This window comes from Nibrella saemangeumensis (assembly GCF_039541915.1).
In the GTDB taxonomy this organism is placed as follows: domain Bacteria; phylum Bacteroidota; class Bacteroidia; order Cytophagales; family Spirosomataceae; genus Nibrella; species Nibrella saemangeumensis.
Genome location: NZ_BAABHD010000028.1, coordinates 1 through 115,343, shown reverse-complemented (window position 1 = coordinate 115,343; position 115,343 = coordinate 1). Strand labels below are relative to the sequence as shown.

94 protein-coding genes, 2 tRNA genes, 1 pseudogene and 1 riboswitch are annotated in these 115,343 nt (G+C 50.5%); of the genes and pseudogenes, 45 read left to right on the top strand and 52 right to left on the bottom strand.

Features of this window, described 5'->3' with window-relative positions; genetic code table 11:
* The first annotated feature begins 81 nt into the window (after positions 1-81).
* A riboswitch (TPP riboswitch) is annotated at positions 82-178 on the top strand.
* A gap of 89 nt (positions 179-267) precedes the next feature.
* Positions 268-2,649, top strand: coding sequence for a TonB-dependent receptor (locus ABD949_RS13045; protein ID WP_345244132.1), 2,382 nt, complete (start codon positions 268-270; stop codon positions 2,647-2,649).
* 55 nt (positions 2,650-2,704) lie between these two features.
* Here ABD949_RS13045 and ABD949_RS13040 read toward each other — a convergent pair whose 3' ends face one another.
* Positions 2,705-3,847 (bottom strand): cystathionine gamma-synthase, encoded by a 1,143-nt coding sequence (locus tag ABD949_RS13040; RefSeq protein WP_345244131.1) that lies wholly within the window; start codon positions 3,845-3,847, stop codon positions 2,705-2,707.
* A 134-nt stretch (positions 3,848-3,981) separates the two neighbouring features.
* Here ABD949_RS13040 and ABD949_RS13035 point away from each other — a divergent pair, with 134 nt between their 5' ends.
* From ABD949_RS13035 to ABD949_RS13015, 5 genes are all read left to right on the top strand, one after another.
* Complete coding sequence (locus tag ABD949_RS13035; RefSeq protein ID WP_345244129.1) at positions 3,982-4,593, top strand: HupE/UreJ family protein; 612 nt, start codon at positions 3,982-3,984, stop codon at positions 4,591-4,593.
* 74 nt (positions 4,594-4,667) lie between these two features.
* A complete protein-coding gene (locus ABD949_RS13030) occupies positions 4,668-7,034 on the top strand; it encodes a M1 family metallopeptidase (RefSeq protein WP_345244127.1) in 2,367 nt (788 codons plus the stop codon).
* Between the two features lie 55 nt (positions 7,035-7,089).
* Positions 7,090-9,471: a M1 family metallopeptidase gene (locus ABD949_RS13025; protein ID WP_345244125.1), complete on the top strand. Its 2,382-nt coding sequence runs from the start codon at positions 7,090-7,092 to the stop codon at positions 9,469-9,471.
* Between the two features lie 147 nt (positions 9,472-9,618).
* A complete protein-coding gene (locus tag ABD949_RS13020) occupies positions 9,619-12,216 on the top strand; it encodes a zinc-dependent metalloprotease (protein ID WP_345244123.1) in 2,598 nt (865 codons plus the stop codon).
* 110 nt (positions 12,217-12,326) lie between these two features.
* A tRNA-Pro gene (locus ABD949_RS13015) sits at positions 12,327-12,400 on the top strand.
* 127 nt (positions 12,401-12,527) lie between these two features.
* Here the strand turns inward: ABD949_RS13015 and ABD949_RS13010 are convergent.
* A tRNA-Met gene (locus ABD949_RS13010) sits at positions 12,528-12,600 on the bottom strand.
* 144 nt (positions 12,601-12,744) lie between these two features.
* On the opposite strand from ABD949_RS13010, the gene era reads away from it, so the two are divergent.
* The 4 genes from era (at position 12,745) to ABD949_RS12990 (ending at position 16,553) form a co-directional block, all read left to right on the top strand.
* Positions 12,745-13,668 (top strand): GTPase Era, encoded by a 924-nt coding sequence (era, locus tag ABD949_RS13005; RefSeq protein WP_345244121.1) that lies wholly within the window; start codon positions 12,745-12,747, stop codon positions 13,666-13,668.
* Positions 13,669-13,760: 92 nt separating this feature from the next.
* Positions 13,761-15,068, top strand: a complete 1,308-nt coding sequence (der, locus tag ABD949_RS13000) for a ribosome biogenesis GTPase Der (protein WP_345244119.1) — start codon at positions 13,761-13,763, stop codon at positions 15,066-15,068.
* Positions 15,069-15,113: 45 nt separating this feature from the next.
* A complete protein-coding gene (locus ABD949_RS12995) occupies positions 15,114-16,043 on the top strand; it encodes a DMT family transporter (protein ID WP_345244117.1) in 930 nt (309 codons plus the stop codon).
* A gap of 201 nt (positions 16,044-16,244) precedes the next feature.
* Positions 16,245-16,553 carry an ArsR/SmtB family transcription factor gene (locus ABD949_RS12990; RefSeq protein WP_345244115.1) on the top strand — a complete coding sequence of 103 codons (309 nt, stop codon included), beginning with the start codon at positions 16,245-16,247 and terminating at the stop codon, positions 16,551-16,553.
* Positions 16,554-16,606: 53 nt separating this feature from the next.
* On the opposite strand, the gene ruvB is transcribed toward ABD949_RS12990, so the two are convergent.
* Both ruvB and ABD949_RS12980 read right to left on the bottom strand, forming a co-directional pair.
* On the bottom strand, positions 16,607-17,635 hold the full coding sequence (gene ruvB, locus ABD949_RS12985; RefSeq protein WP_345244113.1) for a Holliday junction branch migration DNA helicase RuvB: 1,029 nt from the start codon (positions 17,633-17,635) through the stop codon (positions 16,607-16,609).
* 91 nt (positions 17,636-17,726) lie between these two features.
* Positions 17,727-21,404, bottom strand: coding sequence for a T9SS type B sorting domain-containing protein (locus tag ABD949_RS12980; protein ID WP_345244111.1), 3,678 nt, complete (start codon positions 21,402-21,404; stop codon positions 17,727-17,729).
* Between the two features lie 268 nt (positions 21,405-21,672).
* Here ABD949_RS12980 and ABD949_RS12975 point away from each other — a divergent pair, with 268 nt between their 5' ends.
* Positions 21,673-22,707 carry a PorP/SprF family type IX secretion system membrane protein gene (locus ABD949_RS12975; protein WP_345244109.1) on the top strand — a complete coding sequence of 345 codons (1,035 nt, stop codon included), beginning with the start codon at positions 21,673-21,675 and terminating at the stop codon, positions 22,705-22,707.
* A gap of 36 nt (positions 22,708-22,743) precedes the next feature.
* Here the strand turns inward: ABD949_RS12975 and ABD949_RS12970 are convergent, their stop codons facing one another.
* The 7 genes from ABD949_RS12970 to ABD949_RS12940 form a co-directional block, all read right to left on the bottom strand.
* Positions 22,744-24,006: an aspartate kinase gene (locus tag ABD949_RS12970; RefSeq protein WP_345244107.1), complete on the bottom strand. Its 1,263-nt coding sequence runs from the start codon at positions 24,004-24,006 to the stop codon at positions 22,744-22,746.
* A gap of 133 nt (positions 24,007-24,139) precedes the next feature.
* Positions 24,140-26,080 (bottom strand): 1-deoxy-D-xylulose-5-phosphate synthase, encoded by a 1,941-nt coding sequence (dxs, locus tag ABD949_RS12965; protein ID WP_345244105.1) that lies wholly within the window; start codon positions 26,078-26,080, stop codon positions 24,140-24,142.
* Between the two features lie 309 nt (positions 26,081-26,389).
* On the bottom strand, positions 26,390-27,310 hold the full coding sequence (locus ABD949_RS12960) for a rhomboid family intramembrane serine protease (protein WP_345244103.1): 921 nt from the start codon (positions 27,308-27,310) through the stop codon (positions 26,390-26,392).
* Between the two features lie 3 nt (positions 27,311-27,313).
* On the bottom strand, positions 27,314-28,093 hold the full coding sequence (locus ABD949_RS12955; protein ID WP_345244101.1) for a rhomboid family intramembrane serine protease: 780 nt from the start codon (positions 28,091-28,093) through the stop codon (positions 27,314-27,316).
* A gap of 31 nt (positions 28,094-28,124) precedes the next feature.
* Complete coding sequence (mutL, locus tag ABD949_RS12950) at positions 28,125-30,083, bottom strand: DNA mismatch repair endonuclease MutL (protein ID WP_345244099.1); 1,959 nt, start codon at positions 30,081-30,083, stop codon at positions 28,125-28,127.
* Positions 30,084-30,176: 93 nt separating this feature from the next.
* Complete coding sequence (locus ABD949_RS12945; protein ID WP_345244097.1) at positions 30,177-32,621, bottom strand: TonB-dependent receptor; 2,445 nt, start codon at positions 32,619-32,621, stop codon at positions 30,177-30,179.
* Positions 32,622-32,742: 121 nt separating this feature from the next.
* Positions 32,743-33,111 (bottom strand): hypothetical protein, encoded by a 369-nt coding sequence (locus ABD949_RS12940; protein ID WP_345244095.1) that lies wholly within the window; start codon positions 33,109-33,111, stop codon positions 32,743-32,745.
* Positions 33,112-33,414: 303 nt separating this feature from the next.
* Between ABD949_RS12940 and ABD949_RS12935 the strand changes: the two genes are divergently transcribed.
* Positions 33,415-33,582 (top strand): hypothetical protein, encoded by a 168-nt coding sequence (locus tag ABD949_RS12935; protein WP_345244093.1) that lies wholly within the window; start codon positions 33,415-33,417, stop codon positions 33,580-33,582.
* 71 nt (positions 33,583-33,653) lie between these two features.
* Here the strand turns inward: ABD949_RS12935 and ABD949_RS12930 are convergent, their stop codons facing one another.
* The 10 genes from ABD949_RS12930 to ABD949_RS12885 all read right to left on the bottom strand — a co-directional run bounded on the left by ABD949_RS12930 (position 33,654) and on the right by ABD949_RS12885 (position 43,513).
* Positions 33,654-34,382 carry an RluA family pseudouridine synthase gene (locus ABD949_RS12930; RefSeq protein WP_345244092.1) on the bottom strand — a complete coding sequence of 243 codons (729 nt, stop codon included), beginning with the start codon at positions 34,380-34,382 and terminating at the stop codon, positions 33,654-33,656.
* Positions 34,383-34,394: 12 nt separating this feature from the next.
* Positions 34,395-35,213, bottom strand: a complete 819-nt coding sequence (panB, locus tag ABD949_RS12925) for a 3-methyl-2-oxobutanoate hydroxymethyltransferase (protein ID WP_345244090.1) — start codon at positions 35,211-35,213, stop codon at positions 34,395-34,397.
* 109 nt (positions 35,214-35,322) lie between these two features.
* Entirely contained in the window at positions 35,323-36,759 is a 1,437-nt protein-coding gene (locus ABD949_RS12920) for a murein hydrolase activator EnvC family protein (RefSeq protein WP_345244088.1), read from the bottom strand.
* A gap of 26 nt (positions 36,760-36,785) precedes the next feature.
* Positions 36,786-37,640: a lipoprotein insertase outer membrane protein LolB1 gene (gene lolB1 / locus ABD949_RS12915; RefSeq protein ID WP_345244087.1), complete on the bottom strand. Its 855-nt coding sequence runs from the start codon at positions 37,638-37,640 to the stop codon at positions 36,786-36,788.
* The gene (locus ABD949_RS12910; protein WP_345244085.1) at positions 37,637-39,394 is read right to left on the bottom strand and encodes a tetratricopeptide repeat protein; all 1,758 of its coding nucleotides are present in this window, start codon (positions 39,392-39,394) and stop codon (positions 37,637-37,639) included. Before ABD949_RS12910 ends, lolB1 begins: the two co-directional genes overlap by 4 nt.
* A 274-nt stretch (positions 39,395-39,668) precedes the next feature.
* The gene (locus ABD949_RS12905) at positions 39,669-39,971 is read right to left on the bottom strand and encodes a Dabb family protein (protein ID WP_345244083.1); all 303 of its coding nucleotides are present in this window, start codon (positions 39,969-39,971) and stop codon (positions 39,669-39,671) included.
* Positions 39,972-40,024: 53 nt separating this feature from the next.
* Positions 40,025-40,747: an RluA family pseudouridine synthase gene (locus ABD949_RS12900; protein ID WP_345244081.1), complete on the bottom strand. Its 723-nt coding sequence runs from the start codon at positions 40,745-40,747 to the stop codon at positions 40,025-40,027.
* Positions 40,748-40,816: 69 nt separating this feature from the next.
* Positions 40,817-41,851, bottom strand: a complete 1,035-nt coding sequence (locus tag ABD949_RS12895) for a sensor histidine kinase (protein WP_345244079.1) — start codon at positions 41,849-41,851, stop codon at positions 40,817-40,819.
* Positions 41,852-41,869: 18 nt separating this feature from the next.
* Complete coding sequence (locus ABD949_RS12890) at positions 41,870-42,571, bottom strand: response regulator transcription factor (protein ID WP_345244077.1); 702 nt, start codon at positions 42,569-42,571, stop codon at positions 41,870-41,872.
* A 96-nt stretch (positions 42,572-42,667) separates the two neighbouring features.
* Positions 42,668-43,513, bottom strand: coding sequence for an SdiA-regulated/phytase-like domain-containing protein (locus tag ABD949_RS12885; RefSeq protein ID WP_345244075.1), 846 nt, complete (start codon positions 43,511-43,513; stop codon positions 42,668-42,670).
* Between the two features lie 25 nt (positions 43,514-43,538).
* On the opposite strand from ABD949_RS12885, the gene ABD949_RS12880 reads away from it, so the two are divergent.
* Positions 43,539-44,690: an AI-2E family transporter gene (locus ABD949_RS12880; RefSeq protein WP_345244073.1), complete on the top strand. Its 1,152-nt coding sequence runs from the start codon at positions 43,539-43,541 to the stop codon at positions 44,688-44,690.
* Here ABD949_RS12880 and ABD949_RS12875 read toward each other — a convergent pair.
* From ABD949_RS12875 to ABD949_RS12860, 4 genes are all read right to left on the bottom strand, one after another.
* Positions 44,680-45,309 (bottom strand): LON peptidase substrate-binding domain-containing protein, encoded by a 630-nt coding sequence (locus ABD949_RS12875; RefSeq protein WP_345244071.1) that lies wholly within the window; start codon positions 45,307-45,309, stop codon positions 44,680-44,682. The genes ABD949_RS12880 and ABD949_RS12875 overlap by 11 nt on opposite strands.
* 88 nt (positions 45,310-45,397) lie before the next feature.
* Positions 45,398-46,513, bottom strand: a complete 1,116-nt coding sequence (locus ABD949_RS12870) for a Gfo/Idh/MocA family protein (RefSeq protein ID WP_345244069.1) — start codon at positions 46,511-46,513, stop codon at positions 45,398-45,400.
* Positions 46,514-46,563: 50 nt separating this feature from the next.
* Positions 46,564-47,112: a 3'-5' exonuclease gene (locus ABD949_RS12865; RefSeq protein WP_345244067.1), complete on the bottom strand. Its 549-nt coding sequence runs from the start codon at positions 47,110-47,112 to the stop codon at positions 46,564-46,566.
* A 16-nt stretch (positions 47,113-47,128) separates the two neighbouring features.
* Positions 47,129-48,628 (bottom strand): S41 family peptidase, encoded by a 1,500-nt coding sequence (locus ABD949_RS12860; protein ID WP_345244065.1) that lies wholly within the window; start codon positions 48,626-48,628, stop codon positions 47,129-47,131.
* 378 nt (positions 48,629-49,006) lie between these two features.
* Between ABD949_RS12860 and ABD949_RS12855 the strand changes: the two genes are divergently transcribed.
* Positions 49,007-51,406, top strand: a complete 2,400-nt coding sequence (locus ABD949_RS12855) for a TonB-dependent receptor (RefSeq protein ID WP_345244063.1) — start codon at positions 49,007-49,009, stop codon at positions 51,404-51,406.
* Between the two features lie 20 nt (positions 51,407-51,426).
* Positions 51,427-52,320 carry a DUF4249 domain-containing protein gene (locus ABD949_RS12850; RefSeq protein WP_345244061.1) on the top strand — a complete coding sequence of 298 codons (894 nt, stop codon included), beginning with the start codon at positions 51,427-51,429 and terminating at the stop codon, positions 52,318-52,320.
* 281 nt (positions 52,321-52,601) lie between these two features.
* On the opposite strand, the gene ABD949_RS12845 is transcribed toward ABD949_RS12850, so the two are convergent.
* Positions 52,602-54,713: a ComEA family DNA-binding protein gene (locus ABD949_RS12845; protein ID WP_345244059.1), complete on the bottom strand. Its 2,112-nt coding sequence runs from the start codon at positions 54,711-54,713 to the stop codon at positions 52,602-52,604.
* A 119-nt stretch (positions 54,714-54,832) separates the two neighbouring features.
* A complete protein-coding gene (locus tag ABD949_RS12840) occupies positions 54,833-56,095 on the bottom strand; it encodes a hypothetical protein (protein ID WP_345244057.1) in 1,263 nt (420 codons plus the stop codon).
* A 169-nt stretch (positions 56,096-56,264) separates the two neighbouring features.
* Between ABD949_RS12840 and ABD949_RS12835 the strand changes: the two genes are divergently transcribed.
* Entirely contained in the window at positions 56,265-56,891 is a 627-nt protein-coding gene (locus ABD949_RS12835) for a thymidine kinase (protein WP_345244055.1), read from the top strand.
* 107 nt (positions 56,892-56,998) lie between these two features.
* Here the strand turns inward: ABD949_RS12835 and ABD949_RS12830 are convergent, their stop codons facing one another.
* Positions 56,999-58,459, bottom strand: coding sequence for an NADP-dependent isocitrate dehydrogenase (locus ABD949_RS12830; RefSeq protein WP_345244053.1), 1,461 nt, complete (start codon positions 58,457-58,459; stop codon positions 56,999-57,001).
* 143 nt (positions 58,460-58,602) lie between these two features.
* On the opposite strand from ABD949_RS12830, the gene ABD949_RS12825 reads away from it, so the two are divergent.
* The 3 genes from ABD949_RS12825 to ABD949_RS12815 all read left to right on the top strand — a co-directional run bounded on the left by ABD949_RS12825 (position 58,603) and on the right by ABD949_RS12815 (position 61,637).
* The gene (locus tag ABD949_RS12825) at positions 58,603-59,985 is read left to right on the top strand and encodes a cytochrome P450 (protein ID WP_345244052.1); all 1,383 of its coding nucleotides are present in this window, start codon (positions 58,603-58,605) and stop codon (positions 59,983-59,985) included.
* Between the two features lie 74 nt (positions 59,986-60,059).
* A complete protein-coding gene (locus ABD949_RS12820; protein ID WP_345244050.1) occupies positions 60,060-61,040 on the top strand; it encodes a pyruvate dehydrogenase complex E1 component subunit beta in 981 nt (326 codons plus the stop codon).
* A 261-nt stretch (positions 61,041-61,301) separates the two neighbouring features.
* A complete protein-coding gene (locus ABD949_RS12815) occupies positions 61,302-61,637 on the top strand; it encodes a hypothetical protein (protein ID WP_345244048.1) in 336 nt (111 codons plus the stop codon).
* Between the two features lie 6 nt (positions 61,638-61,643).
* Here ABD949_RS12815 and ABD949_RS12810 read toward each other — a convergent pair whose 3' ends face one another.
* From ABD949_RS12810 to ABD949_RS12795, 4 genes are all read right to left on the bottom strand, one after another.
* Positions 61,644-62,459 (bottom strand): sulfite exporter TauE/SafE family protein, encoded by an 816-nt coding sequence (locus ABD949_RS12810; protein WP_345244046.1) that lies wholly within the window; start codon positions 62,457-62,459, stop codon positions 61,644-61,646.
* An 87-nt stretch (positions 62,460-62,546) separates the two neighbouring features.
* Entirely contained in the window at positions 62,547-64,046 is a 1,500-nt protein-coding gene (locus ABD949_RS12805; RefSeq protein ID WP_345244044.1) for an APC family permease, read from the bottom strand.
* Positions 64,047-64,183: 137 nt separating this feature from the next.
* On the bottom strand, positions 64,184-67,204 hold the full coding sequence (gene secDF / locus ABD949_RS12800) for a protein translocase subunit SecDF (protein WP_345244042.1): 3,021 nt from the start codon (positions 67,202-67,204) through the stop codon (positions 64,184-64,186).
* A 114-nt stretch (positions 67,205-67,318) separates the two neighbouring features.
* Positions 67,319-67,705 (bottom strand): hypothetical protein, encoded by a 387-nt coding sequence (locus tag ABD949_RS12795; protein WP_345244040.1) that lies wholly within the window; start codon positions 67,703-67,705, stop codon positions 67,319-67,321.
* A 161-nt stretch (positions 67,706-67,866) separates the two neighbouring features.
* Here ABD949_RS12795 and nadC point away from each other — a divergent pair, with 161 nt between their 5' ends.
* The 3 genes from nadC to nadB all read left to right on the top strand — a co-directional run bounded on the left by nadC (position 67,867) and on the right by nadB (position 71,479).
* Entirely contained in the window at positions 67,867-68,700 is an 834-nt protein-coding gene (gene nadC / locus ABD949_RS12790) for a carboxylating nicotinate-nucleotide diphosphorylase (RefSeq protein WP_345244038.1), read from the top strand.
* 61 nt (positions 68,701-68,761) lie between these two features.
* Positions 68,762-69,763 carry a quinolinate synthase NadA gene (nadA, locus tag ABD949_RS12785; protein ID WP_345244036.1) on the top strand — a complete coding sequence of 334 codons (1,002 nt, stop codon included), beginning with the start codon at positions 68,762-68,764 and terminating at the stop codon, positions 69,761-69,763.
* A gap of 120 nt (positions 69,764-69,883) precedes the next feature.
* Positions 69,884-71,479, top strand: a complete 1,596-nt coding sequence (nadB, locus tag ABD949_RS12780; RefSeq protein ID WP_345244034.1) for an L-aspartate oxidase — start codon at positions 69,884-69,886, stop codon at positions 71,477-71,479.
* Positions 71,480-71,489: 10 nt separating this feature from the next.
* Here the strand turns inward: nadB and kdsA are convergent, their stop codons facing one another.
* A complete protein-coding gene (kdsA, locus tag ABD949_RS12775; RefSeq protein ID WP_345244032.1) occupies positions 71,490-72,299 on the bottom strand; it encodes a 3-deoxy-8-phosphooctulonate synthase in 810 nt (269 codons plus the stop codon).
* 236 nt (positions 72,300-72,535) lie between these two features.
* Between kdsA and ABD949_RS12770 the strand changes: the two genes are divergently transcribed.
* The 5 genes from ABD949_RS12770 (at position 72,536) to ABD949_RS12750 (ending at position 77,332) form a co-directional block, all read left to right on the top strand.
* The gene (locus ABD949_RS12770) at positions 72,536-72,775 is read left to right on the top strand and encodes an acyl carrier protein (RefSeq protein ID WP_345244030.1); all 240 of its coding nucleotides are present in this window, start codon (positions 72,536-72,538) and stop codon (positions 72,773-72,775) included.
* 105 nt (positions 72,776-72,880) lie between these two features.
* A complete protein-coding gene (fabF, locus tag ABD949_RS12765) occupies positions 72,881-74,134 on the top strand; it encodes a beta-ketoacyl-ACP synthase II (protein WP_345244027.1) in 1,254 nt (417 codons plus the stop codon).
* A gap of 3 nt (positions 74,135-74,137) precedes the next feature.
* Positions 74,138-74,905: a ribonuclease III gene (rnc, locus tag ABD949_RS12760; protein WP_345244024.1), complete on the top strand. Its 768-nt coding sequence runs from the start codon at positions 74,138-74,140 to the stop codon at positions 74,903-74,905.
* A 213-nt stretch (positions 74,906-75,118) separates the two neighbouring features.
* The gene (locus tag ABD949_RS12755; protein WP_345244022.1) at positions 75,119-75,556 is read left to right on the top strand and encodes an Hsp20/alpha crystallin family protein; all 438 of its coding nucleotides are present in this window, start codon (positions 75,119-75,121) and stop codon (positions 75,554-75,556) included.
* 270 nt (positions 75,557-75,826) lie between these two features.
* On the top strand, positions 75,827-77,332 hold the full coding sequence (locus ABD949_RS12750; RefSeq protein ID WP_345244020.1) for a Do family serine endopeptidase: 1,506 nt from the start codon (positions 75,827-75,829) through the stop codon (positions 77,330-77,332).
* 65 nt (positions 77,333-77,397) lie between these two features.
* Here ABD949_RS12750 and gmd read toward each other — a convergent pair whose 3' ends face one another.
* Complete coding sequence (gene gmd, locus ABD949_RS12745) at positions 77,398-78,510, bottom strand: GDP-mannose 4,6-dehydratase (protein ID WP_345244018.1); 1,113 nt, start codon at positions 78,508-78,510, stop codon at positions 77,398-77,400.
* Between the two features lie 88 nt (positions 78,511-78,598).
* Positions 78,599-79,156 (bottom strand): SPOR domain-containing protein, encoded by a 558-nt coding sequence (locus ABD949_RS12740; RefSeq protein WP_345244017.1) that lies wholly within the window; start codon positions 79,154-79,156, stop codon positions 78,599-78,601.
* 162 nt (positions 79,157-79,318) lie between these two features.
* On the opposite strand from ABD949_RS12740, the gene murB reads away from it, so the two are divergent.
* Complete coding sequence (murB, locus tag ABD949_RS12735; RefSeq protein WP_345244016.1) at positions 79,319-80,344, top strand: UDP-N-acetylmuramate dehydrogenase; 1,026 nt, start codon at positions 79,319-79,321, stop codon at positions 80,342-80,344.
* A gap of 36 nt (positions 80,345-80,380) precedes the next feature.
* Here the strand turns inward: murB and ABD949_RS12730 are convergent, their stop codons facing one another.
* Both ABD949_RS12730 and ABD949_RS12725 read right to left on the bottom strand, forming a co-directional pair.
* The gene (locus ABD949_RS12730) at positions 80,381-81,295 is read right to left on the bottom strand and encodes an ROK family protein (RefSeq protein ID WP_345244015.1); all 915 of its coding nucleotides are present in this window, start codon (positions 81,293-81,295) and stop codon (positions 80,381-80,383) included.
* 133 nt (positions 81,296-81,428) lie between these two features.
* Positions 81,429-82,103 carry an SDR family oxidoreductase gene (locus ABD949_RS12725; protein ID WP_345244013.1) on the bottom strand — a complete coding sequence of 225 codons (675 nt, stop codon included), beginning with the start codon at positions 82,101-82,103 and terminating at the stop codon, positions 81,429-81,431.
* A 105-nt stretch (positions 82,104-82,208) separates the two neighbouring features.
* On the opposite strand from ABD949_RS12725, the gene ABD949_RS12720 reads away from it, so the two are divergent.
* Together ABD949_RS12720 and ABD949_RS12715 are read left to right on the top strand one after the other, a co-directional pair.
* Complete coding sequence (locus ABD949_RS12720; RefSeq protein ID WP_345244011.1) at positions 82,209-82,937, top strand: MlaE family ABC transporter permease; 729 nt, start codon at positions 82,209-82,211, stop codon at positions 82,935-82,937.
* Positions 82,938-82,991: 54 nt separating this feature from the next.
* Entirely contained in the window at positions 82,992-83,741 is a 750-nt protein-coding gene (locus tag ABD949_RS12715; RefSeq protein WP_345244156.1) for an ABC transporter ATP-binding protein, read from the top strand.
* An 8-nt stretch (positions 83,742-83,749) separates the two neighbouring features.
* Here the strand turns inward: ABD949_RS12715 and ABD949_RS12710 are convergent, their stop codons facing one another.
* A complete protein-coding gene (locus tag ABD949_RS12710) occupies positions 83,750-85,300 on the bottom strand; it encodes an oligosaccharide flippase family protein (protein WP_345244009.1) in 1,551 nt (516 codons plus the stop codon).
* Positions 85,301-85,527: 227 nt separating this feature from the next.
* Between ABD949_RS12710 and purH the strand changes: the two genes are divergently transcribed.
* The 4 genes from purH to ABD949_RS12690 all read left to right on the top strand — a co-directional run bounded on the left by purH (position 85,528) and on the right by ABD949_RS12690 (position 89,280).
* The gene (purH, locus tag ABD949_RS12705) at positions 85,528-87,072 is read left to right on the top strand and encodes a bifunctional phosphoribosylaminoimidazolecarboxamide formyltransferase/IMP cyclohydrolase (protein WP_345244008.1); all 1,545 of its coding nucleotides are present in this window, start codon (positions 85,528-85,530) and stop codon (positions 87,070-87,072) included.
* Positions 87,073-87,177: 105 nt separating this feature from the next.
* Positions 87,178-87,924, top strand: a complete 747-nt coding sequence (locus tag ABD949_RS12700; RefSeq protein WP_345244006.1) for a lysophospholipid acyltransferase family protein — start codon at positions 87,178-87,180, stop codon at positions 87,922-87,924.
* Complete coding sequence (gatC, locus tag ABD949_RS12695; RefSeq protein ID WP_345244005.1) at positions 87,921-88,208, top strand: Asp-tRNA(Asn)/Glu-tRNA(Gln) amidotransferase subunit GatC; 288 nt, start codon at positions 87,921-87,923, stop codon at positions 88,206-88,208. The genes ABD949_RS12700 and gatC overlap by 4 nt, the downstream gene beginning before the upstream one ends.
* Positions 88,209-88,323: 115 nt before the next feature.
* Positions 88,324-89,280 carry a hypothetical protein gene (locus tag ABD949_RS12690; RefSeq protein WP_345244004.1) on the top strand — a complete coding sequence of 319 codons (957 nt, stop codon included), beginning with the start codon at positions 88,324-88,326 and terminating at the stop codon, positions 89,278-89,280.
* On the opposite strand, the gene ABD949_RS12685 is transcribed toward ABD949_RS12690, so the two are convergent.
* Genes ABD949_RS12685 through ruvX form a run of 3 tightly spaced genes read right to left on the bottom strand, consistent with a single transcriptional unit; the run spans position 89,273 to position 91,063 of the window.
* On the bottom strand, positions 89,273-90,055 hold the full coding sequence (locus ABD949_RS12685) for an amidohydrolase (protein WP_345244002.1): 783 nt from the start codon (positions 90,053-90,055) through the stop codon (positions 89,273-89,275). The two genes, ABD949_RS12690 and ABD949_RS12685, sit on opposite strands and share 8 nt — an antisense overlap.
* Position 90,056: 1 nt before the next feature.
* Positions 90,057-90,629 carry a peptide deformylase gene (def, locus tag ABD949_RS12680; protein ID WP_345244000.1) on the bottom strand — a complete coding sequence of 191 codons (573 nt, stop codon included), beginning with the start codon at positions 90,627-90,629 and terminating at the stop codon, positions 90,057-90,059.
* Between the two features lie 20 nt (positions 90,630-90,649).
* Positions 90,650-91,063, bottom strand: coding sequence for a Holliday junction resolvase RuvX (gene ruvX, locus ABD949_RS12675; RefSeq protein WP_345243999.1), 414 nt, complete (start codon positions 91,061-91,063; stop codon positions 90,650-90,652).
* A 141-nt stretch (positions 91,064-91,204) separates the two neighbouring features.
* Here ruvX and ABD949_RS12670 point away from each other — a divergent pair, with 141 nt between their 5' ends.
* Positions 91,205-91,708, top strand: coding sequence for an NUDIX domain-containing protein (locus ABD949_RS12670; protein WP_345243998.1), 504 nt, complete (start codon positions 91,205-91,207; stop codon positions 91,706-91,708).
* Positions 91,709-91,712: 4 nt separating this feature from the next.
* On the opposite strand, the gene udk is transcribed toward ABD949_RS12670, so the two are convergent.
* Complete coding sequence (gene udk, locus ABD949_RS12665; protein WP_345243997.1) at positions 91,713-92,339, bottom strand: uridine kinase; 627 nt, start codon at positions 92,337-92,339, stop codon at positions 91,713-91,715.
* A gap of 206 nt (positions 92,340-92,545) precedes the next feature.
* On the opposite strand from udk, the gene ABD949_RS12660 reads away from it, so the two are divergent.
* The 5 genes from ABD949_RS12660 to ABD949_RS12640 all read left to right on the top strand — a co-directional run bounded on the left by ABD949_RS12660 (position 92,546) and on the right by ABD949_RS12640 (position 97,669).
* Positions 92,546-94,519 carry a CHU_0125 family OmpA-like outer membrane integrity protein gene (locus ABD949_RS12660; protein ID WP_345243996.1) on the top strand — a complete coding sequence of 658 codons (1,974 nt, stop codon included), beginning with the start codon at positions 92,546-92,548 and terminating at the stop codon, positions 94,517-94,519.
* A 99-nt stretch (positions 94,520-94,618) separates the two neighbouring features.
* The gene (locus tag ABD949_RS12655; RefSeq protein WP_345243995.1) at positions 94,619-95,383 is read left to right on the top strand and encodes a TspO/MBR family protein; all 765 of its coding nucleotides are present in this window, start codon (positions 94,619-94,621) and stop codon (positions 95,381-95,383) included.
* A 57-nt stretch (positions 95,384-95,440) separates the two neighbouring features.
* The gene (folK, locus tag ABD949_RS12650) at positions 95,441-95,923 is read left to right on the top strand and encodes a 2-amino-4-hydroxy-6-hydroxymethyldihydropteridine diphosphokinase (RefSeq protein ID WP_345243994.1); all 483 of its coding nucleotides are present in this window, start codon (positions 95,441-95,443) and stop codon (positions 95,921-95,923) included.
* A gap of 103 nt (positions 95,924-96,026) precedes the next feature.
* The gene (locus ABD949_RS12645) at positions 96,027-97,244 is read left to right on the top strand and encodes a pyridoxal phosphate-dependent aminotransferase (RefSeq protein WP_345243992.1); all 1,218 of its coding nucleotides are present in this window, start codon (positions 96,027-96,029) and stop codon (positions 97,242-97,244) included.
* A 221-nt stretch (positions 97,245-97,465) separates the two neighbouring features.
* Positions 97,466-97,669, top strand: a complete 204-nt coding sequence (locus tag ABD949_RS12640) for a hypothetical protein (protein WP_345243990.1) — start codon at positions 97,466-97,468, stop codon at positions 97,667-97,669.
* Here the strand turns inward: ABD949_RS12640 and ABD949_RS12635 are convergent.
* The 4 genes and pseudogenes from ABD949_RS12635 to ABD949_RS12620 all read right to left on the bottom strand — a co-directional run bounded on the left by ABD949_RS12635 (position 97,670) and on the right by ABD949_RS12620 (position 102,613).
* Positions 97,670-99,595, bottom strand: a pseudogene (locus tag ABD949_RS12635) (FAD-dependent oxidoreductase). It lies immediately after the preceding gene.
* Between the two features lie 131 nt (positions 99,596-99,726).
* A complete protein-coding gene (locus tag ABD949_RS12630; RefSeq protein ID WP_345243988.1) occupies positions 99,727-100,629 on the bottom strand; it encodes a hypothetical protein in 903 nt (300 codons plus the stop codon).
* A gap of 220 nt (positions 100,630-100,849) precedes the next feature.
* Positions 100,850-101,626 (bottom strand): hypothetical protein, encoded by a 777-nt coding sequence (locus ABD949_RS12625; protein ID WP_345243986.1) that lies wholly within the window; start codon positions 101,624-101,626, stop codon positions 100,850-100,852.
* A 42-nt stretch (positions 101,627-101,668) separates the two neighbouring features.
* Positions 101,669-102,613, bottom strand: coding sequence for a hypothetical protein (locus ABD949_RS12620; RefSeq protein WP_345243984.1), 945 nt, complete (start codon positions 102,611-102,613; stop codon positions 101,669-101,671).
* A gap of 83 nt (positions 102,614-102,696) precedes the next feature.
* Between ABD949_RS12620 and ABD949_RS12615 the strand changes: the two genes are divergently transcribed.
* Together ABD949_RS12615 and ABD949_RS12610 are read left to right on the top strand one after the other, a co-directional pair.
* The gene (locus tag ABD949_RS12615; RefSeq protein ID WP_345243982.1) at positions 102,697-104,328 is read left to right on the top strand and encodes an amidohydrolase family protein; all 1,632 of its coding nucleotides are present in this window, start codon (positions 102,697-102,699) and stop codon (positions 104,326-104,328) included.
* Between the two features lie 84 nt (positions 104,329-104,412).
* Positions 104,413-105,558, top strand: a complete 1,146-nt coding sequence (locus ABD949_RS12610) for a PrnB family protein (protein WP_345243980.1) — start codon at positions 104,413-104,415, stop codon at positions 105,556-105,558.
* A gap of 28 nt (positions 105,559-105,586) precedes the next feature.
* Here the strand turns inward: ABD949_RS12610 and ABD949_RS12605 are convergent, their stop codons facing one another.
* Positions 105,587-107,200 (bottom strand): M28 family peptidase, encoded by a 1,614-nt coding sequence (locus ABD949_RS12605; protein WP_345243979.1) that lies wholly within the window; start codon positions 107,198-107,200, stop codon positions 105,587-105,589.
* Between the two features lie 119 nt (positions 107,201-107,319).
* Positions 107,320-108,309: a lysylphosphatidylglycerol synthase transmembrane domain-containing protein gene (locus ABD949_RS12600; protein ID WP_345243978.1), complete on the bottom strand. Its 990-nt coding sequence runs from the start codon at positions 108,307-108,309 to the stop codon at positions 107,320-107,322.
* Positions 108,310-108,461: 152 nt separating this feature from the next.
* On the opposite strand from ABD949_RS12600, the gene ABD949_RS12595 reads away from it, so the two are divergent.
* The 3 genes from ABD949_RS12595 to ABD949_RS12585 are packed head-to-tail and all read left to right on the top strand — an operon-like array spanning position 108,462 to position 111,602.
* Positions 108,462-110,552, top strand: a complete 2,091-nt coding sequence (locus ABD949_RS12595; RefSeq protein WP_345243977.1) for a DUF7657 domain-containing protein — start codon at positions 108,462-108,464, stop codon at positions 110,550-110,552.
* Positions 110,545-111,225 (top strand): glycosyltransferase family 2 protein, encoded by a 681-nt coding sequence (locus tag ABD949_RS12590; RefSeq protein WP_345243976.1) that lies wholly within the window; start codon positions 110,545-110,547, stop codon positions 111,223-111,225. Before ABD949_RS12595 ends, ABD949_RS12590 begins: the two co-directional genes overlap by 8 nt.
* A complete protein-coding gene (locus ABD949_RS12585) occupies positions 111,225-111,602 on the top strand; it encodes a DUF2304 family protein (protein WP_345243973.1) in 378 nt (125 codons plus the stop codon). Before ABD949_RS12590 ends, ABD949_RS12585 begins: the two co-directional genes overlap by 1 nt.
* On the opposite strand, the gene ABD949_RS12580 is transcribed toward ABD949_RS12585, so the two are convergent.
* From ABD949_RS12580 to ABD949_RS12565, 4 genes are read right to left on the bottom strand one after another with little or no spacing between them, the layout of a single operon-like run.
* The gene (locus ABD949_RS12580; RefSeq protein ID WP_345243971.1) at positions 111,603-112,436 is read right to left on the bottom strand and encodes an alpha-1,2-fucosyltransferase; all 834 of its coding nucleotides are present in this window, start codon (positions 112,434-112,436) and stop codon (positions 111,603-111,605) included.
* A gap of 50 nt (positions 112,437-112,486) precedes the next feature.
* Positions 112,487-113,275 carry a DUF268 domain-containing protein gene (locus ABD949_RS12575; RefSeq protein WP_345243969.1) on the bottom strand — a complete coding sequence of 263 codons (789 nt, stop codon included), beginning with the start codon at positions 113,273-113,275 and terminating at the stop codon, positions 112,487-112,489.
* A 5-nt stretch (positions 113,276-113,280) separates the two neighbouring features.
* Positions 113,281-114,138 (bottom strand): glycosyltransferase family 2 protein, encoded by an 858-nt coding sequence (locus ABD949_RS12570; protein WP_345243967.1) that lies wholly within the window; start codon positions 114,136-114,138, stop codon positions 113,281-113,283.
* 32 nt (positions 114,139-114,170) lie between these two features.
* Positions 114,171-114,965, bottom strand: coding sequence for an FkbM family methyltransferase (locus ABD949_RS12565; protein WP_345243966.1), 795 nt, complete (start codon positions 114,963-114,965; stop codon positions 114,171-114,173).
* Positions 114,966-115,343 lie beyond the last annotated feature (378 nt).

Genomic DNA, 115,343 nt, shown 5'->3' with positions numbered 1-115,343 from the left:
AATGTATATACAATTAATTTACATAAAAAGTTTAAAATTGGTAAGCTTAAAATTAGCGGAGTTCGTAAATTTGCACTGCTAATCTTATTTAAGGGGTGCCCTAATATAACGGGCTGAGATTATACCCATTGAACCTGCACCGGGTAATGCCGGCGAAGGGAACGGTCCGACACGGTCTTAATGGCCGGCGGGAAATTTCATATCTAATCATCATGTAAACCAAAGGATAGGTACAGCCCCTTTACCTGTTCGCGTCACTTTTATCGTATGAAAAAAAGTACGGCCTATCGCTTTGGTGTGGCAGTTGTTCTGTTGCTGTCATGCCTGCCCGCCTGGGCACAAGTTAGTATTTCGGGTACCGTTAAAGAAACCGGAGGCAATGGCTTACCGGGTGCCGCCGTAACAATTGAAGGAACCTACAAAGGGGCCTTCACCGATGCGAACGGGACCTTCAGCTTGTCGAATCTCAAGCCAGGTACCTACCAGCTTCGGGTAGCTCTTTTAGGCTTCGAGCCGGCAGTCAGGACCGTTGATGTTCAGCAGAACACCACGGTTTCCTTTGAATTGCCCAGGAGTGTCGTAGTAGTTGATGAAGTAGTGGTAAGTGCCACCCGCGCCAATCGGAAAACGGGTATTGCCTACAGCGACGTTACCCGCAAAGAATTGAATAAACTAAACCTGGGGCAGGATATTCCGGTACTGCTCAACTTTACGCCATCGCTGGTAGCTACCTCTGACGCCGGTGCGGGTGTTGGTTACACCGGTTTCCGCATCCGGGGCTCCGACGCTACCCGCATTAACGTAACGCTGAACGGCATCCCCTATAACGATGCCGAATCACAGGGAACGTTCTTTGTCAATATGCCGGATTTTGCCTCATCGGTCAGCAGCATTCAGGTTCAGCGGGGTGTGGGTACCTCCACAAACGGAGCCGGTTCGTTTGGGGCTACGGTTAATATTCAGACTAATACGCTGGAGAAGGAACCTTACGCGGAGAGCAATGTATCGGCTGGTTCGTTCGGTACGTTTAGAAGCAACGTAATGGCCGGAACGGGGCTACTCAACAACCACTTCGTGGTCGATGCGCGTCTGTCGAAAATCAGCTCCAATGGCTACATTGACCGGGCGTCGTCAGACCTGAAGTCATATTATTTGTCGGCGGGTTACTATACCAATAAGAGCTTTATCCGGCTAAATGTATTCTCTGGCCAGGAGCGAACCTATCAGGCCTGGGGTGGAGTGCCAGAAGACCTGTTGAAAACAAACCGGACGTACAACCCGTATACCTACGAAAACGAAGTCGATAACTACCAGCAGGACAACTACCAGCTTATTTCGGCGCATGAACTAAGCCGAAACTGGCGGTTAAATGCGTCGCTGTTCTACACCAAAGGTCGCGGTTATTACGAGCAGTTCCGGGAAGCAGACAGATTGAGTCGGTATAATTTGCCGCCCGTTATTCTCGGTAGTGATACCGTCCGGACTACAGATCTCATTCGTCGGCGGTGGCTGGATAATAACTTTTACGGCACCGTTTTTTCGTTTGATTATAACAGTTTCGGCAAGCTGACAGCCAATATCGGGGGGGGCTGGAACCAGTACAACGGCAAACACTTCGGTGAAGTAATCTGGGCGCGGTTTGCCAGCACCGGCAATATCCGGCACCGGTATTACGATAATGACGGTATAAAAACGGATTTAAATATTTACGGCAAGGCCTTTTACCAGTTTACGCCCAAGTTGAATGCCTACGCGGATATGCAGGTGCGGACGGTCGGCTACTCATTTTTGGGGTACGATAATGATTTTCGGAATGTACAACAGGAGGCTAATCTTACCTTCTTTAATCCGAAAACCGGCGTTACCTATACGCTCAACGACCGTAGCAGTATTTATGCCTCATACGGTATAGGCAACCGGGAACCGAATCGAAATGACTATACCCAGTCGACGCCACAGAGTCGTCCGAAAGCTGAAACGCTGTATGACTGGGAAGCCGGTTACAAATTGCAGGCGCAGCGTCTGGCTTTTACCGCCAACCTATACTATATGAAGTACCGGAATGAACTGGTACTAACCGGGCAGATCAATGATGTGGGGGCCTATAACCGGGTGAATATCCCAAACAGTTACCGCGCCGGCATCGAGCTGGAAGCGGGTACTTTGCTGGCACGTCAGCTCCGCTGGAACGTAAATGCTACCTTCAGCCGGAACAAAGTGCAGCGGTTTACCGAATTCCTGGACAATTACGATACCGGTGAGCAGGAGACACGGGTCTATACCAACACCGATATTGCCTTCTCCCCCAACATCATTGCCGGGTCTCAGTTACTCTACACGCCCGTGAAAGGACTAGAACTGAGTTTGTTGTCGAAGTATGTAGGCAAGCAATATCTGGATAACACCTCGAACGAAAGCCGGACCCTGAACTCCTACTTCGTCAATGACATCCGGGTAATTTATACCCTAAAGCCACGCTTCATAAACGAAATTGCCTTTACGCTGCTGCTGAACAACGTGTTCAATGAGCTGTATGAATCTAACGGCTACACATTCAGCTACATTACTGAGGGGCAAGTTGCTACCGAAAACTTCTATTACCCCCAGGCCGGCCGAAACGTTCTGGCAGGAGTGAGAGTGCGGTTTTAAGCGTAACGTACCAACGGTGGTTGGCCATTGCGGCTTTATGCCGTTGGTACATTTGTTATCCAATCGCCTGTTTCAGGTCTTCTATCAAATCCTCAACATCTTCAATGCCCACGCTCAGGCGGATGAGGGTATCTTTCAGTCCGTTCTTTTCCCGTTCTTCTTTCGGGATGCTGGCGTGGGTCATAGAGGCCGGGTGTGTGCAGAGCGATTCTACCCCACCGAGTGATTCGCCGAGCGAAAACACCTCAAAGCTTTCCATAACCTTAACGGCTTCTGGCAGGGAATCACCGTGCAGTTCGAAGGAGACCATACCGCCGAAGCCGCGCATTTGCTTTTTCGCCAGTTCATGACCGGGGTGGGACGCCAGACCGGGGTAGTATACCTGGCTTACTTTCGGGTGGTCCTGAAGGAAGAGGGCTATCTGCATGGCATTTTCGCAGTGGCGCTGCATCCGAACGTGCAGGGTTTTGATACCCCGCAACACCAGAAAACAATCTTGCGGGCCCGGTACGGCTCCGCAGGCGTTCTGGATAAACGCCAGCCGCTGGGCAATGGCATCATCGTTCAGAATGATAGCACCCATCACCGTATCAGAGTGACCGCCGAGGTATTTGGTAACCGAATGCATTACTATATCGGCCCCTAAATCCAGCGGATTTTGCAGGTAGGGCGACGCAAACGTGTTATCCACAACCAGCAGCACATTCGAGTGCTGTTTAGTGATGGCGGCAATAGCGGGAATATCCACAATGCGGAGCAGCGGATTGGTCGGCGTTTCAATCCAGACCATCCGGGTTGCCGGGGTAATGGCTTCCAGCAGATTGGCCGGATTATCTAGACCGACAAACTTGAACTTCAGCCCAAACTCCTGAAATACCCGGACCATAATCCGGTAGGTACCGCCGTAGAGGTCGCTGCTGGCAATGATCTCGTCGCCGGGTTTGAACAGCTTCAGAATGGCATCGGTAGCGCCGAGGCCGGAAGCGTAGCAAAGGCCATGGTTGCCGTTTTCAAGAGCAGCCAGATTATCCTGCAGCACATTACGGGTCGGGTTCTGGGTACGGGCGTATTCGTAGCCTTTGTGTTTGCCTGGCGACTCCTGTACGTACGTAGATGTCTGATAAATAGGCGTCATAATAGCGCCCGTGGTAGGGTCCGGTGCAATACCGGCATGGATGGCTTTGGTTCCGAATTTCATGCCCGAATGTACTATGGTTCTGGTAAAACTGGCTAGCCGTAGGCTCAATACCTCGTTCGGGAAGTAAGATAACCCTGCCTGGTGAAGCGCATAAAAAGGGTTGCTGCTACCGGTATCCTTGGTAATTTTGCGGCATGGAAGAATTTTTTATTTATCTCGGACTAGGCTTTGACCATATTACAGATCCCCGAGGCTACGACCATATCCTGTTTGTGATTGCCCTGTGTGCCGTTTTTACCATCCGGCAGTGGCGAAAGGTACTGATTCTGGTAACCGCCTTCACCGTCGGTCACTCCATTACCCTGGCCCTGGCTACCTTACAGCTAATTGAGTATGATAGTGGACTAATTGAACTGCTCATTCCGATAACGATTCTAATTACTGCAATCTCTAACTTCTTCTACCGGAAAGCAGACAACCGGTTTACGGTACGGGAAACTAAGCCTCTTTTACGCTACGTATTAGCCCTGATTTTTGGTCTGATTCACGGTATGGGGTTCTCTAATTACCTGCGCAGTTTGCTCGGGAAGGAGACTAGTATCGTGCAACCGCTGCTGGCGTTTAACATTGGCCTGGAAATAGGTCAGCTCTTTATTGTTGGATTAATTCTTATTCTGGCTTTTGTGGCTATTGAACGGCTGCGGGTTCGAAAGCACGACTGGAATCTGGTTGTATCCGGTATTATGGCGGGTATGGCGCTATCCCTGATTATTGAGAATGAATACCTGGCTAATCTGTTTGGCTAGTGGTGCCGTTTAGCATATAATCTTCTGATTTTTCGTAAATTTGCTCTTTACTTTAATTAACCTAACCACAAGAAATGAGAAAACTGTTGCCGGCGCTCGCGCTGGTGGTTGTGGGTCTGTCTGCACAGGCTCAGGTACCGTCCACTTCACCAACATACAATGCTAATACTCGTTTTGAGCAGCTAGGGCCTGTATTACCTACGCCCAACACGTTTCGAACCGCGTCGGGAGCACCCGGCCGGGATTACTTTCAGCAACGTGCCGATTATGACATCAAGGCAGAACTGGACGACGCCAAGCAGCGGATCACTGGTTCCGAGACCATTACTTACTTCAATCGGTCCCCGGATGCGCTACGGTATCTGTGGCTGCAACTGGACCAGAATTTGTTCACCGAAAACTCCGACGGCAACAGCAGCCGTACCGGCGGTCTGGACCCGCAGCGGGGCGCTACCCTGAACCAGTTAAGTGCCGGAGCCTCACTGGCTGCCAAAGATTACGGATATAAGATTACATCTGTACGCGATAAGGCGGGTAAGGCGCTACGCTACACTATCAATCAGACAATGATGCGCGTAGACCTGCCGCAGCCCCTGGCACCGGGACAGACCATATCTTTTTCGGTTGACTGGAATTTTAACATCGTAGACGCTAAGGCAACCCGCGCCCGAAGTGGGTACGAGTATTTCCCACAGGATGGTAATTATCTGTATGAAATAGCGCAGTGGTTTCCGCGCATGGCCGTGTATGATGATGTTACCGGCTGGCAGAATAAGCAGTTTTTGGGCCAGGGTGAGTTTACGCTTGTTTTTGGCAATTACCGGGTAGCGCTGACCGTTCCCGGCGACCATATCGTAGCGGCTACGGGCGAGTTGCAAAACCCGCAGCAAGTGCTGACAGCTGCGCAGCAGAAACGGCTCAACCAGGCGAAGACCGGTAAAACCCCAACGCTCATCGTCACCCAGGCAGAGGCCGAAGTGGCCGAGAAAGGTAAACCGACCGGTAAAAAGACTTGGGTTTACAAAGCCGACAACGTGCGGGATTTTGCCTTTGCCAGCAGCCGCAAGTTTATCTGGGATGCTATGCAACCGGAGGTAGAAGGTAAGCGTGTATGGGCGATGTCCTACTATCCGAAAGAGGCTAATCCGCTCTGGGGACAGTACTCGACACGACTGGTTGCTCACACGCTGGAGTCCTACTCTCGCCGGACGTTTGCCTATCCGTACCCGGTGGCTATATCCGTTCATGGGCCGGTAGGTGGCATGGAGTACCCGATGATTTGCTTCAATGGTGCCCGTCCGGAGCCGGATGGGACATACCCTGAAAGCACCAAGAACTTCCTGATACTGGTGGTTATCCATGAAGTGGGCCACAACTTCTTCCCCATGATCGTCAACTCCGACGAGCGGCAGTGGTCCTGGATGGATGAAGGGTTAAATAGTTTTCTGGAAGGGCTTGCCTGTCTGGAATGGGATCCGGATTTTCCGGCTGAGGGTATATCGCCACAAGGGATTGTCCCGTACATGAGGACGGACCCGACACAGCAGGTTCCTATCATGAGCAGCTCGGACAATATTATGGCTTTTGGTCCGAATGCCTATAGCAAACCGGCTACGGGTTTGAACATCCTGCGGGAGACGGTGATGGGTCGGGAGCTGTTCGACTACGCCTTTAAAGAATATTCCCGGCGCTGGATGTTTAAGCACCCGACGCCGGCGGACTTCTTCCGGACGATGGAAGATGCCTCCGGGGTGGACCTGGACTGGTTCTGGAAAGGCTGGTTCTATGGCGTGGAAGCCGTCGATCAGGATCTGCTCGAAGTCAAATGGTTCCAGCTCAACAGCCGCAATCCCGAAGTGGTCAAAGCCGAAGCCCGGGCCGAAGCCCAGCGCCGGGCCAACACCATCAGCAAGCAGCGCGATGCAGCCACCCGCAACCAGACCGTGGTGGCGCAGGACTCCACCATGCGTGACTTCTATAACCGCTATGATCCCTATGCCGTCACCGATGCGGATCGTAAGCAGTACCAGGATTACCTCAACACCCTGACGGCTGAGGAGCGCAAGCTGCTGGAGAGCAAGAACAACTTCTACACGCTGACGGTGAAGAACAAGGGTGGTCTGGTGATGCCGGTGATAGTGCGCATGGAGTTCGAGGATGGTACCGACTCGGTAGCACGTTTTCCAGCTGAGATCTGGCGCTTCAACGATCAGCAGCTGCAGAAGGTGATCGCCACCGACAAGAAGGTGGTGCAGTGGACGCTGGACCCCTACTCAGAGATTGCTGACATCGAGACGGAGAACAACAGCTTCCCACGGAAGGCCGAGCCGAGTCGGTTGCAGTTGTTCAAGCAGCAGCGTCAGGGTCGACCGCAGAACCCCATGCAGCAGCAGCGGCAGGGCACTGCCCCCCCCGCTACCCAGGGTAGTGGCCGAAACTAAGGAATTAGCTCGTATCTATTTGCTTACCAGGTAATCAACAATTTATAACCCAACTATGAGAACAAAACTGCTGGTGATAGGGCTGGCATTGCTGAGTCTGGTCGCGCAGGCCCAGGTTCCCTCCCCTTCCCCTACGTATAACGCCAATGAGCGTTTTGAACAGCTTGGGCCTATGCTGCCTACGCCGAATACCTTCCGGACGGCAGCCGGTGCACCCGGCCGGGACTATTTCCAGAACCGGGCCGACTACGATATTAAAGTAGAACTTGATGACGCCAACCAGCGGATTATCGGCTCCGAGACAGTGACGTACTTCAATAACTCATCGGATGAACTTCGGTATATCTGGCTGCAACTGGACCAGAATCTGTTCAAGAATGATGCAGTAGGCGCTTTGTCCCGCACCGGTAGTGTAAATGAGAACGGTATGTCAATTGGAGCCATTCAGGCCTTGAATACCGGACGTGGTGCTACGCTGGATAAGGAGAAGAAATATGGCTACAACATCACGAAGGTAACGGATAAAGTCGGTAAGGCGCTGCGCTATACAATCAACAACACGATGATGCGCATTGACCTGCCGGCACCCCTGAAGCCGGGTCAGAACTATGCGTTTAATATTGACTGGAGTTACTACGTTACGGAGTACTACGGCCGCTCGGGCTATGAGTTTTTTGCAAAAGATGGTAACTATAACTACTTCATTGCCCACTGGTTCCCGCGTCTGGCGGCTTATGACGATGTCAGCGGCTGGCAGAACAAGCAATTTCTGGGTGGCAGTGAATTTACACTGATCTTCGGTAACTACCGCGTAGCTATTACCGTGCCCAACGATCACGTAGTAGCGGCAACCGGTGAGTGCCAGAACTACAAGCAGGTACTGACCGCTACCCAGCAGAAGCGCATGGATCAGGCCAGCCGGTCTAAGACGCCAGTGGTGATTGTGACGCAGGCGGAAGCCGAAGCCGCCGAGAAAGGCAAGCCGACGGGCAAAAAGACCTGGATCTACAAAGCCGACAACGTACGGGATTTTGCCTTTGCCAGCAGCCGCAAGTTTATCTGGGATGCCATGCAGACAGATGTGTATGGCAACGGCCGCAAGATCTGGAGTATGTCTTACTACCCGAAAGAAGGGAATCCGCTGTGGGGGCAGTACTCAACCCGCGCCGTTGAGCATACCCTGCGTTCCTATGGTAATCGCACGTTTGAATATCCGTATCCCGTAGCCATCTCGTGTCATTCGGTACCGGGTGGCGGTATGGAGTACCCAATGATCAGCTTCAACGGAGGCCGTCCGGAGCCGGATGGTACCTATTCCGAGCAGGTCAAGGCGGGTATGATTGGCGTAATCATCCACGAAGTAGGGCATAACTTCTTCCCCATGATTGTCAACTCCGATGAGCGGCAGTGGACCTGGATGGATGAGGGATTGAATACGTTCTGCCAGTACCTGGCCGAGAAAGAGTGGGATTACAACTTCCCAACCCGCCGGGGTGAGCCGCAGCAGATCGTCGACTATATGAAAGCCGATAAATCAATGCTGGTCCCAATTATGACCTCGGGCGAAAACGTCATCCTGCTCGGGCCAAACGCGTATGCCAAGCCGGCAACCGCCTTGAATATCCTGCGGGAGACAGTAATGGGCCGGGAACTGTTCGACTACGCCTTTAAAGAGTACGCTCGTCGTTGGGCTTTTAAAACACCAACACCGGCGGACTTTTTCCGGACGATGGAAGATGCCTCCGGGGTGGACCTGGACTGGTTCTGGAAAGGCTGGTTCTATGGCGTCGAACCCGTCGATCAGGATCTGCTCGAAGTCAAATGGTTCCAGCTCAACAGCCGCAACCCCGAAGTGGTCAAAGCCGAAGCCCGGGCCGAAGCCCAGCGCCGGGCCAACACCATCAGCAAGCAGCGCGATGCAGCCACCCGCAACCAGACCGTAGTGGCGCAGGACTCCACCATGCGTGACTTCTACAACCGCTACGATCCCTATGCCGTCACCGATGCGGATCGTAAGCAGTACCAGGATTACCTCAACACCCTGACGGCTGAGGAGCGCAAGCTGCTGGAGAGCAAGAACAACTTCTACACGCTGACGGTGAAGAACAAGGGCGGTCTGGTGATGCCGGTGATTGTGCGCATGGAGTTCGAGGATGGCACCGACTCAGTGGCGCGTTTTCCGGCGGAGATCTGGCGCTTCAACAATCAGCAGCTGCAGAAGGTGATCGCCACCGACAAGAAGGTGGTGCAGTGGACGCTGGACCCCTACTCAGAGATTGCTGACATCGAGACGGAGAACAACAGCTTCCCACGGAAGGCAGAGCCCAGCCGGTTGCAGTTGTTCAAGCAGCAGCGTCAGGGTCGACCGCAGAACCCCATGCAGCAGCAGCGTCAGAGCAGTGCCCCCCCGGCTACCCAGGGTAGTGGTCGAAATTAAGCACGATAAAACGAAGCATGAAAACCGGTTCGCAGCCGGTTTTCTTTGTTTTTACCCCTTTAGCTTATGGAATATGTTGCAGTTGTAGTATCTTTCAGAGATAAATAGCTTTCGTTTTCACAATTCACCATCACTTCACAAATTTTTATGCAAACCTTTACACCGCGAATAGCAGGTCTGCTAAGCGGTATGCTTATGATGGGCTATCTGGTTCAGGCTCAGGAAGTACCTACCCGTACCGAAGAACCAGCATCAACAACTGCCCCTGCCTCCCGATCTGCCACTATGGCACTGGCAAAAAGTGGTCCTAAACCGTACAAAGACGTTATCACCAAAAACGCCCGGTCTACCAAAGGTCTTTTCACGGTCCATAAAGTCGACGACAAATACTATTTTGAGATTCCGGATTCACTGATGAACCGGGAGTTCATGGCCATTACGCGTATTGCCAAAGCGCCTACGGGTGCCGGCTACGGTGGAGAACTGGCTAACCGTCAGGTGCTGCGCTGGGAAAAAGGACCGGAGAAGAAGCTGTTTCTGCGTGTAGTGCTATACCAGAATGTTGGTTCAGACACCCTTCAGCCTATTTACCAGGCGGTTCGGAACTCCAACGTGGAACCGATTGCGGCCGCCTTTGACCTGAAAGCGATTCGCAAGGATACCTCCGTGGTTATTGACGTAACCGACTTTTTTAAATCCGAGAATCAGATCGTCTCCCTGGACCCTCAGACGAAATCCCGCTACCGGCTGGCGGCACCCTCGGCAGATCGCTCATACATTCAGCGTATCGGTTCGTATCCCATCAACACAGAGGTTCGGGTGGTAAAGACGTATGCAGCCGCGGCAACACCGGCTCTGTCTGCCGCTCCCTCCCCTGCTCCTGCGTCCACGCTACCAGCCGGCAGTGCTGCCGGCGCTGTGACCATGGAGATCAATACATCCATGATTCTGCTTCCGAAAGTACCGATGCGCAAGCGGTTGTTTGATAACCGGGTTGGGTTTTTTGCCAACGGCTATACCGTGTACGATGATAACTCTCAGAAAACCGAGCGCGAAACGTTTGTGGTGCGCTGGCGACTGGAGCCGAAGAGTGCAGCCGATGCCGAGCGGCAAAAGCGCGGTCAGGCTATTGAGCCGAAGAAGCCGATTGTATACTACATTGACCCGGCTACACCCATAAAATGGCGGAAATACCTGAAGCAGGGCGTAGACGACTGGCAGGAAGCCTTTGAGAAGGCAGGCTGGAAGAACGCTATTATGGCTAAAGACTGGGATAGCAAAGACACCACCATGAGCCTGGAAGATGCCCGTTACTCCGTTATCCGCTACTTTGCTTCTGATATTGAGAATGCCTATGGGCCTAACGTACACGATCCGCGTACCGGCGAAATTATCGAGAGCCATATCGGCTGGTATCATAACGTAATGAACCTGCTCCGCAAGTGGTATATGGTGCAGGGTGCCGCCGTGGATGCCCGCGCCCGTAAGCCCAAATTCGACGATGAGCTGATGGGCCAACTGGTACGGTTTGTATCTTCTCACGAGGTGGGCCACACCCTGGGGCTGCGTCATAACTTTGGGGCCAGTCACGCAACACCGGTGGAGAAACTGCGCGACAAAAACTATATTAAGCAGTACGGTCATACGGTTTCCATTATGGATTATGCCCGCTTTAACTATGTAGCCCAGCCGGAAGATGGTATCACGGATCTGTTTCCCCGCATAAGCGTTTACGACAAATGGGCCATTGAATGGGGCTATAAGCCGATCTACGGCACCAAAACCGTTCAGGAGGATAAGCTGGAGCTAAACCGCTGGACAAAGCAGCATGAGCAGGACCCGAAATACTGGTTCGGCACCGAAATCAACCCGTTCGACCCGCGTTCGCAGAGCGAAGACATTGGGGATAATGCCATGGTGGCCAGCGAGTACGGTATCAAAAACCTGAAGCGCATTATGCCTAACCTGCCCGAATGGACTCGTGAGGAAGCCGAAAACTACGACAACCTGAAGACAATGTACGGCGAAGTGGTTGGCCAGTTCCGCCGGTATGTTGGCCATGTGACCAAATATGTCGGTGGTGTGTATGAAACCCCTAAGACATACGATCAGTCAGGTGCCGTGTACGAGGCTACACCGGGTACACTGCAAAAAGACGCCGTGGCCTTCATCAACCGCAACCTGTTTGAAACGCCTACCTGGCTGCTCGACAACAACGTGATGAGCCGCATCCGGCCGGACCAGGGCGTAGATTACATTCGGACGTTCCAGGAAAATACCTTGAACAGTATGCTGGACATCAGCCGCCTGAGCCGGGTTATTGAGACCAACACCCGTCCGGGTGGAACATATTCGCTGGATGATCTCTTCACCGACATTCGTACCGGCATCTGGAGCGAATTGAGCGCCAAAAAGCCGATTGATACCTACCGTCGGAACCTGCAGAAAGTCCATGCCGAGAAACTGATCGCTATGCTCGATCCGAAGACGCCTACCGCCACGGTCGGTGGTTTTTCGGCTCCTGGTTTTAGTTTTAATGCCGGGCCTTCCATAGATGCGCGCAAGTCGGATATCGTTTCCGTCACGCGGGCGCACCTGTTGCAGTTGCAGAGTGATATTCGGCTGGCCCTGCCGGGCACGACCGATAAGATGAGTCGCTACCACCTGGACGACGTGCTGGTGCGGATTAACCGGGCTTTAGATCCCTCGCGGATTCCGTCTGAAATAGCCGTTAAGAACGACTAACGATACCTAAAAGAGAGCAGGGAACAACGTGGCTACAGGAAAATAACGCCGAAAGCAACGGAGTTCCTTGCTCCTTTTTTATAATTCCCTTATTTTTGCCATTGTTAATTCGGGATGTAGCGCAGTCCGGTAGCGTGCTTGCATGGGGTGCAAGAGGTCGTGGGTTCGAATCCCGCCTTCCCGACGAACAAACAGAAGCCTGGTGATGTATCATCAGGCTTTTTTGTTGGGATAATGGGATAAGTGAATAAGCGCATAGGGGCAAAAAGAAAAAGCCTGATTAACTATTAGCTAATCAGGCTTTTCTTTAGTAGCGGGAGCTGGACTCGAACCAGCGACCTTTGGGTTATGAGCCCAACGAGCTACCAACTGCTCCATCCCGCGGTGTATGGGTGCAAAAGTAGTAGTCTTTTGTGATAAAATCAACTACCTTTGTAAAAAAATAACACCCCTCCCTGCAAAATAGTTTTGTCTGGAGGGGAGTTTTTTTCTGTGGCCGGCGTTAGTTGGCCTGATTATCATTTCTTTATGGACATCACAAACGAGAACTACAGCCCGGATCATAAAGCTGGTTTTGTCAGTATTATTGGTAAACCTAACGTAGGTAAGTCGACGCTGATGAATCAACTGGTGGGCGAACGGCTGTCGATCATCACCTCCAAGGCCCAGACAACCCGTCACCGGATCATGGGCATCCTGAATGGCGTTCACAACGGACAGGAGTTCCAGCTAATTTATTCCGATACACCCGGTATTATCAAACCGCAGTACAGGCTCCACGAGTCGATGATGAGTTTTGTACGGGGCTCTTTGGAAGATGCAGACATTATTCTTTTTGTCACCGATATTTTTGAGAAGCACGACCAGAATGACGTCATAGATCGGCTCCAGCACAGTCAAACACCCGTGCTGCTGCTCATTAATAAGATTGATCTGGCCACACCCGAACAGGTAGCCGAGAAAAAGCTGTACTGGGAGCAGAATTTTAAGGCAGAAGACATTATCCCAATATCGGCCATCGGCGCGGCTAATCTCGACCAGGTGTTCGACGCCATTGTTACCCGGTTGCCGGTGCATCCCCCATTTTTCCCCAAGGATGAGATGACCGATAAGCCGGAGCGTTTCTTTGCGTCGGAAATAATCCGGGAGAAGATCTTCCTGAACTATAAAAAGGAAATTCCTTACAGCACAGAGGTGGTGGTGACAGGCTTTAAGGATAAGGAAGACATCATTGTGATCCAGGCCGAGATCCTGGTAGAGCGGGCAACACAGCGGGCGATTCTGTTGGGTGAGGGCGGCAATATGATCAAAAAGACGGGTATTATGGCCCGCGAAGAGTTGGAACGCTTCTTCGGAAAAAAAGTGTTCCTTGAACAGTTCGTAAAAATAGAACCTGACTGGCGCAATAAGGAACGATCCCTCCGGCGCTTCGGGTATGATCAAAGTGAGTAGTGCGCAGCAAGCAGTTTGCAGCTGGCAGAAAAGAGCAGCTATGCTTCTCAAATGTGCCTACTGTACACTGCCTACTGCCGACTTAAAAGAATATGGCAAATATTGTAGCAATTGTGGGCCGGCCGAATGTGGGCAAATCCACGCTGTTTAACCGACTGATTGAGCAGCGGCAGGCTATTATGGATAACCAGAGCGGTGTCACCCGCGACCGGCATTACGGCCATGCCGAGTGGACCGATAAGTATTTTACCGTCATTGATACCGGCGGCTATGTCGTCGGCTCCGAAGATATTTTTGAAGATGCCATTCGCGAGCAGGTGGAACTGGCTATTGAAGAGGCCTCGGTGCTGCTGTTTATGGTGGATACCATGACAGGCCTGACCAGCCTGGATCAGGACTTTGCCGATGTCCTGCGCCGGTCGAAGAAGCCGGTGCTGGTGGTTGCCAATAAGGCGGAGACGATAGGCCGCCAGCAGGCAGCCGCTGAATTCTACGAGCTGGGCCTAGGCGAGATCTATTCGGTGTCGGCGCAGACGGGTACCGGAACGGGTGAGCTGCTGGACGAAGTGGTGAAACACTTTAAAGACACGGGCATTGAAGATCCGGAAGCAGGTATTCCCCGCGTAGCCATTCTGGGCCGGCCGAATGCCGGTAAATCCTCATTTCTGAACGTGCTGCTGGGCCGTGAGCGGAGTATTGTTACCGATATAGCGGGTACCACCCGTGATGCGATCAACACCCGGTACAAAGCATTTGGTAAAGATTTTATCCTGACTGATACCGCCGGTATTCGCCGGAAGGCCAGGATCAAAGATAACATTGAGTTCTACTCCATTCTGCGCTCACTACGGGCGATGGAAGAGTCGGATGTGTGTGTGGTGATGCTGGATGCTACCCGTGGTCTGGAATCGCAGGACATGAACATTATTGGTCAGGCAGTGCGGGCTAAAAAAGGCGTAGTCATCATGGTGAACAAATGGGACGCCATTGAAAAAGATACCAAAACCGCTGATGTTTGGCGTAAGGAGATTCACGGGCGAATGGCGCCGATCGATTACCTGCCCATTATCTTTGCCTCGGTTCACGAAAAACAGCGGATTTTCCAGGTGATGGAAAAGGTAACGGAAGTTTACGAGAATAAAACCAAGAAGATAGCTACGTCGAAGTTGAACGAGACGATGTTGCCGCTGATCGAAGCTTATCCACCACCGGCGCATCGGGGCAAATACATCAAGATCAAGTATACCATGCAGTTGCCCACACCATCGCCGACATTTATCTTCTTTACGAATCATCCGCAATACCTTAAAGAGCCCTATGAACGCTTTCTGGAGAATAAACTACGGGAGAACTTTGGCTTTGAGGGTGTGCCGATAACGGTTTTCTTCCGACAAAAATAAAGTAGCAGAACCCTCCCCCACCGGAGGGTTTTGTTTTTCAACCGTATGCTTAACGCTGAAACAGCAACTCACAGCCGGGTTAGGGTTCGCTACCTGATGGGTGCCTTTATGGTCTTTGTGTCTGCTTTTTGCTTTGCCATGAAAGGCATTCTGATCAAATTGGCTTACCAGTACCCGATCGATGCCATTTCCCTGCTGTCGTTGCGACTGCTGTTTGCCCTACCCTTTTATGTAGGTATCGCCTACGCTGCGTCGAAACGGTTGCCGCCGACTAACCTTACACGTAGGCAGTGGCTGTCGCTGGTAATGTTGGGCATAATCGGGTACTACCTGGCCAGTTATTTCAACTTCCTAGGACTGGTGTATATTACAGCCGGCCTGGAGCGCATTTTGCTGTTTGTCTATCCCACCTTTGTGCTGCTGATGAACGCCGTGCTGTACCGCCGGTCGGTGTCAAGACTGCAATGGGGGGCGTTGTTTCTGACCTACGCGGGTATTCTGCTGGCTTTTCTGGAAAATATAGAAACCGGCGAACAGCGTGATCTAATTCTCGGATCATTTTGGGTGATTGTAAGCGGCATCGTATACGCAGTATATCTGGTAGGCAGCGATTCTATGATTGCGCGAGTGGGGGCACAGCGTTATACCTGTTACGCACTGATTGCTGCTACAGTACCTACAGTTATCCACAATTTTATCCACAATGGCTTCCACCTGGGGATATTTCCCGCTCCTGTATATGGATTAGCGGTAACTATGGCCATTGGCGTTACCGTTATACCAACGTTTTTGATCGCGGAAGGTATTAAACGGGTTGGGTCGGGTAATGCTTCCATCATCGCCAGCATAGGACCCATTTTCACCCTGGTGCTCGCAACAACCATCTTGGGCGAGAGAATCTCTTGGCTCCAGGTGGTGGGTACATTACTGGTGCTGGCCGGCGTTTTTCTCATTAGCTGGCGAGGCAAACGATAAATTTATCCTATAGACCTCATCTATTTACTATTCTTTCAAACAATGGTTATATGCCTCGGTTAATAATTAAAAGGTTCACATTTTATTATAGGATAAAAAAAGAGGCCTTACGATAAATTCACACTGACATTCAACCATCTATTTATCTGTTAGTTCCAGAATTTAGTTAACTTTTCACGGCACACCCAACAGTAGGTTATTATGGCAACAGAAAAAGTGTTAGACGACGAAAAAAAGATTGAGCGAGCTGCGTATGTGTTGAAAGCCGTAGCTCATCCGTTGCGCATTAAGATTATCCAGATGCTGAACGAGAATAAGGAACTGAACGTCTCGACGATTTACAAGAATCTGAACGCCGAGCAGTCTCTGATTTCTCACCACCTGATCAACATGAGGGACAAGGGCATTCTGGAGATACGAAGGAGTGGGAAGAATATTTATTACTTTTTGGTCGACAACGCTGTATCCGAGATTATTGAGTGTATTTACCGAAGCAAGATTCTGAGCTAGAGCAAAAAAGGCAACCCACAACAGGTTGCCTTTTTTGCTACTAACTTGATAGACTAACCGAATAATTCACCAGTTCGGTACGTCGGTATAACACCGAGGTGATGATACGCCTTTTCGGTGGCCTCACGCCCCCTTGACGTACGCTTTAAATACCCCTCCTGAATCAGAAACGGCTCGTATACCTCTTCAATCGTTTCTGCCTCTTCGCCACAAGCCGTGGCAATCGTAGAGATCCCTACCGGCCCGCCTTTAAACTTCTCGATAATGGTCGACAAAATGCGGTTATCCATATCGTCCAGCCCGTTCTGGTCTACGTCGAGTGCCGTCAGTGCCATTTCAGCAATGTCGACGTTGATGTAGCCATCGCCTTTCACCTGCGCAAAGTCACGGGTCCGGCGCAGCAGGTTATTGGCGATCCGCGGGGTACCCCGGCTCCGGCGGGCAATCTCATAGGCTCCCTCCTCATCAATGGGAGTGGCCAGGATGGCGGCCGAGCGCTGCACAATAGAGGTCAGCAGTTTGGCATCGTAATACTCTAGCCGGCAACTGATACCAAACCGGGCCCGCAGCGGAGACGTCAGCATACCCGCCCGCGTGGTGGCCCCAATGAGTGTAAACGGATTGAGTTTGATCTGCACGGTCCGGGCGTTGGGGCCGGAGTCGAGCATAATGTCAATCTTGTAATCCTCCATGGCCGAGTACAAGTACTCTTCCACGACTGGGTTAAGCCGGTGAATCTCGTCAATGAACAAAACGTCGTTCGGTTGAAGGTTGGTCAGCAAACCCGCCAGATCGCTGGGTTTGTCGAGCACCGGCCCGGAAGTCATCTTGATGTTGGCGTTCAATTCATTGGCAATAATATGCGACAGGGTGGTTTTACCCAGACCAGGAGGGCCGTGCAGCAGCACATGGTCGAGGGCTTCGGCCCGCTGCTTGGCTGCTTTTACAAACACTTCCAGGTTGTCGAGCACCTTTTTCTGACCCGTAAAATCATCGAACGAAAGCGGCCGCAAAGCCCGTTCGATTTCACGGTCGGTGGCTGTCATCCCATCTGTGGTTCCTTTCATGAAGTCTTTCCGCATGTGTTTATCTGTTCGTCTTTTTCCAGTCCGGTAAAAGTAAATTTTGACCGTCTGTTTTGGGTAAATTTACGAAAAAAACGGCAAAATAGCACTACCGGATCAGCAGAACAGACCCCCGTTTTACCTCCTTCGGACGCTCCGGAAAATACTGGCTTTTGAAGGATATGACGTACGCGTACAGCATCGATGGATACAATGCGCCCCGGTACGTACCATCCCATCGCTTCTCCGGATCATCGCTGTGGAAGATCACTTCACCCCATCGGTTAAAGATCTTCAGGTCAAAGTCAGTGATGTAGGCGGTAAATACCGAAAAGGCATCGTTCACGCCGTCGCCGTTTGGCGTAAATGCTTCCGGCGTCACTACCCGCGGGTCACACAGATCCAGGACCTGAGCGGCATCGGTGGCCGTGCATCCATCCGGATTGGTTACCTGAAGCTGATAGGTTCCTACCTGCCTGACGGTTACCGTGCGGCTGCTATCCTGCAATTGAGGCCAATAGAACCGCAATCCGGCTGCACCACCTGCTGTGAGTTGGGCTACCCCGTTGTCGGGTACGCATAGATTTGCTTCTTTCGTCAGCGAAAACTCCGGCTGAGGCTTATTGGTAACCTGCACCGTGCTGCGACCTACACAACCTGTGATGGTATTGCGAACCACAATGGAATAAGAACCCGGAGCATTTACAACAACCGACCGCCCGTTGGCGCCGGTACTCCACTGGTACGTATTACCCGCCTGACCACCGCCGTCGATCGGAATCAGCACGGCCGTATCCCCTACGCAGATCCGGCGATCAGGACCAAGGCTGGCAAACCCGGTACTATCAAGGCCTACCCGGATGTTATTGGCGGTGGCCTTGCAGCCACCCACATCGGTAACTTCCACGCTATAGATACCCGGCAGTGCTCCGGAAAGTATTGGGTTCTGACTAATCTGATTACCGCCGGCATCAAGCCAGATGTACGTGGATGGTGTACTCCCGGTAATCGTCAGCGCTATCGAACCGCTATTTGGCTGACTACATAGGGCCGCCGTTGGCTGGGAGGCCACCCGGAGTTGATTGACCGGTGAGTTTAATGTGAACGACGTATCAACTGAGCAGGCGTTCTCATTGGTAGCGTTTACACGATACCCTCCTTCTGCTAGATCAGTCTGTCGGTTGGTTGTGCTCGGCAACGCAGCTCCGCTAGCCTGGCTCCAGACGTAGGTATACGACCCTGCGGGTGTTGGCTGTACCTCAATAGACCCATCGACCGCCGTACAGGTAGTTGGGCCTTTCAGCGTAGCCGCCAGAACAGGTTTCGGTAACTGCCGCAGGTTAATGGTATCACTATTTTCGCAACCCAGATTGTTCTGTGCTTTCACAAAATAGGTACCTGGCTGGGTCACCGGATTGTCGCGCTGGGTAGTGCCATTGCTCCACTGGAACTTGGTCCAGGTTTGCTGGGGCACTGTCAGGTTGTAGGATGTTCCCTGGCAAAACGTTGTATCGGGGCCCAAATCCAGCGAAGGCGGACGTCTGAGCACAACCTGAATGGTATCGGTCTCGAAACACTCTCCGTTGGCGGCAACAATCACATACTGCCCCGTTCGGGTAGCGGTAAGTTGCTTTGTTCGCCCGATGACCCGCCTGTTAAATATCCAGTAATACGCTGCTGCCTGCACTTTGGCGTCCAGTGTCACACTAATCCGACAGGAGTCAATATCTGGTCCCAGTTCTATTTTTGGAGGAGGATCAACAATGGTGACTGTGTCGCGGATCAGCGTATCTTTACAGATGCCGCCGGTCGCTTTCTCGGTCACAATCCGCAGACTGATTGGGTAAACCCCCGCTTTTTGATAGGTATGCGTTTTGGGCTGAGCCGAGGTAAAGGACAACGGAGCGCTGCCGTCGCCAAACGTTAGGGTGTATGTTTCCTTCAGCTTTGGACAGTTAGGCCCGATTTCAAAGGTGGTTGGGGAGCCGGCGCAGGTATCGGCGTAGGATATTCCCGGACCGCTGGATTGGTCGTTAAAGTTCGCCACCAGGTTGGGCAGGCCCAGTTGACTGGTTTTGCCGCCGAGGCTCTGCCCGCGTGGATTAAAGCGCAGGCTGTCCAGTAAACTTCCACCATCAGGGTTCTCGATAACCCCCAGGGTATTGCTGCCTTTTATAGCCACGTAAATCTTGCCGTCCGGGGCGATCTGCAGCGCTCCGTACTGTCGGGTCGACGAGCTGTCAATAACAACCCTGGACTCAGCAAAACTGGCCGAATCGGTTTGGGTCAGGTCATAGCTCAGCAGGTACGACATATTGTTATTAGCCGAGTCCCCAAGCATGGACACGTAGAGCTTCGTACCATCCGGCGAAAATTCAACTCCGTACGCCTTGGGCGGGGCTGGCCCCAATGGAATTGTTCGATTAAAGGTGAGGGTTCCCGTGGAGTCGTTGAAAGTAAACAAGTCAATCGAGTTGGTTGGTGGGCCCGGTATAACCACCGCCATGGGACGGTCACCGTTGCCACTGGTGTCGGCCGGGCCAATCTTCATATAGCCTTCCCCGCGAATGGGTGTATCATGAGCCTGCCCCAGGTCGTAAATTTTCTCTTCTTTGGTATCGCTTTCGGTCAGGTGGTACACCCGGAAGCGGTTGGTGCCGTAGTCGTGCGTAATGACCCAATAGGTGCTGTCACGCTCATTTTTAACGGAAGCCGAGCGTTCGGTACTTTGCTCTACCAGCGGAATGTTTTTCTCGACAACAGCCCCTTTGCCGTTGTTGTAGCGCATATCTACAATGCTGTAGGTCAATTGCTGTGTACCGTTGATTTCGGCCGTGGTGTAGACGTAATACAGGTACTCGCAACCCCGACAGGTCGGCTTCGGCACAATCAGGGCCGATTGGGTTGATAACTGGTTTCCGCCCAGCCTGGTAGTATCATTTTGTACCAGTTGGGGTTTACCATTCAGGTCGAAAACCACCGAAGGCATGCGGTCGCCGTTCTTGTCGAAAATGGTAAGTCCGTCGGAGTAGAACAGCAGTTCGCCTTTGGTATTAGCGATGGATGAAGACCCTTCTATGGTATTTAGTTTGGCGTCTTCAATCGGCGTAGCTCCCCCGCTACCAAAGTCAAGACCAGCATTGCCACCAAAGTACCATTTAACTCCCTGTGCCTGTTTCTGCTCGCCACAGACGTCTACATTAATACGGTCCTGCGTAGTACAGCCGGTTTCCGGGTCGCGTACTTCGACCGAGTAACAGCCTGAGCTATCCACCTTAAGCACCTGCGTGGTATCGCCTTTCGGATACCACAGGTATTGATACTGAGATGCTGTGCGATTTGGATAAGGGTTCAGATCAATCGTTTCTCCCTGGCAAATCGTGGTATCCGGACGCCATCCCTGAAAGGGCGGGGGTGGAACGCCGATGTTAACTCTGATAGGAATCGGTAGAGATGAAGCTGTAGTATCACGTTTTAGATAGATCGTGTATATGCCAGGTTGTGTATAGATTTGTTTGGCAATACTGCCGTTTACAAATCTACTCTGCCCGCCGGCGGGATCTTCAAAGGCCCATTGAATCCTCGCTCCGTTCCGTGTTGTATCAGAAAATGTCAGCGAGTCTGTTTTACACTCCTCATCAACCGGTATACAAAACTTACCACGAACAGTAACTCCGCCGGGAAGCGGGTCCAGCACCTGAGCCTGAACGGCAGTAGTCCATCCACCAATCAGCACAAGTGCCAGTAATAAGCCAAAAATCTGTTTATGTAGTATAGTGAAGTACATGTAATTTACCGTTAGCCATCCTGTTCAAACTCTCCCCCAGGCATAACAGATGAAGGGGCCTTTACGTTAATGTAAACGAAAACGGTTTCGTAAAATTTTATACAGGAATCGTTGTACTATTGACTGCACAAGTAAGCAAAATTTACGCTGCTCCAGGGGTCATTGAATAAACTCTTTTCCGGATTGGCAGCCTGTATACTTTTTTATCAGTAATATCGTATTCTTTGAGAAGAACGGTGGCAAACTTTTTGCACTAACTCCCCCACCTATGGGTAAGAAATCTATTCTAATCGGTATGACGCTCCTGCTGGGGCATCTGGCTCAGGCGCAGGACCCCCAGTTTACGCAATTTTTTGCGGCTCCTTTATACCTGAATCCCGCGTTTGCGGGCTCAGCGCTGGCTCCCAGAGTGACAGTAAATTACCGCAACCAGTGGCCCGCTATTACCAACTACGTCACTTCGGCGGTTGGTGTTGACCACTATATGCCGCGCTTCAACAGCGGAATTGGGCTGCTGCTCGTCAATGATAACCAGGGGCAGGGCCGCATCCGGTCGACTGACATTGGCTTACAATACTCGTACCAGTTTCAGGTGGGTGAAGAGTCGTTTGTCCGGCTGGGCCTGCAGGGGTCGTATGTAAACCGGAATATCAACTACTTTGGATTAACATTCGGCGATCAGCTCTCGAGTAACGGCTTCACAGGAAACCCGAGCAGCGATCCGATTCTGGCCGGTGGACAACCTAACAACAACTACCTCGACTTTTCAACGGGTGGTTTATACTACTCCGACTGGTTCTGGATGGGCATTTCGGCGCACCACATCAACCGGCCTAATCAGGGTTTTTTTGTGGGTGACAACAGCCGCCTGCCCATGAAAGGAAGCTTTCATGCTGGTCTGCGCATACCGCTCGACGGCTTTACCGGCACCGCCGATGAATGGGATCGGGAGATCAGTTTCTCGCCAGCTGTTCTTTACAAATTTCAAGGCAAATATGACCAGTTGGACGCCGGTGCCTACCTGACTTATTCGCCCATCACGGTGGGACTCTGGTACCGGGGGTTACCCATTAAGAAGTACGCCCAGAACATCAATAACCACGATGCGCTGGCGGTGCTGGTCGGCTACCGCGCCGATCATTTTTCTATCGGTTACAGCTACGATGCTACGGTATCTACGCTGGGCTTTGCCAGTGGGGGCTCCCACGAAATATCGCTGTCATATACCTTCGACCGGCTTGAGATCGGCAAGAAGAACCGCGTCCGTCGCAAAGACAAAAAAATTCCGTGCCCGAAGTTCTAACCTACCCATTGGCTAAGGCCCATAGGTTACGATACGTTACCCCCGATCTTTCACCACAAGCTGTACCGTATAGCGGCTTTTCTGCTCCAGCAAGAGTTTCTTATTGACACATACCCGGTCAATGGTGCTTTGGTTATAGTAACGGATGGTAATGAGTTCCAGACCGTCGTTGTAGGTAACCCGAAAATCCTGCTTCAGTTGGTTCAGCAGCGCCGGTATCTTGTCGGGGTTGCTGTCAACGACTACGGAGAAACTGATGGCGGTATTTTGCATGAGGTTGATCTTCACCCCGGCTTCAGCAAAGCGGCTGAATATACGGCTCAGGTTCTGTTCGGCAATAAACGAGAAGTCGTAGGGGTGCAGAGAAATCAGCATTTGGTTAATCTTGAAGATAAAGGAGGAGATTTCGAGATGATGCTCGTTATTGCAGATTTCGGTACCGGGCTTCTCAGGCTGCAGAAACGATCGCACATACAGCGTGATGTCTTTGTTTTGTAAGGGCTTAATGGTCTTCGGATGGATAACGGTAGCACCGTAATAAGCCAGTTCAATGGCATCCTGATAGGTCAGTTTCTCCAGCAGTACCGTTTCATCAAACCACTTGGGATCAGCATTTAAAACGCCCGGTACGTCTTTCCAGATCGTAACGCTTTCGGCATTCAGGCAGTAAGCAAAGATGGCCGCTGTGTAGTCGGAGCCTTCGCGACCAAGCGTTGTGGTCAATCCATCCGGTGTCTGACCAATAAATCCCTGGGTAACGATAACTCCCTCGACCGGCTGCGCCATCTGCTGAATGTGCCGGCAGGTAATGTCCCAGTCTACCTTCCCTTCGCGGTAGGTATCGTCGGTGCGGATTAGTTGCCGGGCGTCAGCCCAGTGCGTCTGAATACCAAGACTGTTGAGGTAAGCGGCTACTATTTGCGTGGAGATTACCTCTCCCATGGATACAATCTGGTCGTATACGCAGTCGTAGGAGCCGTCGGGCGTTTGGCGGAGATACGCTTCCAATTTGGTAAACGTATCAAAAACGCCGGCAAAGGCGGGGTCCGGAACGTTATCGGTCAGCTCGTTGATGATAGCCTCGTGGTATGCCCGAACGGCCTGCCAGCGGCTCTGGGTTTCTTCCGGCTGATGTTGGTAACAAGCCCGGACGACATCCTCCAGCGCATTGGTTGTTTTACCCATGGCCGACACTACAACCACCAGATCGCCGTTAGCCTGCGTGTGTACAATTTCGGCCAGATTCCGTACACCGTCGGCGTTCCTGACCGAGGCTCCGCCAAATTTATAGACTTTCATTTGTTGCTATTAACTACAATTGAATAGAACGCAAATGACGCGAATTAGGCGGATTTACAAAGATGAACACCTGTGTAGATCCACTTAATCCGCGTCACTGGTCCGCAGTCACACCGCGTTCCGTATTAAATTTTTATGCAATTACAGCCTGGCGACGTCCGGTAAAGATCAACTCCCGAACGGCTCTGGCAATACCATCTGGATCAAAACCACATTCGCGGTGCAATTCAATTTGCTCACCATGCTCTACAATGGCATCCGGAATACCAAGCCGCTTAACCCGTGCCAAGTAACCATGCTCGGCCATAAACTCCAGCACAGCACTACCAAAGCCACCCATCAGGCAACCGTCCTCTACAGTTAGTACTTTGTCGAAACGCTGGAAGACGGCGTGCAGCAGTTCTTCGTCAAGCGGCTTTACAAATCGCATATCGAAGTGAGCCGGGTGGAGACCTTCTTTGCGGAGTTGGGCGGAAGCCTGTACGGCATAATTGCCAATGTGTCCGATGGTCAGGATAGCTACGTCTTCGCCGTCCTGGATCATCCGGCCTTTACCAACCGGAATGGATTCCAGCGGTGTTCGCCAGTTGGGCATAACGCCTTCGCCCCGAGGGTAACGGATCGTAAACGCATTGTTGCCGGACTGAATTTCTTCTGATTGCGCCGTAAACATCAGGTTACGTAGCTCCTGCTCGTTCATCGGAGCCGACACAATCATATTGGGAATGCAGCGCATGTAAGCGATGTCGTAAGCACCGTGGTGTGTGGGGCCATCGGCACCGGCAAAGCCGGCCCGGTCGAGACAGAAAATGACCGGCAGCTCCTGAATACACACATCGTGAACTACCTGGTCGTAGGCCCGCTGCATAAAGGTGGAGTAGATATTGCAGAACACTACCTCACCCTGCGTAGCCATACCGGCCGAGAAGGTTACGGCATGCTGCTCGGCAATGCCCACGTCGAACGCCCGCTCGGGATACGCCTTCATCAGAATATTCATGGATGATCCCGAGGGCATGGCCGGCGTTACGCCCACCACGCGGGGGTTACGCTCAACCAGTTCCACCAGCGTATAGCCGAATACATCCTGGTACTTCGGCGGCTGGGGGGCTTCATATACTTTCTTGGTGATCTCACCGGTCACTTTGTCGAACAGACCGGGCGCGTGCCATTTGGTCTGATCTTTTTCGGCAGGCCCATAGCCTTTACCTTTTACGGTCAGGCAGTGCAGCAGCTTTGGACCAGGAATGTCCTTCAGGTCTTCCAGCACGCTGGTTAGGTGGTCAATATCATGACCATCAATCGGACCAAAGTAGCGCAGATTCAGCGATTCGAACAGGTTACTCTGGTGCAGTAGCGTCGCCTTAAGGCCGGTTTCGATTTTAGACACAATTTCCTGGGCACTCTTGCCGAACATACTCATTTTGCCCAGCAGGTTCCAGACTTCGTCTTTTACCTTGTTGTAGGTATGAGACGTAGTAATATCAGTCAGGTACTCACGCAGGGCCCCTACGTTCGGATCAATCGACATGCAGTTGTCGTTGAGCACAATCAGGAGGTTGCTATTGGTGGCTCCGGCATGGTTCATACCCTCAAACGCAAGACCGGCCGTCATGGCCCCATCGCCAATAACCGCAATATGGTGGCGGTTGGGCAGATTCTGAAGCTGCGAAGCTACGGCCATACCCAGCGCAGCTGAGATAGAGGTAGAGGAGTGTCCAACACCAAAGCTGTCGTATTCACTTTCTTTGCGCTTTGGAAAGCCGGAAAGGCCTTTATAAAAACGATTCGTATGAAAGCTGTCGCGACGTCCGGTCAGAATTTTGTGCCCGTATGCCTGGTGCCCTACATCCCAGACCAGTTGGTCATCGGGCGTGTTGAAGACGTAATGTAAAGCTACCGACAGCTCGACCACGCCCAGGCTGGCTCCGAAATGTCCGCCATAGACTGATACATTATCAATAATAAATTGACGGAGTTCGTCGCAAACTTGTAGTAATCGATCTTTGCTGAGTTTCCTAAGATCTTCAGGGGTGTCGATGGTGGCTAACAGTTTGCCGGGGGTGATTAGCATAGGGGTAACAGCAGAAGTACCTGTTTTGCAACAACAAACGGATAAAGTGTAATGTTTTACCGCGCCTGGCATAGCTTGTCCGAGGCATTGAAACAGAACAGCGAAAATACGGCAATTTTTGAACAAATCTAATACCAGACCCGGTATAAACGCCAAATAGCTATTCTAAATAGAATACAGTATAAATAGACAAATCGTTCTGTTAAGACTGGCTGGTTGGCAGACAGGGAGAATTACGGGATTTAATCTTAACAAAAACCCCAGCTCAGACTTTCTTGAGCTGGGGTTTTTGTAGCATGATAGAGGCCGTTAATTACGCTGACTGGCGCGGAAAAGCTTTTGTTTTTCTTCGCGGGAAAGACTCTCATAGCCGGATCGGGAAATTTTGTCCAGAATTGCGTCAATTTCGTCCTGGTCAGGCATCGATATCGATGACGGGCCCGTTGCGGCATAACTACTGCTGGTATGAGCATTGGCGCTACTCCGCTGGCGGTACGAAACTTTTACGGCTGGTTTCTTCCGGAACAAACCCTGCCAGCCGTCGGCTAACCAGTAAATAGGTCGGCCCAGGTCGGTTCCGTTCTGTAGCAGCTTGATAAACGCAAAGCCCATAAACGCTCCGCCCAGGTGAGCCAGGTTTCCACCTGCATTTGGCCCGATGGATTGGGCGAAAGAAAGAACAATAAAGAAAAAGACGATGTACTTAATCCGGACCGGACCAAAAAACAGCAGATGGAAAGTATAATTCGGCAGCAGTGTAGCCGCTCCGACTGCTACTGAAAAGGCTGCCGCCGATGCCCCCAGCATCTGGGAGCCAGCCACAAGATTCTGGTAATAAGGAACCAGATTATAAATGGCCATATACACTACTCCGCCAGCCAATCCTCCCAATACATACAGACCGACCAGCCGCCGGCTACCCAGGTACTCATCAATGAGCCGGCCGAACCAGTACAGGTACAACATATTGAATAAGATGTGAAATATCTCTTCATGGGTAAAGAAATAGGTCACCGCCGTCCACGGTTTCCGGATAAACGAGTCGATCGAAGCAGGCATAGCCAGTTGCTCCCGGATAAGGCCATACAAACCATCGGTTTGTGCCATAGCCAGGATCACCTTCAATAGCAGCAGCACCAGAAATATCACCGTGTTAATCAAAATAAGCTGAACCAACGTATTGTTGGGCTTATTGAACTCGGATCGAAAGTCATCGAACAGCCCGCTCATCACTTAGTAAAATGTTTTTCGTTGAGACCCCCAATATTTAATTAAAATAAAAGCAAAGAGCATACCGCCTATATGAGCGAAGTGAGCCACGTTGGACGCCTGGGCCCGGTAAATACCCGAATATAATTCATATGCTCCGTAAAAAATAACCAGATACTTTGCTTTAATGGGTATCGGCGGAAATAACAGAAACAACTGCGTATTGGGGAATAACATGCCAAACGCCATGATCACCCCAAATATTGCCCCCGACGCCCCTACCATTGGTTCATAAACCTGCCGACTAAAGTATGTGTTCACAATTTTTATGCTACCATCAATTAAAGCCGGATCGGCAGGCCGAGCTTCGTACTGATCAATGAACCCGGCTACCTGGTCGTACATACCACTGGCATAACGGGTAACAAAATCCATAAAGGCCTCGGGCGACGGATTTATAGGGTATGCCCTGGCCGCATCGTACATGCCTATTGTTTCAAAATAATTGATACCCGAAAAAAGCAGAGCCGCGCCAATACCGGTAAAAAAATAAAAAAACGTAAACCGTTTAGGTCCCCATACCCGCTCCAGCATAGGCCCAAATATGAACAGACCTAACATATTACTAAATATATGCATAAAACCCGCATGCATGAACATATGGGTTAATAATTGGACCGGATTAAAATCCGAGGATAAAAAAGACCGGAGTCCGAACTGGTAAATTAAACCAGGGTTATTGGATGTAAGAATAAAAACCAGAACATTCAGCAGAAGAATGGTGCGGACAACCGGTGTTAGCATGGTTACGTGTCAATTTACCTATTATAACTAGTTAAGACTTAAAAAGTCCGGCAATTTTATCTAACGTCAGAACTGTTGTAACCGGCTCGCCGGCCGGCGTATAACTAGGGTTCGTTGCGCCGAATAGCTGGTCAACCAACGCCTTCCGTTCGGTAGGGCTAAGCGTTACCGTATGCCGTCCTGCCGACCGGCGGGCCAGCGATCTGGCCAGTACTTCTGCCCGCTCGAGCTTGAGCCGCCCGGTTTCTTCGCGTAATTGCGCCAGCAAATTAGCAAATAGTTCTTCTTCATTTTCGCCAGTCGTCATGGCCGGTACACCCCGTATCACAAACGTATTTTGCCCCAGCTCGTCGAACTGGAAACCCAGGCTGGTCAGTTCATCGCGCAGGTCCAGCGCCAATTGAAAGTCGACCGGCGAAACTGTTACCGTTTTAGGGAACAGCAATTGCTGCGCTACACCGTTGCGTCGGGAAAGGGCAGCATGGAACTGGTCGTATAGAATGCGTTCGTATGCTCTCCGTTGATCGATAATCATTAGTCCAGATTTGACCGGTACCAGCAGGTATCGATTCTGCACCTGCAGGATAGCGTCTTCAGTCGTTTGCAGATCGGGCAGTTCGTTGACCAGTTTGTTGGCCCGGCTGCCTACCGTAACCGCTTCAGGCTCTGTCTGTGCGGAGTTAGTCTCCGGTGCGTCAAGTTGGGACTCAGCTGGCGGGGGGGCCAGAGCGGGACCTAACCAGTCAGCACTGATTTCCGACGGGAAGACGTCCTTACCCCTTGCCGGCGTTTCGGGCGTAGCGAGGCCTTCAAACATCGCCTGCCAGTTACCCGCCGGTGCTTTACGGGGTGCCGACGCGGCCGGTTTCGCTTCCGACCAGGAAGGCGTCAGTGGCTTAGGTTTGTTCTCCGCTGGTGCAAAATGTCGTTCAATGGCATTGCTGCTACCGCCCCCGTCAAGAAAATTCACATCCGATTCAAAATCCAGCGAGGGCGACAGATTATAAATACCCACCGCTTTCCGGACGGCCGCCATCACTATCGCGTATACAGACCGCTCATCGTCGAACTTGATCTCGGTCTTGGTCGGGTGAATATTGATGTCGATATGCGACGGATCAATCTCAATAAACAGCACATAAAACGGATGACTACCTTCGGGTAGAGTACCTTCGTAGGCCCCAATCACCGCGTGGTGCAGGTAATTATGTTTGATGAAGCGGTTATTAACAAAGAAAAACTGATCCCCCCGCGCCTTCCGGGCCGACTCCGGTTTGCCGATATAGCCCCGCACTTTTACGTACGGCGTCTCTTCTTCGCAAAACGCCAGCTGCTCCCGATAACTTTTACCGAACATATCGATAATCCGGCGGCTCAGCTTACCAGCTACCAGGTTATACACCTCCTGGTCGTTGTGAAACAGCGAAAAGCCTACCTCCGGATGGGCCAGCGCTACTCGCTGGAACTCATCCAGAATATGCCGCATTTCCACCGAGTTCGACTTCAGAAAATTACGTCGGGCCGGCACATTGAAAAACAGGTTCTTCACCAGGATATTTGTACCGGGCAGGCAGGACACCATCTCCTGGGCCTTAATCTCCGACCCTTCAATCCGGATCAGGGTACCCAATTCCTCATCGGCCCGCCGGGTGCGCATCTCTACCTGCGCCACGGCCGCAATAGAGGCCAGCGCTTCGCCCCGGAAGCCCATGGTGCGAATGCGGAAGAGGTCGTCCGAAGAACGTATCTTAGAGGTAGCGTGCCGCTCAAAACTCATCCGGGCGTCGGTCTCCGACATACCCGAACCATCATCAATAATCTGAACCAGGGTCCGGCCGGCGTCGCGGATAATGACCTGTAAGGACTTGGCACCGGCGTCGACGGCATTTTCAAGTAATTCCTTTACTACCGAAGCCGGCCGCTGCACCACCTCCCCTGCCGCAATCTGGTTGGCAATCGAATCGGGTAGTAACTGTATGATGTTTAACATGAAGTCCTGGTCTGCTGACCAACATTTGCTGTTTACCTGTATGAACACAAGTTACGACAAAAATAGTCAGGAAACGCAGGTTTTCTGCTTACCTCACCGGCTGTTTCCGGCTGTCGAAGCAGAAAAGGGAATAACCAGTTTTACGCTGATATTGCGCCCCATACTGTAGACGCCCCGGCGGCCGTTTCGTGGGTTTTCGTCGAGGTATTTAAGGCGGCTTTGATGGTTCTGGTAGGCCACATCACCGATGTTAGTGGCGGTCAGGTAGAGCGAAAATAGCGTTTGCCGGTTATTACCGGTGATATCGCCCCCGAATCCGGCGTTAACGAGAACGTAACCGGGTGTTGGGGTTTCGGTGTTGTACGCCAGCAGAACCCGGTTCTGGCGCTGGTACACCTCGACATCCAGCGAGGCATAAATGTTGCGCAGGCGGTTCTGCCAGCGGTCCTTGGTAAACTTAATCTGCGAGATCCAGCGTGGAGCAGGCATAAACGGCAAATACTGGGCACCCGGCTCCTGAGCCGACAGATTGCGGGCGTATACCGACGAATAGCTCTGCATAAAACTGAACCACCGGGCCGAGGCCGGGTTGAGCGTCAGCGTAGCCTCAACGCCCTGCAGACGGGCATTACCCTGCGCATAGCGAAATGCCGGCACGCCATTGATGATGCTGTCGGAGCCGGTCACGGTATTGACCCGCTCCGAGTACGTGTAATTACGGATCGAGTTCTGAAACAGGCTGATGTCGAAGTACAGACTGGGGCCTTCGTAGGTGGCTCCAATATCTCCCTGATAGGCTACTTCCGGCTTAGCGTTGAGGTTACCGATTTCGTAGCGGAATGTACCCGCATGTTCGCCGTTTGACGAAAGTTCAGGTACGGCCGGAGCCCGGAAGCCCCGCGATGCATTGGCACGGACCATCAGCTTCGATGTCAGGTTATACACACCACCAACACTGGCGGATACGTTCTGGTATGTATTCTCAAAACCGGGAAAGCGTACCACCGCGCCCGGAACAGGAGTAGCCTGAAACTTGCCTTCTGAATCAATATACAGTTTATCGATGTCCAGCGCCCGTATATCGTACCGGATCCCTCCACTCAGTTTCAGCCGCTCGTAGCTCTTTTTACCGAACAGGAAGATACCGTTGTCGAACAGCGTATAGTTGGGGTATAGCGTCTGCGTACCCCGATTACCCATTGTCTGGAACATACCGTTTGTCCCCATGGTTACTTCCCAGTTTCGGCGGGTCGGGAAATTGTACCGGCCATCGTAGTACCAGGTTTGCAGAAACAGGAACAGATCTGGTACCCCTGGAGCAAAGACGTTACCATACTCCTGCCGGCGGTTCTGCGCGTACGAGAGGTTCAGAGAGGCCGATGCTTCCCCCAACTGGAAGTAGTTGTTCAGCGCCAGTTTATAGTTGGTAAGCGTCTGCGAATTAGAGGGGTTAATTATCCGTCCGTTTAGCTCTTCGTCGCTTACGGCTACGGCTCCTTCGGTGGTGTCGTTCAACGCAACGGCTTTGGTAAAGCGACCCTGTTCATCGCGGGTACCGGTGATGATGTTGAACTTCTGAAACGAGCGCAGGAAATAGAGTCGGGTATAGCCCCACTTTTTGTTCAACCCCAAAAAGCCGTTAATATTCAACGGTTCCTGAAAATTGGAGCTGTAAACGCGCCCGTCAACGGCGTTTCGGTAATTCCTGGCGTCTTTTCGGCTAACCTGAGCCAGCCAGACAAAGCCATTCTGGTTACCGGCCACCTGGGCGGAAAGTCCTATCAGGTTATTGTTGCTCTGGTAATTGGTCAGAACCCGCCCGATGATCTTCCCGTCCTCGACCGGCCGGGGCGACAGAATGGCCATGACCCCGCCGAGGCCATCGGAACCGTACATCAGACTGCCGGCCCCCCGGATGATTTCGTAGCGGTCAATGGAGTACTCGTCTACCTGAATGCTGTGCTCTTCGCCCCACTGGTTGTCCTCCTGCCTGACGCCGTCGTGCATGGTAATAACCCGGTTGAACCCCAACCCCCGAATGATAGGCTTGGACAAACCTACGCCGGTTGAGATCTGCGACATACCTGGTAATTTACTTACCGCATCAATTAAGTTGGTCGAGGGCGACTGTAGCCATTGGATTTTGGATAAAGCAGCAATGGGTATTGGACTTTCCTTAATAATTGTTTTGGTGGCTGACCCCGAAACGATGACCTCTTCCAGTGAGTTAACCGCATTCTCCATGATGACATTCAGGGTAACATCACCGTTGATGGCTACCTTCTGAACAACTGTTTTGTGAGACACAAACGATACCTGAACGGTGAAGGTCCCCACGGGGAGTTTGGCCAGTCGGTAGCTGCCGTTAGCGTCGGTGGTTGCGCCTACCCGAATTTCGGGAATAAAGATTGTGGCACCCACAACCGCTTCATTGCTTTCTTTATGGGTAACCTGACCACTTAATGTATTTTGCGCCTGGGCAGGCAGCCACAGACTACCCGCTGCCATAAGCAGGCATACCAGTATAGAGTTGAGCATAACGAGAAGGTCCTGATGATAAATGTTCCGTAAAAACTAAGGTAACACTACACCCGATTACTGCCTTTTTACTGCAAGACACAGGGTGGTGAGCATTGTAGATGAATGTGCATCAACTGAATTAGTACGAAACATTGGGAGGTCCCCGGTAATGAGAGCAATGCCTGATAGAGCGGGTGACAAACTGTAACGGCGGGAGCCATACGATGGTGACTATTACCACAAGAATCAGAAAGGCAATAATCGGAATCGTGTTGTCCGTAAACAGCGAATGTGCTAACTGGTCAAGCCATATCAGCTCCTGCTGGGTGTGTGTGTTCGGCTGGAAAGGACCTTTATTGAACGGCTTATACGGGTGGGTATGGGAGATAATAGTCCCGTCGGCAAGCCGGTGCGCATGGCGGAAAACAACTCCGGATATAATTATCCCCAGGAACAACCCAAATTGCAGGCAGGCCAGCAAGAACCGGTGTTTCCGGAGATAAAACATAAGGCTTTTCTAATATTAGGTAGCGCTGCGTAAAATTAAAATAAAGTTAAAGCAATCTTACCAACTTCTACGCTTATAATTTGCTGAATCCAACTAAAACAGCTTTACAGAACTAAAAGCCTACTTGTCTATAGGAATTAGTCAATTCATATAATCTCATTTTTTCATATTATTAGTAATTATGATAAAATGAAGTTAAATTATAAATCTTCTACCTCGTGCGGCTTAACAAATTTTTTATAATTTTGTTAAGCGTGTAATACCACCTTAACTTAATTTATTTACAATTACCACCTTACAAAGATGAGAGGGCTTCGTTTATACATGATTTTGCAGTGGGTACTGTTTCTGCCAATTATTCTGCCATTGTGTGTAATCTTTGGTGCGCTAAGGGGTGCGTTTCAGATGGTAGAGCGGGTGATGGATCAGTTCTGGACGGACATCTGGCCCGAGAACAGTACCGCGTCGTAAATAACGGGAAAGCCTTACCTGGACAGGTAAGGCTTTCCCGTTATTTACGGTCTCCTTTCCAATTGCCTCTGTTAGTAGATAAAATCAAGGTTTTTATCTTTGAAATCTTCAGAGTCCAGCGATAAAAACTCTTCCCAGAAAGGATCACTAGGCAGGCCGGCCTTGCAGATTAGCGGTTCTTTCTTCACCGGGTGGATAAAATACAACCGACGGGCATGCAGATAGATTTTCTTGTCGGCGGTTGGACGATCATAGCCATATTTAATATCACCCCGTATTGGACATCCCATACTGGCCAACTGCGCCCGAATCTGGTGGGGCCGGCCGGTTATCGGGTTTACCTCCAGTAAATAGTGTTCATTGATCTGCCCGAGTAACCGGTACGTAAGTTCTGCTTTCTGGGACCCCGGCACTTCGTCGGTGTAAGTCGTCACCTGATTTCGGTCCTCGTCTTTAACCAGCCAGTGTATGAGTTTTCCTTTCTCCTCGGGTGGTTTTCGGCGCACCACGGCCCAGTAGGTCTTCTGCACCTGACGTTTACGGAAGATTTCGTTCATCCGTTCCAGCGCTTTGGAGGTCCGGGCAAACACCACAAGGCCACTTACCGGCCGGTCGAGCCGGTGGACCGTGCCCAGGAATACCTCACCGGGTTTATTGTATTTCTCTTTTACATAATCCTTTACCAGGTCCAGCAGCGTTACGTCGCCGGTCCGGTCACCCTGTACCAGCACACCCGGTTCTTTGTTCACGATAACCAGGTGATTGTCTTCGTATACGATCTGGTAGCCTTTTGTCTTCATACTATCTTCAACCTAATACGCTTCCTGTTCGTTCGGAAACTCCCGCGATTTTACATCATCTACATAGTGCGAAATGGCATCAGTCATGACCGAATGAAGATCGGCGTACCGGCGCAGAAAGCGCGGCTTAAATTCTTTGTTGATACCCAACAGGTCGTGGATCACCAGAATCTGGCCATCGGCGTGGGGTCCCGCTCCGATCCCAATGGTGGGAATTGTCAGCATTTCTGATACCTGTTTAGTCAGCGCGGCCGGAATTTTCTCCAATACCACACTAAAACAGCCGATGTCCTGGAGCATCTGAGCGTCGGTCATCAGCTTTTGGGCTTCGGTATCCTCTTTAGCCCGTACCGCGTAGGTGCCAAACTTGTAAATCGACTGAGGTGTAAGACCCAGGTGACCCATCACCGGAACGCCGGCGCTCAGAATACGAACAATCGATTCTCTGACTTCCAGGCCGCCTTCCAGCTTCACGGCATGGGCACCAGATTCTTTCATAATCCGGATTGCCGATCGTAATGCTTCTGACGAATTGCCCTGGTAGGAGCCAAAGGGAAGGTCCACTACCACCAAGGCCCGCTTTACCGCCCGGACTACCGCTCCGGCATGGTAAATCATCTGGTCAAGGGTAATGGGCAGTGTCGTTTCGTGCCCAGCCATAACGTTGGAAGCTGAGTCGCCAACGAGGATCAGTTCGACGCCGGCAGCATCAACTACCCGCGCCATCGAATAATCGTAAGCCGTCAGAGCCGAGATCTTCTCGCCTTTATTTTTAAGCTCCTGGATAACGTGCGTCGTAACGCGCTTGATGTCGGGATTGTGAACGGACATGGGAGTTTGCTGTTTCAAGTTCCAGGTTCAACGTTTCAAATCGTATCATTAGCGGAGCAACTTGAAACGTTGAACCTGAAACCGCCGGACGGCCCCGCCGAAACAACATTTATCGTGGTACCAGCCAGGACTCGGGGTTCAGGCGGCTGTAGTTTTTCCAGATCTGAAACTGGACTTCAGAAACGCCGTCTTTATCCGTCGAAACAAAGCCGATATTATCGCGGGCTTTTACTCGCTGGCCAACCTTTACAATTGAGCTGCGCAATTTAGCATAAACCGTCATATAGTCGCCATGCTGAATGGCAACAACGGTATTCATGCCGGGCATATACGTTACATCACGAACAATACCCTCGTAGACGGCCCGGACGGGCTCTCCGGCGTTTGTCTGGATGTCGATTCCCAGGTTTTCGACAATAACTCCTTTAAGCACCGGGTGTTCCTTCCGGCCAAAGCGGTCGGAGACAAAGCCATGCTGCACCGGCCAGGGGAGCCGGTTCTTCGATGCCGTAAAGGACGATGCCAGGGCCACTTCGGCCTCATTCAGGTTATTAGCGTTTGTACGCTCAGCCGGTCTGGTGGTCGCTTCCGCAACGGCAGGTGCTTCGGCCGATGGCGTAGGTGCCGGAGGAGCTGGCGTGGTTTTTTCGTCGACACCGGCAGAGGCTGCCCCTGAATTGGTGGCCGCTGCGGCCGCGGCTGCTTCTTCGGCCCGTTTTTTCTCGGCTGCCTTCCGGGCGGCCTCCAGTCGGGCCAGGCGTTCACGTTCCAGTCGCTCGCGTTCCGCCCGCTCCCTGGCCTCCCGCTCAATCACGCGCCGAATGATGGTTTCAAGACGACTTACCGCCCGGCGGCTCTCTACCAGCTCGGTCCGCAGCAGGGCTTCTTTCTTGCCTAATTCATCGACTACCTTATTCTGCTCCTCTTTCAGCGTTTCCAGCTTCTTGGATTCGTCGAGTTTAACAAGCAGCGTGCTATTCTGCTGCCGACGTTTCCGCTCGGTTGCCAGCCGTTTGTCTTCAAGCTGGCGTTGCACGCCCTGAATTTGCCGAACCTGGCTCTGGCGGGCGTCGGAGTATTGTCTCAGGTAGCGGTAGCGGGCAACCAGTTGATTGTAGTTATCGGCGGAAAACAGAAAGCCCAGTGGGTTGACCTGCTGCCGACGCTTGTCGGCGGCATAGATCATAGCCGCATACTCTTTCTTTAGCTTGTCGAGGTCTTTGTCCAGGGATTGGCTGGTCCGGCGCAGGTCAGCCATTTCTGATTCGATCAGTTTCAGGTCTTCGGAGAGCAGGCCGATCTGGCTCGACTGCGTTTTGATTTGCTGGTTCAGCGCTTTTAGCTGACCTAAACTTACATTTTTCTGCGAAGAGGTCTGCTTCAATATGTTTCGGATCTGCGACATCTTCTCCAGGTTTTGCTTTTTTTCTTTTTCGAGCGCCTGCCGGTTACGCGGCTGCGCAGCCAACCGGAGCGAAAGCAAACATCCTAAGACAAAAAGCCAGCAGCAGAGCTGCCGGTACGAACGAAACACACGTAGTTGCATAATTACTGTAACAAGCGGCTCCCTGCCTACTGCCTCCGTTCGTAACGTGGCGGAATGGTGAACGGAAACCCTGGACTCTTATCTACTAACTCAACTTTATTGTGCTGAATCCGGAGCAGCGTCTGATAAAACTGACCATCACTGCCTGATTTATAATCGACCGTCAGCAGGCTGGTATAGGGAAATAGAAAATTGTTGAGGGCTGTAAAATCTTCGTAGTCCAGCCGCAGGGTATTTTTTGTTGGCTGCTCAACCATCATCAGCTTTTTCAGCTTGCGGTCCTGTTCACCAATGTAATTTTCGACCATTACTTTTCCTTCGCTCTGGCGGAGCAGCAGATAGTCACGCTCGTTTTTAATTTTTTGCGCCGGTCGCTTAGGCAGCGGCAGGTTACCCACAATCAATGCCTGCAACAGGTCGAAATCCAGATTAAAGTTAAACCGCTTGCTCAGGGTAGGGAAATCGTATTTGACATATTCCCGGTGTACTTTGTCCTGAATAGTGATGGTATCGCGGGTTACGAGCCCACGGGCCACTTCAATGCCCAGGCCGGTAACCGAAAACCAGATAACGCTGTCTTTTTTGACGCGCAGGTTCACATTGGCATTGTTGATGTCCTGTTCTTTGCTTTTGAACGATACTTTCGATTTAGCGGTCAGGTAGGTAAAGTCGATCTCGGCTACATTAGACCTAGCTTCTTCAATTCCGGGCCGGGGCATGGCAGCCTGACTGGGAGCGGTGGTGTCTGCCGGCTTCCGGCTAATGACTGTGGTATCCGTTGGTACACTGGTCGAAGCGGTTTTAGCGAGATGCCGACGGCGGCAGGCTTCCGAATTCAGCAACAAGATCAACACAAACAGCCGGAGCAGGTGTTTTGTCATATTTTTCCGGTGGCAATTTTCTTATCTAATTGTTCGCTGGTTTCCCCTTTAGACTTTGCCTTTTTCCATTGTTCAACTGCTTTGTCTTTCTCTCCTAACTGGTACAGCACATCGCCATAATGCTCCATGATGGTACCGCTTACGTTGTTCGGGTCAGCCTGAATGGCTCTTTCCAGATATTGGCGGGCTTTGCCGTAATCCTTCATCACATACAGCACCCAGGCGTGGGTGTCTAAGAAGGTAGCGTTCTTGGGGTTCCGCTCGACCAGTTTCTGAGACATTTGGAGGGCCTGGGGCAGTTTCTCTTTTCGCAAAGACAGAAAATAGCTGTAGTTGTTAAGAACGTGGTCGTTATTGGGGTCTGCCTTGAGCACCAGTTCGTACGCTTCATCCGATTTAGCGTGGTCACCAAGGCCGTTATAAGCATCACCCAGTTGGGCATTGATGTTTCGGCTCAGGGCCGCGTCGGTAACCAGTAACCGACGGCTTTCTTCCAGGGCATCAATGGCTTTCTGGTACTGCCGCTTGAATAAATTAGCCGATCCATTGGCGAGCCAGAGTTGCCCTTGTGTAGGAAATACCTCCAGGGCCTGTTCCGAATGGACCAGCAGGCTGTCTACCTGATTCAAGTCACTGTCTAACTGAATAATGGCTCCCCAGACTTCAAACACTGACGCATCAACGCGGGCAGCTCTTACGAATGCATCGCGAGCTTCGGCTTTTTTGCCTGTCTGCATCAGAAGTTCGGCCATCATTAACTGCGAGCTGGCATCTTTCGGATTGGTCTTAACAAGATCCTGCGCCATTTTTATGGCGTCATCTTTAGCCGTCTGGTTTTCTCCGGCCATACCCATATAGCTCGACAGAATACGCGCCTTGATATTTGCCTCCAGGTTTGGATTGGAAAAGAGGTATTTAATCTCCTGACGGTATTTGTCTGTATTACCCTGCTTACGGTAAACGTCTGCCAGAAGTACGTGCGCCTGCGGCAGATCCGGATTGATCTTCAACGCTTTTTCCAGCCAGCTAAGCGCCTGCTGGTGGCGGTCGTTGGCGATCAGCAGCTCTGCTCCCTCAATGAGGTAGTCGGGTTCGCCGGGCTCGGCAGCCGCCAATTTCTCTGCTTCCTCAACCGCTTTATCTACTTTGTTCTGCTTTAAATAAATGCGTTGTTTCTGGCGGATAATCTCTTCGTTAGGGCCAAGCACCTTCTCCACCTTATCGTAGGTTTCCAGTGCCTTATCGGGCTTATCATCGAACAGGTAAATGGCTGCGAGTTCAACGCCATATTCAATATTATCAGAGCTTTTCTGAAGCACCGCTTCGTACAGGGTTTCGGCCTCGCCGTAGCGTTTCTGCTTTACATAGATTTCAGCGAGTTGCAGCGCATAATATTTATTGGCATTGTCCAGTTGATAAGCCTTCTGGGAGTAGGGAAGTGCCTCCGTAATTTTACCACTTTTGAGGAAGGCCGAGGCAACCGCATACTGAGCCGCAGCATTGTTCGGACTTTTCTGGAGTAACTTCTCAAATTGTGCGATTGCTTTCGTCGGCTCGTCGGTCATGATGTATTTCATGCCTTCGGTGAACAACGATTCATCGATACCCTGGTTAAGAGTACCGCCGATCCCAGCCTGTTCTTCTTTCGGTTTGGCTTTGCGTTGGGCCTGTACGGGAACGGTCGTCAGCACCGCCAGACAGCCCACGCCGGCTAATACCCATTTTCGCCATGTATGTGTAATGAGGCACTCCATATCCCCTGCTCTATTTCCTGTGATAACTAAAATGCGCTACCGGTTTGCCAGTGCGTCATGTGTGAAACGCTCTGACTGATAGCTCTATTGCAGTAAGGCTGCTTACTATCGGTTTTACTCTATACAAATGTAGTGTAAAACAACTCTACTCGGCAGCAATAGAGCAACATTCTGCCGAACGGGAAATGAAAATGAGCAGGCAGTCTTCAGTAGGCAGTAGGCAGTTCGCAGTAGCCATAAGAGGAGCGGCCACACCGCCCGCCACTACTGCCTACTAATGACCCACGGCGTCATACACCCGTACCCGCTCCCACAGATGGGCGCAGTTCTCGACGAACTTCAGATGCATGGGGTGTTCCTGATACGCGTCGTGGGCGTGTTGGTCAGCAAAGACAAAGGTGATAGAAAAGTCGTAGCTATGGTCAATCACCGGCCGGCGCGTATCGGCAGGGACACCGATGTAAGCGGCATCCATATGTTCAATGTCCCGCAGGGTTTCAATGCCTGCGCGGAGCGCATCACGGTCGGCTTGCTTTTCTGGGTGCTTGAGCCAAAAGAAAACGGTATGGACGAACATGGGGTTTTACGTTTAAGCGTGCAATGATATAACCTCGGCCTACAAACTACAAATTAAAGCGCATGCTTCTCTAACTGCTTCACCAGTACGTCGAAGTCTTTGGGGTAAGGCGCTTCAAACATAGCATCCTCTCCGTTCAGCAGGGTAAAGGTTAGCGAACGGGCGTGCAGGGCTACGCGCTGAATCAGCGGCAGTTCTTCGGTTCCCTGCTTGAGGTTGAACTTTCGCTTGATCTGGGACAGGTAGATGGAGTCTCCGCCGTAGGTTGGGTCATTAACAATGGGTGCTTTGAGGCACATCAGGTGGACCCGGATCTGGTGCATCCGTCCGGTTATGGGCATGCATTCCACCAGAGTATGTGACCGATAGGCCCGCAGGGTGTTAAAAATCGTTTCGGCTTCCTTGCCTTTCTGTCGGTCAATCCGAACGGCGGTACCGTCTCTAACCGGCGCAATGGGCAGATATACCGAAATCATATCAAAATCATGTACGCCATTCACGACGGCATGGTAACGCTTGGCCACTTCGCGGTGCTCAAACTGCATAGCCAGGTGCCGGTATGCCTCCGGATGTTTGGCTATTGCCAGAATACCCGAAGTCTCTTTGTCCAGCCGGTGGCCCAGCTGGGCGTCGGAGTGGTATTCCTTCGCCAGCCGCAGAATGCTGTTCGACCGGTCGGCGGTGCGTTCGTCGAGCGAGGCTACATGCGGGGGCTTGTTGATGAGTATATAATCGTCGTTTTCAAAAACGATGAGATCTTCAAAAGCAATTTTCATGGAGCAAATTTACGAAAAGTATGCGAGTGTCACCGCCCGGACTGTACCGGCCGGCGGCAGGCACCTACATTACTCTACCTTCTCCAGTTTGAACGAGAACGTAGTTCCTCTGTCTACTTTGCTCATGACAGAGACTTTAGAGCGATGGGCATTCAGGATGTGCTTAACGATGGCGAGGCCAAGACCGGTGCCGCCCCGCTCTTTGGAGCGGCTTTTGTCGACGCGGTAGAAGCGCTCGAAAATGCGGCTGAGGTGCTCGGGAGGAATACCGGGACCATCGTCTTTAACGGATACCAAGACCTGTTTTTTATCTTCCTCCAGCGTCACCAGCACTTTGCCATTGTCGTTGCCGTATTTGATGGCATTTTCCAGCAGGTTAATCATGACCTGATGAATACGCTGCGGGTCAGCTTTGACCCAGTAAGAGCCAGGCCGGTCGGTTTTAATGCGGAGGGTGGTGCCTTTTGTCTGCGCTTTTTTTTCCAGTTGCTCTAAGGCTTCCGCTATAACCTGGTGCAGGTCGACCCGCTCAAAATGCATCTTGAGTTCGCCGGTTTCGAGCTGCGACAAAGCGACTAGGTCTTTTACCAGCGCATCCAGGCCGTCGAGGCTTTTAGCAGCTTTGGCCAGAAATTTATCCCGGACGTTTTCATCGTCAATGGCTCCATCGATAAGCGTATGAATAAAGCCCTGAGCGGCAAAGATGGGGGTTTTTAATTCGTGTGATACATCGGCCAGAAACTCGCGCCGGAAGAGTTCGAGTCGCTTCAGTTCTTCAATTTCTTTCTGCTTGCGGGCGACGTACACAAAAACTTCGTCGTTAAGCTTTTTGAAAGGATTGTTGTTCTTAATGATGGTCTTCCGGGAGATGTTGAAGTCACGGATTTTGAGCTTGTGAATGGTCTTGTACATCTTATTGACCTCCCGGTATACCAGCAGTTCGATGGCGTATAGTACCAGAAAGAAAGAGACGGCAAACGACGACACGGCCACCACAAAAAGCATGTTGTTTGTAACGCCCTCCACAAACGTCAGAAATACGGCCGTGAGTACCGAGATCAGGAAGGCCAGTAAAAACGCAATAATGCGGGGACTCAGCGACATGCGCTAAATTTCGGAAACTTATTCGACTTCAAACATATACCCAACTCCCTTAAGTGTCCGGATGTAACCCTCTCCTACTTTTTCGCGCAGTTTACGAATGTGTACATCAACGGTACGTTCCAGCACATAGATATCGGCACCCCAGATCTTTTGCAGCAGCTCTTCCCGGCTGAATACCTTATTAGGGCTCTGGGCCAGAAAAAAGAGAAGTTCAAATTCCTTTTTAGGCAGAATGACAGACCGTTCTCCCTGATTGACCGAATAATTCTTCCTATTAATGACCAGATCGGCGATTTCAATTTTCTCGCCGGGGTCAGCCTTCTGCGCTTCCCGCCGGAATAAGGCATTGATCCGGCTCATCAGCGCTCTGGGTTTAATGGGCTTAGTGATGTAGTCGTCGGCACCGATCTCAAAGGCCGCCACTTCCGAATATTCTTCCGAACGGGCGGTCAGGAAAAGGATATACGCCTGACGCAGTTCGGGTATATCGCGGAGCTGGCGACCGGTCTCGATACCATCCAGTTGGGGCATCATGATGTCCAGCAGGACCAGTTCAGGTAAGAAGGCTTTGGCCACGTCAAGAGCCTTGCGTCCGTCGGTGGCGGTGCGGACGTCGTATCCTTCTTTTTGCAGATTGTATTCTAATAATTCAACAATATCCGGGTCGTCATCGACTACCAGAACGCGGTGTGTTTGTTGAGCGGCTTTGGCGGCACTCATCAGTGATGTAGCTATTTGATGCCCCGAAGGTAGGGCGATGCTATGTATTTTATGAACGCAGCTAATTTCTTAACATAAACTTAACAAGGCAAGTTGTCATTTTCGGCTGACTAAAAACATTTTACCTTTTTCGTTGGTAATGACAAAGTCAGTCGGTGACACAAAGCTGATGGCTTCTGTCTGCCCTCTGGGTAAACGTATGCAATGCAGCGGACGCCGGAAATTTACCTGGTTCTTCTCCACCGCAAACAGCAAGACTTTTCCGTAGGTTAGCAGCGCAAACAGGTGGCCGTCGGGGCTGATGTCGGCACCAGTTACCATGGCGCGGATATACACTGAGTCGGTCGGCAGCAATGCATAATCACCGGCACGGGCAGGGAGCGAATATTGCTTGACGTAGTGGCTGGCCAGCGGACGATTTTTCGAGAATAAATACAGCCGGTTATCCGAATACAACATAGCTTCGCAGTCGAAATAGTGCTGACTGGGTGGGGGCGGAAACGCAGATTGATCCGCGTAGTGATACACAATCTGGTCTGTCGTTGCCGGGCGGGAACGGTCTACGCGGTAAATGGTCAGCTTCCGGCGCGTCTGCTGGTTGTTGCCGATGTCGCCAACAAACAGTACGGTGGAATCCTGCTGCGCCAGGTCTTCCCAGTCAGTGTTGGTCAGGCCCGGCAGCGATAGGGTGTCGACAAGGCGACCATCAGCGGCTACTTCATAGAGTGTCGGTTTTCCGCCACTGTCGTTGTGGGTCCAGAATGTGCCATGGCCGGCGCGGTAAGCCAACCCCGAGCTTTCGTTGACCACACGGGGCAGACGGCCCGTCCGTGTAACCTGGTACAGCGGTCTGCCTCTCTGGAAGCCGCTTTTGCGAATCTCCGGCTGGCAGGAGCAAAACGCCACTTTAATGGCAAACAACAATTTTAGCAACGAATACATATTGAGTTTATAGAGCCGTTTGATAATGGATAACCGGGCACCCGAAGTACAACTACCTTCCTACGTAAAACTGACCAGTATTCTTATTTCTGTCCTGATTGTCGTGTACGGCTTGTACGTACTACAGGATATACTTGTTCCGCTGATTTTCTCTATTCTGTTAGCCATGGTGCTATACCCGTTGTGTCTCCGGCTCGAACGGGCGCGTATGCCGCGTATCTGGGCTATCGTGATTTGCATTATCGTGGCGCTGGCCGTACTGGCTGGCTTGCTGTACCTGGTATCGCTTCAGATCGGCAATTTTACGCAGGAAGCCCCTAAACTGATCGAACGCAGCAACGAACTCTTGACCAGGTTGCAGACGTTTGCCGACGAGCACCTGAACATCGACCGCCAGCGTCAGGTGTCCGAAGCGCGTAAGTACCTGAACCGGCTGCTGGAAGAGAGCGGCACCATTCTGACCTCTACCCTGCTGGCCACTACCAATACGCTGACTACTATTTCACTGGTACCGCTTTTTATCTTTTTCTTTCTGCTGTACCGTGATTTTTTCCGTTCCTTTTTCTATAAAGTTTTTAACGGGACGCGCCGGTCAAAGATCGACGCTGTTTTCAAACGAATATACGGTGTAGTGCGGGATTATCTCGGCGGACTGGTTCTGGTTATTATCATCGTAGGTATATTAAACACCGTTGGGCTGGTAATCCTGGGTGTCGATTATGCCCTATTCTTTGGGTTCTTCGGGGCGGTGCTTATTCTGATTCCGTACTTCGGTATTGCGATTGGATCATTGTTACCGGCTTTATTCAGCCTCATTACGGAGGATAATCCGCTGATTGCGCTGGGGGTAATTGGTGTTTTTCTGTTCGTGCAGATTCTGGAGGGTAACTTTATTACTCCGCTGATTGTCGGCTCAAAAGTGAGTATCAATCCGCTGGCGGCAATTATCGCCCTGATTATGTGGGGTCAGCTCTGGGGCCTGTCCGGCTTAATCCTGGCCCTGCCTTTGACCGCAATTGTGAAGGTAATTTTTGATTCTATTGAAGCGCTTAAGCCGTATGGGTTCCTGCTGGGTGAAGCAGAACGACCGCTACCGCCTATCCGTAATTTCGAAGACCTGAAACGAAAACTTCCGCAGCGGCTGAAGCGGATCGGCGAGGTAGACGTTAAAAGTTGAGAGGATCAAGGTTTTTGAAATGCCCGTTCATACGAATGCGCTGCTTGGTGCGCTCCATCTCGGCTACTACCGGAATTACTTTATTAAGGTGATGAATCAGAAACTGCTGGCGTTCGGGTTCGCTGCCAAGCGTCAGCAGTTCATATTCCTGCTCGATGGATAAGCCAACTTTATGGGCTATGCGGTAAGAAAGCCGTTCTGCTTTTGGGTCATAATCAACCTCTATCTGCAACAAATCGTATAGCCGCTCCAGCCGCTCCAGCAGTGTATCCAGGTAGGCGCTTTCCAGGTCGCCGGGTTCTACGGGTTCGACCTGTCCACCCGCATATAATTTGCCGGACACCGGATTTTCGAAGTTTACCAACCGGAAAATAGAGAGCCCCTTGGTCATGATGTCCATGCGACCGTCTTCATAACGTTTGTGCAGAACGGCCACCTGCATTTCGGTTCCGTAGCCGGGCATTTTGTTGTTAATGAATGCTGGGATACCGAACGTTTTGTCCTCGTCCAGGCATTCGTTGATCAATTGCCGGTACCGGGGCTCAAAGATGTGCAAATTCAGGTCTTCGCCGGGATAGACAACCAGATTTAGCGGAAATAAGGGCAGATGCTTCTCCATAGGAGAAGCAAATTAATAGTTTTTCTGTTATGCCCATCTGCGGAGCGCCCTTACCGTTAAAGACAAGCGGTAAGGGTGCTCACAACAATCAGGAATGCGCAAGGCGATCAGCCTCCAGGGCTGTTAGAAGCGATTGGTAGCCGTTCTGCTCCGTAACTTTCCGGTGGGTTTCGGGGTGATGTATAGCCGCAAGCTGATCACGAAACATTAATCGCAGGATCTCACCATAGAGGTGCATCTTCTGCTCGTCGTAACCGTAGCTGATCTGAATTTGCTGGTAGGCGTCAATTTCTTTATGACGCCCCCGCATGGCCCGCTGTGCTCCGCCGAAGCTGCCACTTACGTCCAGGCGGGCGCCCGGAAACAGGTCTATCAGGGCGCGGGTCGTGGTCTCATCGGCCACACACCGCAGCACCATGCGCGTGGGTATCCATTCGTAAAGCGTAATATCTCCCCGCTCAAACAGAAGCCGCATTTCCTGGCGGTCCATACGGCCGGGCTGGGTAAAGCCGTGGTAGTAGTTAACCAGCACATCGCCATACTGGACAGTACAGTTAACCTGATCTTCAGTATCAGTTCCGGGACGTTTAACTGCCTGAGCGGCTTTTACCTCTCCCTCGCCCAGCCAGCCGGCGAACATATCGAAAAAATGGACGCCATGTTCAACAAAAATACCTCCGCTTTTCGACCGGTCCCAGAACCAGTGGTCGGCAGAGAGACCCTCGTCGGCCGCGTAGTTCTCGAAATAGCCGTGCAGCATATCGCCCAGCAGCTTTTTTTCGATTAGGTGGCGGATGCGCTCAAACAGGGGGTTGTACCGTTGCATCAGGTTAGTAACCATCAGCAACCCCTTTTGCCGGGCTGTTTCCAGCATCTCTTTGCCGTGTTCGGCTGTAGTGGCAAGGGGTTTCTCGCAGATGACGTGCTTACCGGCGTTGAGGCAAAGCATTGCCTGCTCGTAGTGCAGGAACGGGGGCGTAGCAATATAAATCAGGTCAACCTCCGGATGATTCACCAGGTCAGTCAGGCTTTCCAACTGTTCAGCCCTAAAGCGCAGAGCGGCAGCAAGGGCCGCTTCGCGGTGGGTTCCGGCAATGGCTACCAGCCGGGTATTCGGTATTTGTAAAAAATGCTGCGTGGCAAACAGGCCAAATCCGCCCATGCCGATTACCCCCAGACCTAGTTTACGCGGGTTGTTCTCCATACTCAGTTAGCTGTCGCTTTAGCAGAACAACCGGCACAGGCAACACTATGTTATGAAGAGGATAGTAAAGTGGGAGCCGGCCAGTTGCGGGGAATCAGGCCCCGGCGGTCGTTTTGCAGGAGCAATTCAAACAACTGAACCGTAGCGGTTGCGTCGCCGTAAGCCCGATGGCGGTTAGAAACGGGAATGCTCAGGGAGTAACACAGGTTGCCCAGGCTATACGAAGGTAAACCCGGAAAGATCTTACGGCTCAGCTTGACCGTGCAGAGGGTCCGGCGGAGAAAGTCATGCCCCACCCAGTTTAGTTCCTTGCGCAGAAAGCCAAAGTCAAAGCTTACGTTATGAGCGACAAAAATGGCATCCTGGGTGATGCGCTGCACCTTGACGGCTACCGTATCGAACGTAGGCGCATCTACTACCATGGCGTTAGTGATACCGGTCAGGCGGCTGATAAACGGCGGGATGGAGCAGCCAGGGTTCAGCAGGGTATGGAATGAATCCACTACCTGCTGGCCATCATGGCGAATCAGCGCTATTTCAGTAAGCCGGGAGGGTCCATTAACCCCGCCGGTAGTCTCGACATCAACAATACAATACACGCTTAAAAATACGCAATTAACGCAATGCCTGCAACGGACGGGTCGTAAGCGGTTTACGAACAACAATACCGTCGCGAATCAGATTCAGGGTGTAGTTGAGCATATAGTCGCGTCCGGATAACACATCCTCGTAGGTGCGGCCGACCGTAAAGTCGGGTTCTACATTAAAACCATTGGCCTTTCCGGGATTAACCGCATGGGTAAGTTTCTTCAGTGGAATGCGTACCTGCAGCCGTGAATTGGGCAGTGTTACCGTTTTGAAATGACCGGCAAAATCACCCCAGTAAGCACCCCCGCAGGCTTCGCCCACGTAGGTACCCATACCGGCATCCAGCGTTTTGGACAACACCGAGGTAGTGGCCGAAAACGAGCCCCCATTCATCAGAAAGTACAGATTGCCTTTGAAGGCCATATGCTTGCGTGGCCGGTACTGGCGCCGGGTCGCACGCTCTGAAAAGCCGCCATAGCCGTCTTTTTTATAGAGCAGACTGAACTGAATGGCCGATAGCGGATTCCAGCGGTTAACCAGTTCCCGACGGGCGGCCACCTTCATTTGCTCGTGTTCCATGATCCGGAACGGCTTCGGCATCCAGTATTGCAGTAGCCGGGCCGAGTTCAGCACTACGCCACCGCCGTTGTTCTGCACATCCAGAATCAGGTTTTCGACTTTCTGATCCTGAATCTGCTGAAAAGCCTGCTTCAGCTTTTTCTTGAAGGCGATTTGCAACGGATCGTATTTTTTCGGGCCCATGAACGTAGAGACACGCAGGACGGCGGTTCGGGTCAGGGTGTCTACCATCCGCACCGACAGGTTCGGCCGGCGGTCGATTTCGTTACGGTACCGCTTCTGAAAAACCGATCGGAAGGTGGCGGCCGTCGGACAGGCCAGTTTTGTCTGACGCAGCAGCGTGTCGGTCGGCAGGCGATATTGAACGGCAATGGAGTCTGTAGATCCAAACCAGGAGGCATAGTAGTCGGCAAACTGGATCAGGCTCCACTGTTTGCGGCCGGTGAGGTTATCACCATCGGAACCCGAGCGGTCGACGTCCATCAGCAGCCGGTGCAGGTCACCCAGGGTTCGGCCATTGAGTGTAACCAGTTCTGTGCCGCGCCGGAGAGAGGTGTCCGCCGACATGTTGTGACTGATGTAATATTTTCCGTCAGCCTCACGGATATAGAAAGGCACAAAACGGGTCGATTTGTCAATAAAGTTCTTGCGGTGGTTCAGGTTGGTATGCCCATCTTTCAGGGTGCTGATGAGCGGGCTAACGTGGTGGAAGAACCCCAAATAATCAACGGGAGCATTAATGTGATTATAAAGGGAATCAAAAATCTGCTCTACCCGCGCTTTTGGCGTATAATACCCCAGGCCGGGGTGCAGTATATCAAGCTTATGTTTTAGAAAAAGCAGGTCTTCGTGAGCCTGCTCCGGGGAAAGCGTTTGGGCCGAAGCCGACAGGAATCCTGCGCCCATCCAACATCCGGCCACCATCAACCACAGGGCAATCTTCTTCATGTTACGGTAAGTACAAGCCTTAACCTCTGGACTAAAGAGGTGATTTGTTCTGTGAAAATATAGAAAAGCCAAATTATCTGCAATAGCAGCTACTAAAGTTAATGTCATATTAACTGTTTCAGGTGGTCATTGCTAGATGAGAAAATATGACAGGCTAATAGAAATATTCCGGTAACGTATATGGATCGTCAGTCCATTTTTTTTGTTAGTTAACTTTTGTACTTATTTCTTTTGTCCTAGTAATTGTAAAGTTAGCCCCCCGTTTTCGCCGGTTAGTCCAATAATTATGTTCCGTATTAGTTTTTGTCGATAGTTTTGATAAATCTGTAACAAAATCGATACGGAACAGTTATCCGTTTATCCCCTGAATAACTTGTCATGAAATATACTGTATGCATTAGTCTGCTGATTTGGTTTAGCAGTATTCTTCTATTTACTTCCTCCGTATATGCTCAGGATAAATTAACCATCAGCGGCTATGTTAAAGATGCGGCTAATGCTGAGGGGCTCATCGGCGTATCGGTGTATGTGAAAGAACTCGGTACCGGCGCCGTTACGAATAACTATGGATTTTATGCCATTACAGTACCCCAGGGCTCTTATACGCTGGTTGTTTCGTATGTAGGGTATGGTAGACAGACGTTGCCGGTTACGCTTTCCGCCCAGAATGTCCGGCTGGATATCGAGCTAAAAGAAGAGGGCCGCGAATTGCAAGAGGTAGTTATATCGACAACCCGCGAAGACGATAATGTGAAGAATATCGAGATGAGCGTTAACAAAATCGAGATGAAGACCATTCAGCGCATTCCGGCGCTGCTCGGTGAAGTTGACGTAATTCGGAGTATTCAGTTGCTGCCGGGCGTCAGTACGGTTGGTGAAGGCGCTACAGGCTTTAACGTCCGCGGAGGTAGTATCGACCAAAATCTGGTGTTGCTCGACGAAGCACCGGTGTATAACTCGTCTCATTTGTTCGGCTTCTTTTCGGTATTTAACCCGGATGCGGTTAAAGATGTCAAGCTCATTAAAGGAGGTGTACCAGCGCAGTACGGCGGACGTATTTCTTCGATCTTAGACGTGCGCATGAAAGAGGGCAACGCCAAAAAGCCGGAGCTGTCGGGCGGTATCGGCGCAATATTTAGCCGGTTGGCCTACGAACGGCCACTGTTCGGGGGCAAAGGCTCGTTTATTGTAGCGGCCCGCCGGTCGTATGCCGATATTCTGGCTCAGCCGTTCCTGAAGGGTGATCTGAAAGGCTCCCGGTTTTTCTTCTACGATCTGACGGCAAAAGCTAATTATCGCATTGACGATAAAAATACACTGTACCTGTCGGGCTATCTTGGTCGCGACGTATTTGGCGCTGACTTCGGTTTCAATTGGGGAAATACCACCACCTCCTTTCGATGGAATCACGTATTCAGCGATAAGTTATTTCTGAACACCACCGCTTTCTACAGCAATTACGATTACCTGCTCGACAGTGATTTGAAGCGGAAAGATGAAAACAAAGGCGACTACTTCCGCTGGAGGTCCCGGATCATAAATTATAGCATCAAGCCAGACTTCACCCTGTTCCTGCGCAACAATACACTGACGTTTGGCGGGCAGGCGATTCTGTACGATTTTAGACCCGGTACGGCAACAGCCGCCAGCGCTGGCGATGTACGTACCTTCGGACTCGACAGCAAATTTGCCCTGGAAAGTGCGCTGTACATTGGCAATGAGCAGCAGGTGAGTCGTCGGCTACAGTTGCAATATGGGTTACGCTACTCGCTGTACAGCTACATTGGCCCCGGCGAAGCTTATACGTTCCAGACCGATGTGCCCGCCGGTGAGCGCCGTTTTCCGCTTATCGCCCAAACGCGACGCTACGATCGCCTGGAGCCCATTAAAACGTATGGCAACTGGGAGCCCCGCTTCTCGGCCAAATATGAGCTGACGGACCTAAGCTCACTGAAACTGAGCTACAATCGGCTGGCGCAGTACATACACCTGGTTTCGAACACTACAGCTTCTACTCCGCTTGATGTATGGACACCGTCGACTAATAACATTCGGCCGCAGATCGCCGACCAGTTGGCCGCCGGCTATTTCCGAAATTTTGGTTCATCTGGTAGTGACTACGAAGCCTCTGTCGAAGTGTATTACAAATGGCTGCAAAACCAAATTGACTATATAGATGGAGCCGACCTGCTCCTGAACAAGTTTCTGGAAGGCGATCTGCTGAACGGCAAAGGCCGGGCCTACGGAGCCGAGTTTTACGTGAAAAAAAATAAAGGAACACTTAACGGCTGGGTGAGCTACACCCTGGCCAGAACCGAACGCCAGGTAGAAGGGGTCAATGAGGGACGTTGGTTTCCTTCACGTTTTGATAAGCGGCACACGCTGAATGTTGTAACGCTATATGACCCGGAATTTGCTAAGCGATGGAATTTTTCGGCCACATTTACACTAAGTACCGGCACCCCGGCAACATTCCCAACTAATCGGTTTGAATTTCAGGGTATTGTAACGCCCCATAACAGCGAAGGCGCCCGTAACAACTACCGGATTCCTCCCTATCACCGGCTAGATCTTTCGGCTACTTTACAGGGTAAGCGCCGGCCCAATCGCCGGAATCAGGATAGCTGGGTATTTTCGGTGTATAATGTCTACGCCCGGAAAAACCCTTTCTCGGTATTCTTCCGAGCCAATGCCGATAATCCCCGAATTACCGAAGCAGTACGCTATTCCATCTTTGCTACGGCCATTCCGGCGGTTACCTACAACTTTAAGTTCTAAGCTATCCAACACCATTCATCATGAAATACTATTCTCTGTTTTTATTAGCCATAGTTGGATCACTGATTTTCAGTAGTTGTGAAACCGTTATTGAGGCTGATCTGGATGAGGGACCCGAGCAGCTTTCCGTTGACGCCATTATAACCGACCAACCGGGTGTACAAACCATCCGCCTGACCAAAACAGCGCCATATTTGGCCAATCGTCCAACACCTGCCGCTACGGGAGCTGTTGTAACGGTGACTGATAATACCGGCAGGATTTATCAGTTTACCGATCCGGATAATGACGGCAATTACACCTGGCAGCCCACAACTACCGACACCCTGGGACAGATTGGCCGTACATATGTGCTTCGCATTCAGTATCAGGGAGAGGAATATCAATCGCTCTCCCGCATGAACCGCGTACCGACGGTTGACTCTATTATTTTCAGGAAGGAGAAGGTAAGTCCACTGCCAAATGCTGAAGAAGGATACCAGGCTGAGTTTTTTGCCCGGGATCCAGCGGGAGCGCCCGACTACGCCCGGATTCGCTTTTTCCGGAACGGCGTCTTACAAAACCGCCCTAACGATCTGGTTGTTACATATGACGGTGCCTTCAACGGCAGCGGAAATACAGATGGATTACTGTTTATCCGACCGATTCGCCAATCTATTAATCCTGAGAATTTTTATGCCGAAAACGATACGGTGACGGTTGAGATCCAGTCCATCACCCCCGAAGCTTTTTACTTTTTTCTGGAACTGCGGGAGCAGGTTTCCAACGGTGGATTATTCGCAACCCCACCGGCTAATGTACCTACCAATGTCGTGAATGCTAACGCGAGCGGGCCTAAAGCGACGGGCTTCTTTATTGCGTCGGCCGTCCGAAATCGGACCGTGCGGGTATCGCAAGAGGCAATTCGTGACTGAGAATGCGTAACATAAATTAGTTGGAGGCAATTGGTTTACCAAACCTTCGGAGTACCAACTCCCTCGTAGCAATCCAGCGCAGAAGACTTACGGGAATAATGAGCAGTAGAAACGCAACCAGTAAAACAAATGACATTATAATGCGCTCTAATAGTTGAAAATTGTTTCTTTCTCTCATGTGTTAGTTACATACTTCCTTGGCGGAATGCAAATTTATTCGTTTTGTAAAGATTTCGAAAGCCTGTATCTATAAACTGACGAACTAGGACCAGTGTTGTCAATTAAAAGCGCCAGCGAGCCTGAACCTTCATCTCTGACTGGTGAGGAGCATTAATTTTGTCGAGGTCAGAGCCAATGGTTTGCTGATTTGATAGATGAGTACGGGACCATCGCAGCCACACATCGAGGTGCCGGTTCACGGCATATTGTACCATCAGGTATTGGCGTTTACCCCGATTGTTATAAGCCGGAAACGAGAAGGCGTACAGCACATCGCGCTCGTAGGCATATTGCCGGCTATCATAATCATCAGTACCGAAAAAAGCCATACGCCCGCTGATACTCCACCTTCCCCGGTCATAGGAAGCATCCTGAATTAGCGCAAAGCCTTCAGACGGATCGGCACCGATATACCGGAAGCTCCCCCATTGTACCCGCGACCGGAGCTGTAAGCCCCAGATGGGTGAATACTCCGCGTTTAGCACCAATACCCGGCGAGTCGTACCTGTTACCTCCTTTGGCGTGGTTTTACTACCAGGACGGTTCTTCTGCTTATGCTCCTCGTGATAGCTGGCGTGAAACGACAATTTTTTCGTTGGGGTATAAACTGCCTGTAGCAAAAAATCATGCCCTCGCGAAGGCGAATCAACCAGATAACGCAGCCAGGGAAAACGGAAACGGTCAATAAACCCGGCTACTGAAAACTTTCGGTATACAGAATATTTTATACCTACGTACGCTCCGCTTTCATTGATGGTGCGGGAGCCTTCTCCAAAAGCGTTGGCGTAGAAACTGTGAAAGTTGCGGTCATAGTGCCGGAGCAGCAGGGCCATATCCAGGCGACGGCTCAGGCTCACCAGCGCTCCGCCCACGGCTCCGATACCACCGCTAAAGGTTTTAGAACCGCTGCTGCGGGCTACTTCTCCAAAGAGATTCACGTTCTGCCAGACGTAGCTGCCGTGCAGCCCAGCCACCAGGTTTCCCCTGCCCGTAAATTCGTACTGATTGTAGGGGAGGTTTCTCTTTTGGAGGTTCTTTTCAAAAGACGTATGCAGGGCAGTCAGGCCAAGTTGTAGTCGGGTATTGGGGTGGTAAAGCAGATGTCCCCCTGCGTTTTGCTCAGTCAGAATCGCCCGGTCTTCCCGTTCGGCGGTCGTTCGGTGAAGGCCGGCTGTCAGCAGTGACGTTACCAAGGCTTGTTCTGTGGCCGTGGCTGCCTTAATGTTGGCGTCGCGCCGGTTACTGGCTAGTAGTAACGTCAGGTCAAGTTTTCGGTTTAGCGCGTAGGTAGCGGTAGCTCCGCGCAGGTAGCCAAACTCGCTCAGCGAGGTGTAGGGCCGCGCTCCCAAGGTAGACCGGCGGATGCTTTGTACCGTTTCGGCACCCTTGCCCAGGGCAAACCCGGCAGATAATACGAGCCCCTGCCCAATCTGCAGCTGATAGTCGCCAATAATGATGTTCCGCCAGCGACCCCGGTTCTGCACCTGCCCGTGGAATGATACATAATCAAAGCCATATTGGTAGTTACCCGGTTGCCAGCGCATCTGTTCCCCGGCATCTTTTTCGACGGTGAGCCCAAAACTATAAGCTCGTGGGCGGCTGTACCGATACCGCACATACCACTGCTGCGAATCGCCAAGGTAACGCGCGGGTAACTTCCCGTTTTTAGCAGGTTCGGCGGGTGTAAAGCCCTGTTGCTTCTCCAGAATCTGTTCGTACCGGATAAGGAGGTAGTGATTGGCCGGATTCGGTAAGCGATTAAGCAGCGAGTTGTTGCCTTCATCAATGGTCGTAAAGTACATCAGCCGCCGGATGGTGGGCAGGTCAAAATCCGGTACAGCCTGAAGTTCATACATTGACAGGAGCGATCCGTACGCGAACCGGTACGTCAGCAGACTGGTAATTTGCTGCTCCGACAGCAGATAGGTACTAGCCAGTTCATCCCGCGTTGCCGTGTTCAGGTTCAGCGGGTTGGTATAGAGCTGGTACAGCGCATCGTACAGTAATGCGTAATCGACGTCTTCATTTTGTACCGTCGTCAGATTTTGCAGCAGTTCGTTAATCAGCGCATCCGGTCGTGTAGCCGGCGGACGGGCAGAAAAATGTTGCGGCCGGGCGGGCAAGCTTATCGCTAGCCCGGCGGCCGCCAACAGAAAGCAGTAAAAATGTTTCAATGCGTCTTTTCAACAGCTAAGGCCACCAGTACCGGGGCCGGTTATCCGGCTGAAAAGAAAAGCCCTGTTACGCTGATGGTTGGTCGTTTTCATTATGACGACCAACTATCGGAAAGGTATCAGGCAAAGCGACGTTTTAATATTTCAACCAATTCGCTGACCTCGTCGCTGCTCATATCCCAGAGGTATTGCAGCGCATAACGGTATGAGATCAGATCCAGCGCCTGCCCGTAATTTTCCACCTGATCCAGTTCGCTGATGGCTTCGTTATACGTATTGGCGTTACCGTTGAAGAGTTGATTGATAAAGCGGAATTTCTGATTCAGCGAAATACTCTTGGCAATACTCTCAATAGGTGCCCGGTGAAATGCTTCGCCTAACGAGGCCGGTGCCTCCTGTGAGCTGCGCAGGTTATCATTGATCGTCGCTGTTTCCGGAACACCTGGTGCTTCTACGGCCGTAGGCTGGCTGATAGCGGTAGCCGGCATATGGCTCGGCTGGCTAATAGGCGCTACCGGATGTGGCTGGTGGTCGCCGTTCAGAAACAAGGGGCCGCCCGTAGGAGTCTCCTCGGTAGCTACTCCATTTACCGGCTGCTCCACTTTGGTAACCGAAGCTTCGACCGGAGGAGCCGCGTGATGCTCTTCCCGGGGCGTATCCGCCCGAGGTGTCTCTGGCTTCGGTGTGTCTACGGTATCCAGTTCGGTATCGAAGAAAGAACGGGTCGATTGAACGGCAAAGCTCTCCGGGACATTGCTTCGCAGCAACGTTGTCAAGTCCATCGGTACTTTTTCGGAGAATAGCGCCACGTACTTGTCGGGTTTCTCCAGCTCATGGCTGCGTTGGGTCAGGATCTCGTCTACCAGGCTAAGGGCCTGATTGACGTAGAGGAAGGGTTTACCGTTCATGCGCTGCTCAATGGTGGCCGGCACAAACTTGTTGATCTGGGTGTAGCGGGTTAATTGCTTGGCCGCTTCGACCGTCAGTGAAAAGTCTGGCTGGTTACGGATTACCTCATCGAAGTGGAAGCGGGGGTCAAACAGCATCACCAGCGTTCGTTTGGTGGCATCGGCCAGCAATGGTTCGAGGTGCTCGCGCCGGACACAGATATGCTGCGATACCACGTTCATGAATACACGCAGAGCCTCCTCCACATCGGGGTGCGTAAAGTCAAAATAGTGACTGCGGAACTTCTCGGCATCCGCTTTCCACTTTTCAAACAGACTACTGATGACGAACAAATTAATCTGTGTGATGGGGGTTAGGTTCAGAATTTCTTTTCCGTTGATAACGGTGTGATTACTAAAGAAATCAGCGGCCACCCGACGTGCGTAGGACTTACTGTATTCGCTCAGTACGTTATTATTGAATTTGTTCGACATTGGTAAAAATCTTTGCTTTGTAAATGGTATTGATTTTGGCTGGACCCAGTTTTTTTATTGTATAAGTTAAAAAAGTGGGGAAATGTTGGGTCAAGTTATTGAATTCCACCGCAAAAAACAGGCCTGATTCCAGAACCACCAGATTAACTTATTTAACGTAGACCGGCATATGTTTATTGAACCGAACCGACGGCGTGAACCGCCCCATTTACGCACCGGCTGGATTGAGGTGATCTGTGGCTCGATGTTCTCAGGAAAGACTGAGGAACTCATCCGGCGGCTCAATCGGACGCGTATTGCCAAACTCGATGTACGCATCTTTAAGCCCACCCTGGATACCCGCTATCACCAATATGATATTGTCTCGCATAATGCTACGTCTATTCCGTCTTATCCCGTGCAGCGGGCTAAGGATATAGCCAATCTGGCCGCAGGCAGCGATGTTGTGGGCATTGACGAGGCTCAGTTTTTCGACCTGGAAATTATAGATGTCTGCACCCAATTGGCGAACGATGGTAAACGGGTAATTATCGCGGGGCTGGATATGGATTTCGAAGGGAAGCCTTTCGCCTGTATGCCTCAGTTAATGGCCGTTGCCGAATACGTCACCAAAGTTCACGCGATCTGTGTAGTATGTGGCGATATCGCCAATTACTCCTACCGGCTGGTACCGTCTAAAGACAAGGTGCTGCTCGGTGAAACCGACAGCTATGAAGCCCGTTGCCGCCGGTGCTTTAACCTCGGCAATGACGCTGGCCGCAAGGAGTGGGTCTACGAAGATGAAGGTATGCATTGACGACAATACAATGGGTTCATATTAGCCCTTCATAATGATGCAATTGCTGCGTTACTGTGCAGGTATAAGCACGGTAGCGCAGCAATCTCCCCAAGCCTGTAACCGGCTCATTCTCCCTGCCCCATTGAGTATCCCGGAACGCCGTCGAAGGTATACAGGTTCTCTAATTTAGTGGTGTCAAACCCTCCCTGATGAAACTGCATCAGCAGGTGACTGATATGCTCTTTCTGGATAGGTGTACCACTGCCCTGCTCGTGCATAAAACGGCACCGCCATTGGTCTGAACAAAACGTCTCCGGCATGCCGTCCGGATACACCTTGACCCCCCGGTTGGATACCATCTGTAGTTTTAGCGGACTGCCGTTGAACTGACTGACCGCATCGCCAAACTGTTGAGCCGTGCCGTCGGGCCAGTCAACAAATATATCAACCCCAACGAGTTCTTTGGTTTGCCGTGAGCGGGTCTGTGTTTTCACCGATGACACTGTCGTGTCGGCATGCGAATTATTGTAGTAGACGGCTTTAAAGTGCTGCGGCTCCTGCCCCAGCCGTTCAATTACGGCATCGGCAAAGGCCTTGGTGCCGACGCGCTGCTGACTGACACCCTCTTTGTAAATGTCGCCGGTATGGATACCATCTTCAATGGTACGTAACCAGGCGTTCTGCACACGGGTTGCTACATCGGACTGCCCAATATGAACCAGCATCAGAATAGCACCCTGCAGCAGGCCCGACGGATTGGCGATGCCCTTACCTGCAATATCCGGAGCCGAGCCATGAATGGCCTCAAACATGGCACAATGGTCACCAATGTTAGAGGAGCCACCCATACCTACCGAACCGGCAATCTGGGCCGCAATGTCGGAAATAATGTCTCCGTAGAGGTTCAGCGTCACAATCACATCAAACCGTTCGGGCACATCGGCCAGCAGCGCCGAGCCGATGTCAATGATGTAGTGCTCCTTCTGAATGTCAGGGTATTCATTGCCAATTTCATCAAAGACCCGGTGGAACAGTCCGTCCGTCATTTTCATGATATTGTCCTTTGACAGACAGGTAACTTTTTTGCGGCCGTAGGCGTGGGCGTACTCAAAGGCGTAGCGGATGATTTTTTCGCAGCCGGGCCGGGAGACAATTTTCAGGCAGTGATATACCTGTTCTGTCTGGCGGTATTCGATGCCGGCGTACAGGTCTTCCTCGTTTTCCCGGATGATAACCAGGTCCATCTGCGGATGTTTGGTAGCCACAAACGGGTAATAAGCCTGACAGGGGCGTACGTTGGCGTACATACCAAGCGTTTTGCGGGTGGTCACGTTCAGACTGACGTACCCACCGCCCTGGGGTGTGGTGATGGGTGCTTTTAAGAAGACTTTGGTGCGTCGGAGCGAATCCCAGGCCCCCGCTTCAATGCCATTCTTGACACCACGGGTATAGACCTTTTCACCGATTTCAATTATTTCTTTTTCCAGTTGAGCGCCGGCTGCTTCCAGGATGCGGAGGGTAGCATCCATGATTTCGGGGCCAATGCCGTCGCCGTATGCGACTGTGATGGGAGTTGTTTGTGCCATTTTGGGTATTTCCGGAAAGGTATTCTCTTAATTAACTATGTCTTGCCTGCCATAGGTCAGCTTATTTACTGACAGGTCCGGAGGCTTACCACAGAACCGGAACAAATCTGCTGTATCTTTACTATACTTTTCTCTTTCAGACAATGGCTACAGTACAACAGACTCAACGATTGATACCCCAGGTGAAAGGGGCTCCGCTGGTGGGGAATACCTTTCAATTTATCCGCGACCCGCTGGCATTCTTGTCCCGGTTGCAACAGCAGTATGACCGTCTGGTGCGGTTTACCATTGCCAACCGTCTGGTCACGCTAACGCTCACACCCGAAGATGCCAAGCATATTCTTCAGGAAAATAATAAAAACTTTGTCAAAAGTGATGCCTATAAGGTACTATCGCTGTTTCTGGGAAATGGCCTGCTGAACAGCGAAGGTGATTTCTGGCGTCGGCAACGGCGGCTGGCCCAACCGGCGTTTCACCGGCAGCGGCTGGCTCTGCTGGTGGATACCATGGTTCAGGAAACGCAGGAACTGGTGGAGCGCTGGAAGCAGCATACGACCGCACTACCCGTTGATATCTCGGAGGAGATGATGAAGCTGACGCTGGAGATCGTAACCCGGTCGCTGTTCAGCTCCGATGTGAAAAAGCACCTGGGCAACATCTCAAAGGAGATTACTACCATTATTGAATTTGCCTACGCGGAGTTACACAGCTTCGTGCATATTCCAACCCACTATCCTACGCCCCGTAACATCCGGTACCGCCGGGCGGTAGAGAAAGTGGAGGGGATTATTTACGACATCATCAACCAGCGCAGGGCCGAAAAAGCTAGCGGCAACCATGTCCGGTACGACGATCTGCTGGAGATGCTGATGGAAGCCCGCGATGAAGAGACCGGCGACCAGATGACCGATAAGCAACTCCGCGACGAGGTAACCACCATTTTTATGGCGGGCCACGAAACTACCGCCAACGCCCTGGCGTGGTCTTTGTACCTGCTTGCGAAACACCCGGAAGTAGCCAGTAAAGTACGGGAAGAGGTACATCGGGTAATTGGGTCAGAGGGCATACCTACTGCCGAAACCGTGCGCGCGCTCAGCTACACCCTTCAGGTTATTCAGGAGACGATGCGGCTGTACCCGCCTGCCTGGCTGTTTGGCCGCAAGCCCGTTATCGACGAACCACTGGGCGAGTATGTACTCCCGGCTAACTTTGGCGTGTTGATTTGTCCGTACCTGCTGCACCGGGACCCAAAGCACTGGACAAACCCGGATCAGTTCAACCCCGACAATTTTCTGCCGGAACGGTTAAAAGAGCGACCTGCCTACTCGTATATTCCTTTTGGCGGAGGGCCCAGGCTGTGTATCGGTAACAACTTTGCGCTGATGGAAATGCAGGTTGTGCTGGCCTTGCTCGTGCGGACGTTTGACTTCCATACTACCCGCCGGAACGTGATTGAGCCGGAGCCGGGTATCACCCTGCGGCCTAAAGGCGGGCTACGGCTCAGGATAAGCCCAATGAGCATTTAAATAGCCGGTTTGAGAATTGGCCCGTTATGCCTAATTTTGGAATCGTTTTCTACTGACCACATAAACGAAGTCAAATGAGAGAGATACAATTCCGCGAGGCTCTACGCGAGGCTATGTCGGAAGAGATGCGTCGCGATCCGCGTGTGTACCTGATGGGCGAAGAGGTGGCCGAATATAACGGTGCTTACAAAGTAAGCCAGGGTATGCTGGACGAATTTGGTCCGGAGCGGGTTATCGATACGCCGATTGCCGAATTAGGCTTTGCCGGTATTGGGGTGGGCTCGGCAATGAACGGGTTGCGGCCCATTATCGAGTTTATGACCTTCAACTTCTCGCTGGTTGCTATCGACCAGGTGATTAATTCCGCTGCTAAGGTAATGTCTATGTCTGGCGGCCAGTATTCTGCGCCTATTGTGTTTCGCGGGCCAACTGGTAACGCCGGTATGCTGTCGTCGCAGCATTCGCAAAACTTCGAGAACTGGTATGCTAATACCTCGGGGCTGAAGGTAGTTGTACCTTCTAATCCGTACGATGCCAAAGGCCTGCTCAAGTCATCGATCCGCGACGATGACCCGGTTATCTTTATGGAGTCGGAACTGATGTATGGCGACAAGGGTCAGGTGCCTGAAGAAGAATACCTGATTCCAATTGGTAAAGCCAATATTGTCCGGGAAGGCAATGACGTAACCATCGTGTCGTTCGGCAAGATTATGAAGGTAGCCTTACAAGCTGCTGAAGAACTGGCTAAAAATGATATTTCAGCCGAAGTGATCGATCTGCGTACTGTTCGTCCGATTGATTACCAGACGGTGATTAACTCAGTAAAGAAAACCAACCGGTGCGTGGTGGTAGAGGAAGCATGGCCATTGGCTGCTATTTCGTCTGAAATTACCTACCACGTGCAGCGCTATGCTTTTGATTACCTGGATGCACCTGTGGTGCGGGTCAACAGCCTGGACCTGCCGTTACCCTATGCGCCTACTCTGATTGAAGCGATTTTACCCAATGTGAAACGCACACTACAGGCTGTAGAATCAGTCATGTATAAGAAATAGGTATAATTGCTAATACAAAAGAAAAACGCCGGGGTGTATACCCTGGCGTTTTTTGTGACTTCCTGCAAATAAGTTACGGTCGGTGACAGTATCCTTTTTGTAAGAAGCTAACATTTATAAAACACTAATCTTTATAGAATTGTTCAGGGGTTGAAAAATAAGTGAATAATTTTGCGGTATAGTTCAGTGTATCAGCATTTTTTCTGAAATAGATACTACTTAAGCCGCCACTAACCTGTAGTAAGAAAATATGATAATTCTATGAGGAGTCAAGCCCAAACCATTTATGAGGTTACTGTTCAATATATTGGCTCACTCAGCACCGTACGGCAGCGTGACCCGTTTACCGTTTACTTTTCGAATTTGACGAAAGCTGTCGAGGCTGTGATCAGCCATTTAGCCCTGAATGGCTGGCCAATCAAAATAAATTATTCGGCGGTGTACCGGAGCCTTAAACAGCGGGGAAGTTATTACTGCGATTTCGATGTAGCCGGAGCCAAGGTTTTTCGCATTCGGATTACGCCCCGCACGCTTAACCCGGTTCTGACCACCCTGGGAATTGACGAAAAACCCACCGAACCACTCCGTAAAAAGTGAGGCTATTTAGTAAAGCTTTACAAGCTCGCTGCCAATGATATAAAAAGCCACCACCAGCACAAACCAGCCAAATCCCTTCTTCAGCTGCACCGCTGGTACCAGGCGCGAAAGGTACATACCAACGAAAATACCAACGATAGAGAAAAAGGTAAATCTGACCAGAAATGGCCAATCTAAATCCGGCCGGTGCAGGTCTCCCATAAAGCCAACAAATGAATTGACAGCAATGATCAGGACGGATGTGCCCACGGCCATCCGCATTGGTAACCCTGCCAGTAATACCAGCATCGGCACAATCAGAAAACCGCCCCCGGCTCCGATGGTGCCCGTCAGCATTCCAACAGCCAGCCCATCCAGCGCCAGCAATCCCAATCTCGGCCGTTTAAAGACACGGTCTGCCCGCCGGGGCTGCCGGTGACGAATCATGGCCTGCGCGGCCATAATCATAACAAAGGCAAAAAAGTACAGAATAGCTGTGCTTTTCGAAAGTTCATAGGTGCCCAGTCGCAGAAATGGATCGGGTATGGCGGGAACCAGCCAGCGCCGGGTCAGGTATACCGAAATAAAAGAGGGGACAGCAAAGGCTGCGGTTACTTTAAAGTCGATCCGTTTTTTAAGACCATATCCTACAGAACCGACAAATGAGGTTGTGCCGACTACAAAAAGGGAGTATGTCGTAGCCAGTACCGGCTCGATCTGAAACAGGTAGACAAAAATAGGCACTGTCAGAATAGACCCTCCCCCGCCGGCCAGCCCAATAACCAAACCGGCTACAATAGCCGCAGCATACCCAATTAATTCTGCGAAGGAGAACACCGGCATAAAATCATAGCTAGACCAATACGCATAGTATTAACGAAAAAGCCCCTGCACAAGGCAAGGGCTTCAGGATTACTTATCTAAACGGTATTACTCCGGGTTATTAAGCTTGCTGTGCTTCCGGCTGTACAGGAAGTACACAATGATACCCAAGGTACCCCATACTACGAAAGCAATCTTGGTATCGGTCCTAAGATTATACATTAGGTACAGATTCGCCAGAATACCGCAGGTAGCAATTACTGGCAACGCAGGTGTTCTATAAGGGCGCTCCAGATTCGGTTCACGCACGCGCAGCAGCCACACGGCCGCACATATCATTGCAAACGCCAGCAGCGTCCCGGAACTGCACAACTCCGAAACTTTATCGATTGGCGTCAGGGCAGCTACAACAGACACGACAAAACCAACAAAGATCGTGCTCTTCCAGGGTGTTTTGAATGTCGGATGAATGGACGCAAACAACCCCCTCGGCAGCAGGCCATCCTTCGCCATACCCAGAAAAATCCGGGTCTGACCCAACATCATTACCAGCATCACCGAAGTCAAACCGGCAATAGCGGCAATGGTGATAATATACACCGCCCAGGTTAATCCTACGTCAGAAAATGCCTGCGCTACCGGAGCTTTCAGATCAAGGCTGTCGAAACGAACCATACCTGTCAGCACCAGCGATACCAGAATGTAAAGCAGGGTACAGATAATGAGCGATGCAATAATGGCGAATGGGACGTCCTTGCGGGGATTTATTGCCTCACCGGCCTGCGTGGATACCGCATCAAAGCCAATATAGGCGAAGAATACAATGCTGGCTGCCGTAACAATTCCGTTAAATCCAAAATGTTCCTGGCCAGCCGCATCCGTCACTGTTGCCGGGATAAACGGTGTCCAGTTTGAGATGTCGACATAGAATGAGCCGGCGATGATTACGAAAATCACAACCGTTACTTTCAAAATCACGATCAGGTTATTAGTGCTGGCGGCTTCTTTGATACCCTTCACCAGAATATAGGTCACCACCCAGACAATCAGAAATGCCGGCAGGTTAACCGCAAATGAAAATTCAGGAATGATCTGACCGGCCGCCCGCAGGGTTTCGGCTTTTTCCTGAGCCGTGACCGGATCATTCATCAGCCAGATTGGTAATTCAATATGGAAGAGGTGCAGCAGTTTTTCGAAATAACCTGACCAGCTTACGGCTACCGTGGTGGCACCCATCATGTATTCGAGAATCAGATTCCAGCCGATAAACCAGGCGAAAATCTCACCGACCGTGCCATAGGAATAAGCGTATGCAGAGCCCTCAACCGGCAAAATTGACGCAAATTCTGCGTAGCAGAGCGCGGCAAACGTACAGGCAATACCCGCCAGAACAAAGGACAAGGCCAGCGCCGGACCCGCCCAGTCGTGAGCAGCAATACCGGTCAATACGAAGATACCGCCCCCAATAATAGCACCGATACCCAATGAAGTAAGCCCCCAGCGGGTCAGCACCCGCTTCAGCTCACTTTTCTTCATGTCCTGCTCATAAGCCGCTAACGGCTTTTTTCGCCAAACGCTGTTGTCTCTCGTTTTTACTTGGGTTTCCATGAAAAGGAAGTTAGTTTGGAGAAATTAGTTGCTGATAAAATATTGTTAGGTATAAATGACGTGCTAACCTACAAAATTGCCTGTATATAGACACCAAAAGCCGGATCATATTGTCCGGCTCTTGGTGAATACATGGATTATGCCTGGGCAGGACGAATCTTGCCTTTAGACTGCCTGGCAGCAGCTGTTGTATCTGCCGGAGCGCTCGGCGGTGTTTCGTTGGCCTGCTCACGACTCATGGCGTCAACCACAATCGGCGTAGCCACAAACAGCGATGAGTAAGTACCCACAATAACCCCGATCAGCATGGCAAACGAAAAGCCCCGGATCGTTTCGCCACCGAAGATAAATAATACTAACAGTACGAGCATAGTCGAGATACCCGTTACGGCCGTACGGCTAAGCGTGCTGTTCAGGGCATTGTTGATAATGGCCGGTACACTCTCTCTGCGGCCCCGGTTCTCGTGCAGGTATTCACGCACCCGGTCAAAGACCACAACGGTATCGTTCATGGAGTAACCCATAATGGTGAGCAAAGCGCCAACAAATGCCTGGTCGATGTCGAGCGAGAACGGCAGGATACCGTTGAAGATCGAGAAAATGGCCAGAATCACGAGGACGTCGTGGAGCAGGGCCACCACGGCACCGTAACCAAACGATAGTCGTTTAAAGCGGATCAGGATGTATCCGAAGTTGACGGCAATGGCCAGCAGAATAGACCACATGGCCGAGATCAGAATATCGTAAGCAATGGTTGGACCCACCTTTTGTGAGCTTTCAATCCGTGCCGGATTTCCTTTAATATTGGATAGGCCTTTATAGATGGTTGATTCTACCTGCTTATCCGCTTCGGCATTGGTATTATCCATCTGGTAGCTGGTCGTTACTTTTACCTGGTTGGAGCCACCTACGCCGGTACCACCAAAGGTCTTCACTTCCGGTGCCGAACCCAGCACACTGGCCAGTGATGTACGGACGTCATCTGTGCTCACGGGTTGCTCAAAGCGAACCACATACGAGCGGCCGCCCTTGAAATCAACGCCTAAGCCAAAGCCTTTGAAGATAATGGAAACGATTCCCAGACCGATAATGATTGAGGAAATCGTGTAGTACGTACGACGGCGCGACACGAAGTCAAAGTGCGAGTCCTTAAACAGGTTTTTCGTCAGCGGAGATGAGAAGCTAAGCTGACCGCCTTTGTTTACGTACCAGTCCAGCAGCAGCCGGGTAATGAAGATAGCGGCAAACAGCGACGTACAGATACCAATAACCAGCGTTGTGGCAAAGCCCAGAATCAGCCCGGTTCCGAAAATGAACAGAATAACCCCGGTCAGCAACGTTGTTACCTGCGAGTCGATGATTGACGAATAAGCGTGCCTGAAACCGTCGGAGATTGCCAGCTTGAGACTCTTACCCATTGCCAGCTCCTCTTTGATGCGCTCATAGATCAGTACGTTGGCATCGACCGCCATACCAATCGTTAACACGATACCGGCAATACCGGGCAGCGTCAGAACGGCACCCAGTGATGCCATGATACCCATCAGGAAGGCCAGGTTGACAAACAAGGCTAAGTCAGCCACCAGGCCGGCTTTGTTGTAATACAATACGACAAAGGCCAATACGATCAGCAAACCAACAATCGAGGATATTATCCCAGCGTTAACAGCCTCAGAACCTAAGGTTGCACCTACTACATTTTCCTCAACAACATTAGTGGGTGCGGGTAGCTTACCGGCCTTAAGTACGTTCGCTAAGTCTTTGGTTTCTTCGACTGTAAAATTCCCGGAGATGCTGGAGCTACCATTGGGAATCTCGTTCTGTACGTTAGGAGCCGTATACACCAGGTTGTCGAGCAGGATAGCTACCGGACGGCCCACGTTCGCTGCGGTCAGTGCGCGCCATTTACGGGCACCCTCGGCGTTCATACGCATAGTTACTTCCGGGCGCCCACGCTCATCATAATCGTTAGAAGCATCCGTAATAACGTCGCCTTCCAGCGGAGCCTGGCCACCAGCTTTTTTCACAAAGTACAGCGGCAGAATTTCTTTGCCATCGTTTGTTTCCAGTGTTTTCCGATCCCAGGCAAATACCAGATCAGTTGGGAACAGTGAGCGCACTTCCGGGTCGTTCAGAACGGCGTTGGCTTTAGCCGTATCTTTCAGGTAAACGCCTAATTGATTCTGTGAAATCGGCACAAACAGGTTGGTCAGCGCAGCGTTCTGAGCCGCCGTAGCCGAGGTATCTTTCTTTGCTGTATCCGTAGCAGCATTCTGGTTACGCTGGGCAAGCTGGGCCTCCAGGCTAGAACCTGTCTTTGTGGTATCACCGGTTGTGGCCGACGGTGCTGCGGCTGTCTTCAGGGACTCTTTACGAGCCGCTTCCTGCTTCACCAGGTAAGCTCCCAGGCCTTCAATAGCCGGTGCCACTTCGTTAATGGTATAAACCTCGGTAAACTCCAGCTTGGCAGCACCCGTCAACAGGCGACGTACCCGCTCCGGGTTGTCAACACCCGGTAATTCGATCAGGATACGGCCACTACCCGGCAGACGCTGAATGTTCGGGTTTGCTACCCCAAATTTATCAACCCGGGCCTGAATGATTTTGAACGCCCGGTCAATGGCTCCGTCTACTTCTTCGTTCAGCAGACGACGCACTTCGGTATCCGACGACTGGAAGTTTATTTTACCCCGGTTGGCACTGGTAGCAAACACACTGGCCAGCTTGGTGTTCGGCGACAATTTTTTGAAATTGTCAATAAACAGGTCAACAAAACTCGACTGACTGCTCTTCTTGTCTTCAGCAGCCTGCTTCAGAGCCTCATTGAACTTAGGGTCACGGGTGTTACCGGCCAGCCCCCGCAGAATGTCGGCGGGTGATACCTCCAGCACCACATGCATACCACCCTGCAGGTCCAGCCCCAGGCCTAACTCACGCTCGGTGACTTCCTGAAGGGTGTTGCCCAGGTAAACTTCCTCTTTCCAGAGCGAGTCAATGTAGCGCTGCTTTTTCTTTATATCGACAACGCCATTCTTATCTGTGGCGTAAGCGGTAGCTTCCTGTTTGAAGCTTCGCGATACGTACGTAAACGACAGATAGTAGATGCTTAATAGGGCGATTACTACCGTCAGAACAATTATACCAGTCCGGTTTTGCATTTTAAATTATGTAAAAAGAGAGGATAATACGAATGAAAAAGATAAAGCAAGATGTACAGTGAGCCCCTGCGTAACAGCTAGTGACTACTGTTTACCATTTAACAGACCTTACAATCAGGGGGCGTTACTGGCGATATGATGGCCGAAGATGTGCCTGAAGTACGAGAAGTAGAAGTAGGGTACTTCAAAAAGGCGCGGGAGCGTTGGCTGGTCTACCATCAACAGCACGGATGGCGGTGGCAGCAAATACACTACGTGCGAAAAGTCAAAGGAAACGGCCGTTGTTACCACCGCTTCGAGCGAAGCTGCTTTGATAAAAAAGTCCGGCGATTGGTCGTTGGCTTTGTCGTTATCCTGCTTCGTTTGAACAGCCTGCTTGGCTACCGGTTGTGTGTCTGTCCACGCCAACCCGTTTGGCGTAACAATACCTCCCGTTACCAGCAGTAATAAGCCTGTCAGAAACAGACTAATTACTTGTATTATGTGGCGCTGTTCTCTCATAAAACACTAACGGAGGGCAAAGGTCGCTGGAATTTTGTAAACTTCCAAGCACATAGGGTTTTATACATATGAAATAGGACAATTACCGGGAAGAATTGCCCTCAACAGGTACAAATACAGCATTTCCGGGTTATTAGTTCATAACCGTTAATTTTGACCTCATGAATTTGCAAGAGTTTATCCGATTAGCCTTAGCTGAAGATATCGGCGATGGCGATCATACATCCTTATCTACCATTCCGGCCGACGCCCGGCGCCGGGCCAGGTTGCTGGTCAAAGAAGCCGGTATTCTGGCCGGTGTAGACGTGGCTTTGGCCGTCTTTGCTGAAGTTGATCCGCATTTACAGGTAACCGTTCAGATGCAGGACGGTGTGCCCATTAAGCCGGGTGATATTGTGCTAACCGTAGAGGGTAAGGCTCAGGCTATATTGCAGGCTGAGCGGCTGGTACTGAATTGTATGCAGCGCATGAGCGGTATTGCCACCTATACCCGACGCATGGTCAATATGCTGGAAGGCACCCGTACCCAATTATTGGATACCCGCAAAACAACGCCTAATTTCCGCATCTGCGAGAAAATGGCTACAAAGATCGGTGGTGCTGTCAATCACCGGTTTGGTTTGTACGATATGATCCTGATCAAGGATAACCACATCGACTATGCTGGAGGGATTGAAGCGGCCATTACCAAAGCGGTTGAGTACCTTCAGCGTACCGGAAAGCAGCTTCGTATTGAAGTAGAAACGCGCAACCAGGCGGAAGTGGAAGAAGTGATGCGGGTTGGCCAGGTCGATATTATACTGCTCGATAATTTTTCGCCGGACGGTATCCGCGACATGGTGCGACTGATTAACGGCCGGTTTATTACGGAAGCTTCCGGCGGTATCAATGAGACCAATATGCGGGCGTATGCTGAAACCGGAGTTGACTATATTTCGTCGGGAGCGCTAACGCATCAGGTCAAGAGTATTGATTTAAGTTTGAAGGCCTACTAATTTGGTTGCAACTACCAGCCATGATTTGTTGTTTATTGCTTAATACGACAAACGATAGCTAATGATACCATTAACCATAGAAGATGAAGTAAAGCAGATCGGCTACGTAAGCCGGTCGGTGCCCAAAGATAAAGATTTGGGAGAGGAGATCCGGCGGATGAAAAAAGAGAAAAACGCTGTAATCCTGGCTCATTATTACGTTGACGGTGCCATTCAGGATTTAGCCGACTACATCGGTGATAGCCTGGGTCTTTCGCAGCAGGCGGCCGCCACCGACGCTGATATTATCGTGTTCTGCGGGGTGCATTTTATGGGCGAAACGGCCAAGATTCTGTCGCCAGACAAAAAGGTGATCATCCCCGATATGAATGCCGGCTGCTCACTGGCCGATTCAGCACCGGCCGATAAGTTTGCAGCCTTTAAGGCGCAGTACCCGGATCATATCGTGCTGTCGTACATCAATTGTTCGGCAGAAATCAAGGCGCTATCCGACATTATTGTTACCTCGTCGAACGCGCTGAAAATCGTGGAGAGCCTGCCAAAGGACCAGAAGATTATTTTTGCGCCGGATGCGAACCTGGGCCGGTTTGTATCGAAGAAGACAGGCCGCGACATGGTGCTGTGGGATGGGGCCTGTATCGTTCATATCGATATATCACAGGAGAAACTGAACGCACTTCGGGAGAAATATCCGAATGCCAAATTCATTGCGCATCCGGAGTGTCAGGAGCATATTCTGAGTCAGGCCGATTTTATCGGCTCTACTACTGCGCTGTTGAAATACGTGGTAGAACAACCCGAAATGGAGTTTATCGTTGGTACGGAAGCAGGGATCCTGCACAAGATGAAGCAGGCTGTTCCGCATAAAAAAATTCTCCCAGCACCGGCCAATGAAAACAATACCTGTGCCTGCTCGGAGTGCCCATACATGAAGATGAACACTATCGAGAAGTTGTACAACACGTTGTATTACGAGTTGCCGGAGATTCGGGTGCCGGAAGATGTACGGGTTAAGGCCTATAAATCAGTTATGCGGATGCTGGAAATGAGTAAGAATCTGTAATTGTTGCGCCAACAATACAGAAAAGCTACTGCTCAACCTAGTTAACACTGGGCAGTAGCTTTTCTACTATCAAATAGCAATCAGGACGAATACGGCCAATTCGTCTTTAACTTTAATGAGATGCCTAACTTCGATTTTCTTGTCATCGGCTCTGGTATTGCCGGTCTTAGTTATGCCACCAAACTGGCGCTTCATTATGAACAGGCAGGTCAGCCGGTGAGCATTGGCGTGATTACTAAGGTTCAGGCCGACGAAACCAATACCAAATATGCGCAGGGCGGTATTGCGGCTGTCTGGTCAGAAGACGACTCGTTTGAGAAGCACATTGAGGACACCATGATCGCGGGCGACTTTATGAGCGACCGGCATATCGTGGAAATTGTTGTCCGGGAAGCACCAGAGCGTATCCGCGAACTGATTGGCTACGGCACCCGCTTCGATAAAGAAGAAGACGGCGATTATGACCTGGCCAAAGAGGGCGGCCACTCCGATTATCGAATTCTGCATTTCAAAGACATTACCGGTGCCGAAATTGAGCGGGCGCTGCTGGAGAAAGCCCAATCGCTGAAGTCGCTTCAAATTTTCACCCACGTTTTTGCCGTTGATCTTATTACGCAGCACCACCTTGGCGAAACCGTTACGCGTTATCGCGATGACATTAAATGCTTTGGGGCGTATGTGCTGAACACCCGGACTGGCAAAGTAGAAAAGTTTCTGGCTAAAACAACGTTATTGGCAACCGGTGGTATTGGAAACGTATACCAAAGTACCACTAACCCGACTATTGCCACCGGAGACGGCATTGCTATGGCCTACCGGGCAAAGGCCATTTGCCAGGATATGGAGTTTATCCAGTTTCACCCAACCGCACTTTACGAACCGGGGAAAAAGCCGAGCTTTCTGATATCGGAAGCGGTACGGGGATTTGGCGGTATTCTCCGCAATATGAAGGGCGAAACGTTTATGGAGCATTACGACGCCCGCCTGTCACTGGCTCCCCGGGATATTGTTGCCCGCGCCATTGACTCCGAGATGAAAAAATCCGGTGATCCGCACGTATACCTCGACGTAACCCACTGCGATTACGACAAATTCGTTGCTCACTTCCCCAATATTACCGCCTACTGCCTCACGAATCTGGGAATAGATATACGGAAAGACTTTATTCCGGTAGTTCCGGCGCAGCACTACCTCTGTGGCGGTATCAAGGTGAATGAATATGGGCAGACCAATATCAACTTCCTGTATGCCGCCGGCGAATGTTCCTGCACCGGCCTCCACGGGGCCAATCGCCTGGCGTCAAACTCCCTGCTGGAAGCCGTTGTCTTTGCGCACCGGGCTTACCTCAAGACGGTTGAGAATTTTGAGCGGGCCGAGGTACCGGACAACATTCCGGAGTGGAACGACAAAGGCACCCACCATCCGGAAGAATTGGTTCTGGTAACGGAGATGCAGCGCGAACTGGAGTCCATCATGAGCAACTACGTGGGCATTGTACGCTCTTTCCGTCGGCTAAAGCGGGCACAGGACCGTCTGCACCTGATTCATCTGGAACACGAAGAGCTCTACCGCCAGTCTACCGTTTCGGTGCCCATCTCCGAACTCCGCAATATGATTGAAGTCGCCTATCTGATTATCAAAATGGCAACCGCCCGGCGCGACAACCGGGGGCTGCATTTTAATATAGATATTGTAAAGGAGGAAGTTTATTCATAATTCAATAATTCTACAGGATGCTCTCCCGGATTCGGACCAGCTTCTCCAGCAATCTTTCCAACTGATCAAGGGGCAGCATATTGGCTCCGTCCGATTTAGCTTCGGCTGGTACCGGGTGGGTTTCAATGAATAGACCGTCGGCACCGACCGCAATGGCTGCTTTGGCAATGGTAGCGATGAGCGTCGGTTTACCCCCCGTTACCCCAGACGATTGATTTGGCTGTTGTAACGAATGGGTGCAATCCATCACCACAGGTGCTCCATGTGCCTGCATGGCCGGAATGTTGCGGTAATCGACGATGAGGTCGCCATAACCAAAGGAGTTACCCCGGTCCGTTAGGATAACGGCAGATGCCGGATTAACGGCTTTTACCTTCTCTACGGCGAAGCCCATAGACTCTCCTGACAGAAACTGGCCTTTTTTGATGTTGACGGCCCGGCCCGTGCGGGCGGCCGCTTCAATGAGCTCGGTCTGGCGGCACAGGAAAGCCGGTATTTGCAGCACATCGACGTACGGAGCCGCCATAGCCGCTTCATCCGATTCGTGAATATCTGTTACGGTCGGTATGTTAAAGGTATCACCAACTTCGCGCAGGATTTCCAGGGCTGGTATGTCGCCGATGCCGGTAAAGGAATTAAGCTTGGTTCGGTTAGCTTTACGGTAAGAGCCTTTGAAGATATAAGGTATTTGAAGCCTATCCGTGATGGTCACTATCCGCTCGGCGATTCGCAACGCTATATCGCGGCCTTCAATGGCGCAGGGGCCCGCCATCAGAAAAAACTGGTTACTTTGGGTATGCTTCAACTTGTTGATGTGCATCTGAAGTATGTTTTTAGACGGTACAAAGTTGCAGAAAAGCGGTAAACCGTCAATTTGTCGCCGTCAGACAAAGTCTATATACATAGATGTCCAAAAACAAAACAATTGCTGATAATCAATAGGTTATGCTTAACAGGGCATTATATTTAAACGTAGATAGTATTAAAAAATTGTTTGACAATGATTATATAAATGGTTTTCTTTGCGCAGTTTTTTAACCCTAATGGACTACTAAAATGTCAGAAATTGCACAAAAGGTTAAGGCAATTATTGTAGAGAAACTGGGCGTAGAGGAGTCGGAGGTTACGCCGGAAGCAAGCTTCACCAACGATCTGGGTGCCGACTCATTGGATACGGTCGAGTTGATCATGGAATTTGAGAAAGAATTCAACATTTCTATCCCTGACGATCAAGCCGAGAACATCGGTACCGTAGGTCAGGCTATTTCTTACCTGGAAGAGAACGTCTCTAAATAACGCCTGGCATTCGGCAACGCGGCCCTGTTGACGTATTGTGAGCAGCCCCCGTTGCCGAACGCCTGCGCTTCTTTCTCTTTCATTTTTACTTCGTAGTTCATTTTTATGGCTTTCAGACGAGTAGTAGTGACAGGCCTCGGTGCCCTCACACCGATTGGTAATGATGTAACTACTTATTGGAATAACCTGGCTGCCGGCCTTAGTGGTGCCGGACCTATCACCAAATTCGATGCCTCCAAGTTCAGAACCCGTTTTGCCTGCGAGGTGAAAGGGCTTGATGTGCTGCAGTTTATTCCCCGTCAGGATGCCCGTAAAATGGACCCCTTCGCACAGTATGCCCTCATCGTTGGCGATGAAGCCGTGCGCGATGCCGGTCTGGACCTCGAAACAATCAATCTGGATAAAGCGGGTGTGATCTGGGGCTCTGGCATTGGTGGTCTGAAAACCTTTGAGGAAGAGGTAAAGGCCTACGCCAACGGCGATGGTACGCCCCGCTATAATCCATTCTTCATTCCAAAAATGATTGCCGACAGTGCCTCCGGCCTGTTGTCTATCCGCTATGGCTTCCGGGGTGTCAACTATGTCACGGTATCGGCGTGTGCGTCGGCTACCAACGCCATGATTGATGCGTTTAACTTTATCCGGCTTGGTCGGCTTCACGTCGCAATTACCGGTGGCTCTGAAGCGGCCGTCACCGAAGCCGGTGTGGGTGGTTTCAACGCCTTACGGGCCCTGTCGGAGCGTAATGACTCACCTGAAACGGCATCCCGCCCGTTCGACAAAGACCGTGACGGATTTGTGCTTGGTGAAGGTGCCGGTGCTATCATTCTGGAAGAGTACGAGCACGCTAAAGCACGCGGTGCTAAAATTTACGCTGAACTCATCGGTGGAGGTATGTCGTCTGACGCCTATCACATCACGGCGCCCCATCCCGAAGGCCTGGGTGCGCTGAACGTTATGAAAGATGCTCTGGAAGACGCAGGTCTACGTCCCGACGATGTTGATTATATCAACGTTCATGGCACCTCGACTCCCCTGGGCGATATTAGTGAAGCTATGGCCATCGAAAAGGTATTTGGTGACCACGCTTACAAACTGAACATCAGTTCAACGAAGTCCATGACCGGCCACCTGCTAGGGGCTGCCGGTGCCGTGGAGGCAATCGCCTGTCTGATGGCAATGAAGCACGATACCGTGCCGCCAACCATCAATCACTTTACCGATGACGAGCAGTTTAACTCCAATCTGAACTTTACGTTCAACCAGGCGCAGCAGCGGCCCATTACTGTGGCAATGAGCAATACCTTTGGGTTTGGAGGGCATAACTTCTCTGTAATTTTCAAGAAACTGGACGCGTAGGTCGTGCCGCTTGCCTTGACCCGTACTGTCTTTCATCCCATTCTCAATTTCTTCCGCCTGAGCAGCAGGCTGGAGTCGAAAAAGAAGCTGAGCAGGTCCATTGCCCATATAATCGGCGAGCGGCCTTCTAACCTCCGGCTTTATCAGCTGGCTTTACGGCATACGTCAGCCTCTAAAGAGACAAACATAAAGGGATTTCGGGAGTCGAACGAGCGACTGGAATACCTGGGTGATGCGGTGCTGGGTATGGTTATTGCTGAATTTCTCTTTAAAAAGTATCCTTACAAAGATGAGGGGTTTCTGACGGAGATCCGCTCCCGGATTGTCAACCGCGAGACCCTAAATCAAATTTCCCGCAAAATTGGTCTAGATGACCTGATTGAGTACGATGGTAGCCGCGGTCGCACCATGCCGGCCCGCACCTCCATGTACGGTGATGCCCTGGAAGCACTCGTTGGGGCCGTCTACCTTGACAAGGGCTTTAATTTTACCCGCCGGTTTGTCCTGAAAGAGTTGCTTACCCACTACGATCTCGAAGCATTGGTGCAGACAAATGCCAATTACAAGAGCCGCCTGATTGAATGGGCTCAGCGTGAGGGGAAAGAAGTGCGGTTCGAAATTATCCAGGAGAAAGGAAACAGCCACTACCGGGAGTTCATTGCTCAGGTAACGGTCAATGATGAGCCCTTTACAACCGGCAGCGGCTATAGCAAGAAAAAAGCCGAGCAGGCAGCGGCCGAAAAAGCCTTCGAACTCCTACAGATTAAGTAATATACTCATCTACTCCCGTAGTTAATCATTCTGACTACAAAATGGCAGTGTTCGTCTGCCATATAAGCACCTAAAAGGATAGAAATTTGTCATTTTGGCAAATTTTGCCGACTAAATTTGCCATTTTGGCGTTTATGCCCGGTTGGTATATAACTTGCTTATGAATAGAATAAACAAGTTAACGTACTCATTAACCTTAAACTATATAATGCTATGAACTCGTTAGTGCGATCTAATGGCAACTTTCCATCGCTGATCGAAAACTTCTTCGGTCGCGACATGAATGAGTTTTTTAACGCTGGTACTGCTGCCATGAGCAATGTGCCGGCAGTGAACGTGGTCGAACATAGTGATGGTTTTCGGATTGAAGTAGCGGCTCCAGGGCTCAAAAAAGAAGATTTTAAGCTTCAGCTGAGCCACAACAACCTGACGATTTCGGCCTTTAAGGAGACTCAGAACGAGGAAAAAGAGAATGAAAAGTACACGCGCCGGGAGTTCAGCTATACATCCTTCCAGCGAACCTTTATGCTGCCTAACTCGGTAGATGCCGAGAATATTCAGGCATCCTACACTGATGGGGTATTGAAAATTGACATACCGAAGCGGGAGGAAGCTAAGGTGAAGCCGCCCCGGCAGATTGAGATTGGTTAATTGGTTGGGTAGTTCATTGATTTATTGATTGGCTGGTCAGGAATGCTTCGGGCTAGGTAATTAGTTAACTAATGAACCAATCAACCCGTCAACCAAACAAAGGCCCGTGGATCAGTAAGCCACGGGCTTTTTTATCCCCGCCGTTCTGCCAACAAACCAGTGTTAAAAAATGTTAAGTCAATAGTCTGGCCGAATTTTTGGATAGGTGGAATTCGTTAACTTAGTGAACACATACAAAAAGACAGCATCTATTTTTGCACCTCTTAGACCATGAGAAATAACTGGAAATTTTTAGTGTTGATTGCGCTCTTGTCGAGCGCGGTAACGCTGGCCGCTTATAACCTATTAGGGTTCAATAAGCGGGACGTTATATTCAGCGAGTCGAATCCGACTCCCATTGGCCGTCTGGCGGCTTTAACCGGCCCAACTGCCGGACCCGGTGATTTTACGTATGCGGCTGAGTCTGCAACGCCCGCCGTTGTTCACATCAAAACAACAGTGACGCGAACAGTTCGTCAGCAGCAGGTACCCGATATCTTCCGCGATTTCTTCGGTGATGAGTTTGGTCGTCAGCAGGGACCTCCGCGTCGCCAGCAGGGGCAGGCATCTGGATCTGGTGTGATCATCAGTCGCGACGGTTATATTGTAACGAACAACCACGTGGTGCAGGATGCCAGCGAAGTTGAGGTTATTATGACTGATAAGCGCAGCTTTAAAGCTAAGGTTATTGGTACTGACCCATTAACTGATCTGGCCGTTGTAAAAATTGAAAGCGGCAATTTGCCGGCTATTACCCTGGGTGATTCTGATGCGCTGAAGCTGGGTGAGTGGGTATTGGCGGTTGGTTATCCGCTGGATCTGGAATCGACCGTAACGGCTGGTATCGTGAGTGCCAAAGGACGTGGTATCGGGATTCTGAATCAGAATATGGATCGTAATGATCCAAAGGCTGATACACCCATCGAATCTTTTATTCAGACGGATGCGGCTATCAACCCTGGAAACTCAGGTGGTGCCCTCGTGAACCTGCGTGGTGAACTGGTTGGTATCAACTCGGCAATTGCTTCGGCAACTGGATACTACAGTGGCTATGGCTTTGCGGTGCCGGTGTCGCTGGTGAAAAAAGTGACCGCCGACATTTTGAAGTACGGTAACGTGCAACGCGGTTATCTGGGTATAATCCCGATTGAACTGGACAGCAAGCGGGCCAAAGAGGTTGGCACCAACGTAGGGCGTGGTATTTACATCAACGAAGTAGTCGACAACGGAGCTGCAAAAGTTGCCGGTCTGAAGAAAGGCGACGTTATCGTGAAGATGGAAGGTCAGCCGGTAGATTCTGACGCACAGATGCGGGAGATTATCGGTCGCCGTCGTCCGGGTGATGTAATCAATATTACGGTAAACCGCGATGGATCGGAGCGCGACTTTAAAGTTGAACTACGTAATCGTAATGGTGGACGTGATGTCATCAAGCGGACAGAAGCGCCAGCAGCGTCTCTACGCTCCCTGGGAGCTGATTTTGAAGAGCTGAGCGCCCAGGATCGTCAGAAGCTGGGCATCACCGGTGGTGTTCGCGTGAAACGCATTTACGATGGTAAACTGACGGAGACCGATGTTGAAGAAGGCTTCATCATTGTTAAAGCGAATGGTAAGAACATTAAAACCGTAAAAGAGCTACAGGACATCGTAGCCAGTGTGAAGGAAGGTGAAGGGCTGATGCTGATCGGTATGTATCCGAACAGCTCCCGGATGTACTATCACGCTGTGCCGATGTAAGGAATATAATCCATTAAAATAGAAAAACCCGCCCAATGGGCGGGTTTTTCTATTTTACCGAAAGCCTATTCATAATAATTCAGTACCCGGTGGCCGCTTCTTTCAAGAATCTGATCACGCTGGAATAGTTCAATATCGGCCGCTACCATTTCCTTTACCATGGCTGGTAAATCGTACTTAGGTTTCCAGCCCAATTTGGTCATGGCTTTGGTAGGGTCGCCCAATAGCAGGTCCACTTCGGTTGGGCGATAGTAACGCTTGTCAATGCACAACACTTCTTTCCCTGGCTCTAAAGGGTAATTTGGGTTAGTAGCCTGTGCTACAACAGCCCGCTCTTTCTCGCCTTCTCGCTGAAACTCAAGCGTTACGCCAATTTCTCCAAAGGCCAGCTTGACAAAGTCACGAATACTGGTTGTTACACCGGTGGCAATCACAAAATCTTCGGGTGTGTCCTGTTGCAGAATCAGCCACATGGCTTCTACATAATCTTTAGCATGCCCCCAGTCCCGCTGAGCATCCAGGTTACCCAGGTACACTTTATCCTGAAGGCCCAACCCAATACGGGCTACAGCACGGGTAATCTTCCTGGTCACGAACGTTTCGCCCCGCAGGGGTGACTCGTGGTTGAATAGAATGCCGTTGCAGGCAAACATATTGTAAGCTTCGCGATAGTTAACCGTAATCCAATACCCATAGAGCTTGGCAACGGCATAAGGAGACCGCGGGTAGAAGGGGGTCGTTTCCGACTGGGCATGTCCCTGTACACCACCGTATAACTCAGATGTAGAGGCCTGATAAACCCTGGTTTTTTCGGTCAGACCCAGCAGCCGCACGGCTTCCAGAATCCGCAGGGTACCAATACCATCAACCTGCGCCGTGTATTCGGGTTCTTCAAAACTCACCCGAACGTGCGACATTGCACCCAGGTTATATATTTCGTCAGGCTGTATCTCCTGAATAATGCGGATGATGTTGGTAGAGTCGGAGAGATCACCGTAGTGCAGCTTAAACCGAATGTCTTTTTCGTGCGGATCTTCGTACATATGGTCGATCCGCTGGGTATTGAACAAAGAGGTCCGACGCTTGATACCATGAACCTCATACCCTTTTTCAAGCAGCAGCTCGGCCAGATAAGCGCCATCTTGTCCGGTAATACCAGTAATTAATGCCTTTTTCATTGCTGAATGGTAAATAGAAGCAAAGTACGTGTTGCCTTTTGGGAAAACAAGTCCGTAAAACTACAGGAAAATAGGATGCGTATACACTTTATTTTATGGAAAGGCTTCGCCTAATATCAACCCGGTCGGCTTGTAGGACCGCCAGCGAAAATTGCTGCTTCAGTAAATCCAGGTAGCGTTCCGCATCTACCCGGCGCATAAAATCGCCTACTTTCAGGCGATACGTAGGCTGTTTATATTCGAGGTAAGGATTTAGCTCTGGAAAATTTTTATAAACTTTGAGCTTAGCGTCATCGGCTGCCCGACGCTCATTCCCAACATAAATCTGCACACGGTAACCCGATGCATAGCGTACCGACCGGTTTTTCTGCGCAATCGTATCCAGAACTGCATCAAGACGCCGGTTTATGTGCAATGCCTCCGCCGGTTTTCGGGTATCGGTACGCCGGGCTGGTGTGGCTGCCGGTTTTGAGGTAGCAGGAGAACTGGCAGGTGTTACGGTATAGGAAGGCCGGGCTGCCGACAAGTCTTCATTATAACTATTGTAGTCTATTGTTGACCGGCTGCTAACGGGTGTGCTCTTGCGGGCACAGGCCGTTACGGCCAACCAGAGAGTAAGCCAAAACAAATACGGTATGAGTTTCATAGGTTGGTTGTCCAGATCTATCTTACAAACTTAAGAAATAACCACTTTGTCTATACCACTGACCAGATTCTCTTACCCAACTACCGGTATAGCCTGCCAATGCGAACCAATTGCCGGTAAATCGTATTAACTATTAAATGTCGAAGCCGTTTTAATTACCCTATGCTCAATGTAAAAAGTCATGTGTCGCTGAAGCCTTACAATACGTTTGGCATAGAGGCCAGCGCACGGTACTGGGTCGAAATTACCAGCGAATCGGATCTGCAAACGCTGCTGCAACTAACCGAATTTACGAATATTCCTAAACTAATCCTCGGAGGGGGCAGTAATGTGCTGCTTACAAAAGACTTCGACGGCCTGGTCATCAAAATAAATATACAGGGCATTGATACGGTCGGGGAGGATGACCAGCATGTGCTGCTTCGGGTTGGGGCGGGCGTTAACTGGCATGAACTGGTCATGTTCTGCGTAGAGCACAATCTGGCCGGTATGGAAAACCTCTCGCTGATACCCGGTACGGTGGGCGCTGCACCCATGCAGAATATTGGTGCGTATGGGGTCGAGATTAAAGAAATCTTCGATTCATTGGAGGCCGTTCACCTAGATAGCGGTGAGAAACGCATCTTTACTCATGCTGAATGCCGCTTTGGCTACCGGGAGAGCATTTTCAAGCACGAGGCAAAAGGCCAGTATATTATTACAGCTGTCACGTTCCGGCTTAACAAACAACCCGTTTTTCATACCGAATACGGCGCTATACGCGATACGCTGGCCGAAATGGGCGTTACGGAGGATAAGCTTTCTCTCAGAGCCATTAGTGATGCCGTGATTCATATCCGGCGCAGCAAACTGCCCGATCCGGCCGAAATTGGTAATGCTGGCAGCTTTTTCAAGAATCCGGAAATTCCCAAAGAACAGTTTGAGCAATTAAAGGCACAATATCCAGCGATACCAGGCTATCCAACCAGCGAAACAACCGTGAAGGTACCCGCCGGTTGGCTGATTGAGCAGTGCGGCTGGAAAGGCCGTGCCGTCGGTAACGCCGGTGTACACACCAAACAGGCGTTGGTGCTGGTTAATAGGGGAGGGGCAACGGGCAGCGAAGTGCTGAACGTAGCTCGCCAAGTGCAACAGGATGTGGAAGCGAAATTCGGGATACGGATTACACCGGAGGTGAATGTAATATAAGTGATACCGGGCAACCAGCCCGGTATCAATCATTGTTTAGTCAAAACACAATGAGGCCGCACCGAGGAGGCCGGCGTCGTTGCCGAGAAGCGCCCGGCGAATCTCCAGGTCTTTTTTATAATAGGGTGTTAACCAGTAGTCGAGTTGCCGCTGAACCGCCGGCAGAATGTAATCAAACGAAGCGGACAAACCACCCCCAATCAGTACCTGCTTAATATCCAGGATACGAATCAGGGAAACCAGGGCATCGCCCAGCATTTCGCCAACTTCATCCCAGATCTGGAGGGCGAGTTCATCGCCTTCGGCGGCTGCGGCTACCAGTCCGGTGGTCGATATGCTGCCGTCGCCGGGTAGTTGTGTGGCCCGCGAGAAAGCCTGCCGCCGTTCGTTGGCCAGGTCGAGCAACTCTTTTTTGCCAATATTGCGCTCCAGCACCCGACCATTACGCGAAGGTACGTGGCCCGGCTCCATGGCATTACCATCGCCCCCAACAAACACGCGTTTATTGATAATGGCAGCTCCACCTACCCCCGTACCCAGGGTGATGAAAATATAGTTCTCCGCGTGCATATCCTCCACGAAGTAAAACTCGCCCAGGGCAGCCGCGTTGGCATCGTTTTCCAGAAAAAACTGAACTCCCGGAAACCGTTTGGTTAGTATATCCACCATAGGGACACCGTCAATCTCCGGAATGGCGGTAATTTCAAGAGGCACAGTCCGGGCGCGGTTAATCATTCCCGGCAATCCAATACCTACTTTCGTTACTTCCTTGAAGGCATGGAGCTGCAGGGCGATAGCATCACCAAACCGCTCCATAAAATGGCCGGATTTACGCCAGCTGTCGGTGTCATGGCTGTAGAAATTGGAGATTTTTCCGGTTTTGGCATCAACGATACCCATCTTGACGTTGGTGCCACCTACGTCAATGCCTAAATATTGAACGGAATCCATTCGTTAGGTTAGAGTTATATGTTGCAGATTAGTCGTTACGCTGATTTTCGGCGTGGCTCCGTTTGTTGAATTGACTATAAGGCTGCAAAGTTAATCCATCAGAATTAACATCACCTACCTGCCTTTATCGATTTTATATGTCACCCAGCTGGGGCCGGATCAGAACCTCCTCTACCACAGCCCGCTCCGACAGGCTATAAGCCGACCAGATCGTCTCGGCAACATCGTCTGGCTTCATAAAACGTTCTTCCGGCAGGTCAACACCTTCCCAACTGGCAGTGAGTGTAGCACCCGGTAAAATTGCCGTAACCCTGACATGGTGCGGTTTCATTTCTTCGCGTAATACGCGGCTCATGCCAAGCAGGGCGTATTTGGAGATACAGTATGAACCACCGTTGGTATAGGCGACGATACTGGCTGTGGAGCACATCATAAAGATATGCCCCCGTCGACGGGCCATCATGTCTCCCACCAGTCCACGAGTCAGGTGATAGGCGCTGTAAACGTTTACCGCCATGGTTTGCTCCAGGGTACCTTCTTCCTCCGTATGGATTTGCCCCGGCAAAAAAATACCTGTATTGTTTAGTAGTACATCGACCGGCCGGTTCAGACTTTTGATAAATGCCAACAGTGTATTAACGCCCTCACGGGTAGCGAGATCGGCCGCAATTGGAAAACGGTTTGGTCCATCGACTCCCTCAACCTGGCGGGCACAGACAACCGCGTCAAAGCCTTCACGCACAAATCTTTCAACGACCGCTTTGCCAATTCCCTTAGTACCTCCCGTCACCACAATCAGTGGATTCATAATAGGATTGTTTTTTAATAAGTCCGCAATTTACGGAACAAACCATTCTATCTTTACCGGTGTTTTGTCTGTTACGGTCAGCCCGACCACACCTATACATGCTTTATGTCGCAAATTGGTAAGTATTTTATCTTTCTGGGTTCGCTTTTTCGGAACCGGGAAAAGTTAAGTGTATATCTGAAGCTCGTTCTCGACGAGTGTATCTCCATCGGCGTAAACTCGGTCTTCATCGTTGCTATTGTTTCCACCTTTATTGGCGCGGTAACCTGCGTACAAACCGCGTTCAACCTGGTCAGTCCGCTAATACCGATGTATATCATCTCCGTGATTGTACGGGATAGTACCATTCTGGAACTGGCCCCTACTATTACCAGCGTTGTTCTATCCGGGAAAGTAGGATCAAATATTGCCGGTCAACTGGGTACGATGCGGATCACGGAGCAGATTGATGCATTGGAGGTAATGGGGATTAACTCGACTTCCTACCTGGTCTTACCTAAGGTGATCGCTGCGATGCTGATGTTCCCGCTGCTGGTTATTTTGGCGGGATTTCTGTCAATCCTGGGAGGGTATCTGGCCGGCACACTTTCTGGCATCATTTCACCCGATGATTATGTGTATGGCCTGCGTTCCGATTTTAACTCGTTCAGCGTCACCTTCGCGTTAATCAAATCAGTGGTTTTTGCTTTTCTGATTTCCAGCATCTCTTCGTTTCAGGGCTATTTTACCTCAGGAGGAGCGTTGGAGGTAGGACAATCATCAACCACCGCAGTGACAAAAAGTTGTATTTCGGTGCTGATTGCTGATTACCTGCTGGCACAGTTATTACTGTAGATTTGTTACATGGCAGAAGCGTTACAGTCGCTTTGCAAAGACAAGAATATCCGCATGATCGAGATAAAAAATATAAAGAAAGCTTTTGGCGACCGGGAGATTCTGGCCGGGGTGAGTGGTACCTTTAAGCCGGGTGACACCAGCCTCATTATCGGCGGTAGCGGTACCGGTAAAAGCGTGCTGCTGAAGTGCATGATTGGTCTGATCAAGCCGGACGAGGGGGAGGTACTCTACGACGGCCGTGACTTTATTAAGGCCGACGATGACCTGCAAACCGAGATCCGGCGGGAGATGGGCGTGCTGTTTCAGGGTTCGGCGCTGTTTGACTCTAAAACGGTGCTGGAGAATGTCCGCTTCCCGCTCGATATGCTTACTGACATGTCGATGGCGGAGAAAACCGAACGGGCTGAGTTTTGTTTGCAACGGGTTGGTCTAGGAGAAGCTGGCGACCGCATGCCGTCTGAAATTAGTGGCGGTATGAAAAAACGGGTGGGTATTGCCAGGGCCATTGTAATGAATCCGAAATATCTGTTCTGCGATGAGCCAAACTCCGGTCTTGATCCGTTAACCTCCATCAAAATAGACCAACTGATCAGTGAGATTACCGATGAATTTCAGATTACAACTGTAGTGATTACGCACGATATGAACTCCATGCTGGAGATTGGAGAAAAGATTATGTTTCTCTACCAGGGTCACAAACTGTGGGAGGGAGACAATTCCAACCTGACCCAATCGAACGTGCCGGAACTGAACGAGTTTATCTACGCTAATAAACTTTTAAGGGAAACCGAACAGCAGTAGTCATACCGTTACACGTTTTGTCCTAACCCCTTCTCTCCTTTCCGGAGCCGCCCTGACAGCTTTACCCACACCGGCTGAAACGTTTTCCGCTCCACCACCAGCATAACGCCGATGTACAGCAGGAACAGCAGCATATGGTAGGGGAGCGAAATCCAGATATTTTCGATCTGTATCTGCCAGGCCAGGTAGATAAGCAGCCCCGCGCTGCCAATGTATCCCAACGCCGACTTTATGTCGTAAGGTACCGGATAATGCTTCTCCCCCTGAAAATAGCAGATAACAGTCATAATAACGCTGGAGACCAGAAAGGCCACGGCGCACCCCATATACCCCATCACCGGAATCAGGGTCATGTTCAATACCACGGTAACAATAGCGCCAATAACGGTAATAAAAGTACCATAGGCGGTTTTATCGCTGAGCTTAAACCAGAAAGCAATGTTGTAGTAGATCCCCAGAAACAAATTTCCGAGGAGCAGGAGTGGAACCACATCAAGACCCTGCCGGTAGGCGGGAGACAGGAACAGACCCAGCACATCGAGGTTCAGACTGACACCCACCCAGATCAGTACGCAGACGATTACAAACCATTTGGTTACGCGGGCGAGCAGGTCGGGGGCGTTTTTGTCTTCCGCCTGTGAGAAAAAGAACGGATCAGCGGCAAACTTAAACGACTGAATAGCCAATGCCATAAAAACCGACAGTTTGTAGCAGTTGCCGTAAATACCCAGCACATCTTTATTCGTCAGATGCGGGTAAAAGCTTTCCGGCAGCCAGTGACGCAGGGCCAGGCGGTCGGTAACGTTATTGACCAGGCCGGCCAGACTCGTCAACATCAATGGAAATGCATAGAGGAGCAACACCCGGGCCTCGGGCCAGTTAAGCCGGAAGCGGAACCCGGAGAAGGCATCGCGTAGCAGGACAAAATAGGTAGCGTTAGCAAGTAAATTGGCCAGGAAAATATAGCCGGGTCCTATTTCCGGGTAGTAGATAAGACGGATTACTGGTTGTAAAGATGTAAGGTATTTCCCGTTGTAAATATCCCGGCAGAAGAGCAGAAAAAAGACATTTAGCCCGACTACGATAAAAATGTTGAGTAAGCGCGCCTTAACAAAGCGCTTCGTCTTGTTCTCAACCCGCAGCCGCGCAAACGGAATGGCCATAATGGCATCAATAGCCACAATAAGCGCTACCCAGATCACAAAAAGCTCCTGACCAGGGTAGCCAAGCCATTGTGTAATTTGGGGAGCTAATAAAATAAGGGCGGTGGTAGCTACCAAGCTAATCGCCAGGACAATGCTTAGCGTTTCACTGAAGACTTTTGGTCTATCTTCCGGTTTTCGGGCTGCAAACCGAAAAAAAGCTGTTTCGAGACCTAACGTATAGAGGACCAGCAAAACCGCAACATAGCTGTAAAATTCTACGTTGGACGACAATTCGCCCGGTCGCCTGAACACATAGGTATGTAAGGGTACCAGCGCGTAATTGAGCATCCGGCCCAGAATGGTACTAACCCCATAGAGCGCGGTATCGCCGGCTAATTTTTTGAAAACACTCATTTACCTGAATAATTACCCCTCCGTACACTCATCACCGTGCTAAACCAGCTGCAGGAGGAATGTAAAGTTAATGCCCTTTTATGGTTTACTGGTTCATGTGCAGACAAAAAGCGGGTTTTGGCTATCTTTGTACGGTCTATCGTCCCGGTGGACAAGCCGTCCAGGCGGCTAAAAAAGAATGACTAACATGACCGCCTGATGCCCATAGCCCAGGCGAACCCAGCAAAATGTCCCAGAAGATTTCCTCCGCGCTGATTTCTGTTTATTACAAAGACGGTCTCGAACCGCTTGTCCGACTGCTGCACGATCATGGCGTAAAGCTATACTCCACCGGTGGCACCCAAACGTTCATCGAACAACTTGATATTCCGGTAACAGCGGTTGAAGATCTTACCGGCTACCCGTCAATCTTCGGTGGTCGGGTCAAAACGCTGCACCCAGCCGTGTTTGGCGGTATTCTGTACCGTCGTGAACTGGATGAAGATGTAGCACAGGCGCAGCGCCACCAGATTCCGCCCATTGATATGGTAGTGGTCGACTTGTATCCGTTTGAAGAGACGGTAGCGTCGGGTGCGTCGGAGGAGGACATTATTGAGAAAATCGATATTGGTGGTATTTCCCTCATCCGGGCAGCGGCCAAAAATTTCAAAGACGTGTTGATTGTCTCGTCCCGCACGCAGTACGAAGATGTCGTCAATCTGCTGACCCAAAAAAACGGAAAGACCAGTCTGGAAGACAGACGGGTCTATGCACAACAGGCGTTTGCGGTTACATCGCACTACGATACGGCTATTCAGAGCTACTTCACCGGTGGAAGCGCACCTCAGGAGAGCCCTCAGGAATTAGGGATATCATTCAGTCACCTGCCGGCGAATCCGCTCCGCTACGGCGAAAACCCGCACCAGCAGGCTACGTTTTACGGTGATTTGGAGGCTATGCTCGATAAGCTTCATGGCAAAGAACTTTCGTATAACAACCTGGTGGACGTGGATGCCTGCGTCAGCCTGATTGACGAGTTTTCGGAGAGTTCGCCAACCTTTGCCATCATCAAGCATACCAATGCCTGCGGGGTAGCCACGGCCGCAACGGCCAAAGAAGCTTATCTGAACGCACTGGCCTGCGATCCTGTTTCGGCATTCGGCGGGGTTATTATCACCAACACGACTGTCGACCGCGAAACGGCTGAGGAGTTGAATAAGCTGTTCATGGAAATTCTGATTGCACCAGACTATGACTCCGAGGCCCTGGACCTGCTTAAGTCGAAGAAGAATCGCATTATGCTGAAGCGGAAGCCGGTTGAGCTACCCGCCAAGATGTTCAAGACTATTTTAAATGGTGTGCTGGAACAGGATAAGGACAATCAGACCGAAACCAAGGACCAGTATAAAACCGTCACTGAAAAAGCACCTACATCCAGCGAGCTTCAGGCCCTGGAATTTGCACTTAAAGTTTGCAAGCATACCAAATCCAATACCATTGTGCTGGCTAGAGAAAATCAACTTTTAGCCAGTGGGGTAGGCCAGACATCGCGGGTTGATGCCTTAAAGCAGGCTATAGAAAAAGCCAGATCGTTCGGCTTTGAACTGGCCGGCTCTGTAATGGCCTCCGATGCCTTCTTCCCCTTCCCGGATTGCGTGGAGATTGCGCATCAGGCTGGTATTACGGCGGTTGTGCAGCCCGGCGGTTCCATTCGAGACCAGGATTCCATCGACTATTGTAATCAAAATGGTCTGGCGATGGTGACGACGGGAGTAAGGCATTTTATACACTAAATTGAACCAGGATTTTAACAGGATTGAAAAGATTCACAGGATAGCTGACGCGTTTTTTACATCCTGTAAATTCTTCTAATCCTGTTAAAATCCTGGTTCCCAATTATGCGATTCTTAACACTCCTATACAGCCTCTGGTGTGTCTTCTGGTTTGTGGGACTGTTTTTGCTGCTGTTCCCATTTTTCTACCTGTTTCTGCAGCGCGAAGAATGGAAGCCGTATGCGCATTGGCTAAACCGCTTCTGGGGACAGCTCTTTTTTCCTATGGTTGGTATATCGTTTAAGGTGGAGTACCGCTACCGGCCAGAGCCGAAGAGGGTATACGTGTTCTGCGCGAATCACTTTTCGTACCTGGACATTGCCTGCATGGGCGTTATCCTGAATAACTACTATGCGTTTGTTGGCAAAAGCGATCTCAAGAAGGTGCCGCTGTTCGGGTATATGTTTGCTAAACTCCATATTCAGGTAGACCGGAATATAAGCAACAGCCGGGCCTATTCACTGGCCAAATCGCTGCGTACATTGGCCAGCGGCCGCAGTGTGGTCATTTTTCCGGAGGGGGGTATTATAACGAATGATCCGCCAAAGATGCACTACCCATTTAAAGACGGTGCGTTTACAATGGCCATCCAGCAGCAGGTGCCTATAGTGCCCATCAGTCTGTTGAACAACTACATGATATTGCCCGATAAAAAAGAGATGCGGATGCACCGTATGCCGCTGCGGGCCATCGTTCACCCACCCATCGAAACCAAAGGTCTAACACAGGCTGACATCGGGTGGTTAAAGGAAGAGACGTATAGAATTATCGATAGCGAACTGAGTAAACAGCAAATTCCTGAAAAGTCATGAAAGTAGACCACGACACCTTACAGAAAATTGCCCATCTAGCCCGGCTGGAGGTACGCCCCGAAGAAGAAGCCGCCCTGCTCGACAGCCTGAACGAAGTACTGACCTGGATGGAGCAACTCAACGAACTCGACACGACCGGTGTAGAGCCACTGACGCATATCTCGGACGAGCAAAACGTCATGCGTGACGATGTTATCGGCCAGCACCTGCCTCGTGAACAGGCTTTATCCAACGCTCCCCAGCAGGACGGCACGTTCTTCCAGGTACCGAAGGTTCTGGAATAGGTACTTGTACAAACTTCCTTATGGTGAAGCACTTGCATACAATAATTTAAGCTGTCTGAAAGCTAATTTTATTAAAATTATCATACATTAACCAACCACTAAACCGGTTAATGCGATGAAAAGCTGTATTCGTCTCCTAGTCCTGTTGCTGCCTTATTATTTATTGGCTCAGGCAAGAGTAATTCAGGTGCCGCTGCAAACAAAACTGAATTATTTTTCTGGTAGCAGTATGGCAACGGCCACCTCATTTGACTTCTCCGGCTTTCGGGGCATTCCTAATGATTTGACGGAAAAGGCCATTTGCTATGGAAACACTATTCCTGGTCAGACCAAATACGAGGAGTATATACAGGGGGAAATCACCAAAGAAGAGTGGCAGAAATTTAAAGCAGGCGCAGGCTACCGTATTGACACGAACTTACTGAGCCCCCGCCCAGTCAAACACCGGATTAATACGCTGATTGGCAAAGATAAACAAGGTCGGCGAGTCGTTATTGTAGACGCGAACAATAATCAGGATTTCAGCGACGATCAGGTTCTTTATTACCTCATGACGTTGCCGTGCGTCGAACGCAACGAAAAAGGCCATTATACCAGAGCAGCAATCAAGGAGGTACTTCCCACCATGCCTACTGTGAAGGTTAATCTGGAAGCGTTTGATGGCAAAAAGGTAGTTCCGCGAACGGTATGGATACGACCAAATCCGTACAATGACGGCACTACATACGCTGATACAACCTTAAACCGCTACCACCTCGACATGATTGATTTAGCATACCACCGGGGAGTAGCTACTATCTTAGGCCGACAGTTTACCTTTGAAGTCAGACCAACACCTACTCTAATTTATACTATGTGGAGGAGCGACTTTATTGTTTACCCTTCCGATGAGCCATCACGTAAGATGGGAGGCTGGTTCACTGTAGATGGCCACCGAATAGAGATTGCCGGCATCTCTGTTCAGGGCGATAAGCTTACTTTAATTGACAGAGGCTCTACTTTTGACGAAATAATTATCAAGAAGTCATTTAACCCTCTTTCGCTTCTACCCCAAATCGGAAGCTCTAAATAGACGTTAAATTCAGCGTGAATTCATCAGCGTCCAAATTAGCCGGAAACTTCTGGCGAAATGCGCGTAAGTTATCCAGTGACAGGGTTTGCTGGTGAATGGCTTCTTCGTCGGTCGGGCGGTACAGCACTTCACCTTTGAAATCAATCACCGCTGAATCGCCGGCGTAGGGGATCTCTTTACCGTCGAGGCCTACCCGGTTTACGCCTACCACATAGCTGAGGTTTTCGATGGCCCGCGCCTGCAGCAGCGTATTCCAGGGGTTACGGCGGGCGGCCGGCCAGTTCGCAACGTACAGCAGCAAATCGTACTCCAGGTTGATATTCCGGCTCCAGACGGGAAAGCGCAAATCATAACAGATCAGCGGGCAGATACGCCAGCCTTTCCACTCTTTCACAAGCCGGCGGCTACCGGAGGTGTAGGTCTTCTCCTCCGCTGCCATCCGGAACAGGTGCCGCTTGTCGTAGCAGTCAAACGCACCATCGGGTTCCATCCAAATTAGCCGATTGTAATAGTTGCCACCCTCCTGCACTATATAGCTGCCTGTCACCACGGCTCTCGTCTGGGCAGCCATTTGCTTCAGCCACTTAAACGTGGTCAGGTTCATCGGCTCGGCCACGGCTTTGGCGTTCATGGTAAAGCCGGTGGTAAACATCTCCGGCAGCACAATCAGGTCCGTTGGCTCCGCTAGCCCGAAGATTTTCTCTTCGAGCATCGCCCGGTTCGCCACCGGGTCTTCCCAGTGCAGGTTGGTTTGGATGAGGCTGACGTGGAGCATATTATTTGGGAAACCGCATCCTATAATCCACTTTCACATTACCCTTCGTAATATCGGCCAGCTTTTTTTTGAGGAGCTGGCGTTTCAGCGGAGAAAGGTAGTCGGTGAAAAGTTTGCCTTCGATATGATCGTATTCATGCTGAATAATGCGGGCAGCCATCCCGTCATATTCTTCAACATGCTCGTTCCAGTCAACATCGAAGTAGCGGATACGAAGCCGTTCGGGTCGGTATACTTCGGCCCGAATTCCGGGGATACTCAGACAACCTTCTTCAAAGGCCCATTCATCGCCGTCTTCATCTATTACTTCCGGGTTGACAAACACCTTTTTAAAACCCTGCAGGCTTGGGTCCTGCTCTTCTTCCGGTTCGTCTTCATTCAAGGGAGTCCCGTCAACGACAAATAGCCGGATGCTTTGGCCAATCTGCGGAGCAGCCAGCCCGATACCCGACGAGGCATACATCGTCTCGAACATATCCTCGGTCAGTTTCTTTACATCCAGGTTACCCTTTTCAATATCTTTTGCCCGTTTCCGCAGAACCGGGTCGCCATAGGCTACAATCGGCAGTATCATAACGAATTTGCAAGGGCAGGCTACCGCCTGCTTTCCATAAAAGACTGTAAAATAATTGTTGCACTCACTTTATCAATGTTACCCTTCTCGCGACGGTCCTTCTTCTTGGTTCCTGCGGCAATCATGGCTTTTAGGGCCATCGATGACGTAAACCGCTCGTCGTGCAGGTGGATCGGTACATCGGGAAACGTGGTCTGTAACTTCTTTACAAACGCTTTCACCAGCGGAGTGTTATTCGTATCCGTGTTATCGAGCCGCTTCGGCATGCCAACGACGAAAGCCTCAACCGGCTCCGCAACGGCGTATTTCTTCAGGTACTCAAGTAACTGATGCGACGGTACCGTTTCCAGCGCCGAGGCAATGATCTGCAACGGATCGGTCACGGCTATGCCCGTCCGCTTGGCCCCGTAATCAATGGCAACGATTCGTCCCAACAATTCGCCTGTTTAGAATAGGTAACTACTGACTAAGCTGCAAAGATACAAAACCTTATTGGCTAGGTAATAAATTCAGCGATGCGCACTTTCTACTTTACCGGCGCGTTCGTATTTTGATGTCCCTATTCCTGCCTGACCATGCATAAAATGACCTTTTGTCCGCAATGTGGCAATGCCCTGACTACCGGACAGGCCGGTGGCCGCGAACGACTGATCTGTTCGCGGGCCTGCGGCTATGTGTACTGGAATAATCCGCTGCCAGTAGTAGGGGCCATTGTGGAATATGACAACGAATCTGTGGTGCTCATCCAGAACAAAGGCTGGCCTGCCGAATGGTTTGGGCTGGTCACCGGCTTTCTGGAACATGGCGAAGAACCCGACGAAGCCATCCTGCGGGAGATTCAGGAAGAAATTGGTCTGGATGCCGAGATTGTCGAACGACTGGGTATATACACCTTTCACCAGCGTAACGAACTCATCATCGCGTACCATGTTCGGGCCACCGGCGAAATCCGGATGGATGAAGAGGAACTCCAGGCTTACAGGATCGTACCGATACACAAGCTCAAACCCTGGCCGTTTGGTACCGGCGTGGCGGTAAAAGAGTGGCTGGCCAGGCGCTTACCCAGCCCCGTCGAATAAGCTTTTATCGGGCGGGGAGTTTTGTTTTCAGGTAACTGACAACTACGTCAAGGCCTTTTTCAAAGTGCCGGTTGTTGGGGATCACAATATCCGACTCCCCTTTGTACGGTTTAATAAACTGCTTGTACGTCGGCAGTACGTGATTTTCCCACTGGTACATAATGGTTTCTATGGTAATGCCCCGGTGCGTCTGGTCCCGCAGAATGCGCCGTTCCAGCTTGGTTTTGTTTTTGGCATCAATGAAAATCTTTAGATCGAGCTGGTCGGCTACGTCTTTGAAGTGAAAGACAAACAGGCCCTCCACAATAATAATCGGTGTTGGCCGATAGGTCAGCATTTTCGGCACCACGTTCGGGTTGTTAAACGTGTATTCCAGCGTCTGGACTTCTTCACCCTGGTGCAGCCGGCGCAGGTGTTCGGCAAAGCGGTGATGGTCTATCGTTTCGGGTAAATCGAAATTATGAATGCCGTTCTGATCACGGGGAATGTATTGCAACTCCCGATAGTAGTTATCCTGCGAAATCAGACAGATCTGGTCATCAGCGAACGCATGCAGGAGCTGGCTTAAAAAAGAAGTCTTGCCGGAGGCACTTCCGCCGGTAATACCGACAATAAACGGCTTATTAGTCATATCAGGCGCAAATTTACAAAATCCAACGTACTCACGGGCTTTAGCTCGTTAATCAATCCCTTATAAGACCTCTAAAACATAACCTATATCCTCGTTTTGTCTCTAAACAATCTTCAATAAAATCAGATTTTAACCGTTAAAAAGTATAGCCTGTCAGGAAATAACTATCTTGACGGCATATGATGCTTTTCCCACGTTCAAGCTATATGAAAATCAGTACTTCCTTCTCTCTGCTGGTGGCCCTGTGCGTAGGCGCCGGACTGGTGAGTTGTAATTCGGCGATGCAGGCCTATAAGAAGGGTGTTCGTCACTTTGAAGCGGGTGAATACAACCCGGCTATTGAAAATTTCCAGAAGGCAGCAACAGCGGGCAATATCGATGCGGCCCGGCTGAACTACTATACCGCCGAATCGTACCGGCTCTCCAACCGCTTTGCCGATGCGGCTCCTTTTTACCAGAAAGCCATAGACGCCGGTGCTACTGACGCCGACGCCCGGATGCACTACGCTTACGCACTAAAGACACAGGGACAGTATGCCGAAGCTCTGCAACAGTTAGAGAAATATGTGCAGAGCAAACCGACGAATAAAACCAACCTGGAAAAGGCTCGTCGGGAGGTAGAAACGCTGCGGGTTGTGGATGCGCTGTCTCGGAATAAGAGTAATTTTCAGATTAAGAACATGGGGAATCTGAACTCCCCAGGGGCTGAGTTTGCACCGGTTGTGCGGGGTGATGAGCTGATCTTCACGGCATCTCGCAAGGACAAGGTGTATAAGAACAACGGGCTGCCAATGCTGGGTCTTTATAAGACAAAACTGGGCCAGACACCCGACGAGACGGGTAATGCCCCCCAGTTGTTCAGCAGCAACGTATTTCTGGCCGAGGCTAACGAAGGTACTCCGGCGTTCTCGAAAGATGGTAAAACCATGGTCTTTGCCCGCGGGAACACCGGCAAGCGTAAAGGTGGTGCCGATGTAGACTTATATATTAGCCGGCAGGGAACCGACGGTAACTGGACCCAGCCGCAACTGCTGCCCGTCAGCGACTCACTGGCCTGGGATGGCTCACCGGCCTTTTCGGCCGACGGTCGTACCTTGTATTTTGCCTCTAATCGGGCGGGTGGTGCTGGCGGTATTGACCTGTACCGGACCAATATGGACGCTTCCGGCCGGTTCAGCCGTCCGGTTAACATGGGCCGGGATATCAATACCCCCGGCGACGAAATATTCCCGTACGTAGCCGAAGATGGCAGGCTGTTTTTTGCCTCCGACGGGCATCCCGGTTTAGGCAAGCTCGATGTTTTTGTGGCTACGCGCTCACAGGGCGTAATCCGGGTTGAAAACCTGGGACAGCCGGTCAACTCGCCGGCCGATGATTTCGGACTGATGTTTGTTGACAAGGAGAACGGCTATTTTGCCTCGAACCGGCAGGGTGGTAAAGGGGACGACGATATTTACTTCTTTGGAACATCCGTCGCACCAGAAACCCCAACGATTGCGCAGGGAGCGCCTAAGGTTGTCCGCTACTTTCTTGCCGGAACGGTACAGGCCAACGAAACACCGGCTATTCCGCTCGACTCTGCCCGTGTTCGGATCCTGGATGAGGCTGCCGGTGCGCCCATTGCCGAGGTAACAACCGGGCAGCAGGGAACTTTTGGTAAATACCCACTGCAGGAAGGTAAAGACTACACCGTTCTGGTTGAACGTAAAGGCTATCTGACCAGACGAGTACCCTTTACCATGCAGGGACGCAGTATCCCGGAAATCTTTCTGACTAAGCCAGAGACTGATACTACGTTTAACGTAGACGTTCTATTGGATCGGGCAACGCTGAACAGGACATTCGTGCTGGAGAATATCTATTACGATCTCGATAAGTACAACATTCGTCCGGACGCGGCCGAGGAACTGGAGAAGCTGGTAACGATTCTGAAAGATAACCCGAGCCTGAAAATTGAACTGAGTTCACATACCGACGTACGCGCCCCGGATGCTTATAACATGCGTTTGTCGCAGAACCGGGCCAAGGCCGCTGTTGATTACATTGTTTCCCGGGGTATTGAGGCAGACCGGATGGTTGCCAAAGGCTACGGCGAAACCCAACTGGTGGTGAAAAATGCGCAGACGGAAGAAGAACACCAGCGTAACCGCCGGACCGAGTTCAAGATTCTGAGCTACTGACAAAGACCCTGGCCGCCTATAAGCCGTCAAGTGATAAAAAACACTATACTGAACGGGTTTGTTGTTAACGGAAAGCGTTAATGACAAACCCGTTTTGTTATGAAGAACGATAAGCTCTGGCAGTTTCTGGTCGTATTTACCATCATCTCTGTTCTTGTGGTAAACTACTTGTCTACCGCCATACCTTTTGGCGGGCAGACCAACGCCACGGTATCCGATAAGTACCATACCTTCTTTACCCCGGCGGGTTATGCTTTCTCCATCTGGGGCCTTATCTATCTGGGTCTGTTAGCTTTTGCGTTCTATCAGGCCACACCGGCGCAGCGCAACAATCCGCGTTTCCGAACCATTCGGCAGTGGGTGGTTATCAACGGTGTTTTGAACTGCATCTGGCTGCCCCTGTTTCAAAACGAACTGTTCAGTGCATCGGTGGCGGTAATCCTGGGGATGTTGTTTACGCTGCTGATGATTACCGAAGGGTTGCAAATAAACAAAAAGCCTGTGCCGGCTACCGAAACGTGGCTATCGCGCATCCCGTTCTCCATCTACTTTGGCTGGGTCACTGTGGCCACCATCGCCAATGCGGCTGTATGGCTGAAAGCGACTGGATTTGAAGGCGTAGGGCTTGAGGAGCCTACCTGGTCGGTTGTCATGATTATTATCGGACTCTTTGTTGGGGCCTTTGTGTTTAACCGCTACCGCAATGTCGCTTATATCCTGGTTTTTACCTGGGCTTATACCGCAATAGCCGTAGAGCAGGCGGATGCGTACTATGTGCAGCTTATTGCCGGTGCGTGTGCGGTTGGAGCGGTGGTGCTGGCCATTGCCGGCGTTATTTCGCGTAAAACACCAGCCTACACCTGAAATCATTAGCGTATAGTCCTCATCCTTAATGGGCGGACTCTAATTTTGTCCTCTGTTATGGATGTTTACCTCTTATTAGGTGCCAATCTGGGCGAACGAAGCGCCACTGTAATGAAGGCCCGCGAATTAATTCATTTGCTGATTGGCCCTGTTACCCGTGTGTCGGCTTTGTACGAAACGGCTCCCTGGGGCGTTACAGACCAGCCGTCTTTTCTGAATCAGGTGCTGGTTACCGAAACCGACATGTCGCCCCAGCGGGTGCTGGATCAGATTCAGACGATTGAGCAAAATCTGGGCCGTATCCGCTACGATAAATGGGGCGCACGGGTGATCGACATTGATATTCTGTACTACAGCCAGTATGTCTTCCAGTCCGACCGGCTGGCGATTCCACACCCCTACCTGCACCAGCGCCGGTTTACCCTAGTTCCCCTATGCGAGATTGCGCCGGATTTTGTACATCCGCTGCTGGCCAAAACCAATCTGACCTTATTAGCGGAGTGTAAGGACCAGGGACAGGTTGTGAAACTTGACGATTGATACGGCTGCTAATTAAAATTTTCTAAAGAAACCGGATTTTAGTTAAACAAGCGTTAATTTCGCGGTTGGTAAATTGCCAATTATTCAGTAAACACCCAAAAACATGTCTGCTGTCGTAGAAACCGCCAGCCTGCTGGCCGACCGCATTAACGCGCTCGAAGAATCGGCCACCCTGGCGATGTCGAAAAAATCGCGCGAACTGGCCGCTCAGGGTCACAAAGTCATCAACCTCAGCGTGGGGGAGCCTGACTTTAAAACACCGAAACACATTTGCGAAGCCGCCAAACAGGCCATCGACGAGGGCTACCACGGTTACAGCCCCGTTGCCGGTTATGCTGACCTGCGCAAAGCGATTGCAGACAAATTCAACCGGGACAATAATCTCAATTGGAAGGCCGAGAACGTGGTCGTTTCCAACGGTGCCAAACACTCGTTGGCCAATGTGCTGCAGGTACTGGTGAACCCCGGCGACGAAGTGATTATCTTCTCGCCGTACTGGGTAAGCTACTCCGAAATGGTGAAGCTGGCCGAAGGAAAATCAGTCATTGTAGAAGGCCCGTTTGAGAACGACTTCAAAGTAACGCCCGAGCAGTTCGAAGCCGCTATTACCGACCGTACCAAAGTGGTTATGTTTGCCTCGCCGAACAACCCGACCGGCTCTGTTTATAGTGAAGCCGAACTGCGGGCCATCGGTGAGGTTGTAGCCCGTCACGAAAACGTTTTCGTGCTGGCCGACGAAATCTACGAATACATCAACTTTACGCCGGAAGGACACTTCAGCATCGGCTCCATCCCGGCCATTGCCGACCGCGTTATTACCGTCAACGGGGTGGCCAAAGGCTACGCCATGACCGGCTGGCGCATCGGCTACATTGGTGCCGCCAAATGGATTGCCGAAGGTGTCGAGAAACTACAGGGTCAGGTAACGTCGGGTGCCAACTCCATTGCCCAGCGCGCTACGCTGGCCGCATTGACCGGCCCCATGGAGTGTACCACCGAGATGTGTGAGGCCTACGAGCGTCGTCGAGACCTAGTAGTGAAGCTGCTGAAAGAAGTACCGGGCTTCCGGGTGAATGTACCGCAAGGTGCTTTTTACGCATTTCCGGATGTTAGCTACTATTTTGGCAAGTCAGACGGTACAACTTCAATTCAGAACTCCGATGATTTTTCGCTGTGGCTGCTCAACGTAGCACACGTTTCAACCGTGGCCGGTTCAGGGTTTGGTGCTCCGAACTGCCTGCGCCTGTCAACAGCCGCTTCCGACGAGGCCCTAACGGAGGCTGTGGAGCGGATCAAAACGGCTGTCAGCAAGTTGCAGTAAGCCCGGTAATAGACGAAAAAGAAAAGCTCCGACGATCCTGTCGGAGCTTTTCTTTTTGATGGGATAGCGACTATGGTTCGTGCGCTACGATAATACCGTTACGACGAATACGGGCCATTTCCTCATTTCCAGCTATACCTCTTTTTTTCTATTAAAATTTGCGTTAGATTAACCTCCCTTTCCTGCTAAACAAGTGACTGCATTCAACGTTATAACAAGATATGATGTCTATTACCCAAATAATCGATCTGGTCCAGCGGGCCGACACGGCCCCGGATAAGTCGCGGCCGGCACCGGGCACCCCCACGGCTAAAAACATGTCCTATGATGATGAGGACGGAGCCGTGATGCGCGCCATTGCCGAAGCGGCCCGCTTATATAAGGAGAAAGGGAGCTCGCAGCAGTCACCTACGGGCGAGGCTTAACTAACCCTGTTTTTCCTGCCTCTTCACCTGATCCCGCGTACCGGCCTTAGTATCCGGTTCTACTGCTTTATACAATTCGCTGAGAAATTGTCCCCGCGTCATGGTGCTGTACTGCGTCCGGAGCGGGCTATTGGGCAGGTTTGCCTTTTTCAGCCATAGCCCAGCCAGTTCCTTCTCCATTAGTTTCTCCGGCTCGGCGGTGTGGTAGGGGAATGCTTTGGTATACTGCCCCCATATTGAAACAAAATGGTCTACAAACGGTACCGTTTGCGAATCGGGCACGTTGTGGAAAAACCCCCGCGTTGCGAAATACTCACACACCTTGAAATATGGTGAATCTGGAAAAATATCCGAAAAATACGCCGTAATGGCTCCCGCTTCGTGCAGTTTCTTCTGAAGTGCCGGAATATAAGCCTGGCGGACGGGTACTTTCCGCTTCATGGTCTGAGCAGCCGCCAGCCCGGCTGCCTGCCCCAGGGCCATCCAGATGGGCTCATATCGCAAAGCTGAATAGCCGACGTGGGATGAAGACACCGCTACCGGCACCAGCAAGCCGTCTACCGTTTTGGGTACCATCACCCCATACGGAATCTGGTAGGGGAGATTGCTGTAGTACAAACTGAATGCCCCGTCGCGGATGGTGGGGTGGTAACGGTCGGGTGCGTTGCAGCCGTGGGAGTTCAATCCATAATCGCCAACGGCTACGGCATTGGGCTGCCAGTGACCGCGAATACCGTCCGGTGCCTGCTGGCAGTGCTTCTCCAGGAAGATAAATTCGCCCACCAGCCGGCGTCCTTCGCGCACGTACAGCGATGGCGTGAAGTTTTTGTTCTCCGGGTACTCGTCTTTCGCCAACCCCCACTGCCGGGCTTCCTTTTGAATGGAGGCAGGCACCTCCGAATCGTTATGCAGGAAGTAGAACAAGCCCAAAGTGTAGTCGAGGTGGCGCTGGAAAATCTGCTGCCGTTTTTCGGGAGAGCCGTCGGGCCATTCGTGACTCCAGCCGGGTCGGGATAGGCTCATACTGCCGGCAAAATGGCGGTCGTTCACGTCGGCTTTCCGGTTGGGCATCGGCTGGATTTTGACAATCTGGTCCGAGAACTGGGTAATCTTTCCCTTTTTTATATCCGTCAGCAGTGGCAGGTACGTGGTACGGTCGTAGTTATCGGGTTTGGGGATGGGCAGGCGGTTTTCGGCGCTGTCGGTCATGCATACCCGGAAGTTGAACCCCTGAATGGCTTTGTCGACTTCGCCGGTGCTGCCCAGCCAGAACTTTTGGTCGTGGTAGTACACTTTCCCCGCAAAGATTTCGCCATATTCCTGCCGGCTTTCCCGGCCGACCCGGTACTCACAACCGGCCTTCGCCATTAAATCACCTTCGTAGGTGCCGTCAATAAAAACAGCGCCAGTCACCCGCACCGGCTGATTTGTATTTAGATTGGCAAATACCGCACCCGTCAGTGTTGGCTTGCCGCCTTTCGGGGTAGTCACAGTGACGGATTGCAGTCGGTGGCGGGTAAAGACCCGGATGTTGGGGTATTCGGCTAGCTAGGTATCAAATATCAGTTTGGCTACTTTCGGTTCGGCATGGGTGCCGTAGAAGCTATCACGTACCTGACTGGAATTAAGTCCGTAGGTAGTAGCATAATGCCTCGACACCCGATTCATGTACTCCCGGTAAATACCCTGGAGCGATTCGAGGGTCCGGAAATCGGGATGAGACAGCCCTCCTGTGGTCAAACCGCCAACCTGATACAACTCCTCAAAAAGAGCCACCGAGGCACCTTCGCGGGCAGCTGCAATGGCCGACGAAATACCGCCCGGCGTAGCACCGTAGATAACCACATCAAAGCGTTGCTGGGCCGCAGCGGGCGTAAGGCTCCACGCGAACAAAGCAGTGAGACAGAGAAAAGCGTAGCGTTTCATACTATCTAATCGGACAGAATTATGGCAGTTTACCCCTAGCCGACTTAGCTAAAGAAAGCTACACTACACCACGAAAAGAAGAAAGCCCGCTGGCATCGCGCCAGCGGGCTTTTTTAGTGAGTAGTATGGGCTTATTTCTGATACGAATACGTAGCGTTGAGCGTGCCGCCCTCGCCGGATGCGCGCCGGGTAAGCGGGTAGCCGTCGGCGTTGTAGGTGTACGAATACTGCTCACGGCCGGTCATTTCATACCCGTCACGGTTTTTGAGCACCTTCAGACCAGGATTGTTTACCTTGAAGGTCACACCTGGCAGATACGGATTCACCTCAGTCAGGTTTTCCACAAACTTCTTATCGTCGTAGTTGCTGTACAGAATGCTGAAATCCAGTTTGTACTCGCCTGTTTCGAGGTTCCGGTAGAACTGGCTCCGGTTGGTTAAGTTACCTTTAGCATCGTATTCAAACGTTGTTTTGCTCTCAAAGCGTTTGCCGCTCGACGCGTTGATGGTGACATCGTACGAAGCTGTCAGCCGGTCTACGGCGTACTGGTACGTATGCGAGCCGATCAGTTCATTATAGCCATTGTACTCTTCGGTTTTCACCACTTTGTCGCCTTCGTAGAAGTACTTCACATACGAATTATAGGCCCGGTTCAGCCGCACCAGCCGCTTGTTGGGATCGTACTGAAACTCAGATGTAAACTTCTGGACATAGCCGTCGCTTGGATTATACAGGTACTGGCTATTGTAGCGGGCTATTGAGCCGTCGGCCTGATAGGTAACCTCCTGATAATCGTTGGCGCTGTACGACAGTTTTTTCAGCTTTAGCACTGTGCCCACCGGATACTCGGTATCCTTATTCGGGTCAGGTTGCTGAATACTGGTGCCACTGTCTGGCTTGGTGATAGGATCAGGCTTGGTAACATCCGGCTGTTTTACCGGTACCGGTTCGGTTTCCGGTTTACAGGCACTGAGGAGGAATAAAGCCACGATAACTCCCATCGCGGGCTTCACGAGTTGCGTTGAACGGAACATATGGTATGTGTGGATAGTGTATTATTCTAAGGTTATTTAGAAGCATTGATAGCCCCGCATCCTTTGAATAGTGCAAAGATAAGGCGGATTTTGGCGGAGAAAAAGCCAAAATCTGTTAATTGAGTAAACGGTTAGCCCAGATAGATAAACGGCAAAAAAGTAGGACTAAAGCAAAAAATACCAGACAAGCGGACAGCCACCTCCGGCAGGGTAAAGTGTCTTATTGCTCGTCCACCGTGCTTACCCCCAGTTCACTGAAGAGCGTCTGCCAATACTGCGTCACGGCCGGGTTGTTCTCTTTAACGGAGGCATCCGGCTCAAACGGCAAAATCATAGTAATATCCGGACTGCCCAGGGTATACCGCTTTAGCTGCCCGGCATCGGCTTTAGCCCACAGCTCCGCCTGGCTGTTGTCCTTGGGAGGATTGGTATGGAAGTCACGTCGCCCGGCCCCTTTCATGCTCTCGACCATATCGCTGAGGTAGTACACCCTCACCGTGGCTCCGCTTTCGCCGGCTTTGGCGATCACGGGCAGGCTGGCCCAGATGTCGGTCTGCTGGTTGGAGGTATTGGTATTCTGCTGCGCCAGTTTTGAGAGAACCTGCTGCCGCATGGTGGTGCGCTCGCGCTGCAGGGAGAGGTCAAAAGCGGTTTGGGCGGCCTCCCGGTCGGTGGCGTTGGCGTGGCTGATGTCTTCCATCTCCGTCCGGGTTGTCAGCGTCAGCGCCCGGCCCTTGGCCGTATTCTCGTGGATGAAATAGACCTCCAGCTTATCACCTTTGTTTTTAATGTTATCGTCGATGATTGCCGTAACGGCTTGCCGGTATTTCTGGTCGATATACGCCTTATTGGTGCTGACGCTCTGGCTTTTATCCACAAAAATAAGCGTATAAGTAGGGGCAGAAGGGCTGGTCAGGCCACCAGCCTCCTGAGCACTATCCGAAGAACAACCGGTCAAAAACAGGAAGAGCACGTAACCGGCCAAAAACTTTTTCATGGTCTGTATCGGGTCGAATAAAGGCGTAACCTATATCGTAAATTACTGTACGCCCAGCGGCTGACGAAGAACGGTATCGGCAGGGGCGTTATGGTTCCAATAATCTGTTTGAATGGTTTTCTGTAAAACCGCACGGGACGTCAATGGTTTATTCCGGCTCATATAGGTTTCTTCCCAACCCACAATCCGGTGCGGAAAAGCCTTTTCGTAGATGATAGTCAGTTGGCGACCGTCTTCTTGGTAATTCAGGGTATACGCTTTCAGACCGGAGCCGGGAAAATCCGTGCCGTTGTAATCCGCAAGCGTAGCCGTAGCGTCCAGCACACTGAGCACTTTGTGCCGCAGCCGGGCTGATTGCGTACCCGGAATCAGTTTGATGGCACCCACCGGCAATTTGTCCGGAGACAGCCGGATCAGAGTCCAGAGTTCATCTTCCAGCAGGGCTTTGTTTATCCGGTAATCCTCGGCTACCTCGTTTTCGAAATACGAGCGCCCGCTCACCTGAAAGCCACTACTGCGATAGTTGAGCTGCAGGTACGTATGGCCGCACCACTCCTGCACCGAGGTGCTTATTTTCAGGGTATTAGGGTACTGCTTCCGGTCGATGGGCGTAAAGACCGAGGTATACACCGAATAGTCGTAAATGCCTGTTACAAATTTTTTGATGGAATTCAGCTTCAGCACGTTGGTAGCCCGGCCTTTGGCTTCGTCGGTTTCGGCTTTTACCTGTGTGTCGGTCCGAAAGTCTTCGGTCACAAATACCAGCACGGCTTCACCGGGATTGAGTGCCCCATATTGAGCCTGCTGCAACGTGTACCGGTTTAACTCAGCCTTGCCGGTATGCCAATAGGCGCTGAAATCAGCAGACGGCTGCCCCCCTGCGACCGGTGCGGAAACCGTGTTCTGGTAAATCGTGGCCTTCATGGCAATGGCAAACACCACCGACAGCCCCACGATAATCAACAGGAAATTCTTCTGAATGAACATAGATCAGATTCGACGTTCAAAGTACCGATGCTTTTGGCTATCTTACAACATCCTATTATGAAGTTTTGTACTAGCCGTTTATTATGTTAAAACGATTTACGACTTGTTTTCTGCTACTTATTGTCTTCCTGACGGGTATTTGTTCTCCCATCAGGGCTCAGGTTGAAAAGGCTCCGGCCCGCAGGGAAGGGGATGGTCCCTACAACCGACTGGTGATCCGGGGTGTCACGCTGATCAACAGCACCGGAGCGCCCCCTATCGGTCCGGTCGATATTGTCGTCGAGAAAAACCGCATTACCGAGATTAAACAGGTCGGCTATCCGGGCGTACCCATCGACTCCCGCAACCGCCCGAATGCGGGTATCAACGGCAATGAGCTCAACTGCGAAGGTATGTACCTGATGCCGGGGTTCATTGATATGCACGGCCATATCGGCGGACAGGCCCAGGGAGCCGGGGCGGAATACGTGTTCAAGTTGTGGCTGGGACACGGTATCACCACCATCCGCGACCCCTCCTGCGGTAACGGCCTCGACTGGGTACTCGAACACCGCGCTAAAAGCGAGCGCAACGAGATTACCGCTCCGCGTATCAAGGCTTATACCGTATTCGGCCAGAGTGCCAAAGAACCTATTTCGACCCCCGAACAAGCCCGCGCCTGGGTGCGTGAAAACGCCAAACGGGGCGCCGACGGTATTAAGTTCTTCGGGGCGGCACCTGACATCTTCCGGGCGGCTCTGGAGGAGAACAAAAAGCTGGGTCTTCGCTCTGCCTGCCACCACGCCCAGCTGGAGGTAGCCCGCATGAACGTACTGGCCACCGCCAAAGCCGGCCTGACCTCTATGGAACACTGGTACGGCCTGCCCGAAGCTCTCTTCGAAGACAAAACTATCCAGACTTACCCCGCCGACTACAATTACAACAACGAGCAGAACCGCTTTGAGGAGGCAGGCAAGCTCTGGCAACAGGCGGCAAAACCGGGTACCGAGAAGTGGAATAAGGTGATGGATGAGCTGATCGCCCTCGACTTTACGCTCGATCCGACGTTCAACATCTACGAAGCTAACCGCGAACTAATGCTGGCCCGCCGGGCCGAGTGGCATGATGAGTACACCCTGCCGTCGCTATGGCGGTTCTACGGTCCCAGCCGCATTTCGCACGGCTCCTACTGGCATAACTGGGGTACGGAGCAGGAAGTAACCTGGAAGCGTAATTACCAGCTCTGGATGCAGTTTATCAACGAATACAAGAACCGGGGTGGCCGCGTCACCACCGGCTCCGACTCCGGCTTCATCTACCAGTTGTATGGCTTTGCCTACATCCGCGAGCTGGAACTACTCCGCGAAGCCGGCTTTCACCCGCTGGAAGTAATCCGGGCCGCTACGCTGAAAGGAGCCGAGGCCCTGGGTATGGCCGACCAGATTGGTTCCGTAGAGGTAGGTAAGCTGGCTGATTTTGTTATTGTTGAACAGAACCCTCTGGCGAACCTGAAAACATTGTACGGCACCGGGGCCATTCAGTTGAACGATAAGAACGAAGTGGTGCGGGTAGGCGGGGTGAAGTACACGGTAAAGAATGGCGTGGTGTACGATGCCAAACAACTGCTGGCCGATGTTCGTAAGATTGTAGCGGTCGCCAAGCAGAAAGAAAACTTTGAGATAACCCAGCCGGGTGTACCGCAAAAGGCGGGTAAAGTATCGAGTAGTAAGGATTAATTTTAGTGGTAAACTATCGTGTTAGTTGATGAAGTGAGGGTATATTTCTTAACTTAAGGGACAAAATACCATCACTTCATCATCATGATTGCGCACGCGCCCATTCGTCTGGCTGACTTTCAGATCAGCCCCCGCACCGGCTTTTTACCCGAGCAGCCGGTGGAAGAGCCACTCCATGCCAACCACGCCTGGTACCACCTTGCCGATAACCTGCCGAAACTGCTGCCCACCGGCACCATCCGGCAACGCATCGAAGCCCTGCCGGCCTTTGTAGCGGACACTTCCCACCTTGAGCAGACCATGCGAATGCTCAGCTACCTGGGCCATGCCTACCTCTGGGGTGATAAAACGTATGTACCTGACCGTCTACCCCACAACCTGTCCGATGCCTGGGTACACGTCGCCAATCAGGTAGGCCGGCCACCGATTCTGTCGTATCCCTCATATTGTCTGTACAATTACCGGCTGATTAATCCGGCACAGCCGCCCTATCTGGAAAATGTGCAGATCATCCAGAACTTTCTGGGTGGCGTTGATGAAGACTGGTTTATTCTGATCCACGTTGACATCGAAGCCCGTGCTGCCCAGGCGATTCGGGCGGTGCCCGGTCTGCTCGAAGCCGCAGCCCAGCACCATCAACAAGACATACAGAGCGGATTAGGGGAGGTGCTGGAGAGCCTCAGGCAGATGAATGCCACCATGAACCGGATGCCGGAGAACTGCGACCCGTACATCTACTACAGTCGCGTCCGGCCCTACATCTTTGGCACCAAAAACAATCCGGCCTTGCCCCAGGGCCTCATTTACGAAGGCCACTACGACAACCATCCACAACTGTTCCGGGGTGAAACCGGTGCCCAAAGCGCCATTGTGCCGACCCTCGACGGTCTGCTAGGCGTCAGCCACCAGGATGACCCGCTGAAGGAATACCTGCTGGAGATGCGCGACTATATGGTACCCGCCCACCGCCGATTTGTTGAATTTGTGGAGCGCAATGCTCAGATCAGAGCCGTTGCAAAAGCCAGTACCGATATGGCCTTAAAAATGGTTTATAACCAATGTATTGAAGAACTGTTTCGCTTCCGGGCCAAGCACCTAGAGTACGCAGCTTCCTACATCCACAAACAAGCCTTGCAAGCCAACAACAGTAATGTCGTCGGCACTGGCGGCACCCCCTTCATGGAATACCTTGCTAAGCATAGAGATGAGACAAAACTGGCAGTAATGTAGAAAACCAGCCAAAAGCTGGTTTTCTACATTACTGCTTATTGCTATCTACCACTAGCCGATTCTCCCGGTTAGCAACTTCCCAGGCGGTATAGAAAATTAGCCGGGCTGTGCGTTCAGCTAGTTTGAAGTCCATTTTCTCGACATCATCGGTTGGCTGGTGGTAGTCAGCGTGAAGGCCGTTGAAGTAGAAGATAATGGGGATTTTGTGCTTGGCGAAATTGTAGTGGTCCGACCGGTAGTAAATCCGCTCCGGATCTTTCGGGTCGTTGTATTTGTAATCCAGCTCCATCTTCGAATACTGCTTATTGGCATCCTCACTGATGCGGTGCAGTTCCGACGACAGCTTATCGGAGCCAATCACGTAGATGTAATTGTCCGATTTACCCTGGTGCAGATTATCTACCCGGCCTACCATATCAATATTCAGGTTGGCCACTGTGCTTTCGAGCGGCAGCACGGGGGCCATGTCGGCGTAGTACTGCGAGCCCAGCAGGCCTTTTTCTTCACCCGTTACGGTCAAAAATAACATACTCCGGCGGGGACCATGTCCTTCGGCTTTGGCTTTGGCAAATGCCTGGGCAATCTCCAGCACCGATACCGTACCGGAGCCGTCATCGTTCGCGCCATTGTTAACCTGGCCATTCGGGCTGATACCAATATGGTCATAGTGTGATGAAACAATCACCACTTCGTCTTTTTTATCGGTACCCTCAATAAAGCCCAGAACGTTTTCGGTCTGAACGGCTTCTTCCTTGCGTTCCGCTTTAACCTCAACCTTACCTTTTAAGCCGGCCGCAACCGGCGCACCTGCTTTAGCAATCTGGTCTTTCAGCTTCTTAAACTGCTCAGGTTTTGTGTTCAGCAGGGCGGCTGCGGTCTCTTCGGCAATCAGAAAGGTGCCAACAGAGCCTATTTGTTCGGTACCCGGTCGTAGAGTCAGCCGGTTAAAGCGGCCCTGCAGGGCGCCCCGCTGCGACACTACCTGCCGGAAGCCTTCAGCCGATTCTGCCGAGATGATAAAGATTTGAGCGGCTCCCTTGTCTTTGGCCAGCGTGGTTTTAGCCCGCCAGCTATCGGGCGTTCCCCATTTAGAAGACTCCGACGTGCCACTAATGAGTGACTGGCCATTCGCTTTCTTCGGTTCGCCTTCCAGTATCACCACCGCCTTGCCGTTGACATCCAGTTTGGCGTAGTCATCGTATTTGCCGTCGCTAATGCCATAGCCGACGAATACCGTTTCATAAGCCGTCTCCTGGGGGACGCTCAGCAGACCGTTGGTTATGAAGTCCTTCAGGTACGAAAATTGCCTGTTACCTGCTTTTACGTAAAAGTCACCCCATGTTTTCCGGTACAGGTTAAAGGGCTGGAGGTAAGACCCCTTTTCACCCCCATTTTTGACGATGGGCACCAGGTTATCGGCCGCAAATTGTCTGGCAATGTATTCGGCAGCTTTCTTCTGGCCGGGAGTACCCGTTTCGCGGCCTTCCATATCATCGGCGGCCAGCACCCGGAGGTGCTTCTCCAGATCGGCAGCCGTAATGGTCTGCGCGTATTGTGTCGGGCTCACCGGCGACTGCGCCGGGAGGAGGGAGGTTTGGAGTAAAAGCAGACCGGTGAGGCCGCTTGTTATGAAGTGTCGCATCAATAAAGGTTACATTAACAGGGTATGCCTGGTTCGATTAGTGGTAACGAAGATACAAAAACAGAAAGTATAGAAGCCTGAAAAATGTTCCCGAGGTAGCCCGGCTCAGCTTTCCTTTTTCAGGACTGTTCCGGCCGGCGGGTCAGCAGAAAGGGCACTAGCAAAAAGCTCAGACTGCTCAGCAACAGGCTGAGGCCGAAACTCACCGCGTGCAGAAAGGTGGCAACCACCGCGCCATTTGCCGCCGTGAAGCCGTAGAGTACCAGCGCCCGGCTGACAAGAAAGTGAAACGTACCGATACCCCCCTGCGTCGGAATCAGAATTCCCCCGATGGAGCTAACGGTGAGGATCGTAAGGGCAGCCGAAGGCGGAAGCGACTGCGTACTGTCTAACGACAACAGCAGCCAGTACGTACTGAGCCAGACCAGCCCCTGAATCAAGGCGGTTAAAAAGACAAAAAGCCACGGGTGAGGTAACTGCCGGATGGACATAAAACCCTTCCAGAGTCCCTGTATGGCCCGAATCAGTTTCTGCACGAACGGATGCTGCCGAAGCGTATGAGTCCGCAAGGCCCGGCGCATGAGCCAAAGCCCCAGCAAGCCACCGACCAGGGCAACGCCGACCAGCCACCAGCCCAGGGTACCGGGTGCTGCCATTGACAGGTCCGAGAAGTAAGCACGCATACGGCGCAGCTCCAGCAGAAAGGTAAGCAGGAGCAGCAGTCCCAGCATGAGCAAATCAACAATTCGCTCCGCCACCACCGAACCAACCCCTTGAGAGAAGGGTACCCTGTCTGTCCGCTGCAGTGTAGCACAACGGGTAAGCTCCCCTGAACCCGGCACAATCATGCTGGCAATAATGCCTGCCAGGTAAGCAACCGTAGCCCGAAATGCCGTGGGCTGATAGCCAAGCCCCAGCAACGCCTGCCGCCACCGCATACCCCGAACATAGAACGAAAGGGCGGTAATAAGACCCACAGCGGCAATCCAGCCATAGTTGGCCTGTCGGAACTGACCGGCTATATCGGCAAAAGATATATCTTTAAGCGCGTACGCCAGCAACACTACAGCTAGCAGGGCAGGGAGAACGCGCCGGATGAGTCGCTTCATGAAAGATTAAAATGGGCTTAAAGATAAGCCATAGAACTCGATAAATGTCAGTACCTCGTTTGGAGGAGGCAAGGCAAGTGTTTAATTTTGATAGTATTTGGTTGGCAGGATAGCCGAAAATTTTTTGATTTGCCCACGTTCTCACCGGAAATATGTCTAAGTCTCCTAAGAAGAAGTATCCAGCGGCACCGCCGAAGCAAAAAAACACTATAGCTACAACTGATGTACCTAAACCTGTTGACGTAAAAAAGCCGACGAGTACCCTTCATTCTGAGCCTGTTTCTTTTAACTCAAAGACGCCGGATTTAATACGGTTTGATAAGAGGGTTAAATGGTTTGTGGGCATATGCATAGGATTGTTTGTACTGTTAACTCTGGCTAAAGTTCACTACTCTTCTATTCCAATTTGGAACCAGATAATTCCTGATGGTGCGGATCAACGACGTGGATTAATTTCAGGTACCCCCAAGCCCATACGGATTGATGAATGGGGTGTTGTGACCCCGTTCATTCTGTCGCAGGCTCATCAGGATTATCCGTTAGAGAATCCGGCTATTGGTGGAGAGCGGGTTGCGCTGGTTGGGTACTTTCCAATTAAGCATTTTGTCTCTGTTTTCAGGCCTGATTATTGGGGTTTTTATTTATTCGGATCAGAAATTGGTTTTGCTTGGCGCTGGAATTTTATTATTTTCTTTTCGTTCATTGCAGTTGCCTTAACCTTTCTGCTACTGACTCAAAATAATTTTTGGCTTTCTGTTTTTGGAGCATTCTGGTTAATTTTTTCACCGGGACTAGCTTGGTGGTCATTTTTCTTTTTGACAATTATATTTTCTGGGTGTCTTCTATTGATTTCGTCTATTTATATTTTTTACACCCGCAGTTCAAAGCCAATTTTCTTATGGGGACTAGTCTTTGCCTGGGCGTTCGGATCTTTTGCACTTAATCTATACCCACCCTATCAGGTACCTATGGGGTATTTACTGGTTATACTATTAATCGGCTATGTCTGGCGGGATTTAGATAAAGCGCGACTATTTGCAAAAGTTCTCCAAAAGTTGGGAACGTTTGCAGTAGCCTTTGCTGTGCTAGGTGTTGTGTTTTACCTCTACTTCCTTGATGCAAATTCTACCATTGAGGTAATGTCTAATACGGTATATCCAGGTAAGCGAAGCGAAACTGGAGGAACGGGATTTATTGCTAACTGGTTCTCAGAATATTATGCTGGATGGTTGCTTAATGATCAGAAGTTTCCCCAACACTGGTTAAACATTTGTGAACTCTCACATTTTATCACGTTTACCCCGGTTATTGCTGTTGGACTTGCCATTTACAGAATTCGTACCGGAAAAATTGATCCACTCCTCGCTTTTACTTTAGGGTATGTGCTTGTGCTTTTGGTGTGGATGGAACTTGGCTTTCCGGCTTTTTTGGCAAAAGCTACCCTGATGGACGTTAGTCCAACACGGCGAACTCAGATACCGTTCGGTATTGCCAACGTTGTACTGGCCGTGCTGTACCTTGATTATATTAGCAGGCAGAGAATAAAGATCCAATCAACCCTTGCGGCAGCTTTGGTAGTTGGAGTGGTTGGCTTTATGATTTATGCTGCCTGGCTGAATTTATCGACTTCGCAAAACTTTTATAAGGTACATCAACTGTTTCTGCCTACACTCTTTTTCATTGGGCTAAATATTCTGATGCTCCCTATAACAAATTTTAAGTATAAAGAATTGGGAGTTGCGGCCGCTTTAGTCCTTTTTACGCTTCCAAATCTAAAAATAAACCCAGTAGCTAAAGGGTTATCACCAATAACGGATCATGTACTGTATAAAAAGGTAAGGGAACTTCATATAAAAGAGCCTGATGCACGTTGGGTTGTATTAGGAAATCAATACATAACTTACTTGGTTACGGCAACAGGCGTTAATCAGGTAAGTGGAGTCAAAAACCAGCCGGACTTTAAGACTATGCGGGTACTGGACCCAACCGCTAAACGTGATTCAGCTTATAACCGCTACGCTCACACTGTTTATAATACGTATATCGACGGTAAAGACAGCACCATAATTCAAAGTAATTTTGAGGATGGGTACATGGTTGGAGTCGATCCTTGTTCTCCGAAGCTCAAAAGGCTTAACGTTAAATATTTTATCTTCGACAGAACGCCACAGGCCGTGGAGGTACGTTGTTTGAAGCAGGTTGAGAAGTTGGGCGCTATTGAAATTTACCGTAGCAATGAATAAGCGTGTTTTCATTTTAATTCCCTCTTACAATGAGGGGAAGGTCATTCGTCAAACTGTTCGTTCGTTGAGCGAACTCTATACCGTTGTGGTAATTGATGATGCCTCTACCGACTCTACATTTAATGCGGTACGCGATTTACCAGTTGTTTATTTACGTCATGATATAAACCTTGGCCAGGGTGCAGCACTGCAAACCGGAATGGAATATGCCCGCATGCAGGATGCTGACGTAGTGGTACATTTTGATGCTGATGGCCAGCATAACCCGGCTGATATCCCACGTTTTATAGAGGAACTATGTGCGCAACCTGTCGATATCATTCTAGGCTCTCGTTTTCTGAGGGAGGACGACATGGATGCCATTCCCCGATTAAGAAGGGGACTACTTAAGATTGCCCGTATGGTAAATGGTTTACTAACTGGCCTTTGGCTCACCGACGCACATAATGGCTTTCGTGTAATGAATCGGCGAGCATTAAATGCTATTCAGCTAAAAGAAAATCGTATGGCTCATGCAACAGAAATTTTGATGCAGATTCGGCGCGGGCATCTGCGCTATATGGAGTTACCTACACATATTGTATACACAGCGTATTCGCAGGACAAAGGACAACGGTGGTCAGGTGCTTTCAATATTTTGGTTGACGTTTTTATCAATAAATACTTCCGGTGATGCAAGTTACATTAACTCCTATTCAGTTTATCCTGACCATTTTGCTGGTTATAGTGGCCATTGCCTCACTGCGCCTTCTCCGTAACCGGCTGATGTACAGGTTAGTTTTTCTAGCTATTGTTTTAGTTGGCATATTGTTTGTAGCGGTTCCATATATACCCTACTACCTGGCTCAGCAGTTGGGGGTAGGACGTGGTGTTGATCTAGTGTTTTATTTACTGTTTACAGGAATATTGCTCATGGGAGTAATTTTATACCGAAGAATTCTTGAGCATGATTTAATAATTACGCAGCTGATCCGGCAAAATGCCATACGCAATGCAATTGACCAGAAAGGAGACACCTCAGTTGCACTCAAGGATTCTAAAGACGCTTAATTACAATAGAAGCCAGTTTTCAGGGACAATCGTTTTCGAGGAGACGTTTGGCGATGCAAACCATTGTTTGGGAGCAATAACCGTTTTGGTTGTTGACGGATTAAGCCAGGCTCCCCACCAACTAAAGGAGCTATTAGCGATAATAGCAAACTGGCATAAACTCATCAAGTACATATCCTGCCAACTATTAGCTCCTGTGTTGCCTTCTATGTAAGTTGCCGAACTCATTGCTGGACCTAAGTTAGATCGAACCCAGCCCATATCATCGGAAAATACAAAAAATTCTGGTGCATCAAGTTGTTGATGCATTTGGTCAATAGCTTTCCGATAGTAAATTTCTCCAATAAAGCCATGATGTTTATTAGCATTTGGGTTAGATACGTAATCTCCCCGACGGATATGAATAAATACTGCGTTATGGGAGCGCTGAATAGCTTCAGCATACTGCTGACTTCTAGGAGAAAGCGGCCTTTGGAAAATAAATTGTTGTCGAAGTAGCGGGGCAATGGGTTTAAACCAGTTTTCTGACTGCCAGTAACCCCAACAAAGAACTGATTTAGCCGAGTGGAGCATCAAGCTCAATATCGATTCTACGTTTGATTGTTCACGCAGGATAAAACTTCTAGAACCGGGTAGAGTAGCCAGGATCAGGCTCGAGAGAGTCTCAGAAGTTGAGGCAAAGGGCACGTTTAATCCAAAAACGTCCAGTTCATACTGCCTGTGTGTAAAGTTTCTTAGTTGCGCGGCTAGCTTACTTTCAAGTATGAGTTTACTCAATTTGAGTTCCTGCTGTAGGGCCTGAGCCGTTCTTAAACCAAATGCATATTGGAACATCTGGTTTCCTAAGCCACCCATAAGGCATGTAATCACCATCCTATAAAGTCTTATGAGTCGTGTGGCTTGGTACTGTTACTAATCTTTTTCATCTCAAATATTCCACAACCGTATAAACAGCCAAAATTATTTTTAACTGCATCTGTTTTCCAGTCTACGTTCTCAAAGAGCTGCTCATTGTCATTAATATAGCTAAATGAAATAATCTCGTAACGTGGTGTGAAGAGTTGTAGCAGATAAGAAACGTCGAAAACTCTGTGTGCGTTATAAACAATCCCTTGGGGACCTATAGGAGATGAAAAATAAAATGTTCCTCCGGGTTTTAAGATTTCATAAATAGTGTCAAGTGCCTTAATATGGCCGTTAATGTCGATTGGGTCACCATACCGCCCTAATCCAAAATGCTCGATGGCATGAAGAGAAGATACAGAATCTGTATAGGCTGTCAGGTTTGGAGGCAGAGCCATTAGGTCTGCTTGCCGAAAACTAACGTTCGGGATCTGGCGGGTCAATGGTCGGATATCAAAAATTTCAATTGGACGGAAAGCGGCAACGTGAGCGGCAAATCCATCAATTCGCGAACCAATATCAACATGCCTGATAGGGTTGTTATTGAAGATCCGTTGAGCAACATATAGGTCTTGTAAAAAATAATGCTTAACCAAATGGCCACTTTCAGCATACCGGTCGAATAGGGCAGGATAAAAGCCTTTGATCGGGAATTGAGTTTGCCCGTTCAACTGCTCTTTTAACCTGTAGTAATCCCGGATGTAGTCGGGAAGAGCTTTGATTCCACTCAGGGTTAACCCCGCGCCGAGTTTTAGAATACGTACAATCACTAGTTTTACGCGTTTAATATTTTTCGCGCTTGATTCATAACGCGGATTAAAAAACTTTCAGGAAAAGTATAAATTACTGCTGAAATTAAACTGATAATTAACTTATGAATTAAGGTAGGAGAATAACCAAAGTCCCGTACAAAGCTTTGCTTTACCCTCATATTTATTTCCCACTTTTTACGAAGGTTTGAAAATACGGTATTTGTATTGTGGATTCGATACTTAGTAAGGGGTTCATCAAGATTTGCAAAAGTTAAACCATTGTGAATATGAACAAACAAGCTATAATAATCGTCAGTAAACAGCTTATGTCGCAAAATATAAAAGTCACCACTAATAACACCATTTCGATACATTATTGCTGGATTGGCTAATGGTAGTCTAAGATAAAATTCTTGATAAATTGCCTTGTTGGAAAGTGGATATGACCGTATCCCTAACTTTTTGCCATTACTGTCAATGAGTTCTAAATAGCTCCCGACTAGGAATATGGACGGATTTGCTTCTAAAAAAGACACTTGTTTTTCAAGACGTTGTGGGAGAGCTATATCGTCTGCATCAAGTTTGGCAATATATTTTCCTTTAGCCTGCCGACTAGCCAAATTAGAGGCTGCTTCACCTGCATGTCCTAGTGGTTCAGGGTGAAAAATTACTCGCACTCGGTTATCTCGCTTAAGAAACTGGTCAAGAATATTTGCTGTACCGTCAGTAGATCCATTATTAACAATAATAAGTTCCAGATTTGTGTAACTCTGGCTTAAGACACTTTCAATTGATTGTGCCAAATAGCGTTCGCCATTGTAGACAGGCATAATAACTGAAACTAGTGGAGGAGAAGAGTAAATAGCGTTATTGTTTGACATTTTTCGCTTACTTTTTTGCTCCTAAATATTGGTTAAAGCGTAGCCTTTACATAGATATCACCTGCTCCAGTTTTTGTAAAGCTCTGAGATTGTACAAGTTCGATCATTTCTTCGCCTTTTAGCCAACGATCCAACGCCCAATGCATACTTTCCCCTATTGAAAAGTTGCATTTTATATTTGAACTTAAGGTCAAAAGTAGGTTTAAGCAGTCGACTGCTCGATGGCTAAACTCGGGAACAGCATATTCAAAGCTAATTACCGGAATTGGCTCAGTTAAACCTTTTAAAACTTCCAGCTCATATCCTTCAACATCTACCTTTACAAAGTGGGGATGACCATAAGTTTTTATAAGGGAGTCTAAAGTTATAATTTCAATTTGTCTTTCTGAAGACCAAGAGTAACCCTCAAACCTTCCTGTAGACTGCACAGACTCGATCCATTCTTCAGAGAAAGTTGAAAGTGTATTTGCGTCACTTATATGAAATGTTTTAGTTTCATTTTTTGCCCCTATGCCTACTTGCAAAATAGTTACTTTGTCGCCGAAGCGTTTCTTTATTTTGTTTACACATTCCTGTTGTGGCTCAATGGCTATTATCTTTGCACCGAGCTCCAAAATTGGCTTGATTCGATTTCCCTCATTTGCGCCTATATCAAAACAAAGATCTCCTGATTTTATAAATTGTTTATAAAATCTCTTTCTTTTACCATTCATCAAAAGGCTATCTATTAAGTTTTGAGTAGCCCTAATTTTTGCCTTAGTCTCTTTATTCAATGATTTATTCAAGACTCTTTTTGCTGAGTCAACTATTGAAAAAGTCCGGTTCATGATTATAAGAAATTTATCTCAATAAGCCTCATGTATTTCCGTGATTGCCTAATTATGGCTTTAATGTCAAATTTTATATGCGCTAGGTAGTGATTTGTATGAAAAATTGAAGGATAAAATTAATCAAATTACTTTGAATAGCATCTACTCGGGGTAGATAGTCATTATCCTATTTACCTGTTTGCTCGCTTTACGTTGCACTAATGAGAGATTAGTACAAACAAGTCTAAGTTATATTTAGCTACGACTTCTCGGTGGAACCTACTTTTTAGATTTAGAACGTGTTTAAAAATGGAGCGCTGGGGTTAGAAAAAGCGGAAATCAGCCTATCTTGAGGGTTAATCCGACCAAAGATGTACCCCTCCGACTTGACTGATT

Excerpts from the sequence above, each read along its gene's own strand:
- ABD949_RS12585 (WP_345243973.1), top strand. The coding sequence starts at position 111,225 with ATGCAAGTTACATTAACTCCTATTCAGTTTATCCTGACCATTTTGCTG.
- ABD949_RS13025 (WP_345244125.1), top strand. The coding sequence starts at position 7,090 with ATGAGAACAAAACTGCTGGTGATAGGGCTGGCATTGCTGAGTCTGGTC.
- ABD949_RS12960 (WP_345244103.1), bottom strand. The coding sequence starts at position 27,310 with ATGAGCGGGCTGTTCGATGACTTTCGATCCGAGTTCAATAAGCCCAAC.
- ABD949_RS12910 (WP_345244085.1), bottom strand. The coding sequence starts at position 39,394 with ATGGAGTGCCTCATTACACATACATGGCGAAAATGGGTATTAGCCGGC.
- ABD949_RS12820 (WP_345244050.1), top strand. The coding sequence starts at position 60,060 with ATGAGAGAGATACAATTCCGCGAGGCTCTACGCGAGGCTATGTCGGAA.
- murB (WP_345244016.1), top strand. The coding sequence starts at position 79,319 with ATGCTCAATGTAAAAAGTCATGTGTCGCTGAAGCCTTACAATACGTTT.
- ABD949_RS12990 (WP_345244115.1), top strand. The coding sequence starts at position 16,245 with ATGGCAACAGAAAAAGTGTTAGACGACGAAAAAAAGATTGAGCGAGCT.
- ABD949_RS12840 (WP_345244057.1), bottom strand. The coding sequence starts at position 56,095 with ATGTCGAACAAATTCAATAATAACGTACTGAGCGAATACAGTAAGTCC.
- ABD949_RS12920 (WP_345244088.1), bottom strand. The coding sequence starts at position 36,759 with ATGCAACTACGTGTGTTTCGTTCGTACCGGCAGCTCTGCTGCTGGCTT.
- ABD949_RS12690 (WP_345244004.1), top strand. The coding sequence starts at position 88,324 with ATGAAAAGCTGTATTCGTCTCCTAGTCCTGTTGCTGCCTTATTATTTA.
- ABD949_RS12625 (WP_345243986.1), bottom strand. The coding sequence starts at position 101,626 with ATGAAAAAGTTTTTGGCCGGTTACGTGCTCTTCCTGTTTTTGACCGGT.
- fabF (WP_345244027.1), top strand. The coding sequence starts at position 72,881 with ATGGCTTTCAGACGAGTAGTAGTGACAGGCCTCGGTGCCCTCACACCG.
- ABD949_RS12655 (WP_345243995.1), top strand. The coding sequence starts at position 94,619 with ATGAAGAACGATAAGCTCTGGCAGTTTCTGGTCGTATTTACCATCATC.
- ABD949_RS12895 (WP_345244079.1), bottom strand. The coding sequence starts at position 41,851 with ATGTCGCTGAGTCCCCGCATTATTGCGTTTTTACTGGCCTTCCTGATC.
- ABD949_RS12595 (WP_345243977.1), top strand. The coding sequence starts at position 108,462 with ATGTCTAAGTCTCCTAAGAAGAAGTATCCAGCGGCACCGCCGAAGCAA.
- ABD949_RS12930 (WP_345244092.1), bottom strand. The coding sequence starts at position 34,382 with ATGAAGACAAAAGGCTACCAGATCGTATACGAAGACAATCACCTGGTT.
- nadB (WP_345244034.1), top strand. The coding sequence starts at position 69,884 with ATGCCTAACTTCGATTTTCTTGTCATCGGCTCTGGTATTGCCGGTCTT.
- era (WP_345244121.1), top strand. The coding sequence starts at position 12,745 with ATGGACATCACAAACGAGAACTACAGCCCGGATCATAAAGCTGGTTTT.
- ABD949_RS13020 (WP_345244123.1), top strand. The coding sequence starts at position 9,619 with ATGCAAACCTTTACACCGCGAATAGCAGGTCTGCTAAGCGGTATGCTT.
- ABD949_RS12770 (WP_345244030.1), top strand. The coding sequence starts at position 72,536 with ATGTCAGAAATTGCACAAAAGGTTAAGGCAATTATTGTAGAGAAACTG.
- ABD949_RS12825 (WP_345244052.1), top strand. The coding sequence starts at position 58,603 with ATGGCTACAGTACAACAGACTCAACGATTGATACCCCAGGTGAAAGGG.
- ABD949_RS13035 (WP_345244129.1), top strand. The coding sequence starts at position 3,982 with ATGGAAGAATTTTTTATTTATCTCGGACTAGGCTTTGACCATATTACA.
- ABD949_RS12815 (WP_345244048.1), top strand. The coding sequence starts at position 61,302 with ATGAGGAGTCAAGCCCAAACCATTTATGAGGTTACTGTTCAATATATT.
- ABD949_RS13040 (WP_345244131.1), bottom strand. The coding sequence starts at position 3,847 with ATGAAATTCGGAACCAAAGCCATCCATGCCGGTATTGCACCGGACCCT.
- ABD949_RS12590 (WP_345243976.1), top strand. The coding sequence starts at position 110,545 with ATGAATAAGCGTGTTTTCATTTTAATTCCCTCTTACAATGAGGGGAAG.
- folK (WP_345243994.1), top strand. The coding sequence starts at position 95,441 with ATGGATGTTTACCTCTTATTAGGTGCCAATCTGGGCGAACGAAGCGCC.
- ABD949_RS12945 (WP_345244097.1), bottom strand. The coding sequence starts at position 32,621 with ATGCTCAACTCTATACTGGTATGCCTGCTTATGGCAGCGGGTAGTCTG.
- ABD949_RS12670 (WP_345243998.1), top strand. The coding sequence starts at position 91,205 with ATGCATAAAATGACCTTTTGTCCGCAATGTGGCAATGCCCTGACTACC.
- ABD949_RS12755 (WP_345244022.1), top strand. The coding sequence starts at position 75,119 with ATGAACTCGTTAGTGCGATCTAATGGCAACTTTCCATCGCTGATCGAA.
- ABD949_RS12860 (WP_345244065.1), bottom strand. The coding sequence starts at position 48,628 with ATGAAGAAGATTGCCCTGTGGTTGATGGTGGCCGGATGTTGGATGGGC.
- udk (WP_345243997.1), bottom strand. The coding sequence starts at position 92,339 with ATGACTAATAAGCCGTTTATTGTCGGTATTACCGGCGGAAGTGCCTCC.
- ABD949_RS12640 (WP_345243990.1), top strand. The coding sequence starts at position 97,466 with ATGATGTCTATTACCCAAATAATCGATCTGGTCCAGCGGGCCGACACG.
- ABD949_RS12700 (WP_345244006.1), top strand. The coding sequence starts at position 87,178 with ATGCGATTCTTAACACTCCTATACAGCCTCTGGTGTGTCTTCTGGTTT.
- ABD949_RS12880 (WP_345244073.1), top strand. The coding sequence starts at position 43,539 with ATGGATAACCGGGCACCCGAAGTACAACTACCTTCCTACGTAAAACTG.
- ABD949_RS12870 (WP_345244069.1), bottom strand. The coding sequence starts at position 46,513 with ATGGAGAACAACCCGCGTAAACTAGGTCTGGGGGTAATCGGCATGGGC.
- ABD949_RS12660 (WP_345243996.1), top strand. The coding sequence starts at position 92,546 with ATGAAAATCAGTACTTCCTTCTCTCTGCTGGTGGCCCTGTGCGTAGGC.
- dxs (WP_345244105.1), bottom strand. The coding sequence starts at position 26,080 with ATGCTAATCACCCCCGGCAAACTGTTAGCCACCATCGACACCCCTGAA.
- def (WP_345244000.1), bottom strand. The coding sequence starts at position 90,629 with ATGATACTGCCGATTGTAGCCTATGGCGACCCGGTTCTGCGGAAACGG.
- ABD949_RS12955 (WP_345244101.1), bottom strand. The coding sequence starts at position 28,093 with ATGCTAACACCGGTTGTCCGCACCATTCTTCTGCTGAATGTTCTGGTT.
- kdsA (WP_345244032.1), bottom strand. The coding sequence starts at position 72,299 with ATGCACATCAACAAGTTGAAGCATACCCAAAGTAACCAGTTTTTTCTG.
- purH (WP_345244008.1), top strand. The coding sequence starts at position 85,528 with ATGTCCCAGAAGATTTCCTCCGCGCTGATTTCTGTTTATTACAAAGAC.
- gmd (WP_345244018.1), bottom strand. The coding sequence starts at position 78,510 with ATGAAAAAGGCATTAATTACTGGTATTACCGGACAAGATGGCGCTTAT.
- ABD949_RS12805 (WP_345244044.1), bottom strand. The coding sequence starts at position 64,046 with ATGGAAACCCAAGTAAAAACGAGAGACAACAGCGTTTGGCGAAAAAAG.
- ABD949_RS12900 (WP_345244081.1), bottom strand. The coding sequence starts at position 40,747 with ATGAAAATTGCTTTTGAAGATCTCATCGTTTTTGAAAACGACGATTAT.
- ABD949_RS12710 (WP_345244009.1), bottom strand. The coding sequence starts at position 85,300 with ATGAGTGTTTTCAAAAAATTAGCCGGCGATACCGCGCTCTATGGGGTT.
- nadC (WP_345244038.1), top strand. The coding sequence starts at position 67,867 with ATGAATTTGCAAGAGTTTATCCGATTAGCCTTAGCTGAAGATATCGGC.
- ABD949_RS12605 (WP_345243979.1), bottom strand. The coding sequence starts at position 107,200 with ATGCGACACTTCATAACAAGCGGCCTCACCGGTCTGCTTTTACTCCAA.
- ABD949_RS12835 (WP_345244055.1), top strand. The coding sequence starts at position 56,265 with ATGTTTATTGAACCGAACCGACGGCGTGAACCGCCCCATTTACGCACC.
- ABD949_RS12935 (WP_345244093.1), top strand. The coding sequence starts at position 33,415 with ATGAGAGGGCTTCGTTTATACATGATTTTGCAGTGGGTACTGTTTCTG.
- ABD949_RS12975 (WP_345244109.1), top strand. The coding sequence starts at position 21,673 with ATGGGTAAGAAATCTATTCTAATCGGTATGACGCTCCTGCTGGGGCAT.
- ABD949_RS13045 (WP_345244132.1), top strand. The coding sequence starts at position 268 with ATGAAAAAAAGTACGGCCTATCGCTTTGGTGTGGCAGTTGTTCTGTTG.
- ABD949_RS12905 (WP_345244083.1), bottom strand. The coding sequence starts at position 39,971 with ATGTTCGTCCATACCGTTTTCTTTTGGCTCAAGCACCCAGAAAAGCAA.
- ABD949_RS12615 (WP_345243982.1), top strand. The coding sequence starts at position 102,697 with ATGTTAAAACGATTTACGACTTGTTTTCTGCTACTTATTGTCTTCCTG.
- ABD949_RS12565 (WP_345243966.1), bottom strand. The coding sequence starts at position 114,965 with ATGAACCGGACTTTTTCAATAGTTGACTCAGCAAAAAGAGTCTTGAAT.
- ABD949_RS12630 (WP_345243988.1), bottom strand. The coding sequence starts at position 100,629 with ATGTTCCGTTCAACGCAACTCGTGAAGCCCGCGATGGGAGTTATCGTG.
- lolB1 (WP_345244087.1), bottom strand. The coding sequence starts at position 37,640 with ATGACAAAACACCTGCTCCGGCTGTTTGTGTTGATCTTGTTGCTGAAT.
- ABD949_RS12720 (WP_345244011.1), top strand. The coding sequence starts at position 82,209 with ATGTCGCAAATTGGTAAGTATTTTATCTTTCTGGGTTCGCTTTTTCGG.
- ABD949_RS12830 (WP_345244053.1), bottom strand. The coding sequence starts at position 58,459 with ATGGCACAAACAACTCCCATCACAGTCGCATACGGCGACGGCATTGGC.
- ABD949_RS12740 (WP_345244017.1), bottom strand. The coding sequence starts at position 79,156 with ATGAAACTCATACCGTATTTGTTTTGGCTTACTCTCTGGTTGGCCGTA.
- ABD949_RS12645 (WP_345243992.1), top strand. The coding sequence starts at position 96,027 with ATGTCTGCTGTCGTAGAAACCGCCAGCCTGCTGGCCGACCGCATTAAC.
- ABD949_RS12940 (WP_345244095.1), bottom strand. The coding sequence starts at position 33,111 with ATGTTTTATCTCCGGAAACACCGGTTCTTGCTGGCCTGCCTGCAATTT.
- ABD949_RS12995 (WP_345244117.1), top strand. The coding sequence starts at position 15,114 with ATGCTTAACGCTGAAACAGCAACTCACAGCCGGGTTAGGGTTCGCTAC.
- ABD949_RS12715 (WP_345244156.1), top strand. The coding sequence starts at position 82,992 with ATGATCGAGATAAAAAATATAAAGAAAGCTTTTGGCGACCGGGAGATT.
- ABD949_RS12795 (WP_345244040.1), bottom strand. The coding sequence starts at position 67,705 with ATGAGAGAACAGCGCCACATAATACAAGTAATTAGTCTGTTTCTGACA.
- panB (WP_345244090.1), bottom strand. The coding sequence starts at position 35,213 with ATGTCCGTTCACAATCCCGACATCAAGCGCGTTACGACGCACGTTATC.
- ABD949_RS12750 (WP_345244020.1), top strand. The coding sequence starts at position 75,827 with ATGAGAAATAACTGGAAATTTTTAGTGTTGATTGCGCTCTTGTCGAGC.
- nadA (WP_345244036.1), top strand. The coding sequence starts at position 68,762 with ATGATACCATTAACCATAGAAGATGAAGTAAAGCAGATCGGCTACGTA.
- ABD949_RS12610 (WP_345243980.1), top strand. The coding sequence starts at position 104,413 with ATGATTGCGCACGCGCCCATTCGTCTGGCTGACTTTCAGATCAGCCCC.
- der (WP_345244119.1), top strand. The coding sequence starts at position 13,761 with ATGGCAAATATTGTAGCAATTGTGGGCCGGCCGAATGTGGGCAAATCC.
- ABD949_RS12855 (WP_345244063.1), top strand. The coding sequence starts at position 49,007 with ATGAAATATACTGTATGCATTAGTCTGCTGATTTGGTTTAGCAGTATT.
- ABD949_RS13030 (WP_345244127.1), top strand. The coding sequence starts at position 4,668 with ATGAGAAAACTGTTGCCGGCGCTCGCGCTGGTGGTTGTGGGTCTGTCT.
- gatC (WP_345244005.1), top strand. The coding sequence starts at position 87,921 with ATGAAAGTAGACCACGACACCTTACAGAAAATTGCCCATCTAGCCCGG.
- ABD949_RS12875 (WP_345244071.1), bottom strand. The coding sequence starts at position 45,309 with ATGGAGAAGCATCTGCCCTTATTTCCGCTAAATCTGGTTGTCTATCCC.
- ruvB (WP_345244113.1), bottom strand. The coding sequence starts at position 17,635 with ATGCGGAAAGACTTCATGAAAGGAACCACAGATGGGATGACAGCCACC.
- ABD949_RS12685 (WP_345244002.1), bottom strand. The coding sequence starts at position 90,055 with ATGCTCCACGTCAGCCTCATCCAAACCAACCTGCACTGGGAAGACCCG.
- ABD949_RS12725 (WP_345244013.1), bottom strand. The coding sequence starts at position 82,103 with ATGAATCCACTGATTGTGGTGACGGGAGGTACTAAGGGAATTGGCAAA.
- secDF (WP_345244042.1), bottom strand. The coding sequence starts at position 67,204 with ATGCAAAACCGGACTGGTATAATTGTTCTGACGGTAGTAATCGCCCTA.
- mutL (WP_345244099.1), bottom strand. The coding sequence starts at position 30,083 with ATGTTAAACATCATACAGTTACTACCCGATTCGATTGCCAACCAGATT.
- ABD949_RS12890 (WP_345244077.1), bottom strand. The coding sequence starts at position 42,571 with ATGAGTGCCGCCAAAGCCGCTCAACAAACACACCGCGTTCTGGTAGTC.
- ABD949_RS12580 (WP_345243971.1), bottom strand. The coding sequence starts at position 112,436 with ATGTTCCAATATGCATTTGGTTTAAGAACGGCTCAGGCCCTACAGCAG.
- ABD949_RS12970 (WP_345244107.1), bottom strand. The coding sequence starts at position 24,006 with ATGAAAGTCTATAAATTTGGCGGAGCCTCGGTCAGGAACGCCGACGGT.
- ABD949_RS12600 (WP_345243978.1), bottom strand. The coding sequence starts at position 108,309 with ATGAAGCGACTCATCCGGCGCGTTCTCCCTGCCCTGCTAGCTGTAGTG.
- ABD949_RS12570 (WP_345243967.1), bottom strand. The coding sequence starts at position 114,138 with ATGTCAAACAATAACGCTATTTACTCTTCTCCTCCACTAGTTTCAGTT.
- ABD949_RS12980 (WP_345244111.1), bottom strand. The coding sequence starts at position 21,404 with ATGTACTTCACTATACTACATAAACAGATTTTTGGCTTATTACTGGCA.
- ABD949_RS12850 (WP_345244061.1), top strand. The coding sequence starts at position 51,427 with ATGAAATACTATTCTCTGTTTTTATTAGCCATAGTTGGATCACTGATT.
- ABD949_RS12885 (WP_345244075.1), bottom strand. The coding sequence starts at position 43,513 with ATGTATTCGTTGCTAAAATTGTTGTTTGCCATTAAAGTGGCGTTTTGC.
- ABD949_RS12620 (WP_345243984.1), bottom strand. The coding sequence starts at position 102,613 with ATGTTCATTCAGAAGAATTTCCTGTTGATTATCGTGGGGCTGTCGGTG.
- ABD949_RS12730 (WP_345244015.1), bottom strand. The coding sequence starts at position 81,295 with ATGGATTCCGTTCAATATTTAGGCATTGACGTAGGTGGCACCAACGTC.
- ABD949_RS12810 (WP_345244046.1), bottom strand. The coding sequence starts at position 62,459 with ATGCCGGTGTTCTCCTTCGCAGAATTAATTGGGTATGCTGCGGCTATT.